89 protein-coding genes and 2 tRNA genes (1 of these 91 only partly in view) are annotated in these 96962 nt (G+C 70.1%); 60 read left to right on the forward strand and 31 right to left on the reverse strand.

The genetic code is table 11. The features are described from left to right. Positions 1-366 carry the 5' end (the start) of a LysR family transcriptional regulator gene (locus KXR53_RS08995; RefSeq protein WP_437374783.1) on the reverse strand. The gene continues 582 nt to the left of window position 1, outside the view, so only the first 366 of its 948 coding nucleotides appear in the window; its start codon is at positions 364-366; its stop codon lies off the left edge, out of view. A gap of 79 nt (positions 367-445) precedes the next feature. On the opposite strand from KXR53_RS08995, the gene KXR53_RS09000 reads away from it, so the two are divergent. From KXR53_RS09000 to KXR53_RS09015, 4 genes are all read left to right on the forward strand, one after another. Continuing rightward, positions 446-919, forward strand: coding sequence for a (2Fe-2S)-binding protein (locus KXR53_RS09000; RefSeq protein ID WP_437374784.1), 474 nt, complete (start codon positions 446-448; stop codon positions 917-919). A gap of 10 nt (positions 920-929) precedes the next feature. Continuing rightward, a complete protein-coding gene (locus KXR53_RS09005) occupies positions 930-3131 on the forward strand; it encodes a molybdopterin cofactor-binding domain-containing protein (protein WP_437374785.1) in 2202 nt (733 codons plus the stop codon). Between the two features lie 84 nt (positions 3132-3215). Then, on the forward strand, positions 3216-4481 hold the full coding sequence (locus KXR53_RS09010; RefSeq protein ID WP_437374786.1) for a VTT domain-containing protein: 1266 nt from the start codon (positions 3216-3218) through the stop codon (positions 4479-4481). Positions 4482-4523: 42 nt separating this feature from the next. Continuing rightward, entirely contained in the window at positions 4524-4964 is a 441-nt protein-coding gene (locus KXR53_RS09015; RefSeq protein WP_437374787.1) for a hypothetical protein, read from the forward strand. On the opposite strand, the gene KXR53_RS09020 is transcribed toward KXR53_RS09015, so the two are convergent. After that, positions 4949-5593, reverse strand: a complete 645-nt coding sequence (locus KXR53_RS09020) for a TetR/AcrR family transcriptional regulator (RefSeq protein WP_437374788.1) — start codon at positions 5591-5593, stop codon at positions 4949-4951. The two genes, KXR53_RS09015 and KXR53_RS09020, sit on opposite strands and share 16 nt — an antisense overlap. Positions 5594-5694: 101 nt before the next feature. Between KXR53_RS09020 and KXR53_RS09025 the strand changes: the two genes are divergently transcribed. Both KXR53_RS09025 and KXR53_RS09030 read left to right on the forward strand, forming a co-directional pair. Further along, positions 5695-6435, forward strand: coding sequence for an SDR family oxidoreductase (locus tag KXR53_RS09025; protein ID WP_437374789.1), 741 nt, complete (start codon positions 5695-5697; stop codon positions 6433-6435). Positions 6436-6458: 23 nt separating this feature from the next. Beyond that, on the forward strand, positions 6459-7997 hold the full coding sequence (locus KXR53_RS09030; protein ID WP_437374790.1) for an MFS transporter: 1539 nt from the start codon (positions 6459-6461) through the stop codon (positions 7995-7997). 53 nt (positions 7998-8050) lie between these two features. On the opposite strand, the gene bfr is transcribed toward KXR53_RS09030, so the two are convergent. Together bfr and glgX are read right to left on the reverse strand one after the other, a co-directional pair. Continuing rightward, positions 8051-8530, reverse strand: coding sequence for a bacterioferritin (gene bfr / locus KXR53_RS09035; RefSeq protein ID WP_437374791.1), 480 nt, complete (start codon positions 8528-8530; stop codon positions 8051-8053). A gap of 101 nt (positions 8531-8631) precedes the next feature. After that, positions 8632-10728 (reverse strand): glycogen debranching protein GlgX, encoded by a 2097-nt coding sequence (gene glgX, locus KXR53_RS09040; protein WP_437374792.1) that lies wholly within the window; start codon positions 10726-10728, stop codon positions 8632-8634. Between the two features lie 152 nt (positions 10729-10880). Between glgX and KXR53_RS09045 the strand changes: the two genes are divergently transcribed. Next, a complete protein-coding gene (locus tag KXR53_RS09045) occupies positions 10881-11561 on the forward strand; it encodes a hypothetical protein (RefSeq protein ID WP_437374793.1) in 681 nt (226 codons plus the stop codon). Positions 11562-11574: 13 nt separating this feature from the next. Here KXR53_RS09045 and glgB read toward each other — a convergent pair whose 3' ends face one another. The 3 genes from glgB to KXR53_RS09060 all read right to left on the reverse strand — a co-directional run bounded on the left by glgB (position 11575) and on the right by KXR53_RS09060 (position 16003). After that, on the reverse strand, positions 11575-13824 hold the full coding sequence (glgB, locus tag KXR53_RS09050) for a 1,4-alpha-glucan branching protein GlgB (RefSeq protein ID WP_437374794.1): 2250 nt from the start codon (positions 13822-13824) through the stop codon (positions 11575-11577). 104 nt (positions 13825-13928) lie between these two features. Then, on the reverse strand, positions 13929-15239 hold the full coding sequence (locus KXR53_RS09055; RefSeq protein ID WP_437374795.1) for a hypothetical protein: 1311 nt from the start codon (positions 15237-15239) through the stop codon (positions 13929-13931). Positions 15240-15370: 131 nt separating this feature from the next. After that, the gene (locus KXR53_RS09060) at positions 15371-16003 is read right to left on the reverse strand and encodes a LysE family translocator (protein ID WP_437374796.1); all 633 of its coding nucleotides are present in this window, start codon (positions 16001-16003) and stop codon (positions 15371-15373) included. 107 nt (positions 16004-16110) lie between these two features. On the opposite strand from KXR53_RS09060, the gene KXR53_RS09065 reads away from it, so the two are divergent. From KXR53_RS09065 to KXR53_RS09090, 6 genes are all read left to right on the forward strand, one after another. Beyond that, a complete protein-coding gene (locus KXR53_RS09065; protein ID WP_437374797.1) occupies positions 16111-16569 on the forward strand; it encodes an Lrp/AsnC family transcriptional regulator in 459 nt (152 codons plus the stop codon). Between the two features lie 85 nt (positions 16570-16654). After that, positions 16655-18616 (forward strand): acetyl-CoA carboxylase biotin carboxylase subunit, encoded by a 1962-nt coding sequence (locus KXR53_RS09070; protein ID WP_437374798.1) that lies wholly within the window; start codon positions 16655-16657, stop codon positions 18614-18616. A gap of 15 nt (positions 18617-18631) precedes the next feature. Next, the gene (locus KXR53_RS09075; protein ID WP_437374799.1) at positions 18632-18943 is read left to right on the forward strand and encodes a hypothetical protein; all 312 of its coding nucleotides are present in this window, start codon (positions 18632-18634) and stop codon (positions 18941-18943) included. Further along, positions 18940-19422 carry a hypothetical protein gene (locus KXR53_RS09080; RefSeq protein ID WP_437374800.1) on the forward strand — a complete coding sequence of 161 codons (483 nt, stop codon included), beginning with the start codon at positions 18940-18942 and terminating at the stop codon, positions 19420-19422. The genes KXR53_RS09075 and KXR53_RS09080 overlap by 4 nt, the downstream gene beginning before the upstream one ends. Next, positions 19419-19706 (forward strand): acylphosphatase, encoded by a 288-nt coding sequence (locus KXR53_RS09085; RefSeq protein ID WP_437374801.1) that lies wholly within the window; start codon positions 19419-19421, stop codon positions 19704-19706. Before KXR53_RS09080 ends, KXR53_RS09085 begins: the two co-directional genes overlap by 4 nt. Continuing rightward, complete coding sequence (locus KXR53_RS09090) at positions 19703-20107, forward strand: NUDIX domain-containing protein (protein ID WP_437374802.1); 405 nt, start codon at positions 19703-19705, stop codon at positions 20105-20107. The genes KXR53_RS09085 and KXR53_RS09090 overlap by 4 nt, the downstream gene beginning before the upstream one ends. Positions 20108-20121: 14 nt before the next feature. Here the strand turns inward: KXR53_RS09090 and KXR53_RS09095 are convergent, their stop codons facing one another. Together KXR53_RS09095 and KXR53_RS09100 are read right to left on the reverse strand one after the other, a co-directional pair. Next, on the reverse strand, positions 20122-21693 hold the full coding sequence (locus KXR53_RS09095; protein WP_437374803.1) for a methyltransferase regulatory domain-containing protein: 1572 nt from the start codon (positions 21691-21693) through the stop codon (positions 20122-20124). A gap of 191 nt (positions 21694-21884) precedes the next feature. After that, positions 21885-23423, reverse strand: a complete 1539-nt coding sequence (locus tag KXR53_RS09100; RefSeq protein ID WP_437374804.1) for an ATP-binding cassette domain-containing protein — start codon at positions 23421-23423, stop codon at positions 21885-21887. Positions 23424-23465: 42 nt separating this feature from the next. On the opposite strand from KXR53_RS09100, the gene KXR53_RS09105 reads away from it, so the two are divergent. After that, the gene (locus tag KXR53_RS09105) at positions 23466-23960 is read left to right on the forward strand and encodes a type II toxin-antitoxin system CcdA family antitoxin (protein WP_437374805.1); all 495 of its coding nucleotides are present in this window, start codon (positions 23466-23468) and stop codon (positions 23958-23960) included. Then, positions 23960-24262, forward strand: a complete 303-nt coding sequence (locus tag KXR53_RS09110) for a CcdB family protein (protein WP_437374806.1) — start codon at positions 23960-23962, stop codon at positions 24260-24262. The genes KXR53_RS09105 and KXR53_RS09110 overlap by 1 nt, the downstream gene beginning before the upstream one ends. Before the next feature lie 3 nt (positions 24263-24265). Here the strand turns inward: KXR53_RS09110 and lipB are convergent, their stop codons facing one another. Next, entirely contained in the window at positions 24266-24952 is a 687-nt protein-coding gene (gene lipB, locus KXR53_RS09115; protein ID WP_437374869.1) for a lipoyl(octanoyl) transferase LipB, read from the reverse strand. A gap of 87 nt (positions 24953-25039) precedes the next feature. Between lipB and KXR53_RS09120 the strand changes: the two genes are divergently transcribed. The 3 genes from KXR53_RS09120 to mgtE all read left to right on the forward strand — a co-directional run bounded on the left by KXR53_RS09120 (position 25040) and on the right by mgtE (position 28988). Then, positions 25040-25126: transfer RNA gene (locus tag KXR53_RS09120), tRNA-Leu, on the forward strand. A gap of 129 nt (positions 25127-25255) precedes the next feature. Next, positions 25256-27592: an NADP-dependent malic enzyme gene (locus KXR53_RS09125; RefSeq protein WP_437374807.1), complete on the forward strand. Its 2337-nt coding sequence runs from the start codon at positions 25256-25258 to the stop codon at positions 27590-27592. A gap of 1 nt (position 27593) precedes the next feature. Then, on the forward strand, positions 27594-28988 hold the full coding sequence (mgtE, locus tag KXR53_RS09130; RefSeq protein ID WP_437374808.1) for a magnesium transporter: 1395 nt from the start codon (positions 27594-27596) through the stop codon (positions 28986-28988). Between the two features lie 135 nt (positions 28989-29123). Here mgtE and KXR53_RS09135 read toward each other — a convergent pair whose 3' ends face one another. Beyond that, positions 29124-29405 (reverse strand): hypothetical protein, encoded by a 282-nt coding sequence (locus KXR53_RS09135; RefSeq protein WP_155888732.1) that lies wholly within the window; start codon positions 29403-29405, stop codon positions 29124-29126. Between the two features lie 705 nt (positions 29406-30110). Here KXR53_RS09135 and KXR53_RS09140 point away from each other — a divergent pair. Both KXR53_RS09140 and KXR53_RS09145 read left to right on the forward strand, forming a co-directional pair. Next, the gene (locus KXR53_RS09140) at positions 30111-32591 is read left to right on the forward strand and encodes a calcium-binding protein (RefSeq protein ID WP_437374809.1); all 2481 of its coding nucleotides are present in this window, start codon (positions 30111-30113) and stop codon (positions 32589-32591) included. A gap of 176 nt (positions 32592-32767) precedes the next feature. Then, on the forward strand, positions 32768-33940 hold the full coding sequence (locus KXR53_RS09145; protein ID WP_437374810.1) for an isovaleryl-CoA dehydrogenase: 1173 nt from the start codon (positions 32768-32770) through the stop codon (positions 33938-33940). A 23-nt stretch (positions 33941-33963) separates the two neighbouring features. On the opposite strand, the gene KXR53_RS09150 is transcribed toward KXR53_RS09145, so the two are convergent. Next, positions 33964-34404, reverse strand: a complete 441-nt coding sequence (locus KXR53_RS09150) for a cupin domain-containing protein (protein ID WP_437374811.1) — start codon at positions 34402-34404, stop codon at positions 33964-33966. A 280-nt stretch (positions 34405-34684) separates the two neighbouring features. Between KXR53_RS09150 and KXR53_RS09155 the strand changes: the two genes are divergently transcribed. The 10 genes from KXR53_RS09155 (at position 34685) to KXR53_RS09200 (ending at position 44965) form a co-directional block, all read left to right on the forward strand. Beyond that, positions 34685-35104, forward strand: coding sequence for a hypothetical protein (locus KXR53_RS09155; RefSeq protein WP_437374812.1), 420 nt, complete (start codon positions 34685-34687; stop codon positions 35102-35104). Between the two features lie 306 nt (positions 35105-35410). Continuing rightward, positions 35411-36652 (forward strand): glycine betaine/L-proline ABC transporter ATP-binding protein ProV, encoded by a 1242-nt coding sequence (proV, locus tag KXR53_RS09160; RefSeq protein ID WP_437374813.1) that lies wholly within the window; start codon positions 35411-35413, stop codon positions 36650-36652. Between the two features lie 3 nt (positions 36653-36655). Then, on the forward strand, positions 36656-37567 hold the full coding sequence (locus KXR53_RS09165) for an ABC transporter permease (RefSeq protein ID WP_437374814.1): 912 nt from the start codon (positions 36656-36658) through the stop codon (positions 37565-37567). Between the two features lie 62 nt (positions 37568-37629). Beyond that, a complete protein-coding gene (locus tag KXR53_RS09170; protein WP_437374815.1) occupies positions 37630-38508 on the forward strand; it encodes a glycine betaine ABC transporter substrate-binding protein in 879 nt (292 codons plus the stop codon). A 234-nt stretch (positions 38509-38742) separates the two neighbouring features. After that, positions 38743-39462, forward strand: a complete 720-nt coding sequence (locus tag KXR53_RS09175) for a hypothetical protein (RefSeq protein WP_437374816.1) — start codon at positions 38743-38745, stop codon at positions 39460-39462. A gap of 192 nt (positions 39463-39654) precedes the next feature. Continuing rightward, on the forward strand, positions 39655-40647 hold the full coding sequence (locus tag KXR53_RS09180) for a BMP family protein (RefSeq protein ID WP_437374817.1): 993 nt from the start codon (positions 39655-39657) through the stop codon (positions 40645-40647). Beyond that, positions 40644-42218 (forward strand): ABC transporter ATP-binding protein, encoded by a 1575-nt coding sequence (locus KXR53_RS09185; RefSeq protein WP_437374818.1) that lies wholly within the window; start codon positions 40644-40646, stop codon positions 42216-42218. Before KXR53_RS09180 ends, KXR53_RS09185 begins: the two co-directional genes overlap by 4 nt. Further along, the gene (locus tag KXR53_RS09190; protein ID WP_437374819.1) at positions 42208-43257 is read left to right on the forward strand and encodes an ABC transporter permease; all 1050 of its coding nucleotides are present in this window, start codon (positions 42208-42210) and stop codon (positions 43255-43257) included. The genes KXR53_RS09185 and KXR53_RS09190 overlap by 11 nt, the downstream gene beginning before the upstream one ends. Further along, the gene (locus tag KXR53_RS09195; protein ID WP_437374820.1) at positions 43254-44198 is read left to right on the forward strand and encodes an ABC transporter permease; all 945 of its coding nucleotides are present in this window, start codon (positions 43254-43256) and stop codon (positions 44196-44198) included. The genes KXR53_RS09190 and KXR53_RS09195 overlap by 4 nt, the downstream gene beginning before the upstream one ends. Positions 44199-44263: 65 nt before the next feature. Then, the gene (locus tag KXR53_RS09200) at positions 44264-44965 is read left to right on the forward strand and encodes a hypothetical protein (protein WP_437374821.1); all 702 of its coding nucleotides are present in this window, start codon (positions 44264-44266) and stop codon (positions 44963-44965) included. A gap of 9 nt (positions 44966-44974) precedes the next feature. Here KXR53_RS09200 and KXR53_RS09205 read toward each other — a convergent pair whose 3' ends face one another. Continuing rightward, positions 44975-46744: an acyl-CoA dehydrogenase gene (locus tag KXR53_RS09205; RefSeq protein WP_437374822.1), complete on the reverse strand. Its 1770-nt coding sequence runs from the start codon at positions 46742-46744 to the stop codon at positions 44975-44977. Beyond that, positions 46741-47643 carry a dienelactone hydrolase family protein gene (locus KXR53_RS09210; protein ID WP_437374870.1) on the reverse strand — a complete coding sequence of 301 codons (903 nt, stop codon included), beginning with the start codon at positions 47641-47643 and terminating at the stop codon, positions 46741-46743. Before KXR53_RS09210 ends, KXR53_RS09205 begins: the two co-directional genes overlap by 4 nt. A 119-nt stretch (positions 47644-47762) precedes the next feature. Between KXR53_RS09210 and KXR53_RS09215 the strand changes: the two genes are divergently transcribed. Further along, a complete protein-coding gene (locus KXR53_RS09215) occupies positions 47763-48977 on the forward strand; it encodes an OpgC family protein (protein WP_437374823.1) in 1215 nt (404 codons plus the stop codon). 306 nt (positions 48978-49283) lie between these two features. Further along, positions 49284-49568, forward strand: a complete 285-nt coding sequence (locus KXR53_RS09220; protein ID WP_437374824.1) for a hypothetical protein — start codon at positions 49284-49286, stop codon at positions 49566-49568. Between the two features lie 39 nt (positions 49569-49607). Here KXR53_RS09220 and KXR53_RS09225 read toward each other — a convergent pair whose 3' ends face one another. From KXR53_RS09225 to KXR53_RS09235, 3 genes are all read right to left on the reverse strand, one after another. Beyond that, a complete protein-coding gene (locus KXR53_RS09225; protein ID WP_437374825.1) occupies positions 49608-50315 on the reverse strand; it encodes a DUF899 family protein in 708 nt (235 codons plus the stop codon). Positions 50316-50423: 108 nt separating this feature from the next. Beyond that, positions 50424-51836: an FAD-binding oxidoreductase gene (locus KXR53_RS09230; RefSeq protein WP_437374826.1), complete on the reverse strand. Its 1413-nt coding sequence runs from the start codon at positions 51834-51836 to the stop codon at positions 50424-50426. Positions 51837-51846: 10 nt separating this feature from the next. Next, positions 51847-52815, reverse strand: coding sequence for an L-threonylcarbamoyladenylate synthase (locus KXR53_RS09235; protein WP_437374827.1), 969 nt, complete (start codon positions 52813-52815; stop codon positions 51847-51849). 129 nt (positions 52816-52944) lie between these two features. On the opposite strand from KXR53_RS09235, the gene parA reads away from it, so the two are divergent. The 5 genes from parA (at position 52945) to KXR53_RS09260 (ending at position 57527) form a co-directional block, all read left to right on the forward strand. After that, on the forward strand, positions 52945-53559 hold the full coding sequence (parA, locus tag KXR53_RS09240) for a ParA family partition ATPase (protein WP_437374828.1): 615 nt from the start codon (positions 52945-52947) through the stop codon (positions 53557-53559). A 63-nt stretch (positions 53560-53622) separates the two neighbouring features. Next, positions 53623-54396 carry a histidinol-phosphatase gene (gene hisN, locus KXR53_RS09245; RefSeq protein ID WP_437374829.1) on the forward strand — a complete coding sequence of 258 codons (774 nt, stop codon included), beginning with the start codon at positions 53623-53625 and terminating at the stop codon, positions 54394-54396. Beyond that, on the forward strand, positions 54396-54845 hold the full coding sequence (locus KXR53_RS09250; RefSeq protein WP_437374830.1) for a nucleoside 2-deoxyribosyltransferase: 450 nt from the start codon (positions 54396-54398) through the stop codon (positions 54843-54845). The genes hisN and KXR53_RS09250 overlap by 1 nt, the downstream gene beginning before the upstream one ends. 267 nt (positions 54846-55112) lie before the next feature. Then, positions 55113-56318, forward strand: coding sequence for an NAD-dependent formate dehydrogenase (locus tag KXR53_RS09255; RefSeq protein ID WP_437374831.1), 1206 nt, complete (start codon positions 55113-55115; stop codon positions 56316-56318). Between the two features lie 105 nt (positions 56319-56423). Beyond that, on the forward strand, positions 56424-57527 hold the full coding sequence (locus KXR53_RS09260; RefSeq protein ID WP_437374832.1) for a cis-3-hydroxy-L-proline dehydratase: 1104 nt from the start codon (positions 56424-56426) through the stop codon (positions 57525-57527). 10 nt (positions 57528-57537) lie between these two features. Here KXR53_RS09260 and KXR53_RS09265 read toward each other — a convergent pair whose 3' ends face one another. Together KXR53_RS09265 and KXR53_RS09270 are read right to left on the reverse strand one after the other, a co-directional pair. Then, a complete protein-coding gene (locus tag KXR53_RS09265) occupies positions 57538-57690 on the reverse strand; it encodes a hypothetical protein (protein ID WP_437374833.1) in 153 nt (50 codons plus the stop codon). 255 nt (positions 57691-57945) lie between these two features. Further along, positions 57946-58461 (reverse strand): SixA phosphatase family protein, encoded by a 516-nt coding sequence (locus tag KXR53_RS09270; protein WP_437374834.1) that lies wholly within the window; start codon positions 58459-58461, stop codon positions 57946-57948. Positions 58462-58571: 110 nt separating this feature from the next. On the opposite strand from KXR53_RS09270, the gene KXR53_RS09275 reads away from it, so the two are divergent. From KXR53_RS09275 to KXR53_RS09290, 4 genes are all read left to right on the forward strand, one after another. Next, complete coding sequence (locus KXR53_RS09275; RefSeq protein ID WP_437374835.1) at positions 58572-60086, forward strand: helicase HerA-like domain-containing protein; 1515 nt, start codon at positions 58572-58574, stop codon at positions 60084-60086. A 200-nt stretch (positions 60087-60286) separates the two neighbouring features. Beyond that, entirely contained in the window at positions 60287-61204 is a 918-nt protein-coding gene (ppk2, locus tag KXR53_RS09280; RefSeq protein WP_437374836.1) for a polyphosphate kinase 2, read from the forward strand. Positions 61205-61401: 197 nt separating this feature from the next. Further along, complete coding sequence (locus KXR53_RS09285; protein WP_437374871.1) at positions 61402-63597, forward strand: RNA degradosome polyphosphate kinase; 2196 nt, start codon at positions 61402-61404, stop codon at positions 63595-63597. A gap of 14 nt (positions 63598-63611) precedes the next feature. Beyond that, on the forward strand, positions 63612-65120 hold the full coding sequence (locus KXR53_RS09290) for a Ppx/GppA phosphatase family protein (protein WP_437374837.1): 1509 nt from the start codon (positions 63612-63614) through the stop codon (positions 65118-65120). Between the two features lie 10 nt (positions 65121-65130). Here KXR53_RS09290 and KXR53_RS09295 read toward each other — a convergent pair whose 3' ends face one another. From KXR53_RS09295 to KXR53_RS09305, 3 genes are read right to left on the reverse strand one after another with little or no spacing between them, the layout of a single operon-like run. After that, on the reverse strand, positions 65131-65955 hold the full coding sequence (locus KXR53_RS09295; protein WP_437374838.1) for a carbon-nitrogen hydrolase family protein: 825 nt from the start codon (positions 65953-65955) through the stop codon (positions 65131-65133). Beyond that, positions 65952-67499 carry an ABC transporter substrate-binding protein gene (locus KXR53_RS09300; protein ID WP_437374839.1) on the reverse strand — a complete coding sequence of 516 codons (1548 nt, stop codon included), beginning with the start codon at positions 67497-67499 and terminating at the stop codon, positions 65952-65954. Before KXR53_RS09300 ends, KXR53_RS09295 begins: the two co-directional genes overlap by 4 nt. Before the next feature lie 22 nt (positions 67500-67521). Next, complete coding sequence (locus KXR53_RS09305; protein ID WP_437374840.1) at positions 67522-68406, reverse strand: hypothetical protein; 885 nt, start codon at positions 68404-68406, stop codon at positions 67522-67524. A gap of 119 nt (positions 68407-68525) precedes the next feature. Here KXR53_RS09305 and KXR53_RS09310 point away from each other — a divergent pair, with 119 nt between their 5' ends. Beyond that, complete coding sequence (locus KXR53_RS09310) at positions 68526-69149, forward strand: GntR family transcriptional regulator (RefSeq protein ID WP_437374841.1); 624 nt, start codon at positions 68526-68528, stop codon at positions 69147-69149. A gap of 111 nt (positions 69150-69260) precedes the next feature. Here KXR53_RS09310 and KXR53_RS09315 read toward each other — a convergent pair whose 3' ends face one another. From KXR53_RS09315 to KXR53_RS09330, 4 genes are all read right to left on the reverse strand, one after another. Beyond that, on the reverse strand, positions 69261-70424 hold the full coding sequence (locus KXR53_RS09315; RefSeq protein ID WP_437374842.1) for a hypothetical protein: 1164 nt from the start codon (positions 70422-70424) through the stop codon (positions 69261-69263). 9 nt (positions 70425-70433) lie between these two features. Further along, complete coding sequence (locus KXR53_RS09320; RefSeq protein ID WP_437374843.1) at positions 70434-70955, reverse strand: hypothetical protein; 522 nt, start codon at positions 70953-70955, stop codon at positions 70434-70436. Positions 70956-71205: 250 nt separating this feature from the next. Beyond that, positions 71206-71281, reverse strand: a tRNA-Ala gene (locus KXR53_RS09325). A gap of 130 nt (positions 71282-71411) precedes the next feature. Then, entirely contained in the window at positions 71412-71882 is a 471-nt protein-coding gene (locus KXR53_RS09330; RefSeq protein WP_437374844.1) for a TIGR02300 family protein, read from the reverse strand. 243 nt (positions 71883-72125) lie between these two features. Here KXR53_RS09330 and KXR53_RS09335 point away from each other — a divergent pair, with 243 nt between their 5' ends. The 11 genes from KXR53_RS09335 to trpA all read left to right on the forward strand — a co-directional run bounded on the left by KXR53_RS09335 (position 72126) and on the right by trpA (position 82866). Beyond that, positions 72126-72770, forward strand: a complete 645-nt coding sequence (locus tag KXR53_RS09335; protein WP_437374845.1) for a (d)CMP kinase — start codon at positions 72126-72128, stop codon at positions 72768-72770. A 123-nt stretch (positions 72771-72893) separates the two neighbouring features. Beyond that, entirely contained in the window at positions 72894-74618 is a 1725-nt protein-coding gene (gene rpsA, locus KXR53_RS09340) for a 30S ribosomal protein S1 (RefSeq protein WP_437374846.1), read from the forward strand. 197 nt (positions 74619-74815) lie between these two features. Further along, the gene (locus tag KXR53_RS09345) at positions 74816-76081 is read left to right on the forward strand and encodes an MFS transporter (protein ID WP_437374847.1); all 1266 of its coding nucleotides are present in this window, start codon (positions 74816-74818) and stop codon (positions 76079-76081) included. Between the two features lie 147 nt (positions 76082-76228). After that, the gene (ihfB, locus tag KXR53_RS09350; RefSeq protein WP_437374848.1) at positions 76229-76513 is read left to right on the forward strand and encodes an integration host factor subunit beta; all 285 of its coding nucleotides are present in this window, start codon (positions 76229-76231) and stop codon (positions 76511-76513) included. A gap of 40 nt (positions 76514-76553) precedes the next feature. Then, positions 76554-76916 carry a lipopolysaccharide assembly protein LapA domain-containing protein gene (locus tag KXR53_RS09355; RefSeq protein ID WP_437374849.1) on the forward strand — a complete coding sequence of 121 codons (363 nt, stop codon included), beginning with the start codon at positions 76554-76556 and terminating at the stop codon, positions 76914-76916. A gap of 7 nt (positions 76917-76923) precedes the next feature. Next, entirely contained in the window at positions 76924-77871 is a 948-nt protein-coding gene (locus KXR53_RS09360; RefSeq protein WP_437374850.1) for an ornithine cyclodeaminase family protein, read from the forward strand. A 119-nt stretch (positions 77872-77990) separates the two neighbouring features. Beyond that, complete coding sequence (locus KXR53_RS09365; RefSeq protein ID WP_437374851.1) at positions 77991-79112, forward strand: NAD(P)/FAD-dependent oxidoreductase; 1122 nt, start codon at positions 77991-77993, stop codon at positions 79110-79112. After that, complete coding sequence (gene pyrF / locus KXR53_RS09370; RefSeq protein WP_437374852.1) at positions 79109-79861, forward strand: orotidine-5'-phosphate decarboxylase; 753 nt, start codon at positions 79109-79111, stop codon at positions 79859-79861. The genes KXR53_RS09365 and pyrF overlap by 4 nt, the downstream gene beginning before the upstream one ends. Then, positions 79858-80508, forward strand: coding sequence for a phosphoribosylanthranilate isomerase (locus KXR53_RS09375; protein ID WP_437374853.1), 651 nt, complete (start codon positions 79858-79860; stop codon positions 80506-80508). The genes pyrF and KXR53_RS09375 overlap by 4 nt, the downstream gene beginning before the upstream one ends. Positions 80509-80812: 304 nt before the next feature. Beyond that, the gene (gene trpB, locus KXR53_RS09380; protein ID WP_437374854.1) at positions 80813-82045 is read left to right on the forward strand and encodes a tryptophan synthase subunit beta; all 1233 of its coding nucleotides are present in this window, start codon (positions 80813-80815) and stop codon (positions 82043-82045) included. Further along, positions 82045-82866, forward strand: coding sequence for a tryptophan synthase subunit alpha (gene trpA / locus KXR53_RS09385; protein WP_437374855.1), 822 nt, complete (start codon positions 82045-82047; stop codon positions 82864-82866). The genes trpB and trpA overlap by 1 nt, the downstream gene beginning before the upstream one ends. A 27-nt stretch (positions 82867-82893) precedes the next feature. On the opposite strand, the gene KXR53_RS09390 is transcribed toward trpA, so the two are convergent. Continuing rightward, positions 82894-83298: a type II toxin-antitoxin system VapC family toxin gene (locus tag KXR53_RS09390; protein ID WP_437374856.1), complete on the reverse strand. Its 405-nt coding sequence runs from the start codon at positions 83296-83298 to the stop codon at positions 82894-82896. Continuing rightward, complete coding sequence (locus tag KXR53_RS09395; protein WP_437374857.1) at positions 83295-83549, reverse strand: AbrB/MazE/SpoVT family DNA-binding domain-containing protein; 255 nt, start codon at positions 83547-83549, stop codon at positions 83295-83297. Before KXR53_RS09395 ends, KXR53_RS09390 begins: the two co-directional genes overlap by 4 nt. A gap of 111 nt (positions 83550-83660) precedes the next feature. On the opposite strand from KXR53_RS09395, the gene accD reads away from it, so the two are divergent. From accD to KXR53_RS09425, 6 genes are all read left to right on the forward strand, one after another. Further along, a complete protein-coding gene (gene accD, locus KXR53_RS09400; RefSeq protein ID WP_437374858.1) occupies positions 83661-84605 on the forward strand; it encodes an acetyl-CoA carboxylase, carboxyltransferase subunit beta in 945 nt (314 codons plus the stop codon). Then, on the forward strand, positions 84595-85899 hold the full coding sequence (locus KXR53_RS09405) for a bifunctional folylpolyglutamate synthase/dihydrofolate synthase (protein ID WP_437374859.1): 1305 nt from the start codon (positions 84595-84597) through the stop codon (positions 85897-85899). Before accD ends, KXR53_RS09405 begins: the two co-directional genes overlap by 11 nt. Positions 85900-85974: 75 nt before the next feature. Then, complete coding sequence (locus tag KXR53_RS09410; RefSeq protein WP_437374860.1) at positions 85975-86226, forward strand: exodeoxyribonuclease VII small subunit; 252 nt, start codon at positions 85975-85977, stop codon at positions 86224-86226. 34 nt (positions 86227-86260) lie between these two features. Then, positions 86261-87130 carry a polyprenyl synthetase family protein gene (locus tag KXR53_RS09415; RefSeq protein WP_437374861.1) on the forward strand — a complete coding sequence of 290 codons (870 nt, stop codon included), beginning with the start codon at positions 86261-86263 and terminating at the stop codon, positions 87128-87130. 86 nt (positions 87131-87216) lie between these two features. Next, complete coding sequence (locus tag KXR53_RS09420; RefSeq protein ID WP_437374862.1) at positions 87217-87963, forward strand: tetratricopeptide repeat protein; 747 nt, start codon at positions 87217-87219, stop codon at positions 87961-87963. Between the two features lie 121 nt (positions 87964-88084). Beyond that, positions 88085-88978 (forward strand): DMT family transporter, encoded by an 894-nt coding sequence (locus tag KXR53_RS09425; protein ID WP_437374863.1) that lies wholly within the window; start codon positions 88085-88087, stop codon positions 88976-88978. A gap of 4 nt (positions 88979-88982) precedes the next feature. On the opposite strand, the gene KXR53_RS09430 is transcribed toward KXR53_RS09425, so the two are convergent. Then, on the reverse strand, positions 88983-89342 hold the full coding sequence (locus KXR53_RS09430) for a hypothetical protein (protein WP_437374864.1): 360 nt from the start codon (positions 89340-89342) through the stop codon (positions 88983-88985). Positions 89343-89498: 156 nt separating this feature from the next. Between KXR53_RS09430 and KXR53_RS09435 the strand changes: the two genes are divergently transcribed. Further along, positions 89499-94706 carry an alpha-2-macroglobulin family protein gene (locus KXR53_RS09435; RefSeq protein ID WP_437374865.1) on the forward strand — a complete coding sequence of 1736 codons (5208 nt, stop codon included), beginning with the start codon at positions 89499-89501 and terminating at the stop codon, positions 94704-94706. Between the two features lie 21 nt (positions 94707-94727). Here the strand turns inward: KXR53_RS09435 and KXR53_RS09440 are convergent, their stop codons facing one another. Both KXR53_RS09440 and KXR53_RS09445 read right to left on the reverse strand, forming a co-directional pair. Further along, positions 94728-95324 carry a hypothetical protein gene (locus KXR53_RS09440; protein ID WP_437374866.1) on the reverse strand — a complete coding sequence of 199 codons (597 nt, stop codon included), beginning with the start codon at positions 95322-95324 and terminating at the stop codon, positions 94728-94730. Positions 95325-95369: 45 nt separating this feature from the next. After that, the coding region (locus KXR53_RS09445) for a calcium-binding protein (RefSeq protein ID WP_437374867.1) at positions 95370-96962 on the reverse strand (1593 nt) is incomplete at its 5' end.

Genomic DNA, 96962 nt, shown 5'->3' on the forward strand with positions numbered 1-96962 from the left:
GAACTCCAGCAGGATCGGCTCGGCCAGGAAGTGCACCAGCGCGGCCGGCATGTTCAGCCGCAAGAGGCCGGTCACCTCCTCGCCCAGGCTCTGGGCCGCGTCGAAAGCGGCCAGGATCTCCGACACCGCCGGCCGGGCGCGGTCGACGAAGCGCTGCCCGGCCTCGGTCAGCCCGACCTTGCGGGTGGTGCGGGTCAGGAGAGCCACGCCCAGCCGCGCCTCCAGCCCGCGGATGGTCTGGCTGATCGCCGAGGGCGAGATCCCCAGCTCCGCCGCCGCGGCGCGGAAGCTGCGGCGCTCGGCGACGCGCAGCACGGCGATCACGCCGTCCAGCTGGTCACGCTCGATTGTGAAGGGCTTCTTCATGGCCACTGCAGATTATTCCGGATGGCGAGACAAAGCGAGGGGCCATAGCCTGCTCCCACCCAGCAGAGGAGGCGCGGCCATGAGCATCGCCCTGACCCTGAACGGACAGCCCTTCGCCTTCGACGGCGACCCGGAGACGCCGCTGTTGTGGGTGATCCGCGAGGCCGCCGGCCTGACCGGCACGAAATATGGCTGCGGCATCGCCGCCTGCGGCGCCTGCACTGTGCATCTCGACGGCGCAGCGGTGCGGTCCTGCGCCGTCCCCGTCGCGGCGGCGGAGGGACGGGCGGTCACGACCATCGAAGGACTGGCGGAGACGGTGCAGCCGTCGCCGGCGGACGGGCTGCACCCGGTGCAGCGGGCCTGGATCGAGATCCAGGTGCCGCAATGCGGCTACTGCCAGCCCGGCATGATCATGGCGGCCGCTGCCCTGCTGCGCGGCACGCCGTCGCCGACCGACGCCGAGATCGACGCCACCATTACCAATCTCTGCCGCTGCGGCACCTATCCGCGGGTGCGCCGCGCCATCCGCGCCCTGGCGGTGCAGGCGTGAGGGCCGGGCGATGAAGCGGCGCTGGTTCCTCACCGCCACCATCGCCGGGGCCGGCGGGCTGGTGCTCGGCTGGCGCGCCTGGGACCGCGGCTTCGATGCCCGGGCCCGGCAGCTGGCGGAGCGGGACGGCGGCACGCTCCTGGCCGGCTGGCTCAAGATCGGCGCCGACGACACGGTCACGGTCTATGTCCCGCACACCGAGATGGGGCAGGGGGTGCATACCGCCCTCGCCATGATGGCGGCGGAGGAGCTGGATGCGGACTGGGCGCAGGTGCGGGCGGCGCAGGCGCCGGCCGACCGCGCCTTCGCCAACCGCTTCCTCGCCGAGGGATGGACTTTGCAGGATTGGTCCGTGCCCGGGGTGCTGGACGGTGCGGTCGACGCGGCCTTCGCCGCCGCGGCCCGGTTCATCGACCTGCAGCAGACCGGCGGCTCCACCGCCGTGCGCCTCACCGGCCAGGTCGGCATGCGCCTGGTCGGCGCCGCGGCGCGGCAGATGCTGATCCAGGCGGCCGCCCGCCGCTGGGGCGTGCCGGCCGGGGCGCTGGTCACCGCCGGCGGCCGTGTGATCCGGTCCGGGAGCGGACAATCGGCACGCTACGGCGAGCTGGCGGCCGAGGCGGCGGATCTCTCGGTGCCGGCCAGCCCGCCGCTGAAGCCGCGGCAGCGCTGGCGCATCATCGGCACGCCGGTGCCGCGGCTCGACATCCCGGCCAAGGTCACCGGCGCCTTCGGCTACGGCATCGACCTGACCCTGCTGGGAATGCGCGTCGCGACCGTGACCGCGGCGCCGGTGCCGGGCGGGCGGCTGCTCTCGGTCGATCCGGCACCGGCGCTGGCGGTGGCGGGGGTGGAGCGGGTGGTGCGGCTGGACGACGCCGTCGCCGTCATCGCCCGCGACACGTGGACGGCGCAGAAGGGCTTGGCGGCGCTGGCGCCGCGCTTCTCCGACGCCGGCCATGGCGGCGTGTCCTGCGCCACCATCGACGCGTCGCAGGACCGGGCGCTGGCCGCGGAGGAGGGCGAGGCCCGGGTGACGATCGGCGACGCCGCCGCCGTCCTGGCGCAAACGCCGGCCGACCGCATCGTCGAGGCCGCCTATCGCGTGCCGCATCTGCATCACGCGGCGATGGAGCCGATCAGCGTCACGGCGCAGTTCGCCGATGGTCGGCTGACGGTCTGGGCCGGCGACCACAACCCGCTGGTGGCCCGGCGCCAGCTCGTCGCGCTGTCCGGGCTGGCGGCGGAGGACGTGACGCTGGTGCCGCTGCCGATGGGCGGCTCCTTCGGCCGGCGCGGCGGGCGCGACGACGGTCCGCCCAGCTACTTCGTTCAGGCCGTGGTTCTGGCGAACGCGGCGGCGCCACACCCGGTGAAGCTGGTCTGGAGCCGGGAGGAGGACTTCGCCCAGGGCACCTTCCGGCCGCGCCTGGCCTGCCGGATCCGCGCCGCGCTGGCGCCGGACGGCACGCCGCTGGCCTGGTCGCAGCTCTATGTCGACGGCATGCCGGCGCCGGTCGAGGCCTTCCGCATCCCCTACGCCATCCCGAACCAGTCGATCCGCGCCGTGGCGGTGCCGGACCCGGTGCGGCGCGGCTCCTGGCGCAGCGTCAACCACACCCAACACGCCTTCTGGAGCGAGAGCTTCATCGACGAGCTGGCCCACGCCGCCGGCCGCGACCTCTTCGCCTATCGCCGCGACCTGCTGCCGCCGGGCTCGCGTCCCCTTCGGGTGCTGGAGGCGGCGGCGGAGGCAGCCGGCTGGGGCGCGGCGCTGCCGCCCGGCACCGGCCGCGGCATCGCGGTGGCCGAGGCCTATGGCACGGTGGTCGCCCATGTGGTCGAGGCCTCGCCCGGCCCCGGCGGCCGGCCGCGCGTCCACCGCGTCGTCGCCGCGGTCGATTGCGGCGACGTCTGCAACCCCGACACCGCGCGGCAGCAAATCGAAGGCGCGGTGGTGATGGGGCTCAGCGCCGCGATCGCGGAGCGGATCACGGTCGAGGGCGGTGCCGTGGTCGAGCGCAACTTCCCCGACTATCCGCTACTCGGCCTGGCCGAGACGCCGGAGATCGAGGTGCGGTTCCTGCGCAGCGATGGGCCCTGGGGCGGGCTCGGCGAACCCGGTTTGCCCCCGGTGGCGCCGGCCCTGGCCAACGCCCTGTTCGCCGCGACCCGGACCCGCCGCCGCGGCCTGCCGCTGGCTTCGTCATAAGCAGGCGCCGCTATCACTTTCCCCTGTCCTTCTTCTTCCTATTATGATGCCTGGGAGTCGTCCTTGGACCCGCTGGGAGACCTCATGCCCTGGATCGCCGCCAGCAGCGTCGCCGGTCTGTTCGGCCTCATGCTGCTCGAGCGCCTGCTGCCGATCCTGCCGTCCTACGGCCTGCTGGTCGCTGTCGGGATGGCGGTGGGCGAGGGCTACTGGTCGCTGCCGCTGGCCTTCGCCCTGACGGTGGTCGGCAGCATCGCCGGCTGCGCCCTGTTCTACGCGCTGGGCTGGGGCCTGGGCGAGGCGCGGGCCGGGGCGCTGCTGCGCCGCACCGCCGGCTTCTTCGGCATGGCGCCGGCGCGGGTCGACCGCTGCATCGCCTGGTTCCGCGACCGCGGGGTGATCTTCGCCTTCGTGGCCCAGCTGGTGCCGACCGTGCGGCTGGTGGTGCCCGGCATTGCCGGGCTGCTGCGGGCCCACCCTGCGATGTTCTTCGCCGCGACCGCCCTCGGGATCGGGCTGTGGAACGGGCTGTTCATCGGCACCGGCTACGCTGCCGCGTCGCTGGTCAAACCCAGCCCGAACGCCTCCTCGATCGCGCTGACGGTCCTGGTTGCGCTGGTGCTATTGGAGCTGATGGGCACGATGATGTGGCGTAGCTTTTCCCGCCGGCGGCAGGCCGTCGCCGTCTCTCACGCCGGCGCACCGCCTGCCCTGGGGCCGGGTCTCGGGCTGGCGCCGCGGCCCTCGACCGGCCCGTCGCGCCGCCAGGACGCGGCCGACGACTTCGCCTTCTTCCGCGCCTGGCTGAAGGCGCCGCTGCGGGTGGCCGCGGTGGTGCCGTCGGGGCGGGCGCTGGCCGCCGCGATCACCGCCGAGATCGGGCCGGACTCGGCCCCGGTGATCGAGCTCGGGCCCGGCACCGGCGCCTTCACCCGGGCGCTGATCGGCCGGGGCGTGCCGGAATCGCGGCTGGTGCTGGTCGAGGCCGGGCCGGATTTCGCGGCGCTGCTGCAGCAGCGGTTCCCGGCGGCGCAGGTGCTGTGCATGGATGCCGCCCGGCTCGGCACCGCCGATCCCTTCGGCGGCGAGAAGGCGGGGGCTGTGGTCAGCGGCCTGCCGGTGCTGTCGATGCCGCCCAAGGCGGTGATCGGCATCCTCGACGGCGCCTTCCGCCATCTGCGGCCGGACGGCGCCTTCTACCAGTTCACCTACGGGCCGCGTTGCCCGATCCCGCGCGCCATCCTCGACCGGCTCGGGCTGAAGGCGGTGCGGATCGGCCGGGCGGTGGCGAATGTCCCGCCGGCCGCGGTCTACCGCATCACCCGCCGCTGGCCGCGGCCGCCGGCTTAGCGGTCGATCGCCAGCAGCGCATGCCCGGATCGGTCCGGTCGGATGACCAAGTTCGACGAGCTTCGATCAATCGGTCACAACACTGCCGACTCGCTCGGCAGTGGGATCTGTTTTCTCATCGGCATCTATGACGTGGACGTCTTCGACGAGGTCCGTAACGCGCCGGAAGGTTTCATCACGGTTGACTTCCTGACAGGCACCACGTCGGGAGGCAGGCCTTCGCAATCTCTGGCCAGAGCGGTAACGTTGTATCGGGACGCCTTGGCCGGCCTTTGTGAGAAGCACGGCACGAACCCCTCCGCCTTTCGGAAGCTCACGGCCCGCTATTCGGTCGATTGGTGTGGCCCGAGCTTCGCTGTCACGGTTGTCGACCAACAGGGACGGTCTTCGGTGGACCGTTACGTCGGAAGGCCAGGACGGCGGCCGAAGGTCCTCGATCCTCTCGGCCGGCTCCGGCCGGAGAAGCCTCAGTCTCGGTCCTGAACTGCGCCTTCTTCGGTGCGTACGGCCTTCGCCACCATCGCGTCCCAGGCCGCCATGGCGACGTCGATAGCGGCATGCAGCTCGGCCCGGCCGGCGCCGTCGCGGGCCTGGATGGACAGGCCGGACAGCACCGTGGAGTAGAAATTCGCCAGCGGCGCCAGATCGATGCCGGCGGGAAGCTCGCCGTCGGCAGCGCCCTGCTGCAGCCGCCGCAGGACCTGCCGGCCGGTGTCGCGGCGGTACTCCAGCAGATGCGAGCCAAGTTCCGCATGCTCCGGCGCCATGTTGATGGCGCCGAGGATGACGAAGCAGCCCTGCGGCAGGGCCGGATCGGTGAAGGCGTCGGCGTTGTCGCGCAGCATCGCCTCGATCGCGCCGCGCGCGGTCCGCTCGCATTCCAGCGCCCGGCGCGTGGCGGAGCCCTCGGTGGCGCGGTACAGCTCGATCGCCTCGCGGAACAGCGCCTCCTTGCTGCCGAAGGCGGCGTAGAGGCTGGGCGCGGCGACGCCGATCGCCGCCGTCAGGTCGGCCATCGACACGCCTTCGTAGCCGCGCTGCCAGAACAGCACCATCGCCCGCCGCAGGGCGGCGTCCCGGTCGAAACCGCGGGGCCGGCCGCGTTCCGCCATCCTCGCTCCTTTCTTTAACGACCCATAAATAATTCGCTTGACCATCGGACGCAACTGCGCCAGCTATTTATTTATCGATCATTAAAGATATGGAGCATCCCATGGCCGACCTGTCCGGAAAGGTGGCGCTGGTCACCGGCGCCAGCCGCGGCATCGGCGCCGCCATCGCCCGCCGTCTCGCGCGGGAGGGCGCCGATATCGCCCTGACCTACAGCGCCTCGCCCGATAAGGCGCGGGAGGTGGCGGGCGACATCGAGGCCACCGGCCGGCGCGTCCTGCTGATCGAGGCCGACAGCGCCGATCCGGCCGCCGCGGCGGCGGCAGTGGACCGGGCGGCGGCGGGGCTCGGCCGGCTCGACATCCTGGTCGCCAATGCCGGCATCGCCGTGCACAAGCCCTTCGCCGAGTTCACGGTGGAGGAATTCGACCGCACCGTCGCGGTCAATGTTCGCGGCGTCTTCGTCGCCGCCCAGGCCGCCGCCCGGCACCTGCCGGAAGGCGGGCGGATCATCGTCATCGGCAGCAACCTGGCCGATCGGATGCCGCGGGCCGGGACCACGCTCTACACCTTGTCGAAGACGGCGCTGACCGGTCTGGTCAAGGGTGCTGCGCGCGACCTCGGGCCCCAGGGCATCACCGTCAACCTGGTGCAGCCGGGCCCGACCGACACCGACATGAACCCGGCCGACGGGCCGCGCGCCGATGCCTTGCGCGCTCTGATGGCGATCCCGCGCTACGGCACCGGCGACGACATCGCCGGCCTCGTCGCCTGGGTGGCCTCACCCGAAAGCCGCTTCGTCACCGGCGCCGCCCTCACCATCGACGGCGGCATGTCGATCTGACGATCCGCAGCAGGACCAGCACCATGACTGCAGACACCATGTCCGACCGCACCGCCAACGGCCTGTGGGTGCTGGGCGCCGTCTGCCTGGCCGGGCTGATGATGCCGCTCAGCTTCACCGGCCCGGCCGTGGCGCTGCCGGCGATCGGCCGAGAGCTCGGCGGCAGCCCGGTGGCGCTCGCCTGGGTGGTGAACGCCTTCGTGCTGTGCTTCGGCAGCTTCGTCATGGCGGCCGGGGCGCTGGCCGACCAGCTCGGCCGCAAGCGCATGTTCAGCATCGGCGTGGCCGGCTTCGCCCTGCTGTCGCTGGTGCTGGGCTTCGCCCCGTCGGTGGTGGCGCTCGACCTGCTGCGCGGCGCCCAAGGCGTTGCCGCCTCGATCGCCATGGCCGGCGGCGCCGCCTCGCTGGCGCAGGAATTCGAGGGGCCGGCCCGCACCCGCGCCTTCAGCCTGCTCGGCACCAGCTTCGGCATCGGCCTGGCCTTCGGCCCGATTCTGTCCGGCGCGCTGGTGGAGACGCTGGGCTGGCGCGCCATCTTCCTGACCGGCACGGTGATCGGCCTCTCGGTCCTGGCCTTCGGCGTGCCGCGGATGCGCGAATCGCGCGACCCCGGCGCCACCGGGGTCGACTGGCCGGGGCTGCTCAGCTTCACCGCTGCCCTCGGGCTCTTGACGTTCGGCATCATGCAGGGGCCGCAGGACGGCTGGGGCAGCCCGGTGGTGCTCGGCCTCCTGGTCGGCGCCGCAGCGATGCTGGCGCTGTTCGTCGCGATCGAGACGCGGGTGCGGCGGCCGATGCTCGACCTGTCGCTGTTCCGTTATCCGCGCTTCGTCGGGGCGCAGTTCCTGCCGATCGCCACCGGCATCTGCTTCGTGGTGCCGCTGGTGCTGCTGCCGGTGCGCTTCATCGGCGCGGAGGGGATGAGCGAGATCGAGGCCGGCGGGCTGATGATCGCGCTGTCGGCGCCGATGGCGGTGGTGCCGTTCCTGGCCGGGCTCCTGGCGCGGCGGATTCCGGCCGCGGTGCTGTCGGCGGTCGGCCTGGTGATCGCGGCGCTCGGCCTCGCCTGGCTCGCCGCCGTCCCGGTCGGCGCCAGCGTGGCGGCGCTGGCCCTGCCGATGCTGGTGGTCGGCATCGGCACCGGCCTGCCCTGGGGGCTGATGGACGACCTCTCGGTCAGCGTGGTGCCGCGCGAGCGCGCCGGCATGGCCACCGGCATCTTCTCGACCATGCGGGTGGCGGGCGAGGCGGTGGCGATCGCCGCCGCCGGCGCCCTGGTGGTGGCGCTCGGCCAGTCCGGCCTCTCCCGCGCCGCCGGCGGCGAGGCCGCGGGGCGGGTGGCCGACGCGGTCAACGCCCTCGCCGGCGGCGACATGGGCCGCGCCGAATCGCTGCTGCCCGGCCTCGGCCGGGCGGCTCTGGCCCAGGCCTATGGCGGCGCCTTCCAGGCGATGCTGGTCGTCCTCGTCGCCGCCACGCTGGCGGCGGCGCTGGTCGCCTATGCGCTGCTGCGCCGGCGGGAGGCTGCGCTCAGGCCGGCCGAGGCCTGTAAGAACTATTGAGAGCCAGGTCGGGCTCGCCGGCCGCGGGCCTGACCTGATCCGATCGGCTCGACTTACTCCTCGTCGTCGCTCGACTGGAGCTGAATATAGTTCTGCAGCCCCATCTGGCTGATCAGGTACTGCTGCGATTCGAGCCAGTCGATATGCTCCTCGGTGTCGGCGAGGATCGTCAGCAGGATGTCCTTCGAGACGAAGTCGCGCACTGATTCGCAATGCGCCATCGCCTCCTTCACCGCCTTCTGGTTGGCGGTCTCCAGGCCGAGGTCGGATTCCAGCATTTCCGGCACGGATTCGCCGATGCCGAGCTTGCCGAGATCCTGCAGGTTCGGCAGGCCTTCCAGCACCAGGATGCGCTCGATCAACAGATCGGCGTGCTTCATCTCGCCGATCGATTCCTCATAGACCTTCTTGGCCAGGCGCTTGACGTCCCAGTTCTTGAGCATCCGCGCATGCAGGAAATACTGGTTGATCGCGGTCAGCTCGTTCTTCAGCACCGCATTCAGATGGGTGATGACTTTCTTGTCGCCCTGCATCGTCGCCTCGGCTGGCCTTGGTCAATTTCGTGGATCGCACCTTAGAACGATTACAGGAGTCCGTAAAGTTTTACTTCTGTAACTGAGAGACAATCGCAGCTTTATTGCAAATCATTCCCGATCTCCGCCGGCGAGGCGATGCCGAGCGCCAGTACTGCCAGGCTTTCCGCCGCCAGCGGATAGGCCGTCCCATCCAATGGCGGAACACTCGGCGTCCGCGCCGTGTCCAGCCAGGGATGCCAGGTCCCGAGAGGCGGCAGGGCGAAGGCGATATCCTTCGGCGCGGCATTGAGCAGCAGCAGGAGCGGGGGCGCCCCCGGCTCACTCAGCAGCACGCCGAGGGCGGAGCCGGCGGGATCTTCCCAGTCGGCCGCGGTCATGGGCCGGGCGTCCGGCCGCAGCCAGGCGACATCGTGCAGGCCATCCACACCGTTCAGGGCGCCATGCAGGAAGCGCGGCTGGCGCAGGGCCGGATGGGCCCGTCGCAGCGCCACCATGCGGGTCACGAAGTCGAGGAAGGCCGGGTCGGTCGCCGACCAGTCCAGCCAGGTCAGCTTCCCGTCCTGGCAATAAGCATTGTTGTTGCCCTGCTGGCTGTGGCCCAGCTCGTCGCCGCCCAGCAGCATCGGCACGCCCTGGCTGAACAGCAGCGTCGCCAGCAGGTTGCGCCGCCGCCGCGCCCGCCGCGCCGCGATCGTCGGGTCGGTGCTCGGTCCCTCGGCGCCGAGATTGTCGGAGTGGTTGTCGTCAGTGCCGTCGCGGTTGCCCTCGCCATTGGCCTCGTTGTGCTTGCGGGAGAAGCTGACGAGGTCGGCCAGGGTGAAGCCGTCATGGGCGGTGACGAAGTTGATGCTGGCCCAGGCGCCGCGGCCGTCATGGTCGAGCAGGTCGGCGGAGGCGGAGAGGCGTCGCGCCAGCTCCGGCCGCAGGCCGGGGTCGCCGCGCCAGTAGCGGCGGACGCCGTCGCGATAGCGGTCGTTCCACTCCGACCAGCCGGTCGGGAAACCGCCGGTGCGGTGGCCGCCCGGCCCGATGTCCCAGGGCTCGGCGATCAGCTTGCACGGCGCCAGCACCGGGTCCTGCGCCACCGCCTGCAGGAAGGGGGCGGCGGGGGTGAACTCGCCGTCGACCCGGGCCAGGGTGGTGGCGAGGTCGAAGCGGAAGCCGTCGACATGCGCCGCCTCGACCCACCAGCGCAGGCTGTCCATCACCATCTGCAGCACGCGCGGATGGGCGAGGTCGAGGGCATTGCCGGTGCCGGTCGGGTTGAACGGCTCGCGCCGGTCTTGCGGCGCGTGCTGGTAGTAGGACAGGTTGTCGATGCCGCGGAAGTTCAGGGTCGGGCCGAAGACGTCGCTCTCCGCCGTGTGGTTGTAGACGACATCGAGGATCACCTCGATGCCGGCCCGATGCAGCGCCTTGACCGCCTGGCGCAGCGCGTCCAGCGGCGGCAGGCCGCCGGCATAGGCGGGATGGACGGCGAAGAAGGCCGTCGTGTTGTAGCCCCAATAATTCCGGAGGCCGCGCTCGAACAGCGCCCGCTCGTCGATGAAGGCGTGGATCGGCATCAGCTCGACCGCCGTGACGCCGAGCCGGCGCAGATGGTCGATCACCGCCGGATGGGCCAGGCCGGCGAGGGTGCCGCGCAGCGGCTCGGGCACGCCGGGGTGCCGCATGGTCAGGCCGCGCACATGCGCCTCGTAGATCACCGTCTCCGCCCAGAGCGTGCGCGGCGGCGCGTCGTCCTGCCAGTCATGGGTCGGGTCGATCACCACCGATTTCGGCACGAAGGGGGCGCTGTCGCGCGGGTCGAAGGACAGGTCGGCCTCGGGATCGCCGCGGCGGTAGCCGTGCACCGAATCGTCCCAGCGGAAGCTGCCGGCCAACCCCCGGGCATAGGGGTCGAGCAGCAGCTTGTTCGGGTTGAAGCGGTGGCCGTCGCGCGGCGCGTAGGGGCCGTGGACGCGGTAGCCGTAAACGGTCCCGGCCCCGGCCCCCGGCAGGAAGCCGTGCCAGACCTGGTCGGTGCAGGCCGGCAGGTCGCGGCGGGCGAGCTCCTGCCGCCCCTCCGCGTCGAACAGGCACAGCTCGACCCGTTCGGCATGGGCCGAGAACAGGGCGAAATTCACCCCGCCCTCCGTCGGCGTGGCGCCGAGCGGCCAGGGACGGCCGGGCAGAAGCAGATCGGGTAGCGGCATCGTGACGGTTCCCTCGGTCCGGTCGCGCGGGCAGGATGGGGTGCGCGGGCGGCGGCCGTCCACCGGCCATCGCACCGCCGCCATCGCCGACACGATTTCACCACCTTTCATCGCTAGCCGTTGCCAGCCGATCTGCCGAAAGGACCGACCGCGTGAGGACCCTTGCCGATCCCGACCACAGCCCGGCCCAGCCGACCGATCCGGTTCACGCGCCCGCCCGCGATGGGGAAGGGCCGCGAATCGGCGTCATCGCGTCGATCATCGTCGCCTTCATCGCCCTGGTCGCGGCGATCTATCTCGGGGTCGAAAGCCGCAGCGCCGGACAGAGCCGCGACGGCCTGCAGGCCCGGCTGGAAGCGGCGGAGCAGGAGCTGGCGGCGTTGAAGCAGGCCGGTGCCGACCGCGACGCGCTGAAGGCCGAATCGGAAAGGCTGCAGGCGGAGCTCGGCCAGGGCCGGTCCGCGCTGGACGAGACCGTGCGGCGCCGCGACCAGGCGGCTCAGGAGGCCGACGCGGCCGCGGCCCGGGTCCGGGCCGTGCGGGACCAGGTGACCGCCACCGAGGCGCAGCTGGCGGCGAAGCAGGGGCAGATCGCCGCGCTCAACGGCCAGCTGGACCAGCTCCGCTCGCAGGAGGCGGCGCAGCGCGACAGCTACGGCCGGCTGAACGCCGACGCCGCGGCGGTGAACGGCCAGCTGGCGCAGGCGACCGAGCAGCTGGGCCGCACCCAGAGCGACCTCGCCGCCGCCCGGCAGCAGCTCGCCGACCTGCAGGCCCAGATCGCGCGCACGACGGAGGAACTGAAGCGCCAGGCCGAGGCGGCGAAGCAATAGCGGCGGGGCCGCCTCACCCGGCCCATTCGAACAGCACGGTCGCCAGCGGCGGCAGGGTCAGGCGCACCGAATGGGGCCGGCCGTGCCAGGGCGAGGCCTCGGCCTCGACGCTGCCGAGATTGCCCATGCCGGAGCCCCCGTAGACGGCGGCGTCGGTGTTCAGCCGCTCGAGCCAGCGGCCACCGAAGGGCACGCCGATGCGGTAGTCCCGGCGCGGCACCGGGGTGAAGTTCGAGACCGCCAGCACCGGCCGGTCGCCGTCGCGGCCCCGGCGCAGCCAGACGAAGATCGAATCGGCGCTGTTGCTGGCGTCGACCCAGTCGAAGCCTTCCGGCTCGCAGTCATGGACATGCAGGGCCGGAAGCTCGCGGTACAGGCGGTTCAGATCGCCGATCAGCCGCTGCACCCCGGCATGGCGCTCGGCGCCCAGCAGGTGCCAGTCCAGGCTGCGGTCGTGGCCCCATTCGTTGCGCTGGGCGAATTCGCCGCCCATGAACAGCAGCTTCTTGCCCGGATGGGCCCACATGAAGCCGTAATAGGCGCGCAGATTGGCGAATTTCTGCCAGTCATCGCCCGGCATCTTGGCGAGCAGCGACCCCTTGCCGTGCACCACCTCGTCATGGCTCAGCGGCAGCACGAAGTTCTCGCTGAAGGCGTAGAGCAGGCCGAAGGTGAGGTCGGAATGGTGCCAGGTGCGATGGACCGGGTCCTTCTGCATGTAGCGGAGGGTGTCGTTCATCCAGCCCATGTTCCATTTGTAGCCGAAGCCCAGGCCCCCGAGATGGGCCGGGCGCGACACCGCCGGCCAGGCGGTCGATTCCTCGGCCACCGTGGTCACGCCGTCATGCCGGCCGAACACTTCGACGTTGGTCTGGCGCAGGAAATCCACCGCCTCCAGATTCTCCCGGCCGCCGAACCGGTTCGGCACCCATTCGCCGGGCTTGCGGCTGTAGTCGAGATACAGCATCGAGGCCACGGCATCGACGCGCAGCCCGTCGACATGGAAGCGGTCGAGCCAGTAGAGGGCGTTGCCCAGCAGGAGGTTGCGCACCTCGGACCGGCCGTAATTGTAGATCAGCGTGCCCCAGTCCTGGTGCATACCCTGGCGCGGATCGGCGTGCTCGTACAGCGCGGTGCCGTCGAACCGGGCCAGGCCGTGCTCGTCGGTCGGGAAATGCCCCGGCACCCAGTCCAGCAGCACGCCGAGCCCGGCGCGGTGGCAGCGGTCGACGAAGCCGGCGAAGTCCTCGGGCGGGCCGAGGCGGCTGGTCGGGGCGTAGAGGCCGATCGGCTGATAACCCCAGGAGCCGTCGAAGGGGTGCTCGCTGACCGGCAGCAGCTCGATATGGGTGAAGCCCAGGCCGGCGGCATAGGGAATCAGCTGGTCGCCCAGCTCGCGCCAGGACAGGGGCCGGCCACCGTCCTCCGGCACCCGGCGCCAGGAGCCGGGATGCACCTCGTAGATGCTGATCGGGGCGTCGCGCCGCTGCGCCGCCGCGCGCCGCGCCAGCCATTCGGCGTCGTCCCAGCCGTATTCGGGCACGCCGTGCACGATCGAGGCGGTCTTCGGCGGATGCTCGGCCCGGAAGGCGAAGGGGTCGGTCTTCAGCGGCAGCAGGTCGCCGTTCGGGCCGCGGATCTCGAATTTGTACGCCGCGCCGGGTCCGACCGCGGGCAGGAAGATCTCCCACACGCCGATACCGGGATGCAGCCGCATCGGGTGCAGCCGCCCGTCCCAGCTGTTGAAGTCGCCGACCACGGCGACGCGCCGGGCATTCGGCGCCCAGACGGCGAAGACGGTGCCGTCCATCCCCTCCAGCGTGCGCGGATGGGCACCGAGCCGGCGGTAGAGCTCGAGATGCGTGCCCTCGCCGAGCAGATGGAGGTCGAGCTCGCCGAAGCTGGACGGGAAGCGGTAGGGATCCTCGATCTCCCACACCCCGCCGGCGAAGCCGTAATCGATGCGCAGGCGGTAGCGCAGCGGATAGGGGCGCGCCACCCGGCCGTGGAACAGCCCGGCGGGATGGCACCGGTCCAGCCGGACCAACACGTCGCCGCTGTCCGGGTCGACCGCCTCGACCGCCACGGCGTCCGGCCGAAAGCAGCGCAGGACCGTGCCGTCCCCGTCCGGATGGGGGCCGAGCACGCCAAACGGGTCGCGGTGGTCGGAGGCGACGAGCGCCGCGATGTCGGCGGGGGCGGTCAGGCTGGGGGACTGGGCGTCCGGCTCGGCCGGAGGGCGGGGATGCGCGATTCGAGTCATCGAGGCCTCCATCCTCCCGTCATCTTGACCGGTTCCTGCCGCAAACAACAAGGGCGGATCCGGGATGGATCCGCCCTCGTGTCATGTATCGCGGTGGGGCCCGATCAGCCGCCGGATCCGGGCGCGGCCGGCGCCGGGGCCGGCTGGCTGCCGCCTTCGGCCGGCGGCGTGGCCGGCGCCGCCGGGGCGGGCTGGCCGGTCTGGCCGGCTTCCGGTGCCGCGCCCTGGCCGTTCTGCTGCTTCTGCTTCTCCGCCTCGACCGCGGCCATCTGCTTCTGGATGAAGTCGGCCAGCTTGTTCGAGGCGTCGTCCGCCAGCGCCTTGTCCGTCCGCAGCGCCTGGTGGAAGAAGGCGCTGTAGTAGTTGTCGTCGAGGGTGAAGACCAGCGCGGCGGCGATCTGCTGCTGGTTCATCGTGCAGCTCAGATCGGCCCGCTTCATGGCGTAGGGGCCCATGATCACGGCCGGCTGGTCGCTGCTCTTCCAGTCGGTGCCGCAGACCGACTTCATGATCTCGAGATAGCGCTTGGCGAACTGGTCGATCTCGACCGCGTCGCCGCGCGGCTCCTGATGCAGGCCACCGACGACCTTGCCGTCGGTGCCGACCTGCCAGGCCTGGTTGATCTGCAGCGGGTCGCGCGGCAGCTTGCGCGGATCGGCGATGCCGACATTCTGCAGCCCGGCGCCGTTCAGGATGTCCTGCAGCGCCCCGACCGGCATGCCGAAGCCCTGGGCGCCGATCAGGGTGCGCGGGTCGACCGGCGGGTTGTTGGCCTGGGCCTGGGCGATCAGCTTGCGGGCGGCATCGATGCAGCTCTTCAGCGCGTTGAGGCCCGCCCCGGTGCCGGTGAGCGGGAAGGTGTACTCACCCTTCGGGGTGGTCACGATGGCCTTGTTGCCTTTGGCGATGGCCTGGAACAGGTCGCCATTCGGCCCGGTCGGGATGACATAGGCCTCGGGGTTGACCGGCAGGGCCTCGAAGCTCTTGTCGAAGCTGGTGTCGACCCGGATGCGGCCCTGCCCCTTGTCGCCTTCCTTCAGCCCCCAGTCCTTCCGGATCACGGCCACGTTGAAGGCATAGTCCGGGGCCATCTGGAAGCTCAGGGCGGAATTGCCGTCATACGGCTTCTGGATGCCGCAGTAAGCGAACTGGCCGTTGCTCGGATTGGGCACGGCGCCGCCCCTCCAGCCGCCGGCGTCGATCCTGAATTCCTTCGGCAGCGGCACCTGCTGACCCTGCCGCGGCGCCGCCTGGGCCTGGGCCGGCGGGGTCTGCTGCTGCTGGGCGGCCGGGGCCGCGGGCGCCTCCGCCGGCTTCGCGGGCTGTTCCGGTTGGGCGGCCTGCTGCGCGATCGCCGGGGCGGCGAACAGGAGCGGGAGCAGCGCCACACCGGCGCGGAGGGTCGAAAGCTTCATTCCAGACGCGTCCGTTCAGTTCTCCAGGCGGGGAGTCTCGAGCCTCCCGGCAGGGCCGGCACACTCGGCCAGAGCGGCGCGGCTTGTCAATCCGGCACAACGCAGCGAAGCGGTTACCAGCGCAGATGCGGCTACCAGCGGAGATACAGCGCCAGGAACATATAGGCCGCGAATACCAGCAGCAGCACGCCCGCGACGCGGTCGATCCACAGGAGTGTCCGCGGGGTCAGGCGGCCGCCGGTGGCGGAGACGACAAAGCTCAGCGTCGTGAACCAGGAGACGGAGCCGAGCAGCACGCCGGCGACCAGGATCAGGCCGGAGGCGAAGGACAGCGTCTCCGCCAGCCCGACCGCGGTGAAGGCGGTGGCGAAGGTCAGGATCGTCATCGGGTTGCTAAGGGTGAGCAGGAAGGCGGTGGCGACCGCCGTGATCTCGCTGCCCTCGGTCCGCCCGGTCTCCGGGTCGCGCTCGATATGGCCGGCATGCAGCAGGGTGCGGATGGCCAACACGAACAGCACGGTGCCGCCGATCAGGTGCAGCGCGTCCTTCAGCGTGATCAGCCAGGCGCTCAGCGCCACCATGCCGAAGGCGGCGATCAGGCCGAACAGCCCGTCCGCGAAGGCGGCGCCGACGCCGGTCAGGATGCCGAAGCGGGGACCGTGGATCAGCGTCCGGCGGATGCAGAGGACGCCGATAGGGCCGACCGGCGCGGCAATGGCGATACCGAGCGCGACGCCTTTGGCGAACAGGAAGGGATCGAGCATCACGGGGGTGTCGCCGGCCTCGTGTCACGGTGAAGCGATCGCGAATGGTGGTTCGCCGGCCCTTCGATTAAACCAATGCGAGATCGAAACCAACGGGGGCGATTCGGATGGACGCGAAACACCGCCTCGATGCCATCGGTCGTACCCTCGTGCTGGCATTGCAGGAGAACGCCCGGGCCAGCTATGCCGAGCTGGGCCGTCTGGTCGGCCTGTCGCCGCCGGCGGTGGCCGAGCGGGTGAAGCGACTGGAGGATCAGGGCGTGATCAAGAGCTTCCGGGCCGAGATCGATCGCGCCCGCCTCGGCTACGGCCTCTCCGCCTTCGTCCGCCTGCGCTGCCGGGCGGAGACGTTCCCGGCCGTCGAGGCCTTCGCCCGCGCCGTGCCCGAGGTGGTGGAGTGCCATGAGGTCGCAGGCGAGGACGCCTATGTCTTCAAGGTGGTGGCCCGGTCGATCCAGCATCTCGACGAAATCCTGCTGCGCCTCGCCGCCTTCGGCGCGACCACCTCCTCGCTGATCCTGTCCTCGCCGGTCGCCAGCCGCGTGCTGCCGCCCGCCGGGGACTGATCGGGAGCCGCACCGCTTTCCTGTTGCGGCGCGGCATGGCTGCGCCGCAATCTTCCAGCCAGGCCCGACCGCCTCTGAAGGGACGATGTTCGAAAAGATCCTGATCGCCAATCGCGGTGAGATCGCCTGCCGCGTCATCCGGACCGCGCGGCGCATGGGCATCAAGACCGTAGCCGTCTATTCCGAGGCCGATGCCGACGCGGTGCATGTCCGCCTGGCCGACGAGGCGGTGCCGATCGGCCCGGCGCCATCGGCCCAGTCCTATCTGGTGATCGACCGCATCGTCGAAGCCTGCCGCGCCACCGGCGCCCAGGCGGTGCATCCCGGCTACGGCTTCCTGTCCGAGAATTCGCGCTTCTGCGCGGCGCTGGAAGCGGCGGGCATCGCCTTCATCGGGCCGGGCGTCGGCGCCATCGAGGCGATGGGCGACAAGATCGAATCGAAGAAGCTGGCCCAGGCCGCCGGCGTCTCGACCGTGCCCGGCCATCTGGCGCCGATCGCCGATGAGGAGGAGGCGGTCGCGGTCTGCCGCCGCATCGGCTATCCGGTGATGCTGAAGGCTTCGGCCGGCGGCGGCGGCAAGGGCATGCGCGTCGCCGGCAACGACGTCGAGGCGCGCGAGGGCTTCCGCTCCGCCCGCAACGAGGCGCGCTCCGCCTTCGGCGACGACCGGGTCTTCGCCGAGAAGTTCATCGAGGAGCCGCGGCATATCGAGATCCAGGTGCTGGCCGACGCGCACGGCAACACCGTCTATCTCGGCGAGCGCGAATGCTCGATCCAGCGCCGGCACCAGAAAGTGATCGAGGAGGCGCCGTCACCCGTTTTGGACGAGGCCACCCGGCGGGCGATGGGCGAGCAGGCCTGCGCCCTGGCCCGGGCCGTCGGCTACCGCTCCGCCGGCACGGTCGAGTTCATCGTCGGCGCCGATCGCTCCTTCTATTTCCTGGAGATGAACACAAGGCTTCAGGTCGAGCATCCGGTGACCGAGGCGGTGACCGGCCTCGACCTGGTCGAGCTGATGATCCGCATCGCGGCCGGGGAGCCTCTGCCGTTCCGGCAGGAGGATGTCCGGCTGCAGGGCTGGGCGATCGAGGCCCGGGTCTATGCCGAGGATCCGCTGCGCGGCTTCCTGCCCTCGATCGGCCGGCTGACCCGCTACCGCGCGCCGGAGGAGGGGCCCGGGGTGCGGGTCGACACCGGGGTCGAGGAAGGCGGCGAGATCTCGATGCATTACGACCCGATGATCGCCAAGTTGATCGGCATCGGCGCCGACCGGACCGCCGCTATCGCCTCGATCCGCAGCGCCCTCGACGGTTTCGTGATCCGCGGCGTCAATCACAATATCCCGTTCCTGGCGGCGCTGATGCACCATCCGCGCTTTGTCGAGGGGCGGCTGACCACCCGCTTCATCGCCGAGGAGTTCCCCGACGGCTTCCACGGCACCGCTCCGGCTGGAGAAGCGGCCGACCGTGTGGCCGCCGTCGGCGCCGCGCTCTTGCACCGCCAGGCTCTGCGCGGCGCCGCGGCAGGGCCGCGCGACTGGGTGCTGCGCGCCGGCCGCCAGAACCGGCCGGTGACGGTGGAGGAGGCGGCGGACGGCTGGAACGTCACCCTGGACGGCCGACCCTTCGCCATCCAGGATCGCTGGCGGCCGGGCGAGATGCTGTTCGACGGCACGGTGGACGGGGATCGCTTGGTGGCGCAGGTCGACCGACGTCCGGTGGGCCTGCGCCTGACCCATGCGGGCGGCGAGGCCGACCTGGTGCTGCTGACGCCGCGCGCCGCGGCTTTGGCCGAGCTGATGCCGGTGAAGGCACCGCCCGACATGTCGCGTTTCCTGCTGTCGCCGATGCCGGGCCTGCTGGTCTCGGTCGCGGTCGCCCCGGGCGAGCCGGTGCGCGCCGGGCAGGAGCTGGCAGTGGTCGAGGCGATGAAGATGGAGAATATCCTGCGGGCGGAGCGCGACGGCGTTGTCGAGGCCCTGCATGCCATGCCGGGCGACAGCCTGGCGGTCGACCAGAAGATCCTGGAATTCGCAGCGGCCTGAGGCCGGGAGAACGCCATGCCGAACCGAATCGCTCGTCTGCTGCCGCCGCTGGCCCTGCTGCTCCTGGCCGGCTGCGGCGATGGCCTCACCCCGCCGGAGAATCCGGGGCCGCCGCCGCCGATCGCCCAGATGCGGGACGACGACCTGCACCCGCCGCCCGGCCCGACCGACCCCTTCATGATCCGGGTCGATGACCAGGCGCTGGGGGCCTGGGCCGACTATTGTACCCGGATCAAGGACCTGGCCGGTCCGAACCGGCCACCGAGCGCGGAGAAGACGCGGATCGAGGGCGACCTGCGCAAATGCGAGGAGATCTTCGCCCAGTGACGGGACGAGGCTCCGGCGACGAGACCGAAGCCCGCGCCCGCTGGTTCGCCGACGTCATGGCCGGCCGCGGGGCTGGCGGCCGCCCCGGCCTGGCCGTGGCGGTCGGCGACCACACCCAGGCGCTGCTGGTCGAGCTCGAGACCGTGTTCGGCGCCGGCGCCTGGATCGCGACCGTGATCCTCGCCGTTGCCGTCATAGAGGCCCATCTGCGCGAGCAGGCGATCGCTTCCGGCCGCGCGGTCGATCCCTATCTCAATGCCGGGACGCTGTTCGCCGAGGCCGGGCTGGACGAGCGCTTCGACGCGCTGCGCCGGGCCCGCAACCGGGCGCTGCACGTCTCCGACCCGCCGACGCTGACGGTCGACATGCACTGGTTCGAGGCGGAGCGGCTGGAGGCCGAGGCGCGCTTCGCCGTCCGTCTGGTCGCCGCCGCGCTCTACGGCGGCGCGCTGCCGGAGGAGCCGGAGGAGGAGGAATGAGCGGGGATCGCAAGACGCTGTCGCTGCGTATCACCGGCCGGGTCCAGGGCGTCGGCTACCGCGCCTGGCTCGCCGGCCAGGCCGCGGCCGCCGGGCTGGACGGCTGGGTGCGCAACCGCCGTGATGGCTCGGTCGAGGCGCTGCTGTCCGGCCGGCCCTATGCGGTCGACCAGGTGGTCGCTGTCTGCCATCGCGGACCGGGGCCGGCCCTGGTCGACCGGGTGCAGGCAGTCGAGGCGGAGCCGCCGGACCACCCCGGCTTCGCGCAGTGGCCGACGCTGTGACCGGGACCCCGCGGCTCGGCGTCGGCGCCTTTATCCGGGACGCGGAAGGCCGGCTGCTGCTGGTGCAGCGGCGGCGGGAGCCGGAGGCCGGGCATTGGGGCCTTCCCGGCGGCAAGGTCGATTTCGGCGAGACGGTCGAGGCGGCGGTGCTGCGCGAGATCGAGGAGGAGCTCGGCGTCGTGCTCCGGCTCGACGGGCTGCTCTGCCTCGTCGACCAGATCGACCGCGCGGCCGGCAGCCATTGGGTGGCGCCGGTGTACCGCGCCGCCATCGCCGTGGGCGAGCCGGCGAACCGCGAGCCGGCGGCCCTGGCCGCGATCGGCTGGTTCGCCCTCGACGCCCTGCCGCAGCCGCTGACCCTGGCCACCCGGGTGGCGATGGAGGCGGCGAGGTCGGCCTAGACCTCGCCAATACGTCAGAACACGAAACGCAGGGGAAACTGAGCCATGACCCGGTCGAGGTGCTCCCTGGCGCAGCGCCGGATGTCGTCCGGGTTGCTCACCGTCCGGTCGGCAAGCCTGAAGGACAGATCGCCCTTCGCGACGCATTCGACGAGCCGCTCGATCAGGTCCTCTTCGCCCTGCGTTCCGTCGAGATGCGCCATCAGGCAGCGTTCCACCACGTCGAGAACGACCGACTCGTGCCAGGCGTTGGTGATCCGGGCCATCCCCGCCTTCTCCGTGCACGCCGCATAGCGCCGCCACGCCTCCGGCACCGCAAACGCCGGCCCGGGCTTGGCCACCGGGCTCAGCCGGACCTTCCCGCGATCGAGCATCACCAGCAATTCGACGAGGTCGGTCACCTCGGCTTCGGCTTCGGCCGGCATCTCCCCGGGCAGGGCGGCCTCGACCGCTGCCATCAGCGACCGGAAATCCAGCGTCCCCGGCCAGGCCGCCGTCAGCGCCGCCGCCGCTGCCTTGACCGATCGCTGCGGCAGTATCACAGGACGGAGGCTCGGCGGGCCGTAGGGCCGCGGCGCATCGTCCAGCACGGCGTCTCCCTGGGGAGGAAGGAAGGCGGCGACATGGAGCGCCCGCAGCCGCTCACCGTCGAGGCGGTAGCGGATATCCCCGGCCCGATCGGCATGGACCAGAAGGGTCTGGCGAAACGTCCGGTTGCTGACGAAATCGAGATATTGCTCGAGCCGGATCTGGCTGTCGCCGCATTCCCGCAGCAGCGGGCCGGCGACGGATTCGCCGAAATTGGCGGCGAACATCGACGCAGGCACCGCATCGCCGAGATAGGCCAGCCCAGTCTTCTCCGCCGCCGCGACGAAGTCCCCGAAATAGCAAGGCGAGTTGTAGAGCTCGAGGAACTCGTGCTGGAGGTATGATTCGTGGAACGATTTCAGGACGCCGCTCTGCTCGGCCACGATGCGGCCCATCAGGCTGTTGGGGTCGGTGACGCCGGAGAGGAAATCGATCATCCCCCGGGCGTAGGCAAGCGGCTGTTCTTTCGACCCCGCATGGCGGCCGCGCAGGATCATGGCGTCGCGCACGACCTCCTTCGCCTTCCAGCCAGGATAGCAGTTGTAGCTGACGTAGGCGATGCCATCGGGGGCGAGGTTCTCGCGGCAGACACGAAGGATCGCCTCCCGCACCTCCGGCGGCACCCAGCTGTAGACGCCGTGGCAGATGATGTAGTCGAAAACCCCGAGTGTCGGGGCGATCTCGCTCAGATCGCCCTGGTGCAGCTCGATGTTGTTCAGACCGAGCTCGGCGGCGGCTCGCCGGCCCGCGTCGATCTGGACGGGCGACAGGTCGATGCCGACCACACGGCTCTCCGGATACAGGAGCGCAAGCGGCAGGATGTTGCCGCCGGACGCGCAACCCAGCTCCAGCACCCGGCTGGTCGCGACCCTCGGGGCCGACAGGCCGAAGAGATGCGCGACCGTCTCGAGGTGGTCGGGGGACGTGGTCGGGAAGGAATGGGAGTCATACGGGACCGTGTCATAGGCGTCCCTGATCTGATCGATGATATCGGACATGCGCGCTCCGTCGGCTCGAAATCGCCCGCTTTGGTTCCTCGCGGGCCAGGCTCAGGCTGGCAGCCGTTTCGGTGGCCCGTCCGAAAGGATGGTCGCCCCTTGAAATGATCTATCCTAACAGCAGGTCGGAGAGCTTTCCTAGCCGCGGATGCGCCATAAGCGAGGGTGCGGCCGGAATGTTCCCGGCCGCTTCAGGTTGCGGCCGCCGCCCGTTCCAGGAACTCGTCCGGCCCGTCGACCTCGACCAGCCGCCGGTTGCGGATCTCCAGATAGCGCGTGCCGATGCCGCGCAGCATGCGCCGGTCATGGGTGACGAAGACGCAGGTCGTGTCGTCGCGCGACAGCAGGTCCTCCAGCCGCTCGCGCCCGGCGATGTCGAGATGGTTGGTCGGCTCGTCCAGCAGGTAGATGTTGGGCTGGCGCAGCCGCAGCAGCAGGAAGGTGACGCGCAGCTGCTCGCCGTAGCTGAGATTGGCGATCGGCGTCGCCTGCTTCTCGATCGGGATGCCGATGTTGTGCAGCTCCCGCACCAGCTCGGAATCGCGCAGGGTCGAGGCCGCCTGCAGCGCCCGGTTGACCGGCATCTGCCGCGGCAGGTCCGACAGGTGCTGGTCGAGATAGCCGGGCCGCAGCTGCGGGTTGGCGGTGATCGACTGGCCGATCGGCGCGTCGCCCGCCGCCGCCCGGGTGATCGCCGCCATCAGGTCGCGGATCAGATGCGACTTGCCGGTGCCGTTCAGGCCGAGAAGGGCGATGCGGTCGCCGCGGCGGATGAATTCCTGCTCGATGCGCAGCAGCTCGCGCCCGGATTCGGTGCGCACGACATGGTCTTTCAGCCGCACCAGCGTCTCGCGTTGGACCGCGCCGGTGTCGAGATTGATGTCCCGCCGCGCCTCGCGATGCGCCACCGTGGCGCGCGCCCGCTGCTGCTCGGCCCGGGCCGCGACCGCCTTGGCGCGCCGGGCCATGTCCGGGTTGTGCCCCTTGAGGTTAGACCAGATCGCCAGCCGCTTGGCCGCGCGCTCCAGCCGCTCGACCTCCTTCTCATCGCGCTCGGCCTGCTGCAGCGCCGCCAGATCCTCGCGGATCAGCTCCTGCCGCGCCTGCGAGAAGGAGGTGCCGTAGGTCCGCACCCGGTCGCCGCGAAGGATGATGGTGCGGTCGGTCACCCGGTCCAGGAACTCGCGGTCGTGCGACACCAGGATGAAGGGCAGGCGCAGATGCTCGGTCAGCCAGCGCTCCAGCCGCATCACCTTGCCGACATCGAGGTGGTTGCTCGGTTCGTCCAGGATCAGCAGGTCCGGGTCGGCCAGCGTCGCCCGCGCCACCAGCAGGAGGCGCTGCCAGCCGCCGGACAGCTCAGCGACCGTCTGCGCATGCCAAAGCTCCGGTTCGATCCCCAGCTCGTCCAGCACCACATCGGCGCGCCACGCCTGGTCGTCGCGCGTGGCCTCGGGCAGGGCTCGCACCATCGCCTCGTGCAGCGTCAGGGGCAGGATCCCGGCCGGCACCGCCTGCGGCACATGGCCGATCAGGAGGCCGCGCCGGCGCACGATGCGGCCGCGGTCCAGCTCGATCTCGCCCAGCAGCGCCTGGATCAGCGTCGACTTGCCGCTGCCGTTGTCGCCGACCAGGCCGATCCGGTCGTCGGGATGGACGGCGAAGCTGGCGTCCTGGAACAGCGCCCGGCCGCCGATCTTGAGGGTGATGGCTTCGGCCTGGAGGAGCATGATGGGACTCGGATTCGGCGATCGGACCGGGGAGGGTACCAGATGCCCGATCGGAACAAGACGAAAGATCGTGACCCGAAGGACAAGGCCGATGAGGCCAGACGCCGGGAGGAGGCGGCCGCCTGGAAGGAGCGGAACGCCGAGGCGATCCGGAGCCACAACGAGCGGGTCGAGCGGGAAGGATTGATTCTGGAGAAGTATTGGCGATTGCGGTGTGATCGGCATGGAGGAACGTCCCTAGCCGAGTCAGACGGGCTTGCTATGCGCACTGTGAGTGCGCATACTGTCGCCATGATCTCGACCGACGAAAAGCGCACCCCGCGCCGTGCGACCAATCTCAGCCTCTCGGCCGAGGCGACCCGCCGTGCCAGGGAATATGGCCTGAACATTTCCAGGATCGCCGAGGATGCGATCGTCGAGGCGGTGCGCCGGTATGAAGGTGAACTCTGGAAGCAACAGAATGCCGAGGCGATCCGAAGCTACAATGAATGGGTGGCGGAAGAGGGCCTGCCCTTCGCGAAATTCCGGCAATTCTGATGCGCTTCGACGTCCATCGCGTCACGGGATCCGATGTGGCTCTCGCGCTGAAGGTTCAATCGGAGTTCCATGACCATCTGGACACCTGCGTGGTCGTGCCGCTCATTCCCGTCGCTCGAACCAAGATGAAGCCGGCGCAACGGCTGCAGCCTGTGTTCAACGTTGCCGGTCAGCCTTATATTCTTGCCACGCCTGCGATGGCCTCGGTACCTGTCGGCAGCCTTGGTGACCGCATCGCTTCGCTGGCCGACCAGCACTCGGTGATCGTCGACGCCCTGGACTTTCTGTTCCAGGGCTTCTGAGGCCTACCCCTCGAACACCTCGTCCCAGGCCTCTCGCAGGGCCAGATCGACATCTGCCATGGTCACCGGCAGGCCGAGATCGACCAGCGAGGTGACGCCGTACTGGGCCAGGCCGCAGGGCACGATGCCGGCGAAATGCGACAGGTCGGGGTCGACGTTCAGCGCCACGCCGTGGAAGGTCACCCACTGCCGCACCCGCACCCCGATCGCGGCGATCTTCTTCTCGACGCCGTCGCGCTCGACCCAGATGCCGACCCGGCCCTCGCGCCGCTCGCCCTTCACCTGGAACCGCGCCAGGGCGCGGATCAGCCATTCCTCCAGCGAGTGCACATAGGCGCGCACGTCGGGGTTGCGCCGCTTCAGGTCGACCATGACATAGCCGACCCGCTGCCCCGGCCCGTGATAGGTGTACTGGCCGCCGCGACCGGTGCGGTAGACCGGGAAGCGGTCGGGCATCAGGAGATCGCCGTCCTGGGCGCTGGTGCCGGCGGTGTAGAGCGACGGGTGCTCCAGCAGCCACACCAGCTCCGGCGCTGTGCCGGCGCGAATCGCCGCCACCCGGGCCTCCATCGCCGCCAGCGCCTCGGGATAGGGCACGGCGCCGTCGTCGATGCGCCAGTCGGGCGCGGGGCGGATCGGGCCGCCCGGAACGGCGGTTTCGGCGGCGGCGGGAGACGGAATCGCGATCATCTCATCGGGCTGCTTGATCGGGCGCATGCGATCTGCTAATCCCCCCGCACCTCGGAAGGCAAGGCCCCTCGTGGGCACGCCTGCCGTGCGGTCGTGGCGGAATTGGTAGACGCGCAGCGTTGAGGTCGCTGTGGGCTAACCCCCGTGGAAGTTCGAGTCTTCTCGACCGCACCATTCTCGCAAGGCCCGCCCCACCGGCGGGCCTTTCGCGTTTCTCAGGTGCAGTGTCCCGTCGCCGCTCTTTCGCCCGGGCGGAACGCTGCCTATAACGGCTCGACCCGTAACGCTGTCCGGATCCCGCGAATGTCCAGCGACCTGCGCGATGCCGCGCTCGACTACCACCGTCTGCCGACCCCCGGAAAGATCGCGGTGGCCCCGACCAAGCCGCTGGCCACGCAACGCGACCTGGCCCTGGCCTATTCCCCGGGCGTCGCCGCGGCCTGCGAGGCGATCGTCGCCGACCCGCAGGAGGCGTCGCGCGTCACCAGCCGCGGCAATCTCGTCGCCGTGATCTCGAACGGCACCGCCGTGCTCGGCCTCGGCAATATCGGCCCGCTCGCCGCCAAGCCGGTGATGGAGGGCAAGGGCGTGCTGTTCAAGAAGTTCGCCGGCATCGACGTCTTCGACATCGAGGTCAACGAGACCGACCCGGACAAGCTGGTCGACATCATCGCCGCGCTGGAGCCGACCTTCGGCGGCATCAACCTTGAGGACATCAAGGCGCCGGAGTGCTTCGAAGTCGAATCGAAAGCCCGGGCGCGGATGAAGATCCCGGTCTTCCACGACGACCAGCACGGCACCGCGATCATCGTCGCCGCCGCCATCACCAACGGTCTGCGCGTCGTCGGCAAGGACCTGAAGTCGGTCAAGCTGGTCGCCTCCGGCGCCGGCGCCGCGGCGCTGGCCTGCCTCGACCTCCTGGTCGACATGGGCATGCCGATCGAGAACATCTGGGTCACCGACATCGCCGGCGTGGTCTGGGAAGGCCGCACCGAGCTGATGGACCCGCGGAAGCAGCGCTATGCCCGCAAGACCGAGGCGCGGACGCTGGCCGAGGTGATCGGCGGCGCCGACATCTTCCTCGGCCTGTCGGCGCCGCGGGTGCTGACGCAGGAGATGGTGCAGCGCATGGCCGACCGGCCGATCATCATGGCGCTGGCCAACCCGACGCCGGAGATCATGCCGGAGGAGGTGAAGGCGGTGCGGCCGGATGCCGTGATCGCCACCGGCCGGTCGGACTATCCGAACCAGGTCAACAACGTCCTCTGCTTCCCCTTCATCTTCCGCGGCGCGCTCGACGTCGGCGCCACGGCGATCAACGAGGCGATGAAGATCGCCGCGGTGCAGGCCATCGCCGACCTGGCGATGCAGGAGGGGTCGGACATCGTCGCCACCGCCTATGGCGACCAGCAGCTCAGCTTCGGCCCCGACTACCTGATCCCGAAGCCCTTCGACCCGCGGCTGATCATCAAGATCGCGCCGGCGGTGGCCAGGGCGGCGATGGACTCCGGCGTCGCCACCCGGCCGATCACTGATTTCGACGTCTATGTCGGCAAGCTGGAGGAGTTCGTGTTCCGCTCCGGCCTGGTCATGCGGCCGGTGTTCACCATGGCGAAGCAGGAGCCCAAGCGCGTCGCCTATGCCGAGGGCGAGGACGAGCGCGTGCTGCGCGCGGTCCAGGTCGTGCTCGACGACCAGCTCGCCAGGCCGATCCTGATCGGCCGCCGCGGCGTGGTCGAGCGCCGGATCGAGAAGCTGGGCCTGCGGCTGAAGCTCGACCGCGACGTCGAGCTGGTCGATCCCGAGAGCGACCCCCGCTACACCGAATACTGGCGCCTGTACCACCAGCTCCTGGCCCGGCGCGGCGTCTCGCCCGACGTGGCCCGCACGGTGGTGCGCACCAACGCGACCGTGATCGCGGCGCTGATGGTGCAGAAGCAGGAGGCCGACGCCATGATCTGCGGCAGCGTCGGCCCCTACCGGCCGCATCTGCGCGACGTGCTCAGCGTCATCGGCCTCAGGCCCGGCGTCGCCTCGCCGGCGGCGCTCAGCGCACTGGTGCTGCCGCGCGGCACCTTCTTCCTGGCGGACACCTACATCACCCCCGACCCGACGCCGGAGCAGATCGCCGAGACCACGCTGCTGGCGGCGGAGGAGATCAAGCGCTTCGGCATCGTGCCGAAGGTGGCGCTGCTGTCGCATTCCAATTTCGGCACCATGGACGGCCCGTCGCCGGTGAAGATGCGCCACGCCCTGGCCCTGATCCGGGAGCAGGCGCCGGACCTCGAGGTCGAGGGCGAGATGCACGCCGACGCGGCGCTGTCGCAGGAGATCCGCGACCGCATCTTCCCGGACAGCAAGCTGACCGGCAGCGCCAACCTCCTGGTGCTGCCGTCGCTCGACGCCGCCAACATCGCCTTCAACATGCTGAAGGTGCTGGGCGAGGCGATCTCGATCGGCCCGCTGCTGCTCGGTGCCGCGCGCCCCGCCCATATCGTGACCCCGTCGGTGACGGCGCGCGGCCTGGTCAACGTCACCGCGATCGCCACGGTCGACGCCCAGCTGGCGGGGGCGGTCTGCCCGATCGACGCCCATGCCCGGCAGGCGTCGCATCTGGCGCTCGAAGCCCTGTCGGTGTGAGTTGACGGCGGCGCCAGGCGGCGAAGCGGCCACGGCCGATCCCCAGGAATACGGCCTGCCGCCCGGCTTCGTGCAGGAGATCGAGGAGGCGCTTGACGACCATCGCCTCGCCGAGGTGGAGGAACGGCTGGCGCCGCTCCATTCCGCCGATCTGGCCGCGCTGCTCGAGGCGCTGCACCCGGACGACCGCCGCGTCGTCGTCGGGCTGATCCGGATCCAGCTCACCACCGACGCCGAGGCGCTGGCCTGGCTGAACGAGGATGTCCGGCAGGAGGTCCTCGACCTGCTCGGGCCGCAGGATGTTGCGGCGGCGCTGCAGGAGCTCGATTCCGACGACGCGCTGGCCCTGATCGAGACCCTCGACGAGGGCGAGCGCAACGCGGTCCTCGCCAACGTCCCGGCCGAGGAGCGGCGGCTCCTGCTTGAAGGGCTCGACTTCCCGGAATACTCCGCCGGCCGGCTGATGCAGCGCGAGCTGGTGGCGGTGCCGGACTATTGGACGGTCGGCAAGACCATCGATTGGCTGCGCACCGCCGAGGACCTGCCGGACGAGTTCTACAGCCTGTTCCTGGTCGACGTGCACGGCCGGCCGAGCGGCCAGCTGCCGCTGGCGCGCTTCCTGCGCGGCCGCCGCCCGGCCAAGCTGGCGGAGCTGGGGCTCGAGGACATCCACCCGATCCCGGCGACCATGGACCAGGAGGAGGTGGCGCTGCTGTTCCGGCGCTACGGCATGGTTTCGGCGCCGGTGGTGGACAAGGACGGCAAGCTGCTCGGCGTCATCACCCTCGACGATGTGGTCGACGTGATCGACGAGGAGGCGGAGGAGGACATCTTCCGCCTCGGCGGTATCGGCGAGCAGAGCGACCTCTACCGCGACGTCGCCGCCACCATCCGCTCGCGCTTCTCATGGCTGTTCGTCAACCTGCTGACGGCGGTGCTGGCCTCGGCGGTGATCGGGCTGTTCGAGGACACGATCAGCAAGGTCGTGGCGCTGGCCGTGCTGATGCCGATCGTCGCCTCGATGGGCGGCAATGCCGGCACCCAGACCCTGACCGTCGCGGTGCGGGCGCTGGCGATGCGCGAGCTGACCGACCGCAACGCAATCCGCATTCTGTGGAAGGAGGTGCTGGTCGGCGCCGTCAACGGCCTCCTGTTCGCGGCGATCACCGGCACGGTGGTGTGGCTGTGGTTCGCCGATCCGCGCCTGGCGCTGGTGATCGGCGCCGCGATGGTGATCAACCTGCTGGCCGCCGCCTTCTCGGGCACGGTGATCCCGCTGGCGCTGCAGCGCTTCGGGGTCGATCCGGCGGTGTCCAGCGGCGTGTTCCTGACCACGGTCACCGATGTGATCGGCTTCTTCGCCTTCCTCGGCCTGGCCGCGCTGATCCTGCTGTGACCGCCGCGGCACCTGCGGCCTGCTGATTTCTCCTCTGTCATGCCCGGGCTTGACCCGGGCATCCAGACGGCGTCGACACCCTCTGATTGCCGGGTCAAGCCCGGCAATGACAGAACAGAAAGAAGCTCTTTGACCTCAAGCCGTGCCGGAGCTCTTGGCCTCGGCGGCGGCGGTGATGACGTTGCGGGCGATGTTCAGCGCCGGGATCTTCAGGTTCTGCCCGCCCGGCACGCCGCGGGTCAGCCGCTCGACCACCGCTTCGACCTTTTCGACGGGAATCGACTCGACGCCCGGCAGCAGCGCCACCACGGCCGCCAGCCCGACCACCTGGCCGAAGCGCAGATCGCTCGCCACCGCCAGCTTCTTCAATGCCTCACGCAGATCGGCTTCGCTAATACCAGTGGATTCAACGCTCAATATGCCCTCCCTCATCGGCTCTGGGGCCACTGCGCAATTGCAGTGCATATCCCGTCATGAATACTCAGGGTTGTACGAGGCGATCCCGGCCGCTGTCCAGCCGTTCTCACGGACCGATGCGATTCTATCCCGCCGGTCGGGGCAATGCGACCGCCAAACGCCGTTCCGGTTGTCGCGGCCCGGACCAATGCTTCGTTCGCTCGTCTCATCTCCGGCCGATCGTTGCCGCAGCCCGCGCTTCGTTCGCGGTCGAGCGCAAGAAATGGCACGAGCAGATCCAGTCTCCGCGGCAGCACCGTCAATCGTCCTTACGACCTCGTTTCGGTGGGCTTCGACCCGGGCGGGCTCTGCGGCTCGGCCGAGCGGCGCGATTCGGAGATGCCGCCGGGCCGGCCTCCGGCCGCCGTTCGATCCTGTCAGATCAAAGGCATGTTCCTTGCAGCAGGTGACCGCATCCGAACTCGCGCATGAAATAATATTGCATTCTGCCAGAAATAAAATAACATTTAACTAGAAACTATGAAACTCATCTGAGTGATTGAATTTATCGAGCGCCAAAGCCATACGTCTATTTCGTCATTGAAAAGTAAAAAACGAGAATTTCTATGGACAGCCCTATCGTTTTTTGCCTGAATGCCGGCTGGCTGGCCCAGTGGGCGGCGGCCGGGCTGTCGGCTTGGCAAGATTTCTTGGAGGAGGGATAACATGGGTCTTCTTGACGGCCTGCTCGGGGACGACGGATTGCTCGGCGGCTTGCTGGGCAATGACGGTCTCCTCGGCGGCCTCCTTGGCAGCGACGGCCTTCTTGGCGGGCTGCTTGGCGATGACGGTCTGCTTGGGAATCTCCTGGGCGATGACGCTCTCAGCGGCGTGATCGGCACGGTGAAGAGCGTCCTGGGCTCCCTGGACGGCCTGGTCTTCGGCGGCTCCGATGCGGAAGGGCTCCTCGGCGGCGTCTTCGGCCTGGTTGACGGGTTGCTCAACGGCCTGCTCGGCGGTGCGCTCGGCGGGGATCTGACCGGCGGTCTGCTCGGCTCGGTCGAGGACCTGCTCGACGGCATCCTGCATGCCGACGTGCTCGGCAGCCTCGTCGGCGGCGTGCTCGAGACCGTGGGCAGCCTGCTCGGCGACATCCTCAGCGGCGACGTGCTGGGCGGCATCCTGAACGCCGATCTCGGCGGCGTCCTGGGCGGCGTGCTCGAGACGGCGAACGGCCTGCTCGGCGGCATCCTGGGCGGCAGCGACCTGCTCGGCGGCCTGCTGGACGGCGACCTGCTCGGCGGCGTGCTCGGAACGGTGGGCGGCCTGCTGAACGGTGTCCTCGGCGGCGACCTGCTGGACGGCGGCCTGCTCGACGGCCTGCTGGGCGGTGATCTGCTGGGCGGCCTGCTCGGGACGGTGAATGGCCTGCTCGGCGGCATCCTCGGCGGCGATCTGCTGGGTGGCGACCTGCTGGGCGGCGATCTGCTGGGTGGCGTGCTCGATCTGGTCGACGGCCTGCTCGGCGGCCTGACCGGCGGCGACGATCTGCTCGGCGGCCTGCTGGGTGGCCTCCTCGGCGGCGACGATCTGCTCGGCGGCCTGATCGGGGCGGTCGAGGGCATCGTCACTGGCCTGCTCGGCGGCGACCTGCTGGGCGGTGACCTGGTCGGCGGCCTGCTCGGCTCGGTCGGCGATCTGCTGAACGGCCTGCTGGGTGGCGACATCCTGGGCGGCGTCCTCGACGGCGACCTGCTGGGCGGTCTGCTCGGCACCGTCACCGGCCTGCTCGACGGCGTCCTCGGCGGCGACCTGCTGGGCGGCGACCTGCTCGGCGGCATCACCGACACGCTGAACGATCTGCTGGGCGGCGTCCTCGGCGGCGACGACCTGCTGGGCGGCGTCCTCGGCACCGTCACCGGCCTGCTCGATGGCCTGCTCGGCGGCGACCTGCTCGGCGGCGACCTGCTGGGCGGCCTGCTCGGCACCGTCACCGGCCTGCTCGACGGCCTGCTGGGCGGCGACATCCTGGGCGGCACGCTCGGCGGCGTCGACCTCGGCAATCTCGGCGGGACTGTCGAGGCCATCCTCGGCGGCGTCCTGGCGACGGTCGAGGGCGTGCTCGGCGGCCTGCTGGGTGGCGACGGTCTCGGCGGCATCATCGACCTCGACGGCATCCTGGGCAGCCTGCTCGGCGGCGGCGTCAGCCTGGAGGCTGCGCTCGACGCCGTCCTGTCCTCGCTCGGCGACGCCGTGTTCAGCATCGACATCAGCGGCCTGGGCGCCATCGGTCCGCTCGACGTCGTCACCGGCCTGCTCGGCTCGGTGCTGAACGTCGTCGGCCTGGGCGCCAACTCCCTGGCCAATGTCGTCGGCGATGCGACCGGCTCGGACGACACCGTCAATGGCGGCGCCAACGCCGACATCCTGAACGGCTATCTCGGCGACGACCGGATCCGCGGCAATGCCGGCGATGACCGCATCGACGGCGGCACGGGCAACGACACCGCCTATGGCGATGCCGGCAACGACACCATCACCGGTGGCATCGGCAACGATACCATCGTCGGTGGCGCCGGCGCCGACATCATGATCGGCGGCATCGGCAACGACATCTACTACGTCGACAATTTCGGCGACCGGGCCCAGGAGCTGGCCAATGGCGGGACCGATTGGGTGGTCTCGACCAAGAGCTGGACCCTGGCCGACAACGTCGAGAACCTGATGCTGGCGCAGGGCTCGGGCACCCAGGCGGTCGGTAACGCCGCGGGGAACACCCTCTGGGGCAACGAGACCAACAACGGCATCGCCGGCCTCGCCGGCAATGACGTCATCGACGGCAAGGCGGGCAACGACGTCCTCGACGGCGGGCTGGGGACCGACACCCTGACCGGCGGCGCGGGCGCCGACAGCTTCCGGTTCCAGTCGTTCGCGCACACCACGGTCGGCGCCGGCCGGGACGTGATCCTCGACTTCAACCACAGCCAGGGCGACAAGATCGACCTGCACTTCATCGACGCCAGCACCAAGGTCGCCGGTGACCAGGCCTTCACCTTCATCGGGTCGGCCAACTTCACCGGCGTGGCCGGGCAGCTGCACTTCCAGGGCGGGATCCTGAGCGGCGATCTCAACGGCGACGGCCGTGCCGACTTCGAGATCCAGGTCAAGGGTGCGGCCTCGCTGGTCGTGTCCGACTTCGTGCTCTGATCGGCTTCGGCCGGTTGGGGGGATCGGCCCGGACGCTTGGCCCACGGGCGTCCGGGACTCCGATCCGCCACTGAGGGCAGCCGCGCGATGTCTCGGCATCGCGCGGCTTTTCTTTTGCGGCGACGGCTTTGCTACAGTGCGGCCAAACACCGCTGCGACTGGGAGCGACGCCCGCCATGATCCCCAATGAGCCGCAAGGCCTCGATTTCATGCTCGGCGACACCGCCGACATGCTGCGCGATTCGGTGCGCGGCTTCGCCGAGGCGGAGATCGCGCCGCGCGCCGCCGCGATCGACCGCGACAACGCGTTCCCGATGGACCTCTGGCGGAAGATGGGCGACCTCGGGGTCCTCGGCGTGACGGTCGAGGAGGAGTATGGCGGCGCCGGCATGGGCTATCTCGAGCACATGGTGGCGATGGAGGAGATCTCCCGCGCCTCCGCTTCCGTCGGCCTGTCCTACGGCGCCCATTCCAATCTCTGCGTCAACCAGATCCGGCTGAACGGCACCGAGGAGCAGAAGCGCCGCTATCTGCCGAAGCTGATCGCGGGCGAGCATGTCGGCGCGCTGGCGATGTCGGAGCCGGGGGCCGGCTCCGACGTCGTCGGCATGAAGCTGCGGGCGGAGAAGAAGGGCGACCGCTACGTCCTGAACGGCAACAAGATGTGGATCACCAACGGGCCGGACGCCGACACGCTGGTGGTCTACGCCAAGACCGACCCGGGGGCGGGGCCGCGCGGCATCACCGCCTTCCTGGTCGAGAAGGGCTTCAAGGGCTTCTCCACCGCGCAGAAGCTCGACAAGCTCGGCATGCGCGGCTCCAACACCTGCGAGCTGGTGTTCCAGGATTGCGAGGTGCCGGAGGAGAACGTGCTCGGCCGGGTCGACGAGGGCGTGCGGGTGCTGATGAGCGGCCTGGACTACGAGCGCGCGGTGTTGTCGGCGGGCCCGCTCGGCATCATGCAGGCCTGTCTCGACATCGTCCTGCCCTATGTCCGCGACCGCCGGCAGTTCGGCCGGCCGATCGGCGAGTTCCAGCTGATGCAGGCCAAGGTCGCCGACATGTATGTCGCGCTGAATGCCAGCCGCGCCTATGTCTATGCGGTCGGCCGCGCCTGCGACCAGGGCCGGGTGACGCGGCAGGACGCGGCCGGCGCCATCCTCTACGCCGCCGAGAAGGCGACCTGGATGGCGCTGCAGGCGATCCAGGCGCTCGGCGGCTATGGCTACATCAACGAATTCGCCACCGGCCGCTTGCTGCGCGACGCCAAGCTCTACGAGATCGGCGCCGGCACCTCCGAGATCCGGCGCATGCTGATCGGCCGCGAGCTGATCGGGCTGAAGGGGTAGAGCTGAGCCGGCCGCCTGCCGACTTACTTGTCGTAGGTCGTCAGCGTGGCGCCCGTGTCGCCGACCGCGACCACCACCAGCCGCGCCGGCTCGGTCGCGCTGGCGTTCTCGCTGACCGGGTGGGCGGAGCCGGGCGGCTCGACCCAGAACTGGCCGGCGCGGAACACCTCGGTCTTGCCGCCATTGACCTGCGACCGGATGGCGCCCGACACGACATAGGCGAACAGCGTCGCGGAGGCATGGTGGTGATGCGCCGGCGAGGTGCCGCCGGGCGCGTAGTCGACGGTCAGAGCGGTCAGCGACTTGCCCGGGATGTTGGCCAGTGCCTGCGCTGTCAGCGGCGTGACCGTGTCACCCTGTCCCGCCGCCCGGGCCGCCGTCCAGGCCTGGCCGCCCGCGAAGCCGAGGGCCAGGGTTCCGGCCAGGACCGCCGCCGCGGCGATCTTCCTGGAAACGTAGGTCATGTTGCTTCTCCATCTCGGCGGCCGATCGTATTCGGAGCCGCTCCGGAGACAGGACGAGGCAGCCGCTACGGATGTGACGGCCGCTTGTCGATGAACTAGACTGGCGGTATCGCGAAGATGCGCTCGTCCAGGCGGCGCGCGGCGTCGTCGGCATTGTTCTCGCAAATGTCCCGCATGTCGCTGACGAGCTTCATACCCTTCCCCGTGCCGCACGTGTGGGGGGCGATGAAGGTCGTCTCATCGCGGACGTCGAGTTGCTACAGATGGAGAGAACGAGACAGTGACGGCTGATCTGCACATCGACCGCTTCAATACTATCGCACTAAAGATCTTCGCATTGCTGTATGCGGCCTTCCCCAATCCGATCGACATTGATCTTGATGATGTCGGGCTTCTTGACGACGAAGAGTCGCCGCGAACGGAACTGGCATACAACACAATCTTCTGGCTTGAGCAGAGCGGCTTGCTGACTGTCGCGAATTACTACAACGACCGCCCGAAGGAGATCACAGAGGCGCTCGAAGTAAGACTATCCGTCCAAGGACTTGCCGCACTGCAAAAGGTCCCGAACTCTGCCCAGCCTGGCAGGACGCTCGGCGAGCAGATCGTCGATGTCACGAAGGCCGGCAGCCGCGATGCTCTGCAGGATACAGTTTCCGGCTTGGTGAGCGGCGTTCTGGCCGGCTTCAGGATCGGATAGCCCGGCATTCCACCCCAGCGCCCAAACCTCCGCTGGGCGCTGGGCCTGCACGGCCACCTCCATCCCGATTGGTCAAATCCGTCCGCGCCGCGTATTTGCGGACTTCTGGTTGTTGAGGTTCGGACGCTCTTCGTCTTTGGGCAGCAATTCTGTCGGCAAGTTGCGAAAATAATTAGTATTCATTTCGGAATGGAGCTCGGTGGAATTCAAGGTTCCTAAATAGATATTTTCAAAGTTAAAAGAATTCTGATAGGCGGGTTGCGTTTTCCCGGATGATGCTTTACGAACCCCAGCATGATCGATGGAATGACTGAGTCGGGCGCCGCCGTCGCCGAGGGCGGCGCCATGCCTGATGCTGTGCCGAAGATTACGCTCGAGGGCGTCTACAAGATCTTCGGGTCGCGTGTCGCCGAGGCGATCCCCCTGGTCGAGGCGGGTCGGGACAAGAGCGAGATCCGCAGCCGGACGGGCTGCACCGTCGGGGTGAACGACGCCCGCTTCGAGATCCGTGACGGCGAGATCTTCGTCGTCATGGGCCTGTCCGGATCCGGCAAGTCGACCCTGCTGCGCCTGATCAACCGCCTGATCGAGCCGACGATCGGCCGCATCGTGATCGACGGTCAGGATGTGACGCAGATGTCGAAGCGCGACCTCATCGCGCTGCGGCGTCGCGACATGAGCATGGTGTTCCAGACCTTCGCCCTGCTGCCCAAGCGCACTGTGCTGGACAACACCGCCTTCGGCCTCGAGGTGGCCGGCGTCGGCGAGGCGGAGCGGCATCGAAAGGCGAGGGAAGCGCTGGCCGCGGTCGGACTGGACCGCTATGCCGACAGCCTGCCATCCGAGCTGTCGGGCGGGATGAAGCAGCGCGTCGGGCTGGCCCGGGCGCTGGCCTCCGAACCCACCATCCTGCTCATGGACGAGGCCTTCTCCGCTCTCGACCCGCTGATCCGGGCCGAGATGCAGGACGAACTGCTGCGCCTGCAGGCCGAGCATTCCCGGACGATCGTCTTCGTCAGCCACGACCTGGACGAGGCGATGCGGATCGGCGACCGGATCGCGATCATGCAGGATGGCGTGGTGGTGCAGGTCGGCACGCCGGAAGAGATCGTCATGAAGCCCGCCAACGACTATGTGCGGTCGTTCTTCCGCGGCGTCGACGTGACCCAGGTCTTCACCGCGGGCGACATCGCACGGCAGACCCAGATCACCCTGATCGAGCGGCCGGGAGTGAACGTGAACGCGGCGCTGGAGCGGCTGCGACGGCACGATCGGGAGATCGCCGTCGTGACCGACCGGGCCAAGCGCTACCAGGGGATGGTGAGCGTCGAATCGCTGACCGCGGCCCTGCGCCGCGACGCCAGGGACCCCTGTCATGGCGCTTTCCTGCCCGACGTCGCCCCGATCGCGCCGGATGTGCCGCTGACCCAGGTGCTGGGCCGCGTCGCGGAGAGCCGGTGGCCGGTGCCCGTGGTCGGGGAGGGCGGGCGCTATCACGGCGCCATCACGAAGGCCACCCTGCTGATGGCCCTGGACCGGACGAGCTGAGCCATGGAATTCGATCTGGGAATCGACGACGTCGCCAACACCGCCGTCGACTACGTGCTGGACCATTTCGCGCCGGCGCTGGACGTCATCTCCGCCGCCATCGGGTTCGTCGCGGACAGCATCAAGGCGGCGCTGCTGGTCCTGCCCCCCGAGATGGGGGCTCTGATCATCGTGCTGCTGGCCCTCTGGCGCGTCGGCTGGCGCTTCGCCGTGTTCGCCGCGGCGGCGCTGGCCGTGATCATGGGCATGGGGCTGTGGAAGTCGACGATGGAGACCCTGTCGCTGGTGCTCGCGGCGACGGCCTTCGCCGTGACGGTCGGCATCCCGCTCGGCATCGCCATGGCGCGCAGCAACCTTGTTCGGGCAGCGGCGCGGCCGGTGCTCGATCTGATGCAGACCATGCCGGCCTTCGTCTATCTGATCCCGGCCGCCATGTTCTTCGGCCTGGGCGCCGTGCCGGGCACGATCGCCACCGTGATCTTCTCGATGCCGCCGGTGGTGCGGCTGACCGATCTCGGCATCCGGCAGGTTGACCAGGAATTCATCGAGGCGGGCCTGGCCTTCGGCTGCACGGACCGGCAGTTGCTGTTCAAGGTGCAGATCCCGAATGCCCTGCCGTCGATCATGGCCGGCGTCAACCAGACGGTGATGCTGGCGCTGTCCATGGTGGTGATCGCCTCGATGATCGGCGCCGGCGGGCTGGGCAACACCGTCCTGACCGGCATCCAGCGACTCGATGTCGGGCTGGGCTTCGAGGGCGGCATCGCCGTGGTCGCCCTGGCCGTCATCCTGGACCGCATCACCCAGAGCGTCGGCGGCCCGAAAGCCTCCAGCGGCCTGCGGGCACTCTTCAGCCGCAGCCGCCGGGCGCCGGCCGAAGGCGGCGGCACCGCGGCGCCGTCCGTGGGCCGCTGACGGCCCGGCTGTCCCCCCGGCTGTTCCGACGACCGAACCACCCCAGAGAACAAGGAGATATCATGCTGAAGGCATTCGCGAGACTGGCCCTGGCGGCGGCGTTGACCGCCGGCCTCGGCCTCCCGGCGAACGCCCAGGACCAGACTCCGATCAAGATCGGCTGGACGGCCTGGTCCGATGCGGAGTTCGTCACCAAGCTGGCCCAGAAGCTGATCACCGACAACTACAAGACGCCCGTGGAGCTGGTGCAGACCGATATCGCGCCGCAATACCAGGGCGTGGCCAAGGGCGACATCGACGTCATGATGATGGCGTGGCTGCCGCAGACCCATGCCGACTACTTCAAGCGCGTGGGCGAGGACGTGGTCATGCTCGGCGTCCTCTACACCGACGCCAAGCTCGGCTGGGTGGTGCCGTCCTACGTGCCCGAGGATCAGGTCGCCTCGATCGCCGACCTCGCCAAGGACGACGTGCAGGAGAAGCTGGCCGGCAAGATCCAGGGCATCGATCCCGGCGCCGGTCTGATGCGGCTGTCGGAGGAGGCGATCGACACCTACGGCCTCGACTACGAGCTGGTCTCGGCCAGCGATGCGGCGATGGTTGCGGCGCTCGACCGTGCGATCCGCCGGAAGGAGTGGATCGTCGTGACCGGCTGGAGCCCGCACTGGATGTTCGGCAAGTATGATCTGCGCTATCTGGACGATCCGGAAGGCGCGATGGGCGGGGTCGAGCGGATCTACGTCCTCTCGCGCAAGGGCTTCCAGGCCGACCATCCCGAAGTGGCGGAGTTCCTGATGCGCATGCACCTGCCGCTGAAGGAGCTGGAGGCGGCGATGGCCGACGCCCAGGACACCTCCTACGAGCAGGCGGTCGAGAAGTACATCGCCGATCACCCGGCGCGGGTGAAGTACTGGCTGACCGGCGAGATCGGCGGCGCCTGAGGCTCCCCAATCCGCGTGCGACGCGCCCCGGGAGCCCTCCCCGGGGCCGTCCGTTCGGATACGCCGAACCTGTGGATGGCACGGACGGTTCGCGGTGGCGCCATCCCGAGGCTCCCCGACGGCAGACAGACCCGGGAGCGACCGGACTCATACGGCGATCTCCATCGCTTTCCGGCCGATCACAGCACATCCTGCCTATTGCTTAACTCAGAATGCATGTTCATGATATGTTCCATGGACATGGCGCAGACCGATGGCGAGGCGGGCGAGGCCCGGCCGTCCGATCCGGACCTGAACTGGACGGGATGGGCGCTGGACAAGCTGCGCGAGGTGGTCGAGATCGACATCCGCAGCAAGCGGCTGATCGAGCGGCAGCAGCAGGCGACGCTGGCGGGGTCGGAGGAGCCGCCGGATTTCGCGCTGATGCAGTCGCGCCTGTCCCGCTCGATCCGGCTGTCGATCGCGATGGCCGAGCGGATCCGCGGCGACTACCTGCACCGCCGGGCCGAGGCCGAGGAGTCGGGGGCGCTGGCGCGCCGCCGCCGGCGGCGGGAGCAGGCCGTCAAGGCCGTGATCGAGGCGGTCGCGGCCGCCGAGGCCACGGTGCCCCCGGAGGCCGGCGAGACCGCCGAGGACCCGGACATCGAGGATCTGAAGGCCGCGGTGTGGGAGAGGCTGACCGAGGACGAGGTGCTGGACGTCCGGATCGACACCCTGCCGGCGGATGAGTTCGTGCGGGAGGTCTGCCGCTGGCTGGGCCGTCGGCTGGATCCGAGCCGGCTGCCGCAAGGCTGGGACGACGTCGCCGGGGCCAACGACAACGCCGGCTCGCCCGGCGCGAGCTCGGACAGCGCCGCTGTTGACCCGGAGACCAGAGGCGGCTGGCCTGAACAGCCGGACGAGGCCGAAGTCGGCCACCCACCGACCAGGCTCCCGAAGCCGGACAGCAGCTGAGTACTGGTGCGGATCACATTCAGCCATTCCACTCTGCCCAGCCTTCCATTCTCACCCTCTCCTTGCGGGAGGGGGGCTGCGCGCGTTCGCGCGCGAATGAGCGGCCCCGGTCTGCTCTCCGGCCTGTTGCGCCGCGCGCCGCTTTCTGCACACTTGACCGGCTGGTCAAAATCAGAAGAGCAGGGGGAGTTCATGCTGGGACAATGGAGTCGCCGGGCGCTGCTCGGCGCGGCGGCGGCGATGCTGGGCGCGGCGGCATTGCCGCAGGCTCAGGCGGCGGAGAAGCTGCCGGTCGCGGCGATCTACACCGTGCCGGTCGAGCAGCAATGGGTCAGCCGCATCCACAAGGCGCTGAAGGCGGCGCAGGAGCGGGGCGAGATCGACTATGTCTATTCCGAGAACGTCGCCAACACCGACTATGAGCGGGTGATGCGCGAATACGCCGAGGGTGGCAAGAAGCTGATCATCGGCGAGGCCTTCGGGGTCGAGCGCGGGGCGCGGGCGGTGGCCAAGGACTATCCCGACACCGCCTTCCTGATGGGGTCCAGCCTGCCGCCGGCCGAGCCGAACTTCTCGGTCTTCGACAACTACATCCAGGACGCCTCCTACCTCACCGGCATGGTCGCCGGGCTGAAGACCAAATCGAACAAGATCGGCATGGTCGGCGGCTACCCGATCCCGGAGGTCAACCGGCTGATGCACGCCTTCATGGCCGGGGCGCTGGAGGTCAACCCGCAGGTCAAGTTCTCGATCACCTTCATCGGCTCCTGGTACGACCCGCCCAAGGCCAAGGAGGCGGCCTTCGCCATGATCGACGCCGGCGCCGACGTGCTCTATGCCGAGCGCTACGGCGTCTCCGACGCGGCGAAGGAGCGCAAGGTGCTGGCCATCGGCAACGTCATCGACACCCAGTCGGAATATCCCGGCACGGTGGTGGCGAGCGCGCTGTGGCACATGGAGCCGACCATCGACCGCGCCCTCAAGGCGGTGGCGGATGGCAGCTTCAAGGCCGAGGATTACGGCCCCTACAGCGCGATGAAGGCGGGCGGGGCCTCGCTGGCCCCGCTCGACCCGAAGCTGGTCGACCAGGCGATCATCGACCGGGTGACCGCCCGGCAGAAGGAGATCGAGAGCGGCGCCTTCACGGTCAAGGTCGACGACAGCGAGCCCAAGCCGACGCTGTGACGGCCGAACCTCCAGGGGCCGACCCGTCCGATGCCGCGCCGGTCCTGCGCCTGCGCGGCATCACCAAGCGTTTCGGCGATCTCCTCGCCAATGACGGCATCGACCTCGACCTCGCCCGCGGCGAGGTGCTGGCGCTGCTCGGCGAGAACGGCGCCGGCAAGACCACGCTGATGAACGTCCTGTTCGGCCATTACGTGGCCGACGCCGGGACGGTCGAGGTGGCGGGGCCGGATGACGCGCTGCTTCCGCTGCGCCCAGGGTCGCCGCAGGCGGCGCTCGCGGCCGGCATCGGCATGGTGCACCAGCACTTCACCCTGGCCGACAATCTCAGCGTCTTCGACAACATCGTCCTCGGCTCGCAGCCGCTGTGGCGGCCCGCCCTGCGGCGGCGCGAGGCGCGGGCGAAGCTGGCGGCGCTGATCGAGGCCTCGGGCCTCGTGGTGCTGCTCGATGCGATGGTGTCGAGCCTCTCGGTCGGCGAGCGGCAGCGGGTCGAGATCCTGAAGGCGCTCTACCGCGACGCCCGCATCCTCATTCTCGACGAGCCGACGGCGGTGCTGACGCCGCAGGAGGCCGACGGCCTGTTCGCGGTGCTGCGCCGGCTGGCGGGGCAGGGGCTGGCCATCGTCTTCATCTCGCACAAGCTGGCCGAGGTGCTGGCGATCAGCCGCCGCGTGGTGGTGCTGCGGTCCGGCCGGGTGGCGGCGGAGCTGGCGACCGCGGGGGCCGATCGCGCCGCCCTGGCCGAAGCCATGGTCGGCCGCCCGATCCCCGAGACTCGGAAGCGTCCGGCCGAGCCCGGCGCCCCGGTGCTGGCGCTGACGGGCGTGACCCTGCACGGATCCGACGGCCGGCCCAGGCTCGACGGCGTGTCGCTCGCGCTGCGCGGCGGCGAGGTGCTGGGCATCGCCGGCGTCTCCGGCAACGGCCAGGCGGCGCTGGCCGAGTTGGTCTCGGGCCTGGCCCGGCCGGAAGCCGGCCAGGTGACTTTGTTCGACCGTCCGGCGCCCGTGGGGTCACCCGCGGCGATGGTCGCGGCCGGAGTCGGCCGGATCCCGGAGGACCGCCACCGCGACGGCGTGGTCGGCGACATGGCGCTGTGGGAGAATCTGACGCTGGAGGATTACCGCGGCCCCGAAGCGCAGCGCCGCGGCTTCCTGCGCCGCGCCGTCCTGCGCGACCGCGCGCGGCGGCTGATCGGCGCCTATGACGTGCGCTGCCCGGGGCCGGAGGCGCGCACCCGGCTGCTCTCCGGCGGCAATATGCAGAAGCTGATCCTCGGCCGGGTGCTGGAGCGGTCGCCGGGCCTGGTCCTGGCCAGCCAGCCGACCCGCGGCCTCGACATCGGCGCGGTGGCGGAGATCCACGGCCGGCTGCTCGCCGCGCGCGACCGCGGCGCCGGGGTGCTGCTGATCTCGGAGGATCTCGACGAATTGTTCGCCCTGTCCGACCGCATCGCCGTGCTCTATCGCGGCCGCCTGACCCCACCCTGGCCGGCGGGGCAGCTCACCGTCCGCGCCCTCGGCCTGATGATGGCGGGGCAGGAGCCGGAACTCGTACATGCGTCTTGAGCCCCGCGACCGCGCCTCGCCGCTGCTGATGCTCGGCGCCTCGGCCGGCGCCGCCGTGCTGGCGCTGCTGCTCTGCGCCATCCCGCTGCTCTGGGCCGGCGCGCCGGTGCTGCAGGCCTACGGGGTGATGGCGCAGGGCGCCTTCGGCTCCCGCTTCGCCATCGCCGAGACCCTGTCCCGCGCCACGCCGCTGGTGCTGACCGGCCTCGCCGCCACCGTCGCCTTCCGGGCGAAGCTGTGGAATATCGGGGCGGAGGGGCAGCTCTATCTCGGCGCGCTGGCGGCGACGGCGCTCGGCTCCGGCGCGCTCGATTGGCCGGGCTGGGCGCTGCTGCCGCTGATCCTCGCCGCCGGCGCGCTGGCCGGGGGGCTGTGGATGCTGGGCCCGACCGTTCTCAAGACCCGGTTCGGCGTCGACGAGGTGGTGACGACGCTGCTGCTCAACTTCGTCGTGCTGCTCTTCGTCTCGATGATGCTGGAAGGGCCGATGAAGGACCCGATGGGCATGGGCTGGCCGCAATCGGCGCCCATCCTCGACGACGCCACTCTGCCGAAGCTGGTGCCGCGCACCCGCATCCATGCCGGCCTCCTGATCGCCGTCGCCGCCGCGGTCCTGGTCTGGCTGATGACGACGCGCACGGTCTGGGGCTTCGAGATGCGGGCGACCGGCGCCAACCCGGCCGCGGCGCGCTTCGCCGGCATGCCGGTCGGCGGGGTGATGCTGCGCGTCGGCCTGATCTCCGGCGCCCTCGCCGGCCTGGCCGGGGTGGGGGAGGTGGCGGGGCTGAAGGGCTATCTGACCCAGGACCTTTCGCCCGGCTATGGCTATGCCGGCATCGTGGTCGCCATGCTGGCGCAGCTGCACGCGCTCGGCGTGCTGCTGGCGGCGCTGTTCGTGGCCGCGGTCTTCGTCGGCGCCGACAGCATGAGCCGGGCGATCGGCGTCTCCAGCTATATCGCCAACCTGGTGGTCGCCACCTCGCTGCTGACGGTGCTGCTGTCCAGCATCGTCCTGCGCTACCGGGTGAGGTGGCGATGAGCGAGATTCTCGACATCCTCCTCGCCGCCAGCTTCTGGGCGGCGGCGCTCAGGATCGCCACACCGCTGGTGTTCGGCACGCTGGGCGAGCTGATCTGCGAGCGCGCCGGGGTGCTGAACCTCGGCATCGAGGGCATCTTCACCGCCGGCGCCATGGCCGGCTGGATGTGGGTCTATCAGGGCGGCGATTTGTGGACCGGTGTGCTGTTCGCGGCCGGGGTGGGCGCCGCCTTCGGCCTGCTGCACGCGCTCCTCACCGTGCCGCTCGGCCTGTCCCAGCACGTCACCGGCATCGGCGTCACGCTGCTCGCCACCAGCCTGTCCTACTTCACCTACCGCATGGTGCTGCCGAACGTCTCGACCCCGCCGCGGATCGAGCCGTTCCAGCCGCTGGCGCTGCCCGGCCTGTCCGACCTGCCCTGGATCGGGCCGGTGCTGTTCCAGCAGACGCCGCTGACCTATCTGGCGCTGGCTGCCGTCGCGGTCACGGTCTGGGTCCTCTCCCGCACCCCGCTCGGCCTGGCTTTGCGCGCGGTCGGCGAGAACCCGGCGGCGGCGGAGGCTCAGGGCGTCGACGTCGTCGCCGTCCGGCTCGGCGCGGTGATGGCCGGATCGGCGCTGATGGCGGTCGGCGGCGCCTTCCTGACCATGTCGGCTTTCAACGCCTTCTTCTTCGAAATGGTGGCCGGGCGCGGCTGGGTCTGCATCGCGCTGGTGGTCTTCGCCTCGTGGCGGCCGGGCAAGGCGCTGCTCGGCGCCCTCCTGTTCGGCGCCTTCGACGCGTTCCAGGTGCGGCTGCAGCAGCTTGCCGGCGGCGTGGTGCCGTATCAGGTCTTCTTGATGCTGCCCTATCTGCTCAGCATCCTCGCCCTGGTCGCGATGTCGCGCCGCGCGGCCGTGCCCAAGGCGCTGATGGTGCCGTACCGGAAGGGCGAGCGTTAGACTGCGGTCCCTGCCCGTGCTAGGGAAGGGCCGTTGCGAGCCGGTCGCAAAGCGGGAGTATGGGAATGAGCGAAGCTCTGCGCCTCTATGTCGGTTACGATTCGCGCGAGGACATCGCGTGGCAGGTCTGCCGCCATTCGGTGCTGAAGCACGCTTCGAAGCCGGTCGAGGTCACGCCGCTGAAGCTGCCGGAGCTGCGGGCGCAGGGGATCTACACCCGGCCGGTCGACACGCTGGGATCGACCGAGTTCACCTTCAGCCGCTTCCTGGTGCCGGCGCTGGCCGGGTACCGGGGCTGGGCCGTGTTCTGCGACTGCGACTTCCTGTGGTTCGGCGACATCGCCGATCTCTTCGCCCAAGCGGAGGACCGCTACGCGGTGATGGTCGTGCAGCACGACTATCAGCCGAAGGAGACGGTCAAGATGGACGGCAAGCCGCAGGCGGCCTATCCACGCAAGAACTGGTCCAGCCTGATGCTGTTCAACTGCGGCCACCCGGCGAACGCCGCACTGACGCCGGAGGTGGTGAACCGCGAGACCGGCGCCTTCCTGCACCGCTTCCAGTGGCTGACCGACGACCAGATCGGCGCGCTCGACACCGGCTGGAACTGGCTCGAAGGCTGGTACCCGAAGCCGGAGAAGGGCCACCCGCAGGCGGTCCACTACACCCGCGGCGGCCCCTGGTTCGAGAACTACCAGGATGTCGACTACGCCCAGGAATGGCGCGACGCTGCGGCGGAGGTCGAGCGGCTGGGCATCCACGCCTGAGGGGGCGGCTCAGGCTGCTCCTTCCACCACGCTCCGCCAGCCCTCGGTGATCGGCAGCAGCAGGGAAGCGGCCTGGGGCAGAAACTGCTCGGCAAAGAAGCAGGCGTGGGTCACCTTGGCCGCGCGCAGGGCGGGATCGCTCTCCTCGGTGAGGGCGGCCAGCATCGCCCGGGCCATCAGCCAGCCGCCGGCCACCAGGCCGAACATGCGCAGATAATGCACCGCGCTGGCGGCCACGGCGGCCGGATTGTCGGGCGCGGTCTCGACCACCCAGTCGGTCGCCGCCATCAGCGCCGCCAGGCTCCCCGCCAGCCGATCGCGGATCGGCACTGCCTCCGGGTGAGCGGCGCCGGCCAACTCTATCAAGGTCGGCGCCATCTCCTCGAACAGCAGCCGGGCGGCGACGCCGCCGTCGCGCGCCACCTTGCGGAACGCCAGGTCGTTGGCCTGGATGCCGTTGGTGCCCTCATAGATCGGCGTGATCCGGGCGTCGCGCAGGAACTGGGCGGCGCCGGTCTCCTCGATATAGCCCATGCCGCCATGCACCTGGATCCCGGTCGAGGCCACCTCGCAGCCGATATCCGTGCTCCAGCCCTTCACCACCGGCGTCAGCAGGTCGACCCGGGCCTGCGCCTTCGCCCGCTCGATCGGGTCGGGGTGGCCGCGGGCGAGGTCCAGCGCGGCGCCTGCGCTGTAGGTCAGGGCCCGCGCCGCCTCGGTCAGGCTGCGCATCGACAGCAGCATGCGGCGGACATCGGGATGGGCCGCGATCGGCGCCGGGCCATCAGACCCGATAGGCTTGCCCTGGATGCGAGTGGCGGCATAGGCCTCGGCCGCCTGGGTGGCGCGCTCGGCGATCGCCACGCCCTGCAGGCCGACAGTCAGCCGGGCGTTGTTCATCATCGTGAACATGTACTCGATGCCGCGGTTCTCCTGCCCGATCAGGAAGCCGGTGGCGCCGCCGTTGTCGCCATAGGCCATGACGCAGGTCGGGCTGGCGTGGATGCCCAGCTTGTGCTCCAGGCTGACGCAGCGCAGGTCGTTGCGGGCGCCGGGACTGCCCTCGGCGTCGGGCAGCAGCTTCGGCACCAGGAACAGGCTGATGCCCTTGATCCCGGCCGGCGCGTCGGGCGTGCGGGCCAGCACGAGATGGACGATGTTCTCGGCCATGTCGTGCTCGCCATAGGTGATGAAGATCTTCTGGCCGGTGATCCGGTAGGTGCCGTCCGGCTGCTTCTCGGCCCGGGTGCGCACCGCGCCGACGTCGGAGCCGGCCTGCGGCTCGGTCAGGTTCATGGTGCCGGTCCAGACGCCGGAGACCAGCTTCGGCAGGTAGATCCGCTTCTGCTCGTCCGAGCCGTGCGCCTGCAGCGCTTCGACCGCGCCCTGGTTCAGCACCGGGCACAGGCCGAAGGCCAGGCTGGCCGACTGCCACATCTCCGACACCGCCATCGCCACCGCCCAGGGCAGGCCCTGGCCGCCCCAGTCCGGCTCGAAGGGCAGGGCGTTCCAGCCGCCGTCGCGGTACCGCGCATAGGCCTCACGGAAGCCGGGGGCGGTGCGCACCACGCCGTTCTCCAGCCGCGCGCCCTCGCGGTCGCCGACGGCGTTCAGGGGCGCGATCATCTCGGCCGCCAGCTTGCCGGCCTCCTCCAGCACCGCCTCGACCAGCTCCGGCGTCGTCTCGCCCTTGCCGGGCAGGGCCGCGATGCGGTCCAGCCCGACCAGATGCCGCAGGACGAAGCGCATGTCGGACAGCGGCGCGGCATAGGCGGTCATCGGGCGGCTCCCTGTTGGTTTCCGTTTACGTAAAGGGGAGATTTCACCGAAGCGGGGGCGGAATCAAGCCCCAGACGCCGGTCGAGGAACCCCAGCGTGCGGCGCTCGGCGTCGTCGACCGGGGTCCAGCTCTGGCTCAGGGCCGGCGGATCGGCGATCGGCAGCGTCCGGTCCAGCCTCGCCGTGGTCGGGGCGGCAAAGTCGAAATTGTGCTTCATGCCGGGATAGACGATCAGGCTGACAGCGGCGCCCTTGGACAGCCAGGTATCGAACAGGGTGTCGCAGGCCGCCGCCGGCGTCACCGTGTCGGCCGACCCGATCAGCACCAGGAGCGGCGTGTCGCCGACCGGCTGGGCGTCGGTCATGTACTGGTCGCAGCGGGGATACAGCGCGACCGCTGCGGCGAAATGCGGCGCGGTCTTGGCGATCAGCGCCTGCCGCATCGTCGCCGCGGCGGCGACGGCGGTGGTCGCTCCTTGGGACCAGCCGAGGACGGCGATCTGTTTGGGATTGATTTCCTTGCGCGTCTGCAGGTATTCCAGGGCTCCGACCGCGTCCTTGACCCGCAGCTCGACCGGGATCGTCGACAGGCCGACCGAGACGATCTCGCGATAGCCGCGCGGGGTATAGCTGTCGATCAGGACCATGGCATAGCCGCTGGCGGCCAGCCGGGTTGCCCAGCGGTCATGCGCCGGGGCGTAACCGCCGGATCCGTGCAGCCCGACCACGGCCGGGAAAGGGCCCGTCCCCCGGGGCAGGAACAGGCGTCCGGTGATCACCTCGCCGGACAGGCTCTTGAACATGACGGTCTCGGCCGGCGCCGTGCCCTGGGCATGCGCGGCCCGGATTAGCGCCGGCGCGGCGGTCAGGAACAGGATGATGATGCACAGGCGAAACATGGCCAATCCGCTCTCCGCCCGGCAGTGTTCCACGACTCGGATTTCTTGGGAACCTCACTTGGAATGAAGCGTTCCCCAATAGCATCGCCTCGTCGGGCCGATGTAGTCGGAGTGATGAAATGACTGCACAGACGCCGGCGCGGGACATTCGGATCGATTTCTTCCGTGGTCTCGCGCTGATCATTATTTTCATCAACCATACGCCCGGGAACATTGTCGGAATGTTCACGCCGCGGACGTATGGGTTGAGCGATGCGGCGGAGATCTTCATCTTCCTGGCCGGCCTGTCCTCGGCGATGGCCTTTGGCCGCAGCTTCGACCGCGCCGGATTCCTGGCCGGATTCGGCCGCGTGGTCCAGCGCGTCTGGCAGCTCTACCGGGCCCATGTCGGCCTGTTCATCGCCATCTGCGGCATCATCGTCGGGGCGAACAGCATCTTCGCCGAGCCGAACTACATCTCGCGGCTGGGCATCGACCGGTTCTTCGACAGCCCGGGCAAGGCGCTGTTCGAGCTGCTGTCGCTGCACTATGTGCCGCATTACTTCGACATCCTGCCGCTCTACATGCTGCTCCTTGCGGCGATCCCGGCGATGGTGCTGCTGTCGCGGATCTCGCCGGTGCTGGTGGTGATCGGTTCGGCCGTGCTCTATGTCGGCGCGGTGGCCGGCGGCTGGAACCTCACGGCCGACAGCACCGACGGCCGCGGCTGGTTCTTCAACCCCTTCGCCTGGCAGGTGCTCTTTGTCGCCGGCTACGGCTACGGCGCCAGCTGGTTCGAGGTGCCGCGGGCGACGCGCGGCCGCATCACCGCGGCGCTGATCTATCTGGTGTTCTGCGCCACGCTGGCGCTGTCGCTGGTGCGGCTGGACGGCGGCCTGTTCGCCGGGATGCGCGATATCCTGGAGCCGCTGGCGCGCAAGACCGATATCGGCCCGCTGCGCCTCTTGCACTTCTTCGCCCTGGCCTATGTCGTGGTGTCGCTGCTGCGCGCCGTGCCGGGCCTGATCTCCCTGCGGGGGGCGGAGCCGGTGGCCCTGATGGGCCGGCACTCGCTGTCGGTCTTCCTGCTCGGCATGGCCCTGTCCTTCGTCGGCGGCATCGTCCTCGACCAGGCGGGCACCGGGATCCTGCCGCATCTCGCGGTCAATGGCGGCGGCATCGCTATGCTCTGGCTGTGGGCCCGCGGCGCCGCCTGGTTCAACGGCCAGCCCTGGAAGCGCCGCGACGCCGCACCGCGGCCGGTTCCGGTCTACCGGATCCGCCCGGCCCGGACGGCGCCGATGCCGGCCCCGGCCATGGTGCGGCTGCGCCTGGCCCCGCGGCGGGCGTTCTAGGGCCGCTGCGACCGTCGGTACGGCCTAGGTTGGGTTCGGCATCGACGAACCCAACCTCCATGTCGCGCCCGATAGTCAAGCGACGGAATTTCTTGTGTTGTCCGTGTATTGAGGCGGAAGGGGCGCGGGATATGGCAGTCATCCGGCGGCCCTGTGGGCAGTTCCAAGGTTCGCCGTGAAGTTGCCATGGAATTGCCTCAATCGGAAAACGGCGTGCCGACAGGAATGGAAGCCGGTCGGCTGGAGATGAGTATGGTTGCCGGTTCGTTGAGGTCTCGCATCTCGCGGGTTGGTATTGTTGGAGTCTTGGTTGCCCTTGCGGCCTGCGGGCCGACCCCGGGCGAGATGCAGCTGAACTACGCCTCGCAGCAATGCGCCTATGGCGACCCGTATGCGTGCGATTCCCTCGGCCCGCTGTCCTATCAGGCCCAGGCGGAGCGGCAGCAGCAGGACACCAACACCGCGCTGGCGGCCGGCCTGCTGGCGGTCGGCGGCATCGCCCTCGGCGCGGCCCTGGCCGATGACGATGACGGCTATCGTCACCACCGCCACTACCGCCGCGGCGGCTGGGGGCGTCGCGGCCACTGGTGAGGCGGGCGCGGCCGGGGCGACCGCGCCCGGCCGCTCCTCTCAGTCGTAGCTCAGCTGCGGATACCAGTCCGTGCCGCGCCCTTCCGGCGTGCAGTCCAGCACCATCCACAGCGGCGCCGGATCGGGGGCACCGCGCGGGTCCTGGCCGGGGTCGGCGGTGGATCCGGTCATCTCGCCCGCCCAGAAGTGGCGGATGGTGCCGTCGCGGCGGGTGAACACGTTGAGCGCCGGGATGTCCGAGCCGTCGGGCGCGACGCCGAAATAGTCGCGCGAATAGGCGCCGTTGACATCGCTGTACAGGCGCAGGCTCCGCCAGCCGCGCTCGCGCTTCCACGCGGCCAGCCGCGCATAGGGCGAGCGGGCGACCACCGCCAGCGAGACGCGCTGGCCGATATCGGCGGCGTTGCCCTCCCAGGCGCCCAGCAGGTTGGTGCACATCGGGCAGGGGCGCTCGCGCTGCGGCCCGAACATGTAGCTGTAGATCACCAGCGTCTGCTTGTCGCCGAACAGCCCGGCGAAGTCGGTGGGGCCCTCCGCGCCCTCGAAGCGGTAGTCGCCGGTCACCGGGCCGCCGGGCGGCAAGGCGCGGCGCTGGGCGGCCACGCGTTCGATATGGCGCCGCAGCTCGATCTCCTCCGCCAGCAGGGCGGTGCGGGCGGCGCGATACTCGGCGCTCTCATTGGGGATCCGGACGGAGTTGGCGCGGGCCAGCTCGGTCGCGGGAACCAGGGTGTCGCTCTTGGCCATCGGGCGGTCCTCCTCATGGGTCGACGCAACTGGTCGACGGCACGGTGTCGGATTCGACAGCGGAGCGAATACTAGCCCAGTCGGAAGGAATGGCAGCCCAGAACTCGCCTAGGGCAGGATCACCTTGCCCGGATTCATGATCCCGGCCGGGTCGATCGCCCGCTTGATCCGGCGCATCAGGTCGATCTCGACCGGCGATTTCCTCTCGGCGATCTCGTCGCGCTTCAACAGGCCGACGCCGTGCTCGGCGCTGATCGACCCGCCCATGGCGGCGACGATGTCGTGCACCCGATGGGCGATCTCCTCCCAACGGGCGGTGAAGGCGTCGGCGTCCGCGCCTTCCGGCTGGTTCAGGTTGAAATGGATGTTGCCGTCGCCGAGATGGCCGAACGGCACCACCCGCACGCCCGGAATCGCTGCCTCGACCGCCGCCGTGGCCCGCTCCAGGAACTCCGGCACGCGGGCCACCGGCACGGCGATGTCGTGCTTGATCGACCCGCCCTCGAAGCGCTGGCCCTCGACGATCGCCTCGCGCAGATGCCAGAAGACCTTGCGCTGCGCCTCGCTCGACGCGATCGCCGCATCGGCCACCAGCCCGGCCTCGAAGCCGCCGGCCAGGATCGCCTCCAGCTGCTCCGCCAGCGGCGCGTCGGCGGCGGGGGATGACAGCTCCAGCAGCACATACCAGGGGTGGCGCTCGGCCAGCGGGTCGACGGCGCCGGCGACGTGGCGCAGGGCGAAGTCGACGGCCAGACGCGGCATCAGCTCGACCCCGGTGACCGACCCGCCGGCCTCGGCCCGGGCGCGGCCGAACAAGGCGACGGCGGCGGCCGGGTCCGGCACCGCCGCCAGTGCCGCGGCGACGCTGCGCGGCCGCGGAAACAGCTTCAGCACCGCGGCGGTGATCACGCCCAGCGTGCCCTCGGCGCCGATGAACAGCTGCTTCAGGTCGTAGCCGGTGTTGTCCTTGCGCAGGGCGCGCAAGCCGTCCCAGACCCGGCCGTCGGGCAGCACCACCTCGAGGCCCAGCACCAGGTCGCGCATGTTGCCGTAGCGCAGCACCGCGGTGCCACCGGCATTGGTCGACAGGTTGCCGCCGATCCGGCAGCTGCCCTCGGCGCCCAGGCTCAGGGGGAACAGCCGGTCCACCGCCTCCGCCGCCGCCTGCGCCTGGGTCAGGATCACCCCGGCCTCGACCGTGATGTGGTCGCCCTCGGCGTCGACCTCGCGGATCCGCGTCAGCCGGTCGGTCGACAGCAGGACCTGGCCGGCCTCGGCGACGGCGCCACCGACCAGGCCGGTGTTGCCGCCCTGCGGCACGATGCCGATGCCGCGCTCGGCGCACAGCTTCACCACCGCGGCCACCTCGGCGGTCGACGCCGGCCGCGCCACGATGCCGGCCGTGCCCCGGTACTTGCCCCGCCACTCCCGCAGATAACGCTCCAGATCCGCCGCCTCGTGCAGCACGCCCTGCGGACCGGTGACGGCGATCAGGGCGTCCAGCAGCGCGGCGTCGGTCATGGTTCGCTCCCTAGGGTCTTGGCGCCGCGGCGCGGCGCAGCCGGTCGTTGATCGCGGCGCCCAGGCCGGTCTCCGGGATCGGCGCCACGGCGATGGTGCCGGCACCGGTCTTGTCCAGCGCCCGCAGCATCGCGAAGAGGTTCGCCGCCGCCTCGGCCAGGTTGCCCTTCTCGCTGAGGTTCATCACCTTCGGCCCGCTGCGCAGGTCGGGGCCGAAGGTCAGCAGCACCTCGTCCGGGCTGATGGCGCCGGCATTCAGCCGCACCTGCGCCCGCGGCGCGTAGTGGCTGGCCAGCTGGCCGGGCGAGGCCGGCCGGTCCGGGTCCCGTTCGGGCACGGCGACCGGGCCCAGCAGCGCCGTCAGCTCCTCAACCGTGACGCCGCCGGGGCGCAGCAGCACCGGCCGCTCTCCGGTCAGGTCCAGCACCGTCGATTCCAGGCCGACGGCGCAGCGCCCGCCGGCTACCACCAGCGACACCCGGCCCGACAGCCCCTCCAGCACATGCTGCGGCGTGGTCGGGCTGACCGCGCCGGAGACATTGGCGCTGGGCGCCGCCACCGGCCGGCCGACTGCGGCCAGAAGGCGCCGCGCCGACGGATGCGCCGGCACCCGGATCGCCAGGGTGTCGAGCCCGGCCGAGGCCAGCAGCGACACCGGGCAGCCCTCGCGCCGCGGCAGCACCAAGGTCAGCGGTCCCGGCCACAGCGTCTCGGCGACGCGCCGGGCGCGCTCGTCGAACAGCACCAGATCCTCGGCCTGCTCGGCCTCGGCCAGGTGGCAGATCAGCGGGTTGAAGCTGGGGCGCCGCTTGGCCTCGAAGATCGCGGCCACGGCGCGGTCATTGGTGGCGTCGCCGCCCAGGCCGTAGACCGTCTCGGTCGGGAAGGCAACCAGCTTGCCCTCGCGCAGCAACGTTGCGGCACGGGCGATGCCGGCCGGGCCATCGTCGACGATCTCGGTCTTGAGGGAACTGTCCATGCCCGCTCTATAGCCCGATCCGACGCCGCGGCGCCATGCACTGGCCGGGCAGCGGCCATCCCGGCACGGGAGATCTCATGTTGCGCTGCAGCAAAAGCCGCGCGACAATCCCGCAAAACGGAGGGGCGCATGGCCGGCCGGACCATCACCGTGGCGCAGCAGAAGGGCGGGGCGGGGAAGACCACGCTGGTGGCGCATCTCGCCGCCGCCTTCGTCCGCTCCGGCCTCACGGTCGCCACCATCGACATCGACCCGCAGGGCAGCCTGAGCCGCTGGGTCGAGGCGCGCGGCGACGATCCCGGCTTCACCCATCTGCGCATCACCGGCTGGCGGGTGCCGGCGGAGGTCGACCGGGCGCGGGCGAAGCACGACCTGGTGCTGATCGATAGCCCGCCGCACGCGGCCTCGGACGCCCGCATCGCGGTGCGGGCGGCGCAGCTCGTCCTGGTCCCGATCCAGCCCAGCCCGATGGACCTCTGGGCGACGCAGCCGACCCTGGACCTGGCGGCGGAGGAGAAGGTGCCGGCCCGGATCGTGCTGAACCGGGTGCCGTCCCGTTCCAGGGTCGCGGATGCGCTGGAGGCCGAGATCGGACGGCTTGGCATCCCGGTGCTGCCGGCGCGGATCGGCAACCGCACCGGCTTCGCCGCGGCGATGCTGGCCGGCCGCACCCTGATCGAAACCGCGCCAGCCACCAAGGGGGCGGAGGAGATCGCGGCCCTGGCCGCGGCGCTGCGCGCGTAGGCTTGCCCGCCGTCGCGTTTCCGGCGAGGCTGCGGCCCTCGCCCGAAGCCCCGAGTCCGTGCCATGACCGCCGATCCCTTTGTCGCCTTCGCCGAAAGCCTCGCCGATGCCGCCCGCCCGGCCGCACTGCGCTGGTTCCGCACCGGCCTCGCGGTCGAGGACAAGGCCGACGCCTCGCCGGTGACGCTGGCCGACCGCTCGGTCGAGCGGCAGATGCGGCAGATGATCGCCGACCGCTACCCCGAGCACGGCATCCTCGGCGAGGAGCATGGCCGCGAGGGTACGGACCGCGACCTGGTCTGGGTGCTGGACCCGATCGACGGAACCCGCGCCTTCATCGCCGGCATCCCCTTGTTCGGCACGCTGATCGCCCTGACCCGGGGCGGACGGCCGCTGGTCGGGGTGATTGAGATGCCGGCGCTGGGCGAGCGCTTCGTCGGCCATGCCGGCCATCCGACCCTGGCCAATGGCAAGCCCTGCCATACCCGCGACTGCGGCGGGCTGAAGAACGCCATCCTCTCCACCACCGCGCCGGAGATGTTCACGGGCGTCTCCGCCGCGGTGTTCGAGCGGCTGGCCGGGGCGGTGAGGTATCGCCGCTACGGCTGCGACTGTTATGCCTATGCCCTGATCGCACTCGGCTGCATCGACGTGGTGATCGAGCGCGGCCTGCAGCCCTACGACTTCATGGCCCTGGTGCCGGTGATCGAAGGCGCGGGCGGCGTGATCACCGACTGGCAGGGCCGGCCGCTCGGGATCGACTCCTCGGGCGAGGTCCTGGCCGCCGCCACTCCGGCGCTGCACCGGGCGGCGCTGGAACGGATCGGGGCCGGCTGATGCCGCGCCTCTACTTTGCGGGGCCGCTGTTCTCGGCCGCCGAGCTCGCCTTCAACGCGGCGCTGACGGAGAAGATCGAGGCGCTCGGCTTCACCGTCTTCCTGCCGCAGCGCGACGGGGTCGAGAGCAGCCGCGAGCCCTGGGCGGCCATGTCGCCGGAGCAGCGGCGCCGCGCCATCTTCGAGCTCGACCGCGACCAGGTCTTCGCCTGCGACGTGTTGCTGTTCGTGCTCGACGGGCGGGTGCCGGACGAGGGCGCGGCGCTGGAGCTGGGCATGGCCTATGCCCATCGTCAGCTGGCGAAGCCCGGGCGCCGGCTGGTCGGGCTGCACACCGATTCCCGCGCCGCCTTCCTCGGCGCCCGGCTGAATCCGATGCTGGCAGTGCCGCTCGATATCGTGTTCGACGACGAGGCGGCGCTCTTGGCCTATCTCGCCGGCATCCGCTGACCGGCGCGGCCGCTGGACGGCTTCGCCCGCCGCTCGCCTTGGCGGTCCCGACTGATAGACAACGTCGATCATTCGATCGGAAGTATCGATTTGAGTATAGCGCTTCGCCGGTCGCATCGTGACCGCGTGTCACGGTCCGATCCGGACCGGGCCCCTTAGACCCTGTGCGAGACCAGGCGGGCTCAGCCCGCCACGATCGCGTCGGACCGGCATGGCGAACCTGCCATGGCGGCGGATCGGGCCAGCTCTTCTCCCAGGGAGACTGGAATGGCCAAGATCGTTTGCGTTCTCTACGACGACCCGGTAACGGGCTATCCGACCTCCTACGCCCGCGACGACCTGCCGAAGCTCGAGCGCTACCCCGGCGGCCAGACCCTGCCGACACCGAAGGCGATCGACTTCGTCCCCGGCACGCTGCTGGGCAGCGTCTCGGGCGAGCTCGGCCTCCGCCGCTGGCTTGAATCCCTCGGCCACACCCTGGTGGTCACCTCGGACAAGGACGGCGCCGATTCCCGGCTGGACCGGGAGCTGCCGGACGCCGACATCGTGATCTCCCAGCCCTTCTGGCCGGCCTATCTGACTGCGGAGCGCATCGCCAAGGCGCCCAAGCTGAAGCTGGCCCTGACCGCCGGCATCGGCTCCGATCATGTCGACCTGCAGGCGGCGATCGACCGCGGCCTCACCGTGGCCGAGGTCACCTACTGCAACTCGATCAGCGTGGCCGAGCACGTGGTGATGGTGATCCTCGGCCTGGTGCGCAACTACATCCCCTCCTACCAGTGGGTGGTGAAGGGCGGCTGGAACATCGCCGACTGCGCCGCCCGGTCCTACGACGTCGAAGGCATGCATGTCGGCACGGTGGCCGCCGGCCGCATCGGCCTCGCCGTGCTGCGCCGCCTGAAGCCCTTCGACGTGCATCTGCACTACACCGAACGGCACCGCCTGCCGGAGGCGGTGGAGAAGGAGCTGAACCTGACCTGGCATCCGACGGCGGAGGACATGGTCAGGGTCTGCGACGTGGTCACCATCAACGCGCCGCTGCACCCCGAGACCGAGAACCTGTTCAACGCCGCGCTGATCGCCAAGATGAAGCGCGGCGCCTATCTCGTGAACACCGCGCGCGGCAAGATCTGCGACCGCGACGCCGTCGCCGCGGCGTTGGAGAGCGGTCAGCTCGCCGGCTATGCCGGCGACGTCTGGTTCCCGCAGCCGCCCCCGATCGACCATCCCTGGCGGACCATGCCGCATCACGGCATGACGCCGCATATCTCCGGCACCTCGCTCTCGGCCCAGGCGCGCTACGCCGCCGGTGTGCGCGAGATCCTGGAATGCTGGTTCGAGGGCCGGCCGATCCGCGAGGAGTACCTGATCGTCGACGGCGGCAAGCTGGCCGGCGCCGGTGCCCATTCCTATAGCGCCGGCAACGTCACCGGCGGCTCGGGCGAGGCCGCCCGGTTCAAGAAGTCCGTCTGAGCCCGTGCGGCCGGCCGGTGCAGTCCGCATCGGCCGGTCCCCGTCGGTTTGACAGCCCCGGGCGGGGCGCGCGAAGGTGCCGCGCCACCGCCGCGGGAGGGCTCCATGCGCATCATCCGGATCGCCGTCTATCAGGTCGACCTGCCGCTGCACGAGGGCAGCTACAAATGGTCGGGCGGCAACGCCGTCACCGTGTTCGACAGCACCCTGGTGCGCATCGACACCGATGCCGGGCTGACCGGCTGGGGCGAGGTCTGCCCGCTCGGCCCCGCCTATCTGCCGGCCTATGCCGCAGGCGCCCGCACCGGGCTGCGCGAGCTGGCGCCGGGGCTGATCGGGCTCGACCCGCGCCGGCTCGGCGTGCTCGACCGCCATCTCGACCGGGCGATGCGCGGCCACCCCTACGTCAAATCGGCGGTCGACGTGGCCTGCTGGGACATCCTCGGCAAGGCCGCCGGCCTGCCGGTCTGCGAGCTGCTGGGCGGCCGATACGGCGACGATTTCGCCCTCTATCGCGCGATCAGCCAGGAGAGCCCGGAGGCGATGGCGGCGCGGGTGGCGGAGTACCGCGCCCACGGCTACACCAAGTTCCAGCTCAAGGTCGGCGGCGATGCGGACACCGACATCGCCCGCATCCGCGCCGTCTCGGCGAAGCTGCAGCCGGGCGATGTGCTGATCGCCGACGCCAACACCGGCTGGCTGATGCACCAGGCGGCGCGGGTGGTCGACGCCGTGCGCGACATCGACGTCTATATCGAGCAGCCCTGCCGCAGTTACGAGGAGTGCCTGGCGATCCGCCGCCGCACCGCCCGGCCCTTCGTGCTGGACGAGGTGATCGACGGCCTTCCGGCGGTGCTGCGCGGCGCCGCCGACGGTGCCATGGACGTGATCAACCTGAAGATCTCCAAGGTCGGCGGGCTGACCAAGGCGCGCCAGATCCGCGACCTCTGCGCCGCCCTCGGCATCGCCATGACCATCGAGGACACCTGGGGCGGCGACGTCGCCACCGCGGCGATCGCTCATCTCGCCCATTCGACGCCGCCGGAGCTGCTGTTCTCGGCGACCGACTTCAACTCCTACGTCACCGTCTCGACCGCGCCCGACGCGCCGCGCCGCAGGCACGGCCGGATGGCCGCGGGCACCGCGCCGGGCCTGGGCGTGACCCCGGACCCGGCGGTGATCGGCGACCCGGTCTTCGTGGTCGGGTAGGCGGCCTCGGTCACCAGTAATGGTAGTACGGGTGATACACCACGGCCGGGCGGGCGTAGTAGACCGGGTGGGGATAGGTGGGATAGACGACGCAGCCGGCCAGCGCCGAGGCGGCGATCAGGGCCGCCCCGGTCTTGAGCAGGCGAGCTGAGAGACGCGACATGGCGAACATCCTCTGCTGACGGCCCGCGCCCGATCGGGCCCGGCGCCAATTCCACGCTGCAGAGATTTCGTCCTGTCGCCAGTATCTGTCATCTTACGATAAGTTCATTCGAAGGACAGTCCCCAGGGGAACCAGTGTTTCTCCTGCAGAGGTCGCTCGGGATGAATAATTTGAAAGACGGGAACGGTTTGGGTCTTCGATTGTTTTGGCGATCTCTGCGAATGGTTGCTGCCGATCCGAAGAAAATTGAAGCATTCAACCCTTGACCGTCTTCGGCGTCTCGAGCGCCAGCAGCCGCCCGCCGTCGCCGGCCTCGGCCCAGCGTTCGACCGGCAGTTCGATCACCGCCAGCGCGGCGGTCGGGTATTTCTCCTCCAGTCGGGCCAGCGGCTTCTTCTCGCCCGAAATCGCCAGCCGGCGGGCCAGCTGCTCCAGATCGGGGTTGTGGCCGACCACCATCACCGTCGCGGCGGTGTCGGGGGCTTGGCGCAGCCGGGCCAGCACCCCGGGGCCGCCGACCAGGTAAAGGCCGCGGTCGAAGCGGGTCTCGGGCGTGGCGCCCAGAGCCTCCAGGGCCAGCGCCAGCGTCTGCCGGGCGCGGGCGGCGGTGGAGCACAGGATCAGATCCGGCATCGGGCCATGGGCCTTCAGCCAGGCGCCCATCCGGGGCGCGGCGTCGCGGCCGCGCGGCGCCAGCGGCCGGTCGTGGTCGGCCAGGGTCGGGTCGGACCAGTCGGACTTGGCGTGCCGCAGCAGGATCAGGGTCTTCATCGCGCCTCCTCGCCGCCCCACCCTGCGCGACCTCTGGCGCCGCGTCCAGACGCGAGGCACCATGCGCATGATGCGCCCGTTATGCCGGGCCGCGGGCCGAGGAGACAGGAATGACGGACGGACTCTACTTCGCCAAGGGCCAGCGCGAGCACCGGCTGCTGCTCGGCCTCGGCAACCGCCACGGGCTGATCGCCGGCGCCACCGGCACCGGCAAGACGGTGTCCCTGAAGGTCCTGGCCGAAGGCTTCAGCCGGGCCGGGGTGCCGGTCTTCGTCGCCGATGTGAAGGGCGACATCGCCGGCATCAGCCAGCCGGGCGAGGCCAATCCGAAGATCGAGGAGCGCGCCAAGACCCTCGGCCTCAGCGAGCTGCAGTACCAGGGCTTCCCGACCGTGTTCTGGGACCTCTACGGCAAGCAGGGCACGCCGGTCCGCGCCACGGTGGCGGAGATGGGGCCGCTGCTGCTGTCACGGCTCTTGCAGCTCAACGACACGCAGGAGGGCGTGCTCAACATCGCCTTCAAGGCGGCGGACCAGGAAGGGCTGCTGCTGCTCGACCTCAAGGACCTGCAGGCGCTGCTCGCCTTCATGGCCGAGAACGCGTCGAAGTTCACCGGCGTCTACGGCAATGTCTCCAAGGCCTCGGTCGGCAGCATCCAGCGCCAGCTGCTGGTCCTGGAGCAGCAGGGGGCGGAGGCCTTCTTCGGCGAGCCGGCGCTCGACCTGCTCGACCTCGCCCGCACCGCCCCGGACGGGCGCGGCGTGATCAATGTGCTGGCGGCGGAGACGCTGATCCAGGCGCCCCGGCTCTACGCCACCTTCCTGCTCTGGCTGCTGTCCGAGCTGTTCGAGCGTCTGCCTGAGGTCGGCGACCCGGAGAAGCCGAAGCTGGTGTTCTTCTTCGACGAGGCGCATCTGCTGTTCGACGACGCGCCCCGGGCGCTGGTCGAGAAGGTCGAGCAGGTGGTGCGGCTGATCCGCTCCAAGGGCGTCGGCGTCTATTTCGTCACCCAGAATCCGATCGATGTGCCGGACAAGGTGCTGGCCCAGCTCGGCAACCGGGCGCAGCATGCGCTGCGCGCCTTCACCCCGCGCGACCAGAAGGCGCTGAAGGCCAGCGCCGACACCTTCCGCACCGAAGGCGGGCTCGACGTCGCCCGCGCGCTGCAGGAGCTGGCCGTGGGCGAGGCCCTGGTCTCGTTCCTCGACCCCAAGGGCATCCCGGAGGTGGTGGAGCGGGCGCTGGTCTGCCCGCCGCTCTCCCGTCTCGGCCCGATCAGCGACGCTGAGCGCAAGGCGGCGATCGCCGCCGGCGGGATGGACGCGAAATACACCACCCCGGTCGACCGCGACTCCGCTTATGAGAAGCTGAGCGCCAAGGCGGCCGAGGCGCAGCAGGAGGCGACGGCCGCCGCCGAGGCCAAGACCGAGGCGAAGGAGGGGCCCAGCATGGCGGAGGCGATCTTCCGCGACGTGCTGCGCAGCGCCGGCAGCTCGGTCGGCACCCAGCTCGGCCGCAGCCTGGGGCGCAGCGTCGGCGGCCGGTCTGCCGGCACGCTCGGCAGCACCATCGGCCGCGCCGTGGTGCGCGGCATCCTGGGGTCGATCTTCGGCGGAAGGCGGTAAGCAGGGCCTACCCCGGGTCAGGCCCCCGCCGTCATTGCGAGGAGGCGAAGCCGACGAAGCAGTCCAGGAGCCGCTGCGGACCGTTCTGGATTGCTTCGACCTCGGCGAGGCATTGGACATAGGCCTGCCCGGCCAGCGGCCGCTGTCACCAAACTGCATAAGCTTCCGGGTACATGGGTGGGGCAGCAGGAGACAGGCACATGACTGAGCTGAAGGACACCGAGACCCGCAGCTGGCTCGAGATCGAGCTCGAAGACGACATGGACGAGGAGCTCGAGCAGGCGGTCGACGACGCCCGCGTTCCGCCCGAGCTGCGCGCCCTGCTCGAGAGCCGGAAGAAGAATACCCTCGACCGCCACACCTATTTCAACGAGCTGCTGCGCCTGCAGAGCGAGCTCGTGAAGCTGCAGGATTGGGTGCACTACAACGGCCTCAAGATGGTGGTCCTGTTCGAGGGCCGCGACAGCGCCGGCAAGGGCGGCGCCATCAAGCGCATCACCCAGCGCGTCAATCCGCGCACCTGCCGGGTGGTGGCGCTGCCCGCCCCCTCCGACCGCGAGAAGACCCAGTGGTACTTCCAGCGCTACGTGCCGCACCTGCCGGCTGCCGGCGAGATCGTGCTGTTCGACCGCAGCTGGTACAACCGCGCCGGCGTCGAGCGCGTCATGGGCTTCGCCAGCGAAAGCCAGGTGGAGGACTTCTTCCGCGACGTGCCGGAGTTCGAGCGCATGCTGGTGCGCTCCGGCATCATCCTCGTGAAATACTGGTTCTCCATCACCGACGAGGAGCAGCAGCTGCGCTTCCTCATGCGCATCCACGACCCGATCAAGCAGTGGAAGCTCTCGCCCATGGACCTGCAGTCCCGCGTGCGCTGGGAGCAGTACACCAAGGCCAAGGAGGACATGTTCGAGCGCACCAGCATTCCCGAGGCGCCCTGGCACATCGTGGAGGGCAACGACAAGAAGCGGGCGCGCCTGAACTGCATCTCGCACCTGCTCTCGAAGGTGCCTTACGCGGACGTGCCGCACGAGGAGATCAAGCTGCCGGAACGCGTGTTCGACCCGAACTACGAGCGCCGCACGCTGCCGGCCGAACTCTACGTGCCCCAGCGCTACTGAGGGACAAGAGCCGGGCGGCAACCCCGCGCCCCCGGGGACCCCCCGCGGATCTGTCCGGCGCAGGGCGACGACTTGATCGCCTCGTCATGGCGCTTCCGGTTCGGGCTTGTGTATAGTGGCGCTGAAATCGAACCCTGTAAGGGTTTGATATTGCAGTTTTGTTACGATCAATGAAGGTTCGGAGACAGCCCGTGACCATGTTGCAGAGCACCGCCGAGGCCGCCCCCGCCGAAGCGGCGGAGGCTGTCCGCGCTCCCGCCCTGCCAGCGATTCCCGCGGATTCGCCCGACCGCTTCATCAACCGCGAGCTGTCCTGGCTGGCATTCAATCAGCGGGTGCTGGAAGAGGCCTACAACACCCGCTACCCGCTGCTGGAGCGGCTGCGCTTCCTGTCGATCTCGGCCTCCAACCTCGATGAGTTCTACATGGTCCGCGTTGCCGGGCTGAAGGCGCAGGTGGCGCTCGGCGTCGTCTCGCCGAGCCAGGACGGACTCAGCCCGGCACAGCAGCTGGGCGAGATCACCGCCCGGGTGCAGGAGCTGATGCGCGACCAGCAGCATTGCTGGCGTGCCCTGAGCGAGGAGCTGCGTGCCGCCGGTATCGCCGTGGTCGGGCCGGACGAGCTGACCAAGTCCGAGAGGGCCTGGCTCGAGGACCGGTTCCTGAGCGAGATGTTCCCGGTGCTGACGCCGCTGGCCATCGACCCGGCACATCCCTTCCCCTTCATCCCCAATCTCGGACTCTGCCTGGCCCTGACCCTGGTCAACACCGGGGAGGAGACGCAGGACGAGATGGACGCGATCGTGCCGCTGCCGCCGCAGCTCGACCGCTTCATCCGCCTGCCCGGGGCATCGCCGATCCGCTTCGTGCTGCTCGAGGAGGCGGTCAAGCTGTTCCTCGACCGCCTCTTCCCCGGTTACACGCTGCAGGCCAGCGGCGTGTTCCGGGTGATCCGCGACAGCGAGATGGAGATCGACGAAGAGGCGGAGGACCTGGTCAAGACCTTCGAGAGCGCGCTGAAGCGCCGGCGCAAGGGCGTCGTCATCCGCCTCGCCGTCTCCGCCGACGTGCCGGAATCGCTGCGCCGCTTCGTCTGCGAGAAGCTGAAGGTGAAGGAGGACGACGTCTTCGCCATGGACCGGCTGCTCGGCCTCAGCGACACAAGGAAGCTGATCGTCGACGAGCGGCCGGAGCTGCTGTTCTCGCCCTACAACGCCCGGTTCCCGGAGCGGGTGCGGGATTTCGGCGGCGACAGCTTCGCCTCGATCCGGGCCAAGGACATCGTCGTCCACCACCCCTATGAGAGCTTCGACATCGTCGTGCAGTTCCTGCGCCAGGCGGCACGCGACCCCGATGTCGTGGCGATCAAGCAGACCCTGTACCGCACCTCGAAGGACTCCCCGATCGTCCAGGCCCTGGTCGAGGCGGCGGAGGCCGGCAAGTCGGTCACCGCGATGGTCGAGCTGAAGGCCCGCTTCGACGAGGAGGCCAACATCCGCTGGGCCCGCGACCTGGAGCGGGCGGGCGCCCAGGTGGTCTACGGTATCATCCACCTGAAGACCCATGCCAAGGTCTCGATGGTGGTGCGGCGGGAGCAGGGTGGCCTGCGCACCTACACCCATTTCGGCACCGGCAACTACCACCCGATCACCGCCAAGATCTACACCGACCTCAGCTTCTTCACCTGCGATCCGGTGCTCGGCCGCGACGCGGCGGCGGTCTTCAACTACATGACCGGCTACGCCAAGCCGGCGAAGCTGGAGAAGCTGTCGATCGCTCCCTTGTTCCTGCGCAGCCGGATCATGGAGCTGATCGAGGCCGAGATCGACAACGCCAAGGCCGGCAAGCCGGCCCAGATCTGGGTCAAGCTGAACGCGCTGGTCGACGCCGCCATCATCGACAAGCTCTACGAGGCCTCCCAGGTCGGGGTGGAGATCGACCTGGTGATCCGAGGCATCTGCTGCCTGCGGCCCGGCGTGCCCGGCCTGTCGGAGAACATCCGGGTGCATTCGATCGTCGGCCGGTTCCTCGAGCACGCCCGCATCCTGTGCTTCGCCAACGGCCAGAAGCTGCCATCGCGCCAGGCCAAGGTCTTCCTGTCCTCGGCCGACTGGATGCCGCGCAACCTCGACGGCCGGATCGAGAGCCTGGTTCCGCTCGAGAACGCCACCGTCCGCCAGCAGGTGATGGAGCAGATCATGCTGGCGAATCTGAGGGACGAATCGAACACCTGGATGCTCGGTCCCGATAGCCGCTATCATCGGATCGACGCGCCGGATGACGCCTTCAGCGCGCACATGTATTTCATGACCAACCCCAGCCTGTCCGGCCGGGGCAGCGCGCTGCGGGATGCGAAACGGGCCCCGCGCCGCCTGGTCAAGGCCGCGGAATGAGGATCTGAGAGCAGGTGTTCCGTATCGGACCGATCGTGCCGTCCCGGCCGGGGCGGGTGGGTGTCATCGACATCGGCTCGAACTCGATCCGCCTCGTCGTCTATGACCGGGTCACCCGGTCGCCGATCCCGGTCTTCAACGAAAAGGTCATGTGCGGCCTCGGCCGCGGCCTGGGCCAGGCCGGCCGCCTGTCGCCGGAAGGCGTGGTCCAGGCGCTGGACAACCTCGCCCGCTTCACCCGGCTGCTGGAGGGCATGGGGGTCGACCGCGTCGACGTGCTGGCCACGGCGGCGGTGCGCGAGGCCGAGGACGGCGCCGATTTCGTCGCCGAGGTCGAGCGCCGCTGCGGCCTGCCGGTCACCGTCATCAGCGGGGTGGAGGAGGCGCGGCTGTCGGCCCTCGGCGTCGTCTCCGGCATCCGCGATGTCGATGGCGTGATGGGCGATCTCGGCGGCGGCTCGCTCGAGCTGGTCGGGCTCGACCGGGGCGAGATCCGCGAGCAGGTGACGCTGCCGCTGGGGCCGTTCCGACTGATGGACGAGACCGGCGCGCGCAAGGAGGCGCGCAGCGTGGTGCTGGACACGCTGGGCCAGCAGGACTGGTTGCCGCTCTATGCTGGCCGCAGCTTCTACCCGGTCGGCGGCGCCTGGCGCGCCATCGCCAAGCTGTTCATGGAGCGCGAGAACCACCCGCTGCACATCATCCACCAGTATACGGTGCCGACCGGGGCGCTGACCGACTTCGTCGGCCTGGTGGCGAAGCAGAGCAAGGGGGCACTGTCCGGCGCCTCGATCTCCCGCCGCCGGATCGAGATGCTGCCGATGGCGGCGCTGGTGCTGGAAGGCGTGCTGAAGACGCTGAAGCCGGCGCGGGTGGTGTTCTCGGCCCTCGGCCTGCGCGAGGGTCACCTCTACGATCTGCTGCCGCCGGAGGATCAGGCGCGCGACCCGCTGATCTTCGCCGCCGCCGAGCTCGCACACCGCCTCGACCGCTTCGGCCATGCCGAGGTGGTGGCGGAATGGACCCGGTCGGTGTTCCCGGACGAGACCGCCGACGATGCGCGACTGCGCCAAGCGGCGAGTCTCCTGTCCGACATCGGCTGGTTCGAGCATCCCGACTACCGCGCCGAGCACGCTTGGCTTCGGGTGCTGCGCATGCCGGTCGCCGGGCTCGACCATGCCGAGCGGGCGTTCCTGGCCGCCGCGGTCTATGTCCGCTACGGCGGCACCTTGGGCGACGCGCTGACCGGACCGGTGCTGGAGCTGCTGGATGAGCCGATGCGCGGCCGTGCGCTCTTGCTCGGCCAGGCCCTGCGCCTGGCCCACACCCTGACCGGCGGCGCCACCTCGCTGCTCGAGCGCACCAGCCTCTCGGTCTCTGGCGAGTCGGTGGTGCTGTCGCTGCCGGCGGACGAGGAGGCGCTGACCGGCCTCGCCGTCGACCGCCGGCTCGACGCCGTGGCCAAGGCCCTGGGCAAGCCCGGCCGCGTCGTGATCGAGGAATCGCGGCGGGCGGCGGGGTAGGGGCGGCCGGTCAGACCTCCACCACCTCGAACGCTCGGTCGTGCTGCAGCGTCGGCAGGGCCGCGCGGGCGGCGCGGACCCGGTCGAGGTCGAGATCGGCGGTGACCAGCCCGACCTCGGTCCCGGCATCGGCCAGCACCTCGCCCCAGGGCGACACGATCAAGGAATGGCCCCAGGTGCGGCGGCCAAGGTGATGGATGCCGGTCTGGGCCGGGGCCAGGACGAAGCAGCCGGTCTCGATCGCCCGGGCCCGCAGCAGCACCTCCCAATGCGCCGCGCCGGTGGCGCAGGCGAAGGCGGCGGGCACCGCCAGGATCTCCGCCCCCGCCCTGGCCAGGGCGCGATGCAGCTGCGGGAACCGCAGGTCGTAGCAGATGGTCGGGCCCAGCGTGCCGCCGCCCGGCAGCGCCGCCACCACGCCGGTGCCGCCGGGCGCGAACTGCGCGCTCTCTCGATGCACCTCGCCGTCCGGCAGGTCGGCGTCGTAGAGATGGATCTTGTCGTAGCGCGCCAGGATCGCGCCGTCGGGGCCGAGCAGGTAGGACCGGTTGGCGAAGCGCGGCCCATCAGTGCGCACGACGGCGGAGCCGACCAGCAGCGTCACGCCGGTCTCCCGCGCCAGGTCGCGATAGCCGGCCAGGGCCTCGTGCCGCTCCTCCGGCTGCGCCCGCTCCCGCAGCAGCGCCGGGTCCTCGATGATCGCATCCGCCACCTCCGGCAGCGCGATCAGCGTCGCCCCGCGGGCGGCGGCGTCGCGGATCAGGGCGCCGGCAGCGGCGAGGTTGGGGCCGACATCCGGGCCGACACTCAGCTGGATGCAGGCGGCGCGGGTCATCGCTTCACCCAGACATTCCAGTAGCGCGGCGCGTCGGCCGGCCAGACCTTGAAGCCGCCGATCCGCTGAGCCACCGCGTAGTCGGAGGCGTGCAGATACAGGCTGGCGGCCGGCGCCTCCTCGGTGAACAGCCGGCCGATCTGGTCCAGGATCGACTGCATCTGCGCCCGGTCGGTGGTCGCGTTGGCCTGGGCCAGCAGGTCGATGGCGCGCGGATCCTTCCAGATCTTGCGCGGCTGCGGCCCGATGATCCGCTCCCACTGGCCGAGGGGGTCGAGCCGCGGCGAGTAGGAGAAGGACTGCATCTGGAACTTGCCGGTCTGGTAGGCGTCGAGCTGGGCGGTCCATTCCAGCACCTCCAGCTCGACATTCATTCCGATGCTGCGCAGCATGTCCTGCATCAGCACGCCGCAGTCATACATCTCGGCGTATCGCTTGTTCGCGGTCATCACGATGCGCTGGCCCTTGTAGCCGGCCTCGGCCAAGAGAGCCTTGGCGCGCTCCGGGTCATAGGGCAGGGCTTCGGTCTGGGCCTGGGAATAATAGGGGCTGAATTCGGGCACCGGCGTCGCCGCGAAGGTCGAGCCGCCGAAGGTGACGGCCTCGGCGATGGCGGCGCGGTCCAGCGCCATCACGATGGCCTGCCGTACCCGCCTGTCCTGCAGGATCGGGTCCGCGGATTGCAGGATCAGCGCCTCCCAGCCGGGCGTGATGCTGGACTGGACCGCGAGGGCCGGGTTGCTCTGCAGCTGGATCCGGTCCTGCGATTCCAGCGGGGCCGTGTCCAGGGCGCCGGCCTGCAGCGCCGTCAGCTTCGCCGCCGCGTCGGGCATGATGTTGAAGCGGACCTTGTCGACGAACACCTCCTTGCGGCCGACATAGCCGCTCATCGCGTCGTCGCGCGGGGTGTAGCCGTCGAACCGGGTCAGCTCGATATACTGGCCGGGGCGCCACTCCGACAGGATGAAGGGGCCGGTGCCGACCGGCTTGTCCCAGCTGCCGTCCGGCTTCACCGAGGACGGATGCAGCACCGGGGTGCCGCCGCAATCCATCCGCGCCAGGTTGTACAGGAAGCCGGCACTCGGCCGGTCCAGGACGTAGACCACGGTGTCCGGGTCGGGCGCGGTGACGCTCTCGATCTTCAGGCCGCTCTCGCCGGTGTAGACGTCGCGGCAGCGCCATTTGGTGGCCGGGTCCATCAGCCGGTCCCAGGACCATTTCACCTCCGCCGAGGTCATGGTCGCGCCGTTCTGGAACCTGACGCCGCGGCGCAGATGGAAGGTGTAGGTCCTGCCGTCCGGCGACACCTCCCAGCGCTCGGCCAGCATCGGCCCGACCTCCAGGTCCTCGCGGAACCCGACCAGCCCTTCGACGATGTGCTGGTGCACGATGTCGGTGGCGCCGTCGCGGTCGACGCCGGGATTGGTGCTGCGGATATCGGCCGACAGCACGGTGTTGATCGTGCCGCCGCGCTGCGGCGTCTCGGCCGCGGTGGCGGGGAAGGCCGCCAGCGCCGCCGCTCCCAGAAGCATCAGCCGGTTCATTCTGCCCCCTGTCGTGTCGTGATTATGCGCCGAAGGCGGATGCCCGGCCGGGGCCGAGCACCTGGTGGAAGAAGTCCCTGGCGCGCTCCGCCACCGCCGTGAAGTCGTGGGCGGCGCCGGAAATGATGTCGTGCCGAACCGCCAGCCCATGCGCCTGCAGGTTGCGGCGCAGGCTGGTCAGCCGGGCGATCCGGTTGGCCCCGGCCCGGTTGGCGTCCGCCATCCAGTGCCGGCCCCCCGGCTGGTGGGTGATCGAGGCCGTCTCCAGGTCGGCGTCGCCCACCGCCAGATGCACCGGCACCCGGCGCAGGGCGTCCAGGTCGGGGGCGCGGCCGAAGATCCGCTCCATGTCGCGGGTGCCGACCCACCAGTCCCGCTTGGGGTCGATCAGCGTGACCGACCCCGGAGCGCCGATGGACACGGCGCGCAGCCGCTCCGGGTACAGATACAGGAAACGATGGGCGAAATGGGCGCCGCCGGAGAAGCCGAACAGGCAGAAGCGGTCGAAGCCGAGACCGGTGCGCATCTCGGCCTCCGCCACCATGGCCAGCAGCAGCCGGTCGTACCGGATGTCGCCCTCGGCCAGATATTTGTAGCCGTCCTCGTTGCCGTCGCCGAACGGATCGGCCGGGAACAGCGGCGCCAGGACGGCGGCGCCATGCCAGCGGGCGAATTCGGCGAAGGCGTCGCTGGCGGTCTGCACCGCCCGGGTGCTGTCATGCACCGGGACCAGCAGCGGCACCCGTTCCGGGGCATCGCGCAGCCGTGGCGGGATCGTGAGGCTGTAGGAGAAACGCGGATCGGCCCGGCAGGCGAGGAGCGGCGTGGTGCCGGCACGATAGGCCGGGGCAGGCTTTGCCGGAGGGCCCGCCTCGAGATCCGCCTTCGTCACGCCGCCATCGGCCATCCGGCATCCTCCAAAATTGGCGCCAATTTTTTCGTGACGATAAACGTCAAAATCGCAGCCGGCAAGACGGCATGCTAGAAAGACGGCACGCGTGGACGGGAACGAGACACCGAAGGACGATGAAGCGGCAGGGCACGGACCAAGGGCGGGTCGGGACGCTGGTCGAGGCGATCCGGGACGACATCCTCTACGGCGTCTACCGGGCCGGGGAGTGGCTGAAGCAGATCGATCTGCAGGAGCGCTACGAGGCCAACCGCTTCGAGGTGCGGCAGGCGCTGGTCGAGCTGAAGAACCGCAAGCTGGTCGAGCACAAGGTGAACAGCGGCTTCCGCGTCGCGGCGCCCGACCCGCAGGAACTGGTGCATCTGAAGGCGGTGCGGACGATCCTCGAGACCGGCGCGGCGGAGCCGGTGGTCGAACGCGCGACGGCGGCCGACCTGGCCGAGCTCGACGACCTCGCCGCGCGGTTCGAGCAGGCGATCGAGATCGGCGACCCGCCGACCCGGACCGAGCTGAACTACGCCTTCCATCGCCGGCTCTACGACATCGCCGGCAACCCGGTTCTGGCCGGGCTGATCCACGACATGCGCGAGCGCGGCCAGTCCGGCACCACCGGCCGCTGGTTCACCCTGGCAGGCTTGCGCCTCAGCGCGCAGGAGCACCACGCCATGGTCACGGCCATCCGCGCTCGTGACGCGGCGGCGCTGCGCGCGCTGATCGACCGGCACATCAACCGACGGTAAGGGGCCGGCGGGCGAGGTGGCGAGCGATGCCCGTCCGCATGTCCGAGGTCGCCGGCCGCGGCCATGTGCCGCAGGCCGGCCGGATCGAGAGGGCGGCTGCGCGCCGGTCGGTTACGGCGTTGTGCTCGTGCCCTCAGCCGGTGGCGACGACGGGGTCGGCAGGGGCCGCGACGGCTTGGCGCGGGTCAGCAGCAGCTCGTAGTCGCTCTGGGCGGTGGTGGTTTGCGGTGCCGCCGGAGCCGCGGTGATCTCCAGCCGGCCGGGTTGCGGCGCCGCCGGCGATGCGGTGGTTGCCGGCTGGCCGGGTTGCGGCCCGCCGGCCGCCTGGGCCGGGGCCGGCCCGATGGAGGCTGCCGGCGGCGGTTCGCCTTCCAGCGGCCGCGACGGCTTGGCGCGCGCCCGCAGCAGCTCGTAGACCGGGTCGGTCTGGGCGGCGGTCGTCGGCGCCGTGGCTGGGGCAGCCGGCTGCGGCGGCGCCGGTGCCACGGTGGTCTGCGGCTGGCCGGGCTGCGGCGCGCTGGCCGCCGCGGCCGGAGACGGTCCGGGCGGTGCCGCGGCCGGCTCGATCCCCAGCGGCCGTGACGGCTTGGCGCGCGCCAGCAGCGTCTCGTAGAGCGATCCGGTTCCCGGGGCCGCGCCCGGCGGCACGGCCGACGCCGTGACGATCCCCGGCTGGCCCGGCTGCGGCGGACCGCCGGGGCCGACCGCCGGGGCGGAGGGCGTGGCCTGCGCGATCGCCGCCTCGGCCGACAGCGCCGCAGGCGGCGCGGTCGAGCCGCCGCTGATCGTATCGACGACCCCGGACACCGAGGCGATCAGGCCGCCCAGGTCGCGGACGGTCTCGGCCTGCTCCGGCACTCCTCTGGGGACACGGCGGCTGGTCGAGCCGCGCGTCCGGGTCAGGGCCAGTTCGATCTGGTCCTGTGCCTCGCGCAGCGCGGCGTATTGCTCCGGATTGGCGCGACGCCCGCCCTGCTCATCGAGCGTCTGCCTCGCGTCGACGATCTGCTGCTTGAGCTTGGTCAGGCGCTGACGAGCGGTATCGACCGCCAGATCCAGCGTCGACCGCGTCGTCTGGACCTTGCGGGCCAGGAGGCTGGCCGAGGTGGAGGCGTCGGCGACCTCCGTGCTCGCGGGCCCTGCCGGCTGCGGACTGCCTGCGCCTTCGTCCGGCATCTTGGCGAATTCGGGGAAGGGCTTCTGCTGCGGGAGTTCGGAGCAGCCCGTGGCCAGGAGCGCCAGAAGCACCGCCGAGTGTATGGGCTTGGCTGACATGACGTTCCCTCACCAGGTCGGAGGAAATTCGCTGATCACGAGCACCGCCGGCACGGGACGGGACGAGGTGTCGACCGCCGCCACCCAAACGGCGTAGGTGCCGTCCGCGGGCCTCTGGAAGGTGATCGCAGGATTGATGCCCCCAGCATCGGTGTCGTCGGCGCAGACCCATGTTCCCTGCGGCGTATGGACGACGAGGGCGATATCGGAGCCCGCGGCCGCATAGATGCTCAAGGGGCGCTGACCGCCCGAGAATTCGATCTTCGCATCGGCCTGGGTGGGGGTGATATTGCCGATGCAATCCTGGCCGAGCGCGGTGACGGAATAGTGCCCGCCGGCGATGACGCCGATCGGGTAAGGGTCGACCGAGAAGCCACCGTTCAGGGAGACCATCGCATAGGCGGGCCGCGCATCGGGATCGGGCTGGCTGGGCGACGGGACGGTCGCCGCCGTCTGTGCGGCGGCCTGGGTCGACACTGCCAGCCATGCCGCAATGATCGCGCTGCCGGAGGTGGTTCTGCGGTTGGGCATCTATTCCCCCCTGCGGCTGGCCAGTGGAGCAGCTCAGAGAATCGGACGATGCATTGGGAATATTTGGTTTGAATGCCCTCGGTCAATCGCTGTTGGATGATCTTTTCATCCTATTGGATGATCTCCTCATCCAGATGGTCGGTCAATGGACCGGCAGCGCCGCGCGCCGGGGGTGAGATTGTGGCAGGGGGACCGCGGCGTCGCACATGAACGAAAAGAGCCCGACCATGTCTGGCCGGGCTCTTCGATTTGGTGGAGCCAAGGAGGATCGAACTCCTGACCTCTACAATGCCATTGTAGCGCTCTCCCAGCTGAGCTATGGCCCCGAAACTCTGGGCGACGCATCCGGCCGGTCCGGCCTGGGGTGCGTCGGCGGGGGCGGATATTATTCAACCGCCCCGCCTATGCAAGAGGTTTTTTGCAGGAATTTTTCAGTCCCGCGATCAATCTCTGCGATCAGCGGTTCCGCTCGTCATCCTCCTCGATGTCGACGTCGACATCCTCCTCGCCGAGGTCGTCGGTGTCCTCGATCAGGACGTCTTCGTCCTCGCCGATATCCTCCTCGGTGTCGAACTCGTCGGCCGGGGCCTTCTCCTTGCCGGGGACCTCCTCCTCGTCCTCCTCGGCCAGGGCCTCGTCGAGATCGCCCTCGTCGAGCACCTCGACCTCCTCGACCGCCTCCTCTTCCTCGTCGGCGGCCTCCTCGGTCTCGTCCTCGAGCAGGGCGTCGGTGTCGTCATCGACGGCGCGCACCTTCTCGACCGGCTCCTCGACGATCGCGGCGCGCGACCGGCGCGACTTCAGGAAGGCCTCCGGGTCGAACTCGGTGCCGCATTTCGGGCAGATGATCGGGTCGCGCTGCAGATCGTAGTAGCGGGCCCCGCAATTGTGGCAGATGCGCTTGGCGCCCCATTCAGGTTTCGCCACGCCGAGCCTCCTCGGGTCATGTCGGGATAGAGGGCGCCATCTGCCACGCCCGGCGACGCCTGTCAAAAACAAAACGCCGTCCCGGGCTTCGGCCGGCGTTCCACCTCCGTCCCGTCCATGCTATCAGCCCGCGGGTTCGGCAGTTCTCGCCCTGGGCGTCCCCGGGGCCGATCGTGGGGATGGTCGCTTGCGTCTCGTGATTTCGCACCCGAAGGGGCCGTCCGGCGTCAGGAACCCGGCGGCATGACCGTGATCGCGATCGACGGCACCGCCGCCTCGGGCAAGGGCACGCTGGCCCGCCGGCTGGCGGCCGCCTACGGCTTCGACCATCTCGACACCGGCCTCCTGTATCGCGCCGTCGGCATCGCCGTCCTGCGCGCCGGCGGCGACCCGGACGACCCGATCGCCGGCCTCGCCGCGGCGCTGGCGCTGGACCCGGCGGCGCTTGGCGATCCGGAGCTGCGTGGCGATGTCGCAGCCCAGGCGGCCAGCCGGGTGTCGGCCATCCCCGGGGTGCGCACCGCGCTGCTCGACTTCCAGCGCCGCTTCGCCGCCCGCCAGCCGGGGGCGGTGCTCGACGGCCGCGACATCGGCACCGTGATCTGCCCGGACGCCCCGGCCAAGATCTTCGTCACCGCCACCTTGGAGGCCCGCGCCATGCGCCGGTGGAAGGAGTTGCGGGAGCGCGGCCACCGGTCTATATACGACGAGGTCCTCGACGACCTGAGACAGAGAGACGAGCGCGACCGTCGCCGCGCCGTGGCCCCACTGGTCCCGGCGAGCGACGCTTTTCTGTTGGATACGAGCCAGCTCACGGCGGACGAGGTGTTCGACCAGGCCTTGGCTTATGTGTCCCGCCGGATCGGCCCCCCGCGCGACGCCGTCTGAACCTCGGGCCGTCGTCGATCGAAAGATGGAGATACGGGCATCGGGCCCGGCCCGGCCATCGCGCTCTCCCAGGCGGGACGACCCGCCGGCGCGGCGGCCGGTTTGTCTCTAACGGGAGTTTTCATGGCTACTAGTTCCGCCGCCGTCAAATCGACCGAGAAGGAAAGCTTCGCCGCCCTTCTCGAGGAGTCGCTCGGCCAGTCCGAGAGCTTCGAGGGTACCGTCGTCAAGGGTCGGGTGGTCTCGATCGACAACGACATGGTGCTGATCGATGTGGGGCTGAAGTCCGAGGGGCGCGTGGCGCTCAAGGAATTCGCCGTCCCGGGTCAGCCGGTCCAGCTTGCCCCGGGCGACACCGTCGAAGTGTTCATCGAGCGCATGGAGGACAAGAACGGCGAGGCCGTCCTGTCCCGCGAGAAGGCCAAGCGTGAGGAGGCCTGGACCGCGCTCGAGAAGTCGTTCAACGAACAGCTCCGCGTCACCGGCGTGATCTTCGGCAAGGTCAAGGGCGGCTTCACCGTCGACCTGAACGGCGCCGTCGCCTTCCTACCGGGCAGCCAGGTCGACATCCGGCCGGTGCGCGACATCAGCCCGCTGATGGGCACGCCGCAGCCGTTCCAGATCCTGAAGATGGACCGCTCGCGCGGCAACATCGTGGTGTCGCGCCGCGCCGTGCTCGAGGAAAGCCGCGCCGAGGCCCGCTCCGAGCTGGTCGCCAACCTCAAGGAAGGCCAGGTCCTCGAGGGCGTGGTCAAGAACATCACCGACTACGGCGCCTTCGTCGATCTCGGCGGCGTCGACGGCCTGCTGCACGTCACCGACATCGCGTGGCGCCGCATCAACCACCCGTCCGAGGCGTTGCAGATCGGCCAGGCCGTCAAGGTCCAGGTCGTCCGCTTCAACCCGGAGACCCAGCGCATCAGCCTCGGCATGAAGCAGCTCGAGGCCGATCCGTGGGAGGGCGTGGTCGCCAAGTACCCGGCCGGCGCCCGCTTCCGCGGCCGCGTGACCAACATCACCGACTATGGCGCCTTCGTCGAGCTGGAGCCGGGCATCGAAGGCCTGGTCCACGTCTCGGAGATGAGCTGGACCAAGAAGAACGTCCATCCGGGCAAGATCGTCTCCACCTCCCAGGAGGTCGAGGTGATGGTGCTCGACGTCGATCCGGTGAAGCGCCGCATCAGCCTCGGTCTGAAGCAGTGCCTGCCGAATCCGTGGGAGGTGTTCGCCGAGAAGTACCCGGCCGGCACCGAGCTCGAGGGCGAGGTCAAGAACATCACCGAATTCGGTCTGTTCGTCGGCCTGCCGGGCGAGATCGACGGCATGGTCCACCTCTCCGACATCGCCTGGGACCGTCCGGGCGAAGAGGCGATCCAGGACTTCAAGAAGGGCGACCAGGTCAAGGTCAAGGTCCTCGACGTCGATGTCGAGAAGGAGCGCATCAGCCTCGGCATGAAGCAGCTCACCGAGGACACCTTCGAGAAGGCCACCGCCGGCGGCGGGCTGCGCAAGGGTGAGATCGTCACCGGCACGGTCACGGAAGTGAACGATGGCGGCGTCGAGGTCTCGGTCGGCGACGGCCTGGTCGGCTTCATCCGCAAGTCCGACCTGTCGCGCGACCGGTCGGAGCAGCGTCCGGACCGCTTCGCCGTCGGCGACAAGGTCGACGCCAAGGTGATGCAGGTCGACCGCGCCGCTCGCAAGGTCTCGCTCTCCATCAAGGCCAAGGAGGTCGAGGAGGAGAAGCAGGCGATGGCCGAGTACGGTTCGTCGGACTCCGGCGCTTCGCTGGGCGATATCCTCGGCGCTGCGCTGCGTAAGGCGCGCGAGAACACCGAAGAGAAGTAAGCCAAGGCCCCACGGCCTCGGCCGGGCCCGCCTCTGCAAGGAGGCGGGCCTTTTCTTTTGTTCATTCCAGGTGTCGCCATCTCGGCATTGACAAGCCGCCTCGAGTGGCCGAGGGACGGGGGCGGGGAGAGAGTGCGCCGGTTCCGATTCAGAAAGGCTCATCCATGACCGCAGCCGCGACTCCCCGATCGAAGGCCATGGCCGTCCTCCGCGTCTCCAGTGGCAACTTCCTGGAGATGTACGACTTCATGGTCTACGGCTACTACGCCGCGTACATCGCCAAGGCATTCTTCCCGACCGGCAGCGACTTCCTCTCGCTGATGCTGTCGCTCGCCACCTTCGGGGCGGGGTTCCTGATGCGGCCGCTCGGCGCCCTGGTGCTCGGCGCCTATATCGACCGGCACGGCCGCCGCGCCGGCCTGCTGCTGACGCTCGGGCTGATGGCGGTCGGCACCCTGACCATCGGCCTGATGCCGGGCTACGAGACGATCGGCCTGCTGGCGCCGGTGCTGGTGGTGGTCGGCCGGCTGCTGCAGGGCTTCTCGGCCGGGGTCGAGCTCGGCGGCGTCTCGGTCTACCTGGCCGAGATCGCGACGCCCGGGCACAAGGGCTTCTACACCGCCTGGCAGTCGGGCAGCCAGCAGGTCGCGGTCGTGGTCGCGGCGCTCCTCGGCGTTCTCCTCAGCGCGCTGCTGCCGCCGGAATCGGTCGGCCTGTGGGGCTGGCGGGTGCCGCTCCTGGTCGGCTGCCTGATCGTGCCGCTGATCTTCCTGCTGCGCCGCTCGCTGGAGGAGACCGAGGCCTTCCGGGCCCGGGCGCATCGTCGGCCGAGCATGGCGCAGATCCTGCGCTCCCTGGCCGACAACTGGGGCATCGTCCTGCTCGGCATGATGCTGGTGACGATGACCACGGTCAGCTTCTACCTGATCACCGCCTACACCCCGACCTTCGGCAACCAGGCGCTGCACCTGGCCAGCATCGACAGCCTGGCGGTGACGCTGTGCGTCGGCCTCTCCAACCTGCTCTGGCTGCCGCTCTCGGGCGCGCTGTCCGATCGCATCGGCCGCACCCCGATCCTGGTGGTCTGCACCGTGCTGACCCTGGTCACCGCCTATCCGGCGATGCTGTGGCTGGTCTCCGCCCCGTCCTTCGACCGGCTGCTGGAGGTCGAGCTGTGGCTATCCTTCCTCTATGGCAGCTACAACGGCGCGATGATCCCGTTCCTGACCGAGATCATGCCGGAGGATGTGCGCACCGCCGGCTTCTCGCTAGCCTACAGCCTGGCGACCGCGACCTTCGGCGGCTTCACCCCGGCGCTGTGCACCTGGCTGATCCATGTCACCGGCAATTCGGCGGTGCCGGGGCTGTGGGTCTCCTTCGCCGCGCTGTGCGGCCTGGCGGCGACGCTGCTGGTCGGCCGCGGCGGCCGTCATCCCGCCCCGGAGATGCGTCCGGCGGAGTAGAGCTTGCGCCGGAAATCCCTTTGTCCAGAAGCACTTGTCCTTGCGTTCGGGCGGCCGTGCTGGCACCATCCGGCTGCCGCCAAACTCGAGCGAGGCGACGCGGCCACCCGTGTCGACAACAAGGCGGCGGACAGGGATTCGGGAGACATGACGAAGTCCGAGCTCATCATGCGGCTTGCTGAGCGCAACCCGCATCTCTACCAGCGCGACGTCGAGCGTATCGTCACCACCATTTTCGACCGCATCACCCAGGCGCTGGCAGAGGGCCAGCGGGTCGAGCTGCGCGGCTTCGGTGCCTTCTCAGTGAAGCGCCGCGACGCCCGGACCGGGCGCAACCCGCGCACCGGCGTGGCGGTCGACGTGGCGGAGAAACTGGTGCCGTTCTTCAAGACCGGCAAGCAGCTGCGCGAGCGGCTGAACACCGATGCCTGACCGGCCCGCGGGCAGGGCCGGCCACCACGAGGGATAGCCTGTGCGTTACATCGCCTGGATCGTCACCATCCCCTTCGCCCTCCTCTTGCTGTCCTTCGCGATCAGCAACCGCGAGGCGGTGACGCTCGGCCTCTGGCCGCTGCCGTTCCGGACCGAGGCGCCGCTCTATCTCGTGGCGCTGCTGCCGCTCCTGGCCGGGGTCCTGATCGGTGGCCTCATCGTCTGGTTCGGCCGCTTCGCCACCGGCCTGCGCATGCGCCGGCTGGAGACCCGTCTGGCCGCGACCCAGAAGGATCTGGAAGGGCTGAAGGCGCGGCAGCGCACCGGCGTTCCAGCCTCGGCCAACCGCAACGGCGCCCCCGACCCGGCGCGCCCGGCCCTGCCCGCTGCCGGCCAGCGCTGACGACATCATGCTTGCCATCGACGCCGCTGCCCTCGACCGGGCGATCGACACGCGCGCCCTGATCGAGGCGCTGCGTCAGGCCTTCCGCCGCGAGGTGGAGGCGCCGCTGCGCCATCACCATACCGTGCCGACCGCGGCCGGCGACGCCACCCTCCTGATCATGCCGGCCTGGGAACGGGACCAGGCGATCGGCATCAAGCTGGTGTCGCTGATGCCGGGCAATCCGGCCAAGGACCTGCCCTTCATCGTCGGCTCGTACCTGCTGCTCGACGGCGCCACCGGCGTGCCGCGCGCGATCATGGACGGGCCGACCCTGACCAACCGCCGCACCGCCGCGGCCTCGGCGCTGGCCGCCGACTACCTGGCCCGACCGGATGCGGCGCGCATGGTGATGGTCGGAGCCGGCGCGCTGGCGCCGCATTTCATCCGTGCCCACGCCGCGGTGCGGCCGCTCACCGACATCGCGATCTGGGCCCGGCGGCCGGAGCAGGCTTCGGCGCTGGCCGAGACGCTGGCGGCGGAGGGCCTGCCGGTCCGCGCCGCGGCCGATCTCGAGTCTGCGGTGCGCGCGGCGGACATCGTCTCCTGCGCCACCCAGTCGCGCGAACCGCTCGTCCGCGGCGCCTGGCTGAAGCCCGGCGCCCATCTCGACCTTGCCGGCGCCTATCTGCCGGCGATGCGCGAAAGCGACGACGAGGCGGTGCGCCGGGCCCGGATCTTCGTCGACACCCGCGCCGGCGCCCTGGCCGAGGCCGGCGACCTGCTGCAGCCGATCCGGGCCGGGGTGATCGGCGAGGATGCGATCCTGGCCGACCTGCACGACCTGACCCGCGGCACCGCCCCGGGCCGCGGGTCGCCGGAGGAGATCACGCTGTTCAAGTCGGTCGGCACCGCGCTGGAGGACCTCGCCGCCGCCCGGCTGGCGGTCGAGACCATGGAGCGGCAGGGGGCTTAGCGAGCCTCTCTTTCTGTCATTGCCGGGCTTGACCCGGCAATCCAGAGGGTGTCGACAGTCTCTGGATGTCCGGGTCGAGCCCGGGCATGACAATTTGTTTAAGCGTAAGGGCTTCGTACATGACCAGCATCGTCGTCGGCGCCGGGGTGATGGGGCTCGCCGCCGCTTGGCATCTGGCTCGGGCCGGAGAGGCCGTGACGGTGCTGGAGCAGGGGCCGGTCCCGAACCCGCTCGCCGCCTCCTGGGACAGCCACCGGCTGATCCGCGCCCTCTATCCCGGCTCGCCCGGCTACACGCGGATGGCCATCGACGCCTTCGAAGCCTGGGAGGAGGTGTGGGCTGCGGCTGGCGTCCGCCACTACGCGAATTGCGGCTCGATCGCCTTCAGCCGGGCCGAGGGCGACTGGGCCGATGGCTGCCGCGCGCCGCTCGACGCGCTCGGCGCCGCCTACGAGCTGCTGCCGCCGCAGGAGCTGGCGCGCCGCTTCCCCTTCCTGATCCCGGACGGCATCCGCTGGGGTCTGTTCATGCCCGAGGGCGGGGTGCTGTTCGCCGACCGGATCGTCTCGACCCTGGCCGAGCTCTGCCGTGCCGCCGGGGTGGCGCTGCGACCCGAGGCGGCGGTCCGCTTGGTCGATGCGGAGGCCGGCACCGTCACCCTGGTCTCGGGCGAGGTACTGCGGGCCGATTCGGTGGTGGTGACGGCCGGCGCCTGGGTCGGCGGGTTGTTCCCGGACCTGGCCGGGCGTCTCACCCCCTACCGCCAGCTGGTGGTCTATCTCGACCCGCCGGCGGAGCACGCCGCCGCCTGGGCCGCGGCGCCGGGCATCATCGATTGCGGCTTTCCGGACGATCATTGGGCGATCCCACCGGTCGGCGGCACCCGGCTGAAGATCGGCGTCGGCGCCTGGAAGCGGCGGGCCGATCCGGACTCCGACCACGCCGCCGCGGCGGGGGAGGCGGAGGCGTTCCGCGCGCGCTACCGGCCGGTGCTGCGCGACCTCGACCATTACCGCATTCTCGAAGCCCGCACCTGCCGCTATATCTTCACCGCGGACAGCCGCTTCGTGCTGGAGCGGCGCGGCCGGGCCTGGCTGGTCAGTCCTTGCTCCGGCCACGGCTTCAAGTTCGGGGCGCTGATCGGCCGGGCGGTGGCCGACGGCGTGCTCGGCCGGCGCATGGCCGAGGAGCTGACGTCCTGGGCGGCCGGCCACTTGCCGGCGGAGGGAGATCGAGCATGACCACGAACCCGGTTTTCTGCGCCATCGACGCGCCCACTCTGGATGAGGCGAAGCGGCTGATCGGCCTGGTCTCGGGCGCGGTCGGCGGCATCAAGCTCGGCCTCGAATTCTTCATGGCGGCGGGGCCGGAAGGGGTGCGCGAGGTGCGGCCCACCGGCGTACCGCTGTTCCTCGACCTCAAGCTGCACGATATCCCGAACACCGTGGCCGGCGCCGTCCGCTCAGTGGTGCCGCTGTCCCCGACCTACGTCACCGTCCACGCCTCCGGCGGCCGGGCGATGATGCAGGCGGCGGCTGAGGCCGCGCAGGACGAGGCGGAGAAGCGCGGCGTGCCGCGGCCGAAGCTGCTCGGCGTCACCGTGCTGACCAGCCTCGACGTCGCCGATCTCGAGGCGGTGGGGCAGGGGATGGAGGTCGCGGCCCAGGTGGAGCGCCTGGCCCGACTGGCCGAAGCGAGCGGCCTCGACGGCATGATCTGCGCCCCGACCGAGATCGCCCGGCTGCGCCGCTTCCTGAAATCGAGCTCGGTGCTGATGGTGCCCGGCATCAGGCCGGCCGGGTCGGCGGCCGGCGACCAGAAGCGGGTGATGACACCGAAGGAAGCGATGGAGGCGGGGGCCACCCATCTCGTCATCGGCCGGCCGATCACCGCCGCCGCCGACCCGGCCGCGGCGGCGCGCGCCATTGCCGCGGATCTCGGCCTGGCGCTTGATGCCGAGGCCGCGGCCCCCAAATCTCCCGTATCATGACCGTCGAAGCGAAAATCTGCGGCATCCGCACGCCCGAGGTGCTGGAGGCGGCGGCGAAGCACGGGGCCCGCTGGGTCGGCTTCGTCTTCTACCCGCCCAGCCCGCGCTCCGTGGCGCCGGATCTGGGGGCGGAGCTGGCGCGCCAGGTGCCGACCGGGCTCCGCAGCGTCGGCCTGTTCGTCGACCCGACTGAGGATGAGCTCGGTTCCGTGCTCGGCCGGGTGCCGCTCGACATGATCCAGCTGCACGGGGCCGAAACGCCGGAGCGGGTGGCGGAGATCCGCGCCCGCTGGGCCATGCCGGTGATGAAGGCGGTGAAGATCGCGACCGCCGAGGATCTCGCCGTGGTGCCGGACTATGTGGCGGTTGCCGACCGGCTGCTGTTCGACGCCAAGCCGCCGCCGGGCGTGTCGATGCTGCCGGGCGGCAACGGCCTGGCCTTCGACTGGTCGATCCTGTCGGGCCGGACCTGGTCCAAGCCCTGGATGCTGGCCGGCGGCCTGACCGAAGACAACGTCGCCGAGGCGGTCGCCCGCACCGGCGCCACCGCGGTCGACGTCTCCTCCAGCATCGAGGACCGGCCGGGCCACAAGACCCCGGAGCGGGTGGAACACTTCCTCGCCGCCGTGCGAGCCTTAGGAGAATAGCCGTCGACGTCGGGCTGGTGGCTTCACTGCCCTCAGGCAATCCCAACATCGTCATTGCGGGCGCAGCGAAGCAATCCAGGGCCGTTTGCACTGGCCCCTGGATTGCTTCGTCGCTTGCTCCTCGCAATGACGGCCTGATGCCGACGGACCCGGACGCAGCCGTCCGCCCTGCGCCCACCGCGGGTCTGGAATGCGTGCGCGCCGGGCATTCGCGACAAATGTTTGGCGCAGGACACGGTCGCCGGTAAGGTCACGGCTCCTCGCCCCATTTCCGCCATGATCCGCGCCTGGGAGCCCACGCCGCGTGACCGAGACCGCACCCTTCCAGCCCCGCCCGAACAGCTATCGCACGGGCCCGGACGAGAACGGCCGCTTCGGCCTTTACGGCGGCCGGTTCGTCGCTGAGACGCTGATGCCGCTGATCCTCGAGGTCGAGAAGGCCTATGCCTCCGCCCGCAAGGACACTCAGTTCAACAGCGAGCTGCGTTACTACCTGACGCATTACGTCGGCCGGCCCAGCCCGCTCTACCTCGCCGAGCGGATCACCGAGCATCTCGGCGGCGCCCGCGTCTACTTCAAGCGCGAGGAGCTGAACCACACCGGCGCGCACAAGATCAACAACTGCATGGGCCAGGTGCTGCTGGCCCGGCGCATGGGCAAGACCCGGATCATCGCCGAGACCGGCGCCGGCCAGCACGGCGTCGCCACCGCCACGGTCTGCGCCCTGTTCGGCCTGCCCTGCACCATCTACATGGGCGAGGTCGACATCGAACGGCAGAAGCCGAACGTGTTCCGGATGAAGCTGCTGGGCGCCGAGGTGAAGCCCGTCACCTCCGGCAGCCGCACGCTCAAGGACGCGATGAACGAGGCGCTGCGCGACTGGGTCACCAATGTCGACGACACCTTCTACATCATCGGCACCGTCGCCGGCCCTCACCCGTACCCACTGCTGGTCCGCGACTTCCAGTCGGTGATCGGCAACGAGGTGCGCGAGCAGATCATGCAGGCCGAGGGCCGCATGCCGGACACGCTGGTGGCGGCGGTCGGCGGCGGGTCCAACGCCATCGGCCTGTTCCACCCCTTCCTCGACATGCCCGAAGTGGCGATCCACGGCGTCGAGGCAGCCGGCCACGGCGTCGAATCCGGCCGGCACGCGGCGTCGCTGACCGGCGGCCGGCCCGGCGTGCTGCACGGCAACCGCACCTATCTGCTGCAGACCGAGGACGGCCAGATCGAGGAGGCGCATTCGATCTCCGCCGGCCTCGACTATCCCGGCATCGGGCCGGAGCACGCCTGGCTGCACGATGTCGGCCGGGTACAGTACTCTGCGGTGACCGACCGGGAGGCGCTGGAGGCGTTCCAGCTCTGCGCCAAGCTCGAAGGCATCATCCCGGCGCTCGAATCGGCGCATGCCCTGGCGCATGTGATGAAGATCGCGCCCGACCTGCCGAAGGACAACCTGCTCGTCATGTGCCTCAGCGGCCGCGGCGACAAGGACATCTTCACCGTCGCCAACGCGCTCGGAGTGCAGATCTGATGACCCGCATCGCCGCGCGCTTCGCCGATCTCAAGGCGCAGAACCGGGCCGCCCTGGTCACCTTCGTCACCGCCGGCGACCCGGATCCGGAGACCAGCTTCCGGATCCTCGAAGGCCTGCCGAAGGCCGGCGCCGACCTGATCGAGATCGGCATGCCCTTCACCGACCCGATGGCGGACGGCCCTGCGATCCAGGCGGCCGGCCTGCGGGCGCTGGCCGCCGGCATGACGCTGGCCAAGACGCTCGACCTGGTCCGCCGCTTCCGCGCCGGCGACCAGACGACGCCGGTGGTGCTGATGGGCTACTACAACCCGATCTATTCCTACGGCGTCGAGCGCTTCCTGGCCGATGCCAAGGAAGCCGGGGTGGACGGGCTGATCGTGGTCGACCTGCCGCCGGAGGAGGATGGTGAGCTGTGCCTGCCCGCGCTCGCGGCGGGGATCGACTTCATCCGCCTGGCGACGCCGACCACCGACGACGCCCGGCTGCCGGCCGTGCTGGCGAACACTTCGGGCTTCATCTACTACGTCTCGGTCACCGGCATCACCGGCGCGGCCGCGGCCGACGCGGCGGCGGTCCGGCCGGCGATCGACCGGCTGCGGCGGCACACCGATCTGCCGGTCGCGGTCGGCTTCGGCATCCGCACGCCGGAGGCCGCGGCCGCGATCGCCCGGATCGCCGATGCCGCCGTGGTCGGCTCCGCCATTGTCGAGGAGATCCGGCATTCCCTGCACGCCGACGGCCGGCCGACCGAGGCCACGGTCGAATCGCCGCTGGCCCTGGTCCAACGCCTGGCCGAGGGAGTCCGCGGGGCGCGGTGAGTGCCGCTCGCCGTCAGTGGCATCAAGTCAGGTTTTGGACAGGAGCTGGGTCTTCGTGCCGGCCGCGTCGATCAGCGATGCCGCCTTGCGGTCGAAGGTGACGAACACCTCGCCGCCCAGGCGGCGGCCCTCGAAGGCGATGACGCCGTCGGCGAAATCGCCGCCGGCCTCGAGGATGGCGAGACCCGCATCGGCGGCCGGCCTGTCGACCGCCACGGTCGCGCTGTTCAGCAGCCGGCGCATCGCTGTGGCGACTTGGCTCGGCGTCCTCTTGTAGCCGCGTATCAGCACCCAGACGAACTCGCAGAGTGCCGGTAGGGTGATCGCGACAGTATCGGCTTCCCGCAGCGCCTCCTCCGCCGTCGATGTCTGCTCCGGATCATCGCGGACGGCTGCCCGGACCAGCAGATTTGTGTCGGCGATGATCTTCACTTTTCGCCGGCCCATCCTGCAGCGGCGATTTCACCGATTTCCTCGATCGACAGCTTGGGGGTTCCAGGCTCGGCGAGGCAGCCGAAGAAATCCTCGATGGTGCCCGATGCCTTCGCCGACCGGACCTCGGCTCGGCCGTCCGGCAACAGGTCGACGGCGATCTTGTCCCCGGGCGCGACGCCGAGATGCTGGAGCAGCTCTTTGCGCAAGGTCACCTGGCCCTTCGCTGTGACGGTGAGGAGTGTCATCATTGGTAGAGGCTCTGTAAGGCTTTTCAGCCTTACATATAAGGCGATGCATCCTTACGCTCAAGGCACGCCCCTCATCTTGACGCGCCTCGCCGAAAGGCGGAGAACCACGCCATGAACTGGCTGACCAACTACATCCGCCCGAAGATCCGGGCCCTCGTCTCCTCGTCCCGGCCGGAGACGCCGGACAATCTGTGGACGAAGTGCCCGAACTGCGAGGCGATGCTGTTCCATCGCGACCTGGAGGCCAACCTCCATGTCTGCCAGCATTGCGGCCACCACATGCGCCTGGCCCCGGCCAAGCGCCTGGCCATGCTGTTCGACGACGGCAAGTACGAGACGATCGAGCTGCCGAAGCCGGCGGTCGACCCGCTCAAGTTCCGCGACACCGAGCGCTACACCGACCGGCTGAAGAAGGCGCAGGCCAAGACCGGTGGCAGCGACGCCATCGTCGTCGCCCACGGCAAGATGGGCGGCCGCGACACCGTGATCGCCGCCTTCGACTTCAGCTTCATGGGCGGCTCCATGGGCATGGCAGTGGGCGAAGGGCTGGTCGCCGCCGCCAAGCTGGCGGTGATGCAGCACGCGCCGCTCGTCGTGGTGCCGGCCTCGGGCGGCGCCCGGATGCAGGAAGGCATCCTGTCGCTGATGCAGATGCCGCGCTCGATCATCGCGGTCGAGCAGGTCAAGGAGGCCGGCCTGCCCTATATCGTGGTGCTGACCGACCCGACCACGGGCGGCGTCACCGCCTCCTTCGCCATGGTCGGCGACATTCACATCGCCGAGCGCGGCTCGCAGATCGGCTTCGCCGGGGCCCGGGTGATCGAGGAGACGATCCGCGAGACCCTGCCGGAGGGCTTCCAGCGCGCCGAATACCTGCTCGACCACGGCATGGTCGACGTGGTGGTGACGCGCAAGGAGCTGCGCGAGACGCTGATTCGCACCCTCGGCCATCTGACCGGCGGGCTGCGGCCGGCCACGGCCGATATCGTGGTGGATCCGGCCGACATCGCCGCCGCGGCCGCGATCGAGGGCGAGCCCGCCTATCGTGCCGGTTGACCGCGCGGCTGCGGTCGAGGCCGCGCTCGACCGGCTGACCCATCTGCACCCGAAGCGGATCGACCTGTCGCTCGGCCGCACTGAGCGCCTCTTGGCGGCATTGGGCGATCCGCAGCTCCGCCTGCCGCCGGTGGTTCATATCGGCGGCACCAACGGCAAGGGGTCGACCACCGCCTTCCTGCGGGCCTTTCTGGAGCAGGCGGGGTATCGCGTCCACGTCTACACCTCGCCGCATCTGGTGCGCTTCCACGAGCGCATCCGTCTGGCCGGATCGCTGATCGAGAGCGTCGCGCTGGTCGACCTGCTGGAGCGGGTCGAGGCCGCCAATGCCGGCCAGCCGGTCACCTTCTTCGAGGCGACCACGGCCGCCGCCTTCCTGGCCTTCGCCGAGGTGCCGGCCGACGTCCTGCTGCTCGAGGTCGGGCTCGGCGGGCGCTACGACAGCACCAATGTGGTACCGCGCCCGGCCGCGACCGCGGTCACCCGCATCTCCATGGACCACATGCAGTTCCTCGGCGACACGATCGAAGCGATCGCGGCGGAGAAGGCGGCGATCGCCAAGCCCGGCGTGCCGATGGTGGTGGCGCCGCAGCAGAGCGCCGCGGCGGTGGCCATGCTGACCCGCGAGGTCGAATCGGCCGGGGCGCCGCTGCACCTCGCCGGCCGCGACTGGTCCGTGGCGCCTGCAAGGGACGGCTTCGTCCTGCGCACCGAAGCGGGCGAGCGGCACTATTCCCGCCCGGCGCTGCCCGGCGCGCATCAGTTCGAGAACGCCGCCACCGCGATCCGCCTGCGCGACCTGCTGGCCGGCTTCGACATCCCGGAGGAGGCGGTGCGCCGCGGCCTGGCCTCGGTCGAATGGCCGGCGCGGCTGCAGCGCCTGACCCGCGGCCCGCTGCCCGTCCTGCTGCCGGCGGGATGGGAGCTGTGGCTCGACGGCGGCCACAACGACAGCGCCGGCGAGGTGCTGGGCCAGTGGCTCGGCGGGCTCGATCCGCGGCCGCTCCACCTGGTCTGCGGCATGCTGGAAAGCAAGCAGCCGCGGGAGTTCCTGCGGCCGCTGGCGCCGTTCGTCCGGTCGATCCGCACCGTGCGGATTCCGGGCGAAGAGGCCAGCCTGCCGGCCGAGGCAGTGGCCGACCACGCTCGCGCCGTCGGCCTCGCCGACGTGGCCGCGGCCGACGATCTCGAAGCCGCGGTCGCTGCCGCGGCGCGGCCCGGCGACCCGCCCGGCCGCGTGCTGATCTGCGGCTCGCTCTACCTCGCCGGCCGGGTGCTGGCCCGCAACGGCTGAGGCCGCCCGCCGACCGACATTGCCTCTTTCCTCTGCCGCGCCTATTGTCGCCGCCCGAATATGAACGGATCGCCCATGGCCGACCGCCCCATCCCCGCCGACATCGCGAGCCTGAGCTTCGAGGACGCCCTCGCCGAGCTGGAGACGATCGTGCGCCAGCTCGAGGCGGGGCAGGGCAAGCTCGACGACAACATATCGGCGTATGAACGTGGCGCCTTGCTTCGCGCCCATTGCGAGGCGAAGCTGCGCGAGGCGCAGGCGCGGGTCGAGATGATCTCGCGCGCCGCCGACGGCGCCGTTACCGCCAAACCCGCGACTTTCGATTGAGGCCCGTGTCTTGTCGATCGATCTGAGCCGAGCCATGGCCGAAACGGGCGCGCAGGTGGAGCGCGTCCTGGACCGTCTCCTGCCCAAGCCCCAGCCGGGCGAGCCGCCCTTGGCCGAGGCCATGCGCTACGCCTCGCTGGGCGGCGGCAAGCGGCTGCGCCCCTTCCTGGTGGTGTCGTCGTCGCGGCTGTTCGGCGTCGCCGAGAGCTGCGCCCTCAGGGTCGGCGCCGCGGTCGAGATGATCCATTGCTACTCGCTGGTGCATGACGACCTGCCGGCGATGGACAATGACGACCTGCGCCGCGGCAAGCCGACGACGCACAAGGCCTTCGACGAGGCCTCCGCGATCCTGGCCGGCGACGCGCTGCTGACCCAGGCCTTCGAGGTGCTGGCCGACGCCGAGACCCATGCCGATCCCAAGGTCCGCATCGCCCTCGTCTCCGCCCTCGCCCGGGCCGCCGGCGCGGCCGGCATGGTCGGCGGCCAGGCGCTGGACATGCAGGCGGAGCAGACGCCGCTGGCCGAGATCGGCGCCATCACCCGGCTGCAGCGGCTGAAGACCGGCGCGCTGTTCGAGTTCTCCTGCGAGGCCGGGGCGATCCTCGGCAAGGTCGAGGATTCGCGGCGCGGTGCGCTGCAGGCCTATGCCCATGACATGGGCTTGGCCTTCCAGATCGCCGACGACCTGCTCGATGTCCGCGGCCGGGCCGAGGAGATCGGCAAGACCCCGGGCAAGGATCAGGCTGCGGGCAAGGCGACCTTCGTCTCGATCCTCGGCCTTGAACGGGCCGAGTCCCAGGCTCGGATGCTGGCCGACCAGGCCTGCCGCCATCTCGACGTGTTCGGCGACCGCGCCGACGCGCTGCGCGCCGTCGCCCGCTTCGTGGTCGAACGCAAGGCCTGAGGCGGGTACAGGACTGCCGTCCCGCTTCGCTGCGTTGACGGATCTCTCGGGTTTCGGATTAATCACCCGAAACTCGAGGGGTCCATATGCCGATTCTCGGGATCCTGATTTACGCCTGCCAGCTGGGCTGCCTGGTCCACGCGGTGCGCACCGGGCGGGCGAACTACTGGTTCTACATCCTGCTGCTCGCTCCCGGGCTGGGGATCGCCGCCTATCTGCTGATCGAGCTGCTGCCGGAATGGCTGAACCTGCGGCCGGTGCGGAACGCCCGGAAGCAGCTGGTCGATTCGGTCGATCCGGAACGCCGGCTGCGCGCCCTGCGCCAGGCGCATGAGGATCTGCCGACCACCGCCAACAAGGTGCCGCTGGCGGAGGAGCTGCTGCATCTCGGCCGGCCCGCCGAAGCGCTGCCGCTGCTCGAGGACTCGATGGTCGGCCTGCATGCCGACGACCCGACCTTCGGCCGGCTGCGGGCCGAGGCGCTGCTGATGCTGGGGCGGCCGCAGCAGGCGATCGACGTCCTGACCGCGGTGGCGGAGACCAATCCCGAAAGCGCGGATTCGAAGCGCCGCCTGGTGCATGCGCGCGCCTTGTGCATGATGGGTCGCTACGACGAGGGCATCGCCTTGCTGCGCGAGCTGCTGCCGGTCTTCGCCGGCGAGGAGGTCCGCGCCTGGTTGGCCCGGGCGGAGGCGGAGCGCGGCGACCGGGCCGCGGCCGAGGCGCTGTGGCGCGAGATCCTGACCCGCGCCGGCAGGTCCAGCCGCAGCTATCGGGCGATCAACAAGGTCTGGATCGACGAAGCCCGCGAGGGGCTGGGCCAGACCGGCTGAGTCCGGGCGCGGTTCGAGTCGGCCGACCTCGCGCCGACGCATGCCCGGCCCGTGGCCTTTCCGCTTCTGTCGGACAATTTCCTCGGGCAGACAGGGGGAACGGATCGGGGAGAAACGCGCGATGGCGGCGGTCGGCGCCCAGAAGCTGGACGGTCGGACGGAAGGCGGCCATGGGGCCGGCATCCTGCTGTTCTTCCTCGGCATGTCGCTGTTCACTTTCAACGACGCGCTGGGCAAGTGGCTGGTCGCCGACTACACGGTCGGCCAGGTACTGCTGATCCGCAGCCTCGGCGCTTTCATCCTGCTGCTGCCCTGGGTGATCCGCGGCATTCGCGGCCTGCTGACGCCGGACCAGCCCTGGATGAACCTGCTGCGCGTCAGCCTGATGGTGGCCGAGGTCGCGACCTTCTACTTCGCCGTGCGCGACCTGCCGCTGGCCGACGTCATGACCTTCTACATGGCCTCGCCGCTGATCGTGACCGCGTTGTCGGTGCCGCTCCTGGGCGAGAAGGTCGGGCCGCGGCGCTGGGCGGCGGTGCTGGTCGGCTTCGTCGGCGTGCTGATCGTGCTGCGCCCGACCGGCGCCGCGCTGTCGGCCCCGGCCCTGGTGGCGCTGCTCGGCGCCACCCTGTTCAGCCTGGTCCTGATCATCACCCGCCGCGTCCGCCACACCGGCGGGCTCGGCCTGATCACCTACCAGGTGGTCGGCACCGGCCTGGCCGGCGCCGCCACCGTGCCCTTCGCCTGGGTGCCGCCGACCGGCTTCGACTGGGCGCTGCTGCTCGGCCTCGGCGTGGTGGCGATGGGCGCGCATCTGTGCATGAACAAGGCGCTGTCGCTGGCCCCGGCCGCGGTGGTCGCGCCCTACCAGTACTCCACCATCGTCATCGCCGCGGCGCTCGGCTGGGCGGTGTGGGGCGATGTGCCGACGCTGCAGGTCGTCATCGGCAACCTGGTGATCATCGCCTCTGGCCTGTTCATCTACTACCGGGAACGGCAGCTGAAGGGCGAGTAATCCCTTACAAATTCCCCGGATTCCCCGGCTTCAGCTCGCCGACCGCGACCAGCGACCCGTCCTCGCCGATCAGCTCCACCTTGGTGCCGTCCAGCCGCACCTGGTCGCATTCCTTGGTCTCGCCCAGGTCGAAGCACATGCGGTCGCCCTCGATCGACCATTGCCCGGAATAGGGCCCGTCGTCGCCAAGGCCGTGGATGGTGCCGTCGGCGGCATAGAACTCGGTGTATTCGACGTCGCCGGCCGTGCCATCGATGGTGTTGCCGACGATCCGGGCCTGGATCTCGGCGCCGGTCAGCGTCTCGGCGGCCAATGCCGTGGCCGGCAGCAGCAGCGAGATGGTGATCACCAGCGGGCGAATCATGGGCAGCCTCCGCGAAGGACGCGCGATCATAGACAGGTCACCGCGGCGGGGGGAGGCCGTTCCTCCGCCCCGGCTGCGTCATGGTTTCGACGCGATGTTAGGTATAGTTTGACAGGTGGCTCCGGGAACGAACCGGGGTGAGAGGGGGAGAACTCCATGGCCTGCAAGCTGCGTCTCGCAACAGTTGCCGCGGCGGCGGCGCTTCTCACCGCGACGCTGGCCATGCCCCCGGGCGCCGCGGCCTATCAGGCGCCGGGCCTGGCCGCCGGAGCGGCCGCCTACACCAAGACGTTGGAGCAGCAGGCCAGCACCGTCCCGCAGAACCAGCGGGCGGATCTGAAGACGCTGCAGTCCCGTGCTGCCGATGCGGTGAAGGGCGAACGCTGGGCCGACGCGGTCACCGCCTATCAGCTCATCCTCGGCCAGCGCCCTGCTGATGCCGGCGCCTGGTACGGGCTGGCCCAGGCGCTGCAGCAGACCGACCCCTATTCGCAGAACGCGCTGAGCGCCGCCTATGCCGCCTACAGCCACGCCGGCACCGACAAGCTGCGCGGTGCCGCGCTGATCCTGCTGGCCCAGGCGCTGGAGAAGCAGGACAAGGGCCGCGAGGCAATCAAGGTCGCGGCCGAGGGCGCGCAGCTGGCGCCGACCGCCGACAACACCGAATACGCCAACAACCTGCGCGAGCAGTACGGTTTCCGCGTCACCTCGACCTATGTCCAGAACGACCGCGACGCGCCGCAGCTCTGCGCCGATTTCTCCGACCCGATCGTCGACGGCCGCACCGTCCACTATGCCGACTATGTCCGGATCGAGCCGGCGGTGCCGGTCGAGGTGATCCCCTCCGACCGGCAGCTCTGCCTCGAAGGCGTGGCCTTCGGCCAGACCTACACCGTCACGCTGCTGGCCGGGATTAAGTCGGTCGACGGCGACGTGCTGGCGGCTGACGACAGCTTCGACCTGACGGTCGAGGATCGGCCGGCCAGCGTGGTGTTCCGCGGCAGCGCCTATGTCCTGCCCAAGGGCGGCGAGGGCACGGTGCCGCTGACCACGGTCAACATCTCCGAGGTCAAGCTGCGCCTCCTGCGCATCAACGACCGCAACCTGATCGACCAGGTGTCGCAGGGCCGCGTCGGCCAGATGCTGGAAGGCTACGATGTCGACAGCCTGGCCCAGGATGCGGGCGAGGAGGTGTGGTCCGGCACCATGCCGGTGGAGAACGAGACCAACAAGGCGGTGGTCACCGGCGTGCCGATGGACACGCTGCTGCCGCAGCCGAAGCCGGGCGTCTACCTGCTCTCCGCCCTCGACGCCAAAGCCGACGAGGACAGCTACCAGACCCCGGGCACACAGTGGATCGTGGTCACCGATCTCGGCCTCGCCACCTTCTCCGGCCAGCAGGGCCTGACCGTGGCCGCGCGCTCCCTGTCCTCGGCCAAGGCCCAGTCCGGCATCAAGCTGGCGCTGATCGCCCGCAACAACGCCGTTCTGGGCGAGGCCGAGACCGACGCCGGCGGCCTCGCCGTCTTCCCAGCCGGGATCATGGCCGGGCAGGGCGGCAACCGCCCGGCCGCGGTCTACGCCTACGGCTCCGGCGACTTCACCTTCCTCGAGCTGACCGGCCCGGCCTTCGACCTGTCCGACCGCGGCGTCAGCGGCCGTCCGGAGCCGGGGCCGCTCGATGCCTTCCTGTATCCGGAGCGCGGCGTCTACCGCCCGGGCGAGACGGTGCATCTGACCACGCTGCTGCGCAACGAGCGCGCATCGGCGATCGACGGCGTGCCGCTGACCATCAGGATCAGCCGGCCGGACGGGGTCGAGGCGCGGGTCCAGCAGGTCTCGGACCAGGGCGGCGGCTCCTACAGCCTCGACGTGCCGCTGGCCGACAGCGCCTATACCGGCACCTGGACGGCCGAGGCCTATGTCGACCCCAAGGGCCAGGCGATCGGCAGCGCCAGCTTCCAGGTCGAGGACTTCGTGCCGGCGCGGATCCGCGTCGACCTGAAGACCGAGGCCAAGGACCTCCGCGTCGGCAAGCCGTCGGTGGTCGCCATCGACGCCCAGTTCCTGTACGGCGCCCCGGCGGCCGACCTCGCCACCGAGGCCAGCCTGACCCTGCGCCAGGCGGCGCAGCCCTTCCCGGACTTCGCCGACTACCGCTTCGGCCTGGTGCAGGACGCCTATTCGCCGCGCACCCGGCCGATCACCACGCCGGCGACCGACGCTACGGGGCAGAGCCGGGTCGACATCCTGCTCGATGGGCTGCCCGACACCACCGTGCCGCTGGAGGCCGAGCTGCGCACCGCGGTGTTCGATTCCAGCGGCCGCACCGCCAACGAAACCATGGTCCTGCCGGTCCGCCAGGAGCATCCCTGGATCGGCGTCAAGCCGCTGTTTTCGGGCTCGCTGGCGGAGGGCGACGAGGCGCGCTTCGAGGTCGTCGGCCTCGACGCCGCCGGCCGCCCGGCCGCGCTCAAGGGGCTGCGCTGGGACCTGGTCGAGGAGATCCACGACTACCAGTGGTATTCGACCGACGGGCGCTGGGACTACAAGGTCGTCACCCGCGACCGCAAGGTGGCGGACGGCACGGTCGACGTGGCGGCCAACGCGCCGGCGGCGATCCGCCAGCCGGTCGGCTGGGGCAATTTCCGGCTCGACGTTTACGACCCGCAAGGCGGCGGCGCGACCTCGGTCCGCTTCGCCGCCGGCTGGTGGGTGTCGGAAGACCCGAACCCGACGCCGGACAAGCTGACGGTCGCCCTCGACCGCACCAGCTACAACGCCGGCGACACCGCGAAGGTGCGGATCGAGCCGCCCTTCGCCGGCGACGTGCTGCTGTTCGTCGCCAACGACCGGGTGCTGGAGATGCGCGATGTCGCCGTCCCGGCCGAAGGCGCCACGGTCGAGATCCCGGTCTCCTCCGACTGGGGCTCCGGCGCCTATGTGCTGGCCACCGCCTTCCGCCCGGCGGGCGAGGGCGGGAACCAGCGCCGCCACGGCCCCGGCCGCGCCGTCGGCGTCGCCTGGTTCGGCATCGATGTCACCGAGCGGGTGCTGGGCGTCTCGATCGACGCGCCGGCCGAGATCCGGCCGAACCAGCGGCTCGACCTGCCGCTCACCGTCACCGGCGTGCCGCAGGGGCAGGGCGCCTGGGTCACGCTGGCCGCGGTCGACGAAGGCATCCTGCTGCTGACCGACTTCGCCTCGCCGGACCCGACCGACCATTATTTCGGCCGCCGCGCCCTCGGGGTCGAGATGCGCGACGCCTATGGAAGGCTGATCATCAGCGACGGCCGCCGCGGCCAGGTCCGCAGCGGCGGCGACGCCGCGGCCCAGCAGATGGCCGGGCTGCCGAAGCGCTCCACCCGCACCGTCGCGCTCTACAGCGGCATCCTGCCGGTCGGGGCCGACGGGCGAGTCTCGGTGCCGCTCGACCTTCCGGATTTCGACGGCGAGCTGCGGCTGATGGCGGTGGCTTGGACGCCGACCTCGCTCGGCGCCGCCTCGACCGCGATGAAGGTGCGCGACCCGGTGATCGCCGAGATCGGCGTGCCGCGCTTCCTGGCGCCGGGCGACCAGGCGCAGCTGGCCTTCTCGCTGCGCAACCTGTCCGGCCCGGCCGGGGAATACGGCGTCCGCGTCGCGGCCGAAGGCCCGCTCTCGGTCGCCGGCCCGGCCGATTTCACCGAGACGGTGGCGACCGGCGCCGAGGCCCGGCGGCCGATCCCGCTGACCGCCACCGCGACCGGCGTCGGCAAGATCCGGATCAGCGTCACCGGCCCCGACGGCTTCCGGCGCGACCGAGACTGGGACCTGTCGGTGCGTCCGGCCCAGGCCCTGACCACGGAGCGGGTTGCCAATATCGTAAAGCCGGGCCAGTCGGTGGTGTTGAACGCCGACCTGGTGAAGGGCTTCCTGCCCGACACGGTGCAGGTCTTCGCCAGCTTCTCCACCCGCCCGACCTTCGATATCCCGGGCCTCTTGAAGGCGCTGGACGAATACCCCTATGGCTGCGTCGAGCAGACCACCAGCCGGGCGCTGCCGCTGCTCTACGTCTCCAAGGTGGCGGAGAAGGTCGATACCGGCTTCCGGCCGGACGACGTCCATCGCCGGGTGCAGGGCGCGATCGACCGGATCATGACGGCGCAGCAGCCGGGCGGCGGCTTCGGCATGTGGTCGCCCTTCGGCAACGCCAACCCCTGGCTCTCCGCCTACGCGCTCGACTTCCTGACCCGGGCGCGGGCGGAGGGCGGCTACCGCATCCCGGAACGCGCCTATCAGCGCGGCATCAGGTTCCTGTCGAACTACCTCGACTGGTACGAGGCGCGCTCAGAATGCACCCCGGCCAGCGCCTATGCGCTGTACGTGGTGTCCCGGGCCGGCGGCGGCGATGTCGGCACGATGCGCTACTACGTCGACAACTGCCTGCCGAAGTACCAGACCCCGGTGTCGCAGGCGCAGATCGCCGCGGCCGCCGCCCAGTTCGGCGACACGGCACGCACCGCCAAGGCCTTCGCCGCGGCGACCTCGACCGTGCGGCCGGCCAATTTCTACGGCGATTACGGCTCGCCGTTGCGCGACCACGCCGCTGTCGCGGCGCTGCTGCACGAGGCCAAGCAGCCGCAGGAGGAGGTGCTGCAGCAGGTCGACATCGCCGCCGACCTGTTCGCCCGCGACCGGTGGTGGAGCACCCAGGACATGACCTGGATGCTGATCGCGGCCGACGCCGCGCTCGAGGGCGCCAAGCCGCTGTCGCTCGACGTCGCCGGCCAGGCGGTGGCTAATCCGGGCACCATCTACCGATTCAACCCGGAGGGCCCGGCCCTGGCCGCCGGCATCCCGGTGAAGAATACCGGCGACGGGCCGATGCGGCAGGTGCTGACGGTGCGCGGCGTGCCCGCGGCGCCGCTGCCGGCGGGCGGCGACGGCTTCGAGATCACCCGCACCTATCTCGACCGCGACGGCCGGCCCTTCGACCCGGCGAAGACGGCGGTGAAGCAGGGCGACCTCGTCACCGTGCTGCTGCGCGGCCGCGCCACCGACGACCTGGAGCACCAGGCGCTGGTGGTCGACCTGCTGCCGGCGGGGCTGGAGATCGAGAACCCCTCGGTCGGCAAGGGTGCCCAGCTCGGCGACATCGCCGACACGCTGTCGGACACGCAGCATGTCGAGATGCGCGACGACCGGTACGTCGCGGCGATCGACCTGACCAGCGATACCCGCTACTTCACCGTCGCCTATCTCGCCCGCGCCGTGACCCCGGGCCGCTTCGCCCTGCCGGCACCCTATGTCGAGGACATGTATCGCCCGCAATACAGCGCCCGCGGCGGCTTCGGCACGCTGACCATCGAGGCGCGGCGGTAAGGGACCTCGGGGCTGGCTGCGCTATGCCGCCGGCGTGATCGGTTCGATCGGGCAGAGCGCCGGGCTCGGGGACGGACGTCGAGTGGCGCCCCACGCCGGGCGCAGCTCACGCGCGCGCCGTCGCGCCCGCCATGTCGTGCAGCAGGCCGCCGCCAGCGGGCGGCCAGGTTGTTCCAGTCGTAGCGGGGATCGGTCGCCACGGCATAGGCCTGGCGGGCGCGCTCCGCCCGAGCCGTCGAGCCGGTCGGCATCCTCGAGGCCGGCCAGTATGTTGGCGCCATGGTCGCCGGTGATGACATTGGCATGGGCAGAGCCGACCACGTTCTCGAAGCCGTTGACCACGACATCGCCGTCGGCGTCGCCGCCCCAGGCGCCGAGCAGGCCGAGCAGCAGGTTGCCGAGGTTGATGTGCACGCCGACATCGGATTCGGAATAGCCGACGGTATCGGAGCCGGTGCCGCCGGTCAGCAGGTCGACCCCGCCCTTGCCCTCGACATAGTCGTTGCCGGCGCCGCCGCTGATGGTGCCGAGCAGGAAGTCGTCACCGTAGAGCACCTCGTCCTGCCCATTCCTGGGATCGATCCCCAGCAGGGCCAGGAGTTCCGCTGAGACGGTCATGGTTTGCCCCCTCATTGTGGTCAGGGGCAAATGGCAGCCGAGAGCTCAGAGAACGAAGTCGTCGGCAACCAGGGTGTCAGTCCCCACCAGTCGGACATAAATCTCGAAGTATTCACCGCCGATCACGCTACCCCTGATGACGCCGAACTGGCCGGCGGCCGCGGGGCTATAGTCGAGATTTCCGTCGCTTCCGAACGTGAATGCCTGGTCGCCCGGCTCGTTGAGGTTGGCATCGATCGGAGACAGGTCGATCTTGTCGCCTTGGCTGTGATAGAAGTCGAACACTTGATCGGCGGCCGGACCGGCGCCGGAATCGGCGGCGTCCGCAAAGACGAATCGGTCTGCCCCCGACCCTCCTGCCAGCAAATCGGATCCGGCGCCACCGATCAGGGTATCGGCGCCTCTGCCGCCGGTCAGCCGGTCATTCTCAGCGCCGCCACTGAGGGTGCCGGCTTGATCGCTTCCGGTCAGCGTATCGGCATAGGCCGAACCGGTCACACCTTCGATGCTGGCCAGGGTGTCGCCCTCGGCATCGCCGCCACTCGCCCAACCGCTCGCCAAGTCGACGCTCACCCCCGCGCTCGACTGCGAATAGTCGGCAGTATCGGTGCCGTCGCCGCCGTCTATGGTGTCGGCCCCCTCTCCGCCGACCAGCCGGTCATCCCGATTGCCGCCCTCTATGAAATCGTCGCCGGCACCGCCGTTCAGCGTGTCGCCGGCCTCTCCGGCCGCGAGGGCCGCCGCGGATGATTGGAACCTGCTCGCGCCGTAGATGTGGTCGTCGCCATCTCCGCCATGGGCTTGATTGTTGCCAACATCCGTATAGTTCTTGTCGTCCGACTTGCTGTAACACCCCGCGTAAAGAGTGTCTTTGCCCTCTCCTCCGTCCAATGTATTGTGGCCGCCGTTAGCGTAATTCTGTGATTCCATGCCATAATAGTTGCCGCCGTAGATCGTGTCGTCACCCTTCCCGCCGGAGAGGCTGTCATGACCGCTGCGGCCGAACTCACCCTCCTTGTCGAAGTGCTTGCCGCCGTAGACCGTATCATTGCCGTCGCCGGCCACGATCGTGTCGCTGGCGACATCTCCCATAGTCTGGAAAGCCGCATTGGATGGCGCGGGGTCGGAGCCGCCCTCGAGGGTGTCGTCGCCGGTGCCGCCATTGATCGTATCGGAGGCGGAACCGCCGGTAACTTGATCGTCGCCGTCGCCCGCGTCGACGTCGCCGTCGTCCTCCTCCTCCTCCTCATTGTCGCCGTCGACAGCCTCGTTCGCGAGTAGTGCGGCTGCGGCCGATGCCGCGGGACGTTCGAGCGAGATCGTGTCGCCGCCCTTGCCGCCGAGGATGCCCTCGATACTGGTATAGCGGCCTGTGCCGAAATCGATGGTGACGCCGGTGGTGTTGGCGGAGAAGTCGAGSGTGTCGTCGCCGGCGCCGCCRTCGATGACGTCGAGCCCGTCGGTSCCGATGATCCGGTCGTCGCCGGCKCCGGCCAGGATGCGGTTGGCCAGCGCGCTGCCCTCCAGCACGTCGGCGAAGGCCGAGCCGGTCAGGTTCTCGATTCCGGTCAGGGTGTCGCCCGCGGCCTCGCCGGCCGTGCCGGTCCCGGTCGACAGGCTGACCTTGACCCCGGCATT

Origin of the sequence: Inquilinus limosus (assembly GCF_051487185.1) — a bacterium.
In the GTDB taxonomy this organism is placed as follows: domain Bacteria; phylum Pseudomonadota; class Alphaproteobacteria; order DSM-16000; family Inquilinaceae; genus Inquilinus; species Inquilinus limosus_F.

What these genes read in the sequence shown, in the direction of transcription:
- KXR53_RS09000 (WP_437374784.1), top strand. Translation starts at nt 446, where the DNA reads ATGAGCATCGCCCTGACCCTGAACGGACAGCCCTTCGCCTTCGACGGC.
- KXR53_RS09005 (WP_437374785.1), top strand. Translation starts at nt 930, where the DNA reads ATGAAGCGGCGCTGGTTCCTCACCGCCACCATCGCCGGGGCCGGCGGG.
- KXR53_RS09010 (WP_437374786.1), top strand. Translation starts at nt 3,216, where the DNA reads ATGCCCTGGATCGCCGCCAGCAGCGTCGCCGGTCTGTTCGGCCTCATG.
- KXR53_RS09015 (WP_437374787.1), top strand. Translation starts at nt 4,524, where the DNA reads ATGACCAAGTTCGACGAGCTTCGATCAATCGGTCACAACACTGCCGAC.
- KXR53_RS09020 (WP_437374788.1), bottom strand. Translation starts at nt 5,593, where the DNA reads ATGGCGGAACGCGGCCGGCCCCGCGGTTTCGACCGGGACGCCGCCCTG.
- KXR53_RS09025 (WP_437374789.1), top strand. Translation starts at nt 5,695, where the DNA reads ATGGCCGACCTGTCCGGAAAGGTGGCGCTGGTCACCGGCGCCAGCCGC.
- KXR53_RS09030 (WP_437374790.1), top strand. Translation starts at nt 6,459, where the DNA reads ATGACTGCAGACACCATGTCCGACCGCACCGCCAACGGCCTGTGGGTG.
- bfr (WP_437374791.1), bottom strand. Translation starts at nt 8,530, where the DNA reads ATGCAGGGCGACAAGAAAGTCATCACCCATCTGAATGCGGTGCTGAAG.
- glgX (WP_437374792.1), bottom strand. Translation starts at nt 10,728, where the DNA reads ATGCCGCTACCCGATCTGCTTCTGCCCGGCCGTCCCTGGCCGCTCGGC.
- glgB (WP_437374794.1), bottom strand. Translation starts at nt 13,824, where the DNA reads ATGACTCGAATCGCGCATCCCCGCCCTCCGGCCGAGCCGGACGCCCAG.
- KXR53_RS09055 (WP_437374795.1), bottom strand. Translation starts at nt 15,239, where the DNA reads ATGAAGCTTTCGACCCTCCGCGCCGGTGTGGCGCTGCTCCCGCTCCTG.
- KXR53_RS09060 (WP_437374796.1), bottom strand. Translation starts at nt 16,003, where the DNA reads ATGCTCGATCCCTTCCTGTTCGCCAAAGGCGTCGCGCTCGGTATCGCC.
- KXR53_RS09065 (WP_437374797.1), top strand. Translation starts at nt 16,111, where the DNA reads ATGGACGCGAAACACCGCCTCGATGCCATCGGTCGTACCCTCGTGCTG.
- KXR53_RS09070 (WP_437374798.1), top strand. Translation starts at nt 16,655, where the DNA reads ATGTTCGAAAAGATCCTGATCGCCAATCGCGGTGAGATCGCCTGCCGC.
- KXR53_RS09075 (WP_437374799.1), top strand. Translation starts at nt 18,632, where the DNA reads ATGCCGAACCGAATCGCTCGTCTGCTGCCGCCGCTGGCCCTGCTGCTC.
- KXR53_RS09085 (WP_437374801.1), top strand. Translation starts at nt 19,419, where the DNA reads ATGAGCGGGGATCGCAAGACGCTGTCGCTGCGTATCACCGGCCGGGTC.
- KXR53_RS09095 (WP_437374803.1), bottom strand. Translation starts at nt 21,693, where the DNA reads ATGTCCGATATCATCGATCAGATCAGGGACGCCTATGACACGGTCCCG.
- KXR53_RS09100 (WP_437374804.1), bottom strand. Translation starts at nt 23,423, where the DNA reads ATGCTCCTCCAGGCCGAAGCCATCACCCTCAAGATCGGCGGCCGGGCG.
- KXR53_RS09105 (WP_437374805.1), top strand. Translation starts at nt 23,466, where the DNA reads ATGCCCGATCGGAACAAGACGAAAGATCGTGACCCGAAGGACAAGGCC.
- KXR53_RS09110 (WP_437374806.1), top strand. Translation starts at nt 23,960, where the DNA reads ATGCGCTTCGACGTCCATCGCGTCACGGGATCCGATGTGGCTCTCGCG.
- lipB (WP_437374869.1), bottom strand. Translation starts at nt 24,952, where the DNA reads ATGATCGCGATTCCGTCTCCCGCCGCCGCCGAAACCGCCGTTCCGGGC.
- KXR53_RS09125 (WP_437374807.1), top strand. Translation starts at nt 25,256, where the DNA reads ATGTCCAGCGACCTGCGCGATGCCGCGCTCGACTACCACCGTCTGCCG.
- KXR53_RS09140 (WP_437374809.1), top strand. Translation starts at nt 30,111, where the DNA reads ATGGGTCTTCTTGACGGCCTGCTCGGGGACGACGGATTGCTCGGCGGC.
- KXR53_RS09145 (WP_437374810.1), top strand. Translation starts at nt 32,768, where the DNA reads ATGATCCCCAATGAGCCGCAAGGCCTCGATTTCATGCTCGGCGACACC.
- KXR53_RS09150 (WP_437374811.1), bottom strand. Translation starts at nt 34,404, where the DNA reads ATGACCTACGTTTCCAGGAAGATCGCCGCGGCGGCGGTCCTGGCCGGA.
- proV (WP_437374813.1), top strand. Translation starts at nt 35,411, where the DNA reads ATGACTGAGTCGGGCGCCGCCGTCGCCGAGGGCGGCGCCATGCCTGAT.
- KXR53_RS09165 (WP_437374814.1), top strand. Translation starts at nt 36,656, where the DNA reads ATGGAATTCGATCTGGGAATCGACGACGTCGCCAACACCGCCGTCGAC.
- KXR53_RS09170 (WP_437374815.1), top strand. Translation starts at nt 37,630, where the DNA reads ATGCTGAAGGCATTCGCGAGACTGGCCCTGGCGGCGGCGTTGACCGCC.
- KXR53_RS09175 (WP_437374816.1), top strand. Translation starts at nt 38,743, where the DNA reads ATGGACATGGCGCAGACCGATGGCGAGGCGGGCGAGGCCCGGCCGTCC.
- KXR53_RS09180 (WP_437374817.1), top strand. Translation starts at nt 39,655, where the DNA reads ATGCTGGGACAATGGAGTCGCCGGGCGCTGCTCGGCGCGGCGGCGGCG.
- KXR53_RS09190 (WP_437374819.1), top strand. Translation starts at nt 42,208, where the DNA reads ATGCGTCTTGAGCCCCGCGACCGCGCCTCGCCGCTGCTGATGCTCGGC.
- KXR53_RS09195 (WP_437374820.1), top strand. Translation starts at nt 43,254, where the DNA reads ATGAGCGAGATTCTCGACATCCTCCTCGCCGCCAGCTTCTGGGCGGCG.
- KXR53_RS09200 (WP_437374821.1), top strand. Translation starts at nt 44,264, where the DNA reads ATGAGCGAAGCTCTGCGCCTCTATGTCGGTTACGATTCGCGCGAGGAC.
- KXR53_RS09205 (WP_437374822.1), bottom strand. Translation starts at nt 46,744, where the DNA reads ATGACCGCCTATGCCGCGCCGCTGTCCGACATGCGCTTCGTCCTGCGG.
- KXR53_RS09210 (WP_437374870.1), bottom strand. Translation starts at nt 47,643, where the DNA reads ATGTTTCGCCTGTGCATCATCATCCTGTTCCTGACCGCCGCGCCGGCG.
- KXR53_RS09215 (WP_437374823.1), top strand. Translation starts at nt 47,763, where the DNA reads ATGACTGCACAGACGCCGGCGCGGGACATTCGGATCGATTTCTTCCGT.
- KXR53_RS09225 (WP_437374825.1), bottom strand. Translation starts at nt 50,315, where the DNA reads ATGGCCAAGAGCGACACCCTGGTTCCCGCGACCGAGCTGGCCCGCGCC.
- KXR53_RS09230 (WP_437374826.1), bottom strand. Translation starts at nt 51,836, where the DNA reads ATGACCGACGCCGCGCTGCTGGACGCCCTGATCGCCGTCACCGGTCCG.
- KXR53_RS09235 (WP_437374827.1), bottom strand. Translation starts at nt 52,815, where the DNA reads ATGGACAGTTCCCTCAAGACCGAGATCGTCGACGATGGCCCGGCCGGC.
- parA (WP_437374828.1), top strand. Translation starts at nt 52,945, where the DNA reads ATGGCCGGCCGGACCATCACCGTGGCGCAGCAGAAGGGCGGGGCGGGG.
- hisN (WP_437374829.1), top strand. Translation starts at nt 53,623, where the DNA reads ATGACCGCCGATCCCTTTGTCGCCTTCGCCGAAAGCCTCGCCGATGCC.
- KXR53_RS09250 (WP_437374830.1), top strand. Translation starts at nt 54,396, where the DNA reads ATGCCGCGCCTCTACTTTGCGGGGCCGCTGTTCTCGGCCGCCGAGCTC.
- KXR53_RS09255 (WP_437374831.1), top strand. Translation starts at nt 55,113, where the DNA reads ATGGCCAAGATCGTTTGCGTTCTCTACGACGACCCGGTAACGGGCTAT.
- KXR53_RS09260 (WP_437374832.1), top strand. Translation starts at nt 56,424, where the DNA reads ATGCGCATCATCCGGATCGCCGTCTATCAGGTCGACCTGCCGCTGCAC.
- KXR53_RS09265 (WP_437374833.1), bottom strand. Translation starts at nt 57,690, where the DNA reads ATGTCGCGTCTCTCAGCTCGCCTGCTCAAGACCGGGGCGGCCCTGATC.
- KXR53_RS09270 (WP_437374834.1), bottom strand. Translation starts at nt 58,461, where the DNA reads ATGAAGACCCTGATCCTGCTGCGGCACGCCAAGTCCGACTGGTCCGAC.
- KXR53_RS09275 (WP_437374835.1), top strand. Translation starts at nt 58,572, where the DNA reads ATGACGGACGGACTCTACTTCGCCAAGGGCCAGCGCGAGCACCGGCTG.
- ppk2 (WP_437374836.1), top strand. Translation starts at nt 60,287, where the DNA reads ATGACTGAGCTGAAGGACACCGAGACCCGCAGCTGGCTCGAGATCGAG.
- KXR53_RS09285 (WP_437374871.1), top strand. Translation starts at nt 61,402, where the DNA reads ATGTTGCAGAGCACCGCCGAGGCCGCCCCCGCCGAAGCGGCGGAGGCT.
- KXR53_RS09295 (WP_437374838.1), bottom strand. Translation starts at nt 65,955, where the DNA reads ATGACCCGCGCCGCCTGCATCCAGCTGAGTGTCGGCCCGGATGTCGGC.
- KXR53_RS09300 (WP_437374839.1), bottom strand. Translation starts at nt 67,499, where the DNA reads ATGAACCGGCTGATGCTTCTGGGAGCGGCGGCGCTGGCGGCCTTCCCC.
- KXR53_RS09305 (WP_437374840.1), bottom strand. Translation starts at nt 68,406, where the DNA reads ATGGCCGATGGCGGCGTGACGAAGGCGGATCTCGAGGCGGGCCCTCCG.
- KXR53_RS09310 (WP_437374841.1), top strand. Translation starts at nt 68,526, where the DNA reads ATGAAGCGGCAGGGCACGGACCAAGGGCGGGTCGGGACGCTGGTCGAG.
- KXR53_RS09315 (WP_437374842.1), bottom strand. Translation starts at nt 70,424, where the DNA reads ATGTCAGCCAAGCCCATACACTCGGCGGTGCTTCTGGCGCTCCTGGCC.
- KXR53_RS09320 (WP_437374843.1), bottom strand. Translation starts at nt 70,955, where the DNA reads ATGCCCAACCGCAGAACCACCTCCGGCAGCGCGATCATTGCGGCATGG.
- KXR53_RS09335 (WP_437374845.1), top strand. Translation starts at nt 72,126, where the DNA reads ATGACCGTGATCGCGATCGACGGCACCGCCGCCTCGGGCAAGGGCACG.
- rpsA (WP_437374846.1), top strand. Translation starts at nt 72,894, where the DNA reads ATGGCTACTAGTTCCGCCGCCGTCAAATCGACCGAGAAGGAAAGCTTC.
- KXR53_RS09345 (WP_437374847.1), top strand. Translation starts at nt 74,816, where the DNA reads ATGGCCGTCCTCCGCGTCTCCAGTGGCAACTTCCTGGAGATGTACGAC.
- ihfB (WP_437374848.1), top strand. Translation starts at nt 76,229, where the DNA reads ATGACGAAGTCCGAGCTCATCATGCGGCTTGCTGAGCGCAACCCGCAT.
- KXR53_RS09360 (WP_437374850.1), top strand. Translation starts at nt 76,924, where the DNA reads ATGCTTGCCATCGACGCCGCTGCCCTCGACCGGGCGATCGACACGCGC.
- KXR53_RS09365 (WP_437374851.1), top strand. Translation starts at nt 77,991, where the DNA reads ATGACCAGCATCGTCGTCGGCGCCGGGGTGATGGGGCTCGCCGCCGCT.
- pyrF (WP_437374852.1), top strand. Translation starts at nt 79,109, where the DNA reads ATGACCACGAACCCGGTTTTCTGCGCCATCGACGCGCCCACTCTGGAT.
- KXR53_RS09375 (WP_437374853.1), top strand. Translation starts at nt 79,858, where the DNA reads ATGACCGTCGAAGCGAAAATCTGCGGCATCCGCACGCCCGAGGTGCTG.
- trpA (WP_437374855.1), top strand. Translation starts at nt 82,045, where the DNA reads ATGACCCGCATCGCCGCGCGCTTCGCCGATCTCAAGGCGCAGAACCGG.
- KXR53_RS09395 (WP_437374857.1), bottom strand. Translation starts at nt 83,549, where the DNA reads ATGATGACACTCCTCACCGTCACAGCGAAGGGCCAGGTGACCTTGCGC.
- accD (WP_437374858.1), top strand. Translation starts at nt 83,661, where the DNA reads ATGAACTGGCTGACCAACTACATCCGCCCGAAGATCCGGGCCCTCGTC.
- KXR53_RS09410 (WP_437374860.1), top strand. Translation starts at nt 85,975, where the DNA reads ATGGCCGACCGCCCCATCCCCGCCGACATCGCGAGCCTGAGCTTCGAG.
- KXR53_RS09415 (WP_437374861.1), top strand. Translation starts at nt 86,261, where the DNA reads ATGGCCGAAACGGGCGCGCAGGTGGAGCGCGTCCTGGACCGTCTCCTG.
- KXR53_RS09420 (WP_437374862.1), top strand. Translation starts at nt 87,217, where the DNA reads ATGCCGATTCTCGGGATCCTGATTTACGCCTGCCAGCTGGGCTGCCTG.
- KXR53_RS09425 (WP_437374863.1), top strand. Translation starts at nt 88,085, where the DNA reads ATGGCGGCGGTCGGCGCCCAGAAGCTGGACGGTCGGACGGAAGGCGGC.
- KXR53_RS09430 (WP_437374864.1), bottom strand. Translation starts at nt 89,342, where the DNA reads ATGATTCGCCCGCTGGTGATCACCATCTCGCTGCTGCTGCCGGCCACG.
- KXR53_RS09435 (WP_437374865.1), top strand. Translation starts at nt 89,499, where the DNA reads ATGGCCTGCAAGCTGCGTCTCGCAACAGTTGCCGCGGCGGCGGCGCTT.
- KXR53_RS09440 (WP_437374866.1), bottom strand. Translation starts at nt 95,324, where the DNA reads ATGACCGTCTCAGCGGAACTCCTGGCCCTGCTGGGGATCGATCCCAGG.